The organism is Shewanella putrefaciens (assembly GCF_016406305.1).
Lineage (GTDB): Bacteria > Pseudomonadota > Gammaproteobacteria > Enterobacterales > Shewanellaceae > Shewanella > Shewanella putrefaciens_C.
The window spans coordinates 3682098-3797440 of sequence record NZ_CP066369.1 but is presented as its reverse complement, the minus strand read 5'-3'; the positions used below and the strand labels follow the sequence as shown (position 1 = coordinate 3797440).

Sequence of the window (115343 nt, the reverse complement as noted above, 5' to 3'; positions counted from 1 at the left end):
AACACACCATTCATTGTTGACGACCACTATGCCGTCCTTGCGTTGGAAGGTCGCGCCCGTAGGACAAACGGGGATGCAGGGCGGGTTTTCGCAGTGATTACAAAGTCTTGGCAGCATTAAAAACGCAGGCGGAGTGGTATCTTCCAGCTGCGAAACTTCATACTGCTGCACTGTGGTGCGAAATTGCCCGAGGGGTGGTTGATTCTCGATAGTGCAAGCGACGGTACAGGCTTGGCAGCCCACGCAGCGGCGCAAGTCAATTACCATACCGTAACGTTTACCCACTTGGCCTTCGCTGGCACTGTGCACTTGAGTGCTGCGCTTATCATCCTGCGCATACACTTGCACCACAGGGATCAGTGCGGCGCCAACACTGACGCAGGCCATTTTGCCGAGAAACTGACGTTTACTCTTGTCCATACAGATTTCCTTCACTCTTGCAGATGGCGAATAAACTGGCTCATAGACCTAGAGTTAAGGTTTATGGCGAGGTTTACAGGCATTCTGTAAAAGGGGAGGCGGCATAACTATAGTGGTTTTCCACATATCGGGTGTGGACTTGATCTAGCGCAACAAATATCCGTTAGAATAGCCTTCAAAATGATAGGGTTTTATTTTTTGTTACTTGAGTTTGGCCTTTTCTTAGCTTGAGTTGGACTTGATTTTAGTGTGAGTGACTGGGGATAAAGGATTGCACTTCATGTTATTGAGGATGATGAAAACTGTGTTTCGCTTAGCTGTATCGGTCAAGTGGCCGTTATCGATTCTGAGCACTCCACATTCTGTGGCAATACCGAGGAAAAAGCCGAGAAAAAAGCCAAGGAACGCAGTGTTATTCCTATGCTTGCTGGCTTCGGTTAAGGTGTTTGCTGCGGAGCCACTAAATCAAAGTGCGCATTCGGGATTAACTGACCCTGAGGTTGTTGCTCAAGTTGCTATCGAAGAGCCCAGTTATCAAGTGGTCGATGTGGGCGTGTTAGCCATCCGCGGTTATAAGGCAACCATCAACCGCTGGCAACCTTTGATGGGGTGGCTCGAAACCCAAATTTCCAACAGTTACTTTAGGTTACATCCTCTCACCCTCGATGAGCTAGCTAAGGGCGTTGAAACCCAAGGGCTCGATTTTGTGATCACCAACCCAGGGCAATCCGTGTTGCTGGCGCGGCAATATTCCCTTACTTGGTTGGCGACCCTGCGCAGTCCGTTAAATAATGGCGCGGCGATGCAAGTGGGTTCGGCGCTGGTGGTGCGCGCCGATTCGCCCTATCAAACCTTAGCTGATCTCAAGGGGCGTCGGCTCGGGATCGTATCGAAAAATGCCTTTGGTGGTTACTTGACCTTAGTGTACGAAGCGCAGCTAAAGGGCATAGATTTGCCTCGCTTTGTGGGTGAGATTATTCCGCTGGGGTTTCCACTAGATAACTTGATTTATCAGTTAGATAACAAAAAAACTTCCACAGAGCGGCATCAACCGTTAGATGCTGCGGTCGTGCCTGTGTGTCAGCTTGAGCAGATGCAAACGGAAGGTCTTATTAACATCGCCCATTATCGAGTGATCGATAATCAAGCGCCTGCGGGATTTAATTGCCAAGTCTCGACCCACCTTTATCCCAACTGGTCTATGGCAAAGACCAATCGCGCCTCCCAGTCTCTGGCTAAAAGTGTGACTCAAGCTTTGCTGGCGCTGCCCGAAGATCATCTCGCCGCTAAGTCTGCTGATTCTGCGGGCTGGACCACGGCCGTGAGTCAGCTTGCGATCGATCAACTGCTTAAAGATCTCGATATGCATCCTTTGCAGGCGCCATGGTGGCAAAGGGCGTGGCAGTGGGTCAAGTTACATCAACAATGGGCTTGGCTTGTTTTGGGGATTTTGGTTTTACTCAATGTGTATCATTTTTGGCTTGAATACCGCTTTAGTCGTCGTGGCCGTGAGTTGATTAACACTCAGCGCCAGCTCAATGAAAACCGCGCGTTACTGGAACATGCCCAGCGTATTGCCATTGCAGGCGAGCTTGGTGCGAGTCTCTCCCATGAACTCAATCAACCTTTGGCGGCGATTGGCCATTATTGCCATGGCGCCGAAGTGCGATTACAGCGGGGGACGAGCCCTGAGGAGTTGCAATCGGTATTGGCGCTGATCCAGCAGGAAGTCACGCGCGCCGACAATATTATTAGTCGATTACGTAATTTATTGAAGAAGCGACCTGTGTCGAAACAACCTTTGTATCTGCATGAGTTGGTCAATGATACTGTGCCACTGCTTGCCTATGAGTTTGAACAACATCAGATAAACCTTGCCGTCAATGTGAATGGTGAACCCTATTTACAGCCCCTCGACGAAGTTGGTATGCAGCAGTTGTTGCTTAACTTGCTGAAAAACGCCTTTGACGCCTGCGTTCAGCGGTTAGAGCTTGAATCCTGTGGCACTGAAAGGAGCATTACGCAAAAGCCATACACGCCCACGATCGATATCGATCTTCGCTACCAAGAACGCACGCTCTTGCTGACAGTCACGGATAATGGCACTGGGTTAACCGAAGAGGCCAGTCTGCTGATGCAAGCATTTTATTCCACTAAATCAGAGGGGTTAGGTTTAGGCTTAGTGATTTGCCGTGATATTGCCGAGAGCCATGGCGGGACCTTTCGCCTAGAAAGCGCAATGGGAGGCGGTTGCCAAGCGCAGGTGACTATACCGCGTAAACCAGAACCCAATGGAGCACAATAATGAGTCTTGAGCTACCTGTGTATTTAATCGATGACGATGACTCAGTGCGTCGTTCTTTGCGTTTTATGCTTGAAAGTTATGGCCTTAAGATCACCGATTTTGATAGCGCCGAAGCCTTTTTTTCCGCCGTAGACTTAACCCTGCCGGGTTGTGCGCTAGTCGATGTGCGTATGCCGGGTTTGAGTGGCCCACAGTTGCATCTTGAATTAGTGGCAAAAAATAGTCCGCTAGCGGTGATTTATCTCACCGGCCATGGCGATGTGCCAATGGCGGTAGATGCGCTTAAATTAGGTGCGGTGGATTTTTTCCAAAAGCCCGCCGATGGCGCTAAGTTAGCCGAAGCGGTTGTCAAAGCGTTGGAACATACCAAGGCGCATCATCAAGACAATCAGTATCTTGAGACTTATCAAGCGCTCACGCCAAGGGAGCGGGAGATACTCAACCTGATTGCCCAAGGCCTGAAGAACCAAGAGATCGCCGATAGTCTCTGTATCGCCATGCGCACGGTTGAGATCCACCGCGCCAATTTGATGAAGGGCATGCAAGTGGGATCGCTGGCGGAAATGATGCTGATCTACAGTCGGATCGCCGAACGTCTGCGCCTTGAAGATAACCACTAAAATTTACCTTTTACTGTGTTAACTGCCGCTTTGTTAGCCGCCTATTTTGGCTAAGTTATCGTATTATTGGCCGTTTGATTTGAGCCTAGCTATAGGGTTATGTTTTTGCTGAGCAATGGGCTGAGATGTGAGCTAAGGCATTCGTGCATCGCCGCTGAATTGCCAATGCTATGAGATTGCCTTATGTTAAGGGCACGATTTTTTGGGCCACGATTTTTAAACATCATAGTTAACTATCATAGGGCCATATTTGATTGTCTTTGTCTTACCTGCCAGATAAGGCTGGGTTCTAAAGATAAAGCCTTCCCGTTTGGATAAGGAATGAAATGCCAAGCTTGATTCGTATTGTGTTGATTGATACGCACCTTCCGGGCGTTGTGGAACTCGCCCTTAATGGCCATACCAATATTTGTGGTACTAACGCCTCGGGTAAAACGACATTACAACGTCTAGTGCCTGTTTTTTATGGTGAATACCCAAGCCGCGTGGTGCCATCAACCCGCGACAGTTTCGAGCGTTGGTACTTGCCACACGATTCAAGCTACATTATTTACGAATATCAAAAGGCCGATGGCTTACTGTATCAAGCCGTGCTGGCTTCGGCAGGTGATGGCAAGGGCGTTAACTATCGTTTTATCGCCAAAGGTTTTGAGTTAAGCGATTATATTAAAACGCAAAATGGCGATACTGTACTCTGCCATACCATGGCTGAGCTTGGCCGAGATTTAAAACGTGCCGGCATCGCTACCACTAACTTGCTCAATACCCGTGAATATCGCGCCATTATTCAAAACGATCGCACCCTATTAAGCACGGGCAGCAACCGCAGCGAACTTAGGGCCTATGCGCGCCAATTTGCCCTGTGTGAGGGCGAGCATTCACTGCGCCACATCGAAAAGCTGGCTAAAGCGGTGCACTCCAAAGAAGGCAAGATGGAGACGGTCAAATCCATGATCGCTGCCATTTTAGAGGAAGACGGGGTTAATCCGCCCAGCTCACGTTTAAATCCACAGCGCGTCGAAGCGTGGATCCGTGAGAGCCAATTGATCCAAGGCTTTGAAGTTATTCGCCCCGAGTTTGAAAAACTCGAGCAAGAATTTAACCAACTACTCAGCGCCGAGCTGCGTTTAGCCAGCTTGTCCCGCGGTTATCGCAACGATGAAACCTTAGAAGCCGATCGCCAAGATAGGGAGCAAACCTTAGCTAAAGAACTGAATTTAAAACTCAGATTGCTCGACGATGAATGGAAAGAGCAGCGTGATGAGCTGAACCTCGATTTATCCGCCGCTAAGGGTGATGTGGCTAAGTGCGAGTATGAACTCGATGCCATTGAAGGTCAGCACGCCGCCTTTTTAGATGCCAATATCGAAGAGGCTAAAGCCTCCCTTGAGATGCTGCCAAACTGGCGCACCGATGTTGAAAACCTCACCGAACGCCATAAGCTGCAAACCGAGAAGCACCAAGATATCGAGGCGGCCTACAATGCCCGTCGCAGTAAAATTGGCGAGCAGTTAAACCGCGAGTTAGAAGGCCTACATAGCGACCAAGACAAGCAGCGCGAAGCCCGGGATAAACAGCGCGAAGTCGCGCGCGCCGATATCGATGCCTTAGAAGCGCAATGGCGTAACCAAATGGATGCGGGTAAGGCCAGCTTTAGCGAGCAGGAATACCAATTTAAACTCACAGCCGCCGAGCTTAAATTACGTGTCGATGGCGTGACTTACACCGAAGAAGAAAAGTTAAGCCTAGCGATTTTCGACGAACGTATTCACCGCGCCGATGAAGAGCAAGAAAGCTGCAATGCCAAGGTCGAGCGTCTCGCCAGCGATGAGCGCAAACTCAGATCTAAGCGCGATCAAGCCAACGAAGCTTTGCGTATCGCCAGTTTAAGGGTGAATGAGCGCCAAGCAGAGCTGGATGAACTGCATCATATGTTGTTCCCCGAGTCCCACACCCTATTGGAATTCTTGCGTAAAGAAGCCCAAGGCTGGGAGCAAAATTTAGGGAAAGTGATTGCGCCAGAACTGTTGCATCGCACCGATTTACATCCAAGCTTAGTGACTGAATCGAGCGAAGCTTTCTTTGGCGTGCATTTAGATCTTAAAGCCATCGATGTGCCTGAATATGCCGCCTCCGAACAAGAGCTGCGTATTCGCTTAAGCAAAGCCGAAGAAGCATTGCAAAGTGCTCAGGAACTACAAACCGAGGCGGAATCACAATTAATCGCGATTAACGGCGAGCTGGATAATCTCAGCCGTGAACTCACTTTTGCCCGCACCGCCTACAAAAATAGCCGTGACGATCTGCGTCGTCTATTCGATGAGAAGCGCAGCGAGCAAGAGAAAATCAATAAAGCCTTGAGTGAGCGTAAAGCCCATGCGGGACAGAGACTGACTCAGCTGGATGGCGAGCTCAAACAGCTTAAACATCAGCACGAACTCTGGCTCGAAGAGCTTCAATCCCAAGCGCTAGAAGCGCGCATGGAAAAACAAGCTTATTGGCAGGAAGTGATAGGCGCGCTCGACAATCAACTCGGGCAAATTAAAGCGGCCATTGAAGGGCGCCGAGAGAGTGCCAAAATCGAGCAGAAAGCCTGTGAGACTTGGTACAAAAACGAGCTTAAATCCCGCGGCGTGGATGAGGACAATATCCTCAAACTTAAGCAACAAATTCGTGAGTTAGAAACCAAAATCAGCCGCGCCGAGCAGCGTCGCAGCGACGTATTGCGCTTCGATGACTGGTATCAACACACTTGGCTGATACGTAAACCTAAACTGCAAACCCAGCTTGCCGATGTGAAACGCGCCGTATCGGAAATCGATCAACAGCTTAAGGCCAAAACCTTAGAGGTGAAGACCCGCAGGCAGAAATTGGATACCGAGCTTAAGGCATCCAATGCCGCGCAGGTGGAAGCCTCTGAAAACTTAACTAAATTACGCGCCGTGATGCGTAAACTCGCCGAGCTTAAGTTACCAACCAATAACGAAGAAGCCCAAGGCAGCCTAGGCGAGCGTCTGCGCCAAGGTGAAGACTTGCTGCTAAAACGCGATTATCTGATGGGCTCGGTCAAGCAATATGTGGAGCATTTCGACTCAGTGATCGCCAGTAAGTCAGGTTCGGGCCTGGCCGAAACCTGGGAACGTGCCCGCGAAGAATCGAGCTTTATCAACGACAAAGGCATTCGTCTGCTGGATTACCGTAAGTTAGTGCCACAGCTTGAGCAATTGCTGAACGTAATAGTGCCGCAATCGATTATGGCGCTGCGTGAGCAGGGACGAATTTTCGGCGTCGACTTAACCGCTTTCTACGATGTGTTAGCCGATATTGACCGTCGCATCGCCTCCCAAAGTGCGCGTATTACCCGCGAAGTGGGCGAAGAGTTATTCCTCGATGGCGTGTCTGAATCGGCTGTGCGAATTCGCTCGCGCATCAGCGAGTTAGAGTTCTGGCCTGAGCTTGAACAGTTCGTCAAAGCCTTTAAACATTGGAAAAACGATGGTTTTAATGGCTTACCCGATGAGGATTACACCAACAGCATGCGCCGAGCCTTAGACATTATCGGCCGCGCCGCGTTAACGGGGGGCATCTCTAAGTTGCTGGAAATCGAGCTGCGCCTTAAAGAAGGTAACAGCGATTTGATTATCCGCACCGATAGACAGCTTAATGAATCCTCAAGCCACGGTATGGCATATCTGATTTTGTGTAAGTTCCTGCTGGCATTCACGCGTTTGCTGCGTGGCCGCGCCGATGTAACCATTCACTGGCCTATCGATGAACTCGGCACTCTGCACCATACCAACGTGAAGAAGATTTTCGATGCCTGCGAAAACAACAACATTTGTGTGCTGGGCGCCTTCCCGAACCCAGAATCTGAGGTGCTGAACTTGTTCGCCAACCGTTACATTATCAACAAACAAACCAAGAAGTTGCAGGTGGTAAAACCTAAAGTCAACCCAATTGCAGACATGTTGAATAAGCGTTTGTCGAAGGAGGCCATCTAATCATGCTTGAATTAAAACAAACCAAGATGTTGCGGCTGGTAAAACCTAAGGCTAACGTGAAAAGCGCAATTGCCGACATGCTTAGCAAACGTTTGTCGAAGGAGGCCATCTAATGAGCGGCATGAACGAATCGAACCAAACCGTATTAGTCGGCACCGGCGCGTTAATTGAGCTGTTACTCAAGGGCGAATTTATTTGCCGCACTACTAATGAAGAAGGCTGGCGCGCCCTTAAAAATAACAGCACCCGCGAGCGGGTCGAGGCTTACCTCAATCAAATCAACCGTACCGTGGCGTCCGCCGCCGAAGGCGATGTGTTCTTCTGCGGTTACTTACAGTTAGGCGATGCCGAACGTAAAGTGATTTCATCGCAGTTTAAGGATATCTGTCAGGCATTGATCCCGCTGGTGGAATGGTTGGTATTAGTGCAAGAGGCCAGTGGCCAAGATGCGCCGCTGAGCGAAGGTGCGCCCGTGCGTTTAACCGAGCTACAAAGCCGCATCGAAGACACGCCGGCGTTTCGCGAGCAGTTAGCCAAACTCAGCCAATATCGGCTATTTGGCTCGACCAGCACCAACAGTGATGCGCAAATCAAATTAGTCTTCAAACGCTTAGTCGAACTCGGCTATTTAGTGCGCCCCAATGCGGAGAAGCAAATCTATATCGCCACCGGCAAGCTGGATTATCTGTATGAAGTCATTCGTTTTATCGACGAAACAGAAGGTTTAAGCCTAGAAGCGCAGGCGGAAACGGCGACCCAGCGGGATTTAATCTAATGTTGGCACGATTAAACCTAAGTAAAAGCTGCGACCAAGGAGGCCATGATGAGCAGTAACTTACATCAGGCGGGGGTTAAGCTGCTCAAGCAGTTAGGTCGCCATGCTGACATTATTATGGACGCTTATTTGGCGGGTTCCTTAAACGAGGATGCGCACGATCCAAGCGTGGTCGAAAAACTTAAACAAGCCGGCATTTTGTGGCGGCCAGAGCCAGATCAGGAGCTGCGGCTTAAGCGGTCTGTGCGTGCCTTGCTCGAAGAAGGCTTAAGTGATGAGCGCAATCGCCAAATCGACTCTAATGTGGGTTCGGCCTTAGCGACCATTAAAACCTTGGCCGATCATTATAAAGAGGCGCGTCATAGCTCAGACTACAGCGCCGCCGAGGCCTATTTATCAGATTTAAGCGAACATGTTTATAGTTTCGCCGACAGTCTGCGTTATTCGATCCGTGTGCTCTGGGGTCGGATCAATAACGAGTTCGGTTACGTTGGTACGATCAACGCTAAGATCCGCGAAAACGAATTAGCCCAAAGCCAAGTGTCTGAATTGCTTAATGGCTTAGAGATGTTCCAGTTTAGTGAACTAGGCGAAATCGCTGGCGATATCCGAGAGCTGCGCAAACTCTTAGTGACGACTCTGCAGGAAACCATGAGCGACTGCGCCCAGGAACTGAGCGTAGTGCAGGGGCGTTTACTCGAACTCTTAGGCCGCTTTAGGCAAATCCGTGGCCGTACCCGTTTGCTCAAAGGCTGGTTACTCTACACTGACTTGCATCCAGATTATCGCCCTGCGGACCATGTGTCCCACAAGGAAATCCCGAGTCTATTCAATCGCGCCGAAGTCTTGCTCGCCCCCGCATCGGTGGACGTGCATAACGCCAGCCAAGAGCTGGAGTTAATGAATATTGTCGCCCATATCAAGGCCATCAGCCGCAATCCTGTGATTGCGGCGGTGCGTGAGCATGATGTATCCGTTTCTATCACCCAAAGTGAAGACTTCGATGTGCCGGATAATCCGCTCAAACAGGCGGTGGATGAGTATTTTGTCGATGTGATTGAGTCTGGCCTGCGCCAATCGGCGCTGGAATATCTGGCGGATAAAGCCCTGCCTTGGGACGCCGAAAGCTGGATTTATCAAGTGATTGGCGGCTACGAAGGTCTGCCCGATGAACACAAGGCTTATTTTGAGCTTGAGCCATTGGGTGAACCGCATCCCATCTATAGCGGCAACTTTATTATTCGTGATGTTGAGTTATGGCTCGCCTAGGCCAGCAACAACTACAGCTTTTACAGAACGCTTATCAAAAGCGTTCTGTAAAAGTGAAACTCACGGCTAACTGGCGCGCGATTTACCGCGAGTTAGAAGTGGGCGAGTTAGACGGATCCGAAAAGTATCTGTGTTTTGCGCCCAAAGATTTTGAGCTGCTAAGGCAAAGCGTGTTGGCATTAATGGGGCTCGATCTCAGGGATCTAGATTTTAATGTCGATCGCATCGCCATGTCCGCCAAAAGTCATAATGAGAAACTCGCTAAGATCCGCCCCGAAGCCGAGTATGTGTTACTCAAGTTTCTGGGCTTTCAATCGCCACCTGTTGCAATATCCGCTTTATCCTCACTGCGTATTCCTTTGGACGAAGCGCAAAAGCACTGCCATGAACTCAATATTGCAGCCATCCTAGTGGTTGAAAATTTGGATGTATTTGATGTTATCCATCAAGCGCGTTTGCCACAGGATTTAACTAATGTAATGGTTATCTACCGAGGTAGCGGTCATCATTCCCCGATTGGCGTGCGGCACTTTTTACAAGCGATGGCTGATAAATTGCCGATTATCGCCTTTACCGATTTAGATCCCGCAGGACTGCAAATCGCCCATACCTTAATCGGCGTGACCCATAGTGTTGTGCCGCAACTTGCGCTGACAGCACCCGCCGAGTTATTGGCGATAGCGCAAATTAATTCTACTGATGATTTCGACAAGCAAGCCAAACAGATGAAGTATTTGCAAAGTGCCGAGTTAAAGCATTCGCAAAAATTAGCCGTTTGGTTAAATCAACACCGTATTAGTATCAAACAGCAGCACCTGCTGCAGCATCGGCTTGAACTAGTACTACTGGCATACAGTTAACTTTTATCCTTCCCCATCTCTCTGTGAAATGCGATATTGTTAGTATTAAATTCTAATTAAAGTATTTATTCAGTTTTTAAATCTAGCGCTATCCCAATAAAACCCTTTAAACGTGAGTTTTTTGTTTGAAAACTGTTACTATTTTTATTTTAAAATAAAAAGGCTAACTGAACGTTTATTATTCAGCTGTTTTTATTTTATTTAAAATCATAATGATATAATTTTTTTGTGATGTGATTTGCTTAATTTAAAATTAAATAAGTAAATTTATTCATTGAATTTACTGCCAGCATGTTTCACTATCCCCCGCCTGAGCCAAAAATGGATTGGCAATTGTGCTCATCATGGAAGATGAATAACAAATAAATGACCTTTCTGGGGAAACCACAAGCATGATGAAATCACTTTCGACGCGGATCTTTATTGGTCTGTTTGTCGGCCTTATTTTCGGCACAATAGTGCAATACTTCTTAAACGATATCGGTTTTTTCTCGGGCAATTTAGTGGAGCTTGCCGGTGGCGTTGGCACTATGTTCGTCAATATGATCATGATGTTAGTGGTGCCACTGGTGTTTGTGAGTATCGTTTGCGGTGTCTGTGAGCTACAGGATCTTAAAAGCTTTGGCCGTTTAGGTGGCAAGACCTTCGGTTTTTATATCATCAATACCTTTGTCGCAATCGCGACCGCATTATTAGTGGCACTGTTACTCGAACCCGGTAAAGGCGTGGATATGAGTAGCACGGATGGCGTCGCCATTACCGCCACTGAGCTGCCAAGTCTGATGGCATTAGTTGTCGACATAGTCCCGCGTAACCCTGTGGCGGCGTTTATGTCGGGCAATATGCTGCAAGTGATCTTTATGGCCCTGTTGCTCGGCGGAGTGATCAAGTCCCTCGGTGAGCATGTGGCTGGCGCTGTGCAAGGTTTTCAAACCGCCAATAAAATCATGATGAAACTGATTTCTGTGGTGATGAGTCTTGCGCCCTATGGTGTATTTGCCTTGATGTTTAAACTCGGCGCGACCTTAGAGGCCGGCGTGTTTATGAGCGTGGTTGAGTATATGGTGCTGATCCTCGCGCTGCTGCTACTGTGGATTTTTGTGGTGTATCCTATGGCGGTGGGGTTCTTTACCCCAATTTCAGCCAAAACTTTCCGCGAGAAGACCCAAGAGCAAGTGCTGTTTTCACTCTCGACCGCAAGCTCAAATGCGACTATTCCTGTGACTATGCGTACCTTAACCGACAAGTTAGGTGTGAATCGCGCTGTCGCTGGTTTTGGTGTGCCGCTCGGTGCCACTATGAACATGGGCGGCGTGGCAATTTATATCACTATTGCGATTTTCTTTGTCGCCAACTCCTTTGGTATGCCCATCACCTCTGAGCAATTGCCCTCCTTGCTATTCAGTGTCTTCTTACTCTCCGTCGGCGCAGGCGGCGTTCCCGGTGGTGGCATGGTGATGATAGGGGTATTAATCCATCAAATGGGATTACCCATAGAAGCTTTTGCGATTGTGGCAGCGTTGGATCGCATCATCGATATGGTGCTGACGTCCTGTAATGTCGTCGGTGATACCGCGGTGTTGACCATAGTGGATCAAACCGAGAAGGTTCATCAGGTCGAACTGGCGAAGAGCTAAATTAATACAGATAAATTATAAAAAGCCACTGATATCAGTGGCTTTTTTATTAAGTGATATCTAAGTCGAATTGACATTCATCTGCCTTTAGCCTTTGCTACAGGGGTGACTATTGTGCACCTTGTAAGCTTACTTGCGCCTTGGACTGCACCTAAAAAGTGAATAGCTCCAAACTGACTCACATAGAGATGTAGATCATGCTTTTATCACATTAAAAGCTGGCTAAATAAATCTAATTTCAACCATACTGGTTTATAACCTTGAATCATTTGGAAAATAAGGAGACGCCATGACTGGATTTTGGCAGACAGTGGGTGGTCGATTACTCAGCATTCCGTTACTGGCATTGCTGGGTTTTGTGGTGCTGGGCATCATGGAGCTAAATGCACTTAACCAGAGTTTGATCAAGGGGAGGGAAGATCGCGTTGTGGCGATTATTGATAGCAGCCTGAGTATCGTTAAACATTTTCAGACTCTGGAGCAAAGCGGCGCGTTAAGCACGGAGCAGGCGCAGCAGCAGGCCATGGCGACCATTAAGGCCGTTCGTTATGACGGTACTGAATATATTTGGATTAACGATACCGGTCGGCCTATCCCCAAAATGGTCATGCATCCAACCGTATCCACTTTAGACGGCACAGTACTGGACAGGCCAAACTTTCATCACGCCACCTTAATGCGCAACCGTGATGGCAGCCAGCAACAGACGCTGAATAACGCTAACTTGTTTGTCAGTTTCGTTGACGTTATCGCCCGTTATGGCAATGGATTTGTTGAATATCAGTGGCCTAAACCATTAAAAGGCGGTGGTGTCACTGAGGAGCGCTATACCAAGTTGTCCTATGTGGCAAAAGATGACAAATGGGGCTGGGTGCTCGGTTCCGGTATTTATATTGATGATGTAAAGGCGGCCTTCTGGGAAGTCGCTATGCAAGTGGGGTTGGTTGTCCTGGTGATTATGGCTTTGACTGTCGGTGTGTCCTTGTATATCCGCCGCTGGTTATTGCAGGCCTTAGGGGGGGAATTGGCGACCACAAAAGCACTGGTGCAGCAGGTTGCGGGCGGTGATTTCTCGGTGAACTTTGCGTTGAAACCGGGCGACAACGACAGCTTGTTGGCGGTATTAAGTGGCCTTATCAGCCAACTGCGCAGTATTCTCGGCCAGCAATCGGCCATGGCTGAGCATCTGGTCGCGCAATCTGAGGCGCTTGATGGCACTAGCCAACAGACGCAGCATATTTTACAAAATGTGATGGATCAAACCGCCCAAGTGGCTACAGCGGTCAATGAAATGACCTCGACATGCGAGGATATGGCCCGCAACGCGACTATGGCCGCCAAAGCGACCAGGGATGCCGATACTGAGGCCCAAAATGGCGTGACGTCCGTCGGCCAAACGATTACGGCAATTGATGCGCTTAAAGTGAAACTGGAGCAAGTCTCTGATGTGATAGGGCAGTTATCTAAACGTGGCGATGAAATAGGGGCAGTCACGGATGTTATCGGTGCGATTGCGGAGCAAACCAATCTGTTGGCATTAAATGCTGCGATAGAAGCGGCGCGGGCCGGAGAAATGGGACGTGGATTTGCCGTTGTGGCAGATGAAGTGCGTACCCTTGCCAGCCGCTCTCAGGCATCGACTCAGGATATTAATAGGCGTATTCAAGGTATTCAGCAAGACTCAGCTAACGCAGTGCAATCTATGGAACAAAGCCGAACCGAAACGGAACAAACCATTGTATGTTCACAGCGTGCCAGCGAGGCGCTAACCCGGATTAACAGTGCAGTGTCGAGCATTACCGATGTCAATGATCAACTGGCCAGCGCCACTGAACAGTTGGCTGTTGTGTCGGGTACTATTAATCAGAATATGGAGAATATTGCGCAGGCGGTGGAAAACACGAATGCAAAATCTTCAGAACTATCGACTGCCAGCCATCAACTACGGGAAATGGCCAGTGATATGAAAAAGTCACTGAGTGGCTTTAGGTTATAAGTAGTTGATAACAAAAGATGTTGATGCCGAGTTAAGGTTTGGCAAAGTTCAATCTATGGGGTTGTGAGAAGATGGCGGGAGTGTCCCCGCCTTCGACTCGAACATCAGCATAGGGCCAATTATTGAATACAATCTTGTTTTAATTTTGCCACTGCAGCGGTAAAACCTGCCGCGGCTAAGTCTGAGCTGGTGTATTTACTCGAACGGAATGAGATGACTTCGAGGTGTAACGCGGGGGATTGGAGCTTACTTAAATTTTCCCATAAATCTGGGTCCGTCTTATCTCCACTGGTGAAATTCATCAGTGTGGCCGTGCCCCGTAACTTAACCCTATTTTGTTTGTCGCTACTAATAATCAACACACTGGGATCGCCACTAAATGCAAAGGATTCTGCCATAGTCACGTTTAAAATTGGCTGAGTATTTCCCTCGGTGCAGGCTAACGTCAGTTTAAGGTTTTTGTCGATAAAATCGATACTATGACTCTTTGGGGAGGGCGTGGTGTCTAATGCCGTGGCTAAATCTTCCTTGGCGTGGGCATAGCCTAAATGGCCGACAAGCATGAGGACCAATAACTTTGTTTTCACTTTACAACCTTGTGATTTCAGCGAATTAATATAAATTGTCGCTTTGGTGACCATATCGTCAAAATGTTGGCAATTATAAAGATTTTTGACGACTTTGAATAATCCTTTTAGATGGCGTAATCCCTTATTCGCTAGAAAAATAGCCGCGTTTTGCAGCTTGAGCTAGGTATCTCGGGGTTGCTCAATATTATCGCAATTAACAATTTCAATTTAAACATAATGTTACAGTGCTTAGATGCATTTAATACCAAAGTGCGAGGGCGCTATGTGGGTTATAAAATAAAAAGCCACTGATATCAGTGGCTTGAATTTAGGTATTTATGGCCTAGTCCTTTAGCTACTCTGCCAAGGGATAATGCTCAAACAGAGCATCTACTTTGGCACGTTTATAAAGGTGTTTATTTGCGGGTAATTTTGTCCAGATATCCCATGGCAAAGGCTGACAAAACAAAGGTGATGTGGATTAACAAATACCACATGATTTTGTCATTGGCGATATTGTCCACATTCATAAATATCTTCAGCAGATGGATAGACGAAATCGCCACAATAGAAGCAGCCACCTTGTTTTTAAGGGAACCCGAATCCAGCTTGCCAAGCCAACTGAGTTTTTCACTGTCCTCTCCCACATCCAACTGTGAGACAAAATTCTCATAGCCTGAAAACATCACCATCACGATAAGACCGCCGACCAAAGTGATATCGATAAGTGATAGCGTGACTAGCACTAAGTCCACTTCGCGCATCTCAAAAATGATGGGCAGAATATGGAAGATCTCTTGGAAGAATTTAATGCCTAAGCCTAACAAAACTAAGCTTAATCCCAAATAAATTGGCGCCATAATCCAGCGTGATGCGTACATTAATCTTTCAAATATTTTTTCCATAATCCATTAAACCCTTCATCTAAAATTCGGTAAAAAATCGAGCCACTTATCGCGAAACAGTAACATAATGCGCTTTATGCACGCCATGGGCTAATGGCAATGGCGTGAGTTGCATACTGTTATGCCACGTTTTTTTAGGGGAAGGCCCGCAAAGTTACGCCTTAGGTATGTCTTGTCGTCGTTATTTTCAAGCTTGTCATTCTGCATTGATGATGGCGAGCCTAGTTTATCCGTTGATTTAAGCCAATGATGACCCTAACTGGGCTGCGGTGGGAAGCTTACCTCAGTCGTTGATGTTGTTTTGCCATTTCCGATTCGGTCAGGTAATTCGGTATTGTGATGAGTCCCTTGCTAGGATTTTGGCATAGGAATAGAGATGACATTTGTCACCGATAACTGCTGACAAGTTGCACTGCCATGGTACGCGGTTTGCGCTGATACTTAAGCCATACCAACAAGGAGGCTTAATCATGCAACACAAATCATTGGACCAACAGCTTATCGAATACCGTCAACAACGTGCCTTGGCTATGCCCCTATCAGGGATGATCGTTTGGAGCTTACTGTTTGGATTGAGTTTTATATTGCCAGCATCGCAACTAGTGATGGCAACATTTATCGGTACTGGTTCTATTATCTACCTTGCTATGGGTGTTTCGCGGCTGACGGGCGAGAATATCTCGTTTAAGAAAAGTGCTGAGCGTAATTGGTTTGAGACTGTGTTTCTGGCGGGTGTGGGAATGAGCTTTTTAACCTTTGCCATCAGCATCCCATTCTTTATGGAAAACTATTTAGCACTTCCCTTTGCCCTTGCTGTGCAGACAGGCTTGATGTGGTTAGTTCATGGCGTGATAGCGGCACAAAAGGTGGCCATAGTGCATGCGATAGTGCGCACCTTAGCCTGTGTGGTAGCTTTTCTGCTCTGGCCTGAGCTTAGCTTTCAAATTCAACCAGTGATCGTGGTGCTTTGCTATGGATTCTCGATCCCTGTGATGCAACGCCGCTGGAAGATTCAGCAAAATCTTTGTGTTGCGAGTTAGTGGTTAGTCAGTTTTGCGGCCTTACGGCCGAGGTAGATTAAAGTCGTGGGTCTTCAACCCACACCCGACCAAGAGGGGATCAACAGCAATTCCCTCTTGCTTCTTTGTTAACAAGAGTCCTTGCCGCCCCTAGCGGAGTTGAAAGCCCCTTGGGCATTAAGCGCTCTTATGCTATCGCGTCAGACGCTCGTCCCATCTTTCTTTTGATTTGCGGCCTTACGGCCGAGAAAGTCGTGGGTCTTCACCCCACACCCGACCAAGGAGGGCTGCTCGTCCTATCAAAAACGTCCATGTTAAACTGCCAGCTCGATATCCCTATCTCGCGCTCAAAGCGGCCGCTGGCCTTCGCCCTTGGATGCTCCTTGACGCCCCTAACGGAGTTGAAAGCCCCTTGGGCATTAAGCGTTCTTATGCTATCGCGTCAGACGCTCGTCCCTGATTCGACTGACGCTATCTCTCCATCCATGCCTCGCTCACGCAACGAACGCAAATGCCCTGCGGCAACTTCGAGGGGAGGGAAAACTACTGTGATCTCGGCGTTGGCTGTTAATTCCAAAAGAGTTATGCATGTCCCATCTTTCCCTTCAAATGCCCTGCGGCAACTCCGAGGGGAGGGGAAACTTCTGTGATCTCGGTGTTAGCTGTTAATCCTGAAAGAGTTGTGCCTGTTCTATCTTTCTCCCCTCTTTCTGGCTTTAGCGTGCTTGAGCGCTATCTTAAATTGTATTATGTTATTGTTTTACAAAGGATGGCCGAGTTTGATAGGGATAAAATATTTTATTGGCAGCCATATAGCACAGACTTAATTCAAGGAAGAAATCGTAATGCTAACTTATTATAAATATAGCTTTTTTATCTGCCTCTTAATCCAATCCCCCCTATTCGCCGACACCATAGAGACCACCGAACTTCCGCCAATACTCAATTACATGCCCTCATGCTCGCCGAATATATTAAAGCATGTGCAAATTACTCGTACATTAGCTAAATACGATGCCAATATCCCATTGGAAGAAGATCCTGATTTCACTCAAGCCCTCTTGGATTTGAGGTTAGATGCCAAGCGTCAGCAAGCGGATGCTGTCATATTAACGAATATCCATAATGTTATGCGCCCTAAAACTAAAAATTTAGCCAGTACCAAGACCAGTCATTTTAATGCCGATTTTATTCGTTACTGTAAAGATAATTCCCAATTATCTGAACAGCTTACACCATATAACGATAAGGGGATCCATGTTGTCGCGACGATCAGTTATAGCTTTCAACTTGCAGAAGCCCCCTCGTTAGAGGAGGTTGCCGATTCCATTCAAGTGCCTTTAGCTAATATATCTCTTGACACTGGTGCTTTTGGCATACCATTGGGCGCTAAGGTTGCAACGCTGACAACACATTTAGGGCCCGCAAGTATTGAGATAATGTTAGATTCATCAGAACAAGCCTTAGGCTATGGTCGCGGTATATGGTTTATCATCCGAGATGGAATGGTTGACAGCATAAGATCCGGAAATTTGTTTATGAGTGGCTATGGTAAAAATCTCATTGGATATCGTGAAGGATTTGACTCTGTTTCTTGGGCTCTGGCGGGCGGTGTGCAGCAAAATAATAGTTTAGAAGAGGTTAAGTTACAGCTAGGAGCACAGCTTAAAAATTCTGCTTCAGAATACCTGTTAAGTAATAGGGAAGCGCAATTGAGGCTATTATTCGAATCCTTTAACCCTGTCAGTAAAGAGCAATCTATTGAAAAGTTAACCGGGTTTGTACTAGAAAATAAAAATAATGCGAATACGCTTTCTTCTCCTAAATTGGCGACTACAACACAAGTTAACAACACAATTGGGTTAATTAATCCTTTTAATTTAAAGCAGAAACCTAAGCTTGAAACGCTTCTAGACAGCATCGGAAGTTACCATAAATTGAATCTATCCGATTCAGGAATTTGGTGGTTGTTAGGGAATCATTTACAGATCCAGTATGAGCAGGGTGAATTGCGGCGCGTCCAAATAGCCCAAGAATTGTTCAACAAACCCAGCTCAAACCTCGATATGCGTTATATTGCCAAACAATTAGCACTCCCATATACCAAAGCTGAAATGTTAACCCAATATCCAAACGCAACCGATAACTTTGACCAAGTGCAAATCCGTTTTGAGAATTTTGAACTGGAAGCTAAATTTGAGACAGAAGCGGATGATGCGGCTATGTATCAACTTAATATCGAATATTTTTAAGTTTTGAGTATCGCTAGATTTGCGGCCTCACGGCCGAGAAAATCGTGGGTCTTCAACCCACACCCGACCAAGAGGGCATCAACAGCAATTCCCTCTTGGATCTCCCTTGCCGCCCCTAGCGAAGTTACATGCATTAGATCCTAGCCTAGGTCTTATGGATAAATTGCTATCGCTTCCGAAGGCAACGTCCCTGTACCTACGAAAGCTAGCCGGTCATCCCTGACCGGACTCACGCAATTTATTCCAACGCCCCGCGGCAACTTCGCAGGGGATGGTGAACTTCTGTGATCTCGGCGTTGGCCCTAAATCCCAAAAGAGTTGTGCCTATACCTTATTTCTTACTTTATCATCCGCTTTAATTGTGCAATTGAGATAGTTTGAGTAACACTTCGACGAAGCTTTTGAGCTTGGATATGTCCTACAATAGTCTTTACAAATTCGTTTAGATTATCTTTGGTTAAGTCTTCAAAATTCTGCTTTGCAAAAGCTTCCTCAACCGCATTTTTTGTGGTCATACTAATTGCTACGTTATGTTGATTCTCAAATATTGCCGACATCATCGAATTTATGGCTTGTTCAAATTTCATTTTATCATTGCCCATATGTGACACTAGGTCATTAATTGAGACAGATAAATCATCTAAGCTCGAATCATGTGTTTCACCCGTAATAGGGTCTACTTGGTGACACTTTCTGATTTCACCACCTTGCCAAGTATTAGTTAATTTCGCACTAAATTGGATAAAACCAAATAATCTTAAACCACAGAAGACAAGTCCAGTATCAGGATCTGCCCATATAAAAATCAGATGTGAAATGTTGCTACTTAGTAGGGATGGTGGATATGTGGAGATATAATCATGTGTAATTTTTATATCTCGATTATCTTCGCCTTTGATATATGCAATTACTTCATCGAATGACCCATCGCGAAGCCTAGAAGAATGACATAATGTTGCTAGATAAGTGAGCATCATTTTCATTATAGAACGAAGGAATAGTTCTCCGCCTAACGACAATGAACCTTGTATTTTCGGAATATTGTAGTCAGAAACTAGTTGTATATTTACATCCTGTATATCATCGATTGATTTACCATATTTTTTAGCAAACGCTTCTATCAGGTGGATTGCCTCTTCAGGACTTCGGGCTACAATACTCCCCCTAACAGAGTTTTCATCAACTTCATTAGACTCAAGTTTTGCTTTTGAAAAGTGAGGAATCCCCCCTGGCTTTAGTTCAAAATCCTTACCAGTCATGATTCCAGCATTCTTGATAGTTTTTGATTGTTTATTTCGACCTGTTTTTATGTTTGCAAAGTTAGATATAAATGAGAATTCTTCTGAAACAACTTTATCAATTTTATCATTGAGCTCATTGTTGCATTTTTCACAACAAATATTTCTTGATGCTTTTTTTCCTCCCAAAGAGGATAAAATTGCGTGTTCTTCAGAACCCTTACCTTCTTTAAATTTTTCTGTTTTACAATAGATACAATTAATCATTGTCATCCTCGATAAATTACAACCATTTAAATGGGTTTATGGATTTTTATCTCATTGAGATAGTTTTAAGTTATTATATTAGTTGTTTTTTTAAGGTTTTCGTCTGATGACTCATTGAGGAAATTTGTATATGTGTTTGCCAAAGTAGAAAGATGGGCACGAATCTCTGTTTATTCTATTTATCATGGTTCAAACCTTTACCTTTAAAATCTAACTTAGAGCAAACTTTCGCCAAGCTTTAAATCACCTGTGAGCTATGGCTGCAATCTTGGCAGGTGAGGGTATAGCGCTGGCTGCGTTTTTGTATTTTGATATTTTTGCTTTGGCACTGTGGGCAGGCTTGTTTCATTGGCGTGTTTTTAGTGCATTGGTTGCATTTTATGTAGTAACCAAACTTACCGTACATTGGGGTGTAGTTTGTTGATTCACCGCAATGTTTACAGCTAAGAATACTGTGCGTGGCAGATTGAGTTATTGCTTGAGGTTTAGCTTCAACGGCTTTATTCACTTCAAACTGTGCAACGGGTTCTCTGATTTGTTGTGCTTGTGTGAGCGTTATTTCACTGTCTGTTTGATGTGGGTCTACATGTCGATCGATTAAGAAGTTCGCAATTGAATTGAGTTCTTCTTGATTAAAGTCGGGGCGCGTATCACTCACACTGATAATTCGCATGAATTTGCTTTTAAGATTCATGATCTTTTCAAGCTTCTCGACTAAAAATTCGGTTTTAACTAACAGTTCAGAAATTGCTGCTGGCATAGTGTCTCTGTTGATTACCGCATCGCTTGAGATCGCGCATAAATGATCCCAACAACGCATGCCAAAGCCTTGCTGTTTTATTCCGAGTAACTTACCGAGAATTTCACTTCTATGCTGTTTTAGCATTTCTCTAAGTAGTGATTGTTGTAGTTCAACTTGCTTAATCGGTGATGGCATACCAAACCAGTGATTGCCGTGACTGCGAGTCCATTCTCCCAGTTGATTGACATCTACATGGCCTTTGATGCTCTTAGATTCAATTAATACAAAGCCATAGGTGTAGATAATTAAGTGATCAATTTGCGCGGTTTCGCCGTTATAGGTGAATCGAAAATCATTGATGACCAACACTTCGGGGTGATCTTTGAAGGCGCGGCGTAGATAGAAGGCAACATCCTGTTCTTGTTTTTGTCCCGCAATAGCCTGCGGTGTTTGGGTATTTAGAGGTGATTTGGTTTTGAGTATCATTTATCAACAGCATCCATTCATAACTTGATAATAATCAGCCTCATAATACCCACTTTGCTATTGAAAGATAAAGACAAAAATAGTTAGGCGTTAACGCTATGGCGGTCATTATTGACTATCAGATATACACAGGGTCTAGCTGGATTAAGCGCTGTCATGTAAGTGACCGTCCGTGGCATGGATGCCACGGTCGAGCATACAGGATGTACTTGCTGCGTGTCACTGGAATGGCGGTGCTTAATCAAATGATAGATTTATTGTTTATTCACCTATCGCGTATCGTTTTTGATAACAAAAAAGCCACTGTGGTCAGTGGCTTTTATCATATAAATCAAAATCTAAGCGATTAGGCTTAGTCTAAATCAGGTTCTTCGCTGTAATCGATACCATGGTAGCTCAGGCAAGCGTCGACTTCATTCGCGCTACCTAAAATCACCGCAACTCGTTGGTGAATTTGTGTTGGCTGAATATCTAAAATGGTTTCATAACCCGTTGAGGCTTTACCGCCCGCTTGTTCGACTAAGAAAGCCATTGGGTTGGCTTCGTACATCAAGCGTAGCTTGTAAGGCTTTTTCGGATCTTTATTGTCGGTTGGGTAGGTGAAAATACCGCCACGGGATAGCACGCGGTGTACATCGCCGACCATGGCCGCAATCCAGCGCATGTTAAATGATTTTTCACGGGGGCCAATTTTACCGAGTAGTAAATCGGCGATATAGGTTTGCATTGGCGCTTCCCAAAAACGTTGGTTCGACATGTTAATGGCAAACTCTTGAGTGTCAGGGCTAATGCTCATGGCGGCGTTAGTCAGTAAAAACTCGTTGGTTTCTGGGTGCAAAGTAAAGAGTTGCACGCCTTGGCCTGTGGTGAGCGCGAGCATGGTTGATGGGCCGTAGAGCACATAACCTGCGGCTAACTGATTGCGGCCAGATTGTAAAAAGCTGGTTTCAGTCAACTCGCCAGCAGGGGCGGGCAGGACAGAGAAAATGGTGCCGACTAACGAGTTGATATCGATATTAGATGAGCCATCAAGCGGGTCGAAACACACTAAATATTGACCCTTGGCGCTCACTTCAACCACATGATCTTCTTCTTCCGATGCTAGACCGCGCACTGTGCCGTCGGCTTTTAATGCATCTTTGAGCATATCGTTGGTGATGATATCCAGTTTCTTCTGGGTTTCACCTTGGACGTTTTCCTGTTCGGTCGCGCCTAACACACCGGCTAAGGCACCGTGACGAACGGCATGGCTAATGGCTTTTGAGGTATCGGCTAAGGTTAAAATCAGTTGGGAGAGGGAGTCGTTCACTGCCTGTGAGGTCAAGTGCTGGGCCAGAGTCTGCATGTTATGTCCTTTAGGGGTTCAACAATGAGGTCAATTTCGTTATTTGCCGCGAATGATAACTCAGTTAGTCGACAATTTCAGCGATGTTGCTGATGCTTTTAGCGATTATTAGGGCTTTTAAGGATTATTTGGATTGAACTTGGTGAATGGTCCAAATTTGTATCGGCATATTGCATGCGCTTTCTATTTATAGCGCGCCTCTGGCACAATGGCGGCAGTTTTTTAATCGCCAGCCTAAGGCGAATATGCTTCCAAGGAATAATAATGACTAAAAATGGGTTAACTTGGTTCCCCGTGCGTGCGCTTAAGGTGCGCGCCGTTCCCCTACTGATAGCGAGCCAGATGGCCATGATTTCGACAGCTATGATTGCAACTATCCCAGCTTATGCCCTTGAGGGCGGCAAGCAACCCCTAACGATTGAGCGAATGAATGCCTCGCCCGCCTTAGCTGGCACCAGTCCCCGTGGGTTGAAATTATCCCCCGATGGCCAGCGGGTCACGTATCTTGCGGGCCGTAAAGACAATCAAAACTTTTACGATCTGTGGCAGATGGATGTCAAAACTGGTGAGTCGAGCCTATTACTCAATGCCGATAAACTCGCGACAAATGAACTATCCGATGAAGAAAAAGCCCGCCGCGAGCGCCAACGTATCTATGGCGAAGGCATTATGGAATACTTCTGGGCCGATGATAGCCAAGCGTTATTAATCCCCGCCGCTGGCAATCTGTATTACTTTTCCCTTGCCGACAATAGCGTGACTCAATTGCCGATTGGCGAAGGATTTGCCACAGATGCACGGCTATCGCCTAAGGGCAATTTTGTGTCTTTCGTACGGGATCAAAATCTGTATGTGTTAGATCTGGCAACTAAAAAACTTGAGGCTATGACGACCGATGGCGGCGGGGCGATTAAAAATGCTATGGCCGAATTTGTCGCTCAGGAAGAAATGGATCGCATGACAGGTTATTGGTGGGCGCCCGATGAATCGGCCATCGCCTTTACCCGTATCGACGAATCTGGTGTCGAGCAAGTGACCCGTAATGAAATCTATGCCGACGGTATTAAGCTCACCGAGCAGCGTTATCCCTATGCTGGCAAAAATAACGTCGATATCGCATTAGCTGTGGTCACGCTCAAAGATAAGGCGATTAATTGGGTAACCTTAAGTGATGATAAAAATAAGGACATTTACCTGCCGCGGGTCGATTGGCTGCCCGATAGCAAACACTTGTCGTTCCAGTGGCAGAGCCGCGATCAGCATAAGCTCGATTTACAGTTAGTGGCATTAGATGCGCCGACTAAGCCAAAAACCTTAGTGAAGGAACGCAGTAACGCTTGGGTGAATCTCAATCATGATCTGCATTTTTTAAAGCAACAGCCGGCCTTTATTTGGGCGTCTGAGCGTGATGGCTTTAATCATCTGTATCTATTTGACTTAAAAGGCAAACTTAAAGCCCAATTGACTCAGGGTGAGTGGGCCGTCGATGCGTTGGAATACATAGATGAAACCGCAGGTTGGGTGTATTTCACTGGCCGCAAGGACACGCCAATCGAGAAACAACTTTATCGCGTGCCGTTAGCGGGCGGTAAGGTTGAACGCGTGAGCGAGCAAGCGGGGATGCACGATCCGGTATTTGCCGATAATCAAAGCGTATATCTCGATTATTTCAACAGTTTATCTCAGCCACCGCAGATAAGTTTACACGGTGACAAAGGCCAGCAACTGGCTTGGGTTGAGCAAAATGAAGTCAAGCAAGGTCATCCTTTATATGACTATGCCGGACTCTGGCAACTGCCTGAGTTTAAAGAGCTTAAAGCCGAAGATGGTCAAATATTGCAAACTCGCTTATTTAAACCCGTGCCCTTCGATGCCAGCAAAAAATACCCCGTTGTTGTGCGGGTTTACGGTGGGCCGCACGCACAATTAGTGACCAATAGTTGGAGCGAGCAGGATTACTTTACTCAGTATCTGGTCCAGCAAGGCTATGTGGTATTCCAGTTGGATAACCGCGGCAGCGCCCACCGGGGCACAAAGTTTGAGCAAGTGATTTACCGTCATTTGGGCGAAGCTGAAGTCAAGGATCAAAAAGTGGGTGTGGACTATTTGCGCAGTCTGCCATTTGTCGATGCCGATAATGTGGCGATTTACGGCCACAGCTACGGCGGTTATATGGCCTTGATGAGTTTATTTAAGGCGCCGGATTACTTTAAAGCCGCGATTTCGGGCGCGCCCGTTACCGATTGGCGCTTGTATGATACCCATTACACCGAGCGTTATTTAGCCCATCCCGAGGGTAATGAAAAGGGTTATGAAGCCAGTAGCGTGTTCCCCTATGTGAAGAACTACCAATCGGGGCTGTTGATGTACCACGGTATGGCCGATGATAACGTCTTGTTTGAAAACAGCACTCGGGTCTATAAGGCGTTGCAGGACGAGGGTAAACTGTTCCAGATGATCGACTATCCTGGCTCTAAACATTCGATGCGCGGCGAGAAAGTGCGGAATCACTTATACCACTCGTTGGCGGATTTCCTCGACCGACAGCTTAAAAGCGGAAAATAGCAGGCATAAAAAAACCAGATCCTAGGATCTGGTTTTTTATGGCGTTTAAACGGTCAATCGAAGATTAGTCTTCTAAGTTACCGCAGAAACGATAGCCTTCACCGTGGATAGTCGCGATGATTTCTGGCGTATCTGGCAAGCTTTCGAAATGCTTACGGATGCGACGGATAGTCACGTCAACGGTACGATCGTGTGGCTTTAACTCACGGCCAGTCATTTTCATCAGCAGATCGGCACGAGTTAGGATTTTGCCTGGGTTTTCAACAAAGTGCAGCATAGCGCGGAATTCGCTACGTGGCAGTTTGTAGGATTCACCCTGTGGGCTCACCAGTGAACGACTGTTGATCTCTAGGCTCCAATCGTTGAAACGGTAGTATTCGACAGAGCTCTTTTCTTCGACTTCGTTGCCAGCGCTATTGACGCGAGTCAGAAGGTTGCGAGCACGGATCGTCAATTCACGTGGGTTGAACGGCTTGGTAATATAATCGTCCGCGCCAATTTCAAGTCCAAGAATTTTGTCGACTTCGTTGTCACGGCCTGTCAGGAAGATAAGACCGATGTTGTTGATTTCACGTAGTTCACGTGCCAACAACAGACCGTTTTTACCTGGTAAGTTAATATCCATAACCACCAAGTTAATTTTGTTTTCCTGCATAGCCTTATGCATTTCTGCGCCATCATTGGCCTCAGTGACCACATACCCTTCTGCCTCGAAAATACTTCTCAGCGTGTTACGGGTAACGGCTTCATCTTCAACGATCAGAATGTGCGGATTTTGCATGTTATTTACCTAAATTTTAACCAATTTTATTCTAACCATAAGCACCACTTACATCGGACGCTTATATTCATAAAAATGTTGATACTTCCTTGGACTGCTCTGTGCTTCTAAAGGAAAGATCTTTACGGCGACATGTCAGGATGTATATATAAAGTGCACGTTTAAAGTGTAATGCGATTAAACGTAACCAGTATCAACTTCGATAAGCAATAGTTAGAAATAGTTCCTTAACTATTGTTTTTTTAAATGTTTAAATGATAAATCAAATGTAGAACACATTTTAAACAGATGTCTGGCCAGCCTATGTTATCTCTGCAGATAAATGTAACAAACTATATTGAACGCTAAGCATCTTGGCTTATGGCTCAACTCGGCCAGTGACTTCATTGTACTCGTTTTAGGCATTTGTTAACAAATGAAATGTTAACAAAATTCAGGCTGAAGCCAAGATTTACCATGATATTTACTTTAGTCATTGATTAGTATAACTAATGTATTTTTGATTCTTGTGAGCTAGTTCACGCCTATTTGGTTTTTATTCTCACTCTGCTACACTAACGCGGGTTCATTTTTCGATTAGACAACCAATGGACAATACGACTCAAGATTTGTGGCAGTGTTATCAAACGCCGTTGTTTTTGCTGACTCAAGCATTATCCTGTGATTTTTCCTTTGCTGTTATTACCGCCCATAATCCCGCTTCAAAACTCCTCAGTCCCAGCCAAAACCGTTTACTCGATCGCCAACTTCTCCGTGAGATTGAATTATTGGGCAGTCCATACCGTGCCTTAGTGGGCGCTGCTGCGGATTTATCCCATATGGAAAAAAGTTGGGCCGTCTTTATCGATAGAACGATGGCGCTGCAACTGGGTAAGAAATTTAATCAGTATGCCATTTATATGGTGGAGCAAGGTGAGGTGAGCTTAGTGCCATGTACTCTGGTAGAGCAGGAGGAGGTTTGTTTAGGTAAATTCAGTGATTATGTGCAGCTTGTATATGAATTACCGGATTTAGATGCATAATCATCTATTTTTAAACGTTTTTATTTAAATTGTTCATTAGTTGTGAAATTAGCATTGACTTCATTAGGGGTTTATTGCTACTTTTTTCGTCCCTTTCCGGCGGAAAGGAACAGAAGAGGAGCGTTAACTAGGTAGTCAGTCAGAGGAGCACAAACTCCAGCGATGATTGATGAGGGAGATTAACGCCGAGGCATAGATATGGTTGCTGCATGTTTATGTCGGTCGCTTAGGCTGAATCCTAACGATTGTCACCTGTAATTGGTGGAGAGCTTCTGGTGACGATTGCTGTTTCCCTTCTTGGGGTGCGTTATCATTGAGCACCAGGCTCTTCGAACGAAGTTAGTTCGGAGTGTGATCATGTTAGTTAATCAATATCTTATTCAATCTGTGTTTATTCCTTGCCCTACGTGTTTCACGGAGGTGCGCTAATGTCCCTCGTTGTCGCAAAATTTGGTGGAACCTCGGTTGCCGATTACGGTGCTATGAATCGCTGCGCCGATATTGTGCTGGCTAATGCCGCTTGCCGTTTAGTGGTGGTCAGCGCCTCGAGCGGCGTGACTAATCTCTTGGTTGAATTAACCCAAGAAGCCATTAACGACGATGGTCGTTTGCAGCGATTAAAACAAATTGCGCAAATTCAATATGCGATTTTAGATAAGCTCGGCCGCCCCAACGATGTGGCCGCTGCATTAGATAAATTATTGAGCCGCATGGCGGTATTGAGCGAAGCTTTAGCCTCAACTCGCAGCAAAGCCACTATGGATGAGCTATTGTCCCTCGGTGAGCAATGCTCCTCCGCGTTATTTGCGGCGGTACTGCGGGAAAAAGGCGCTAATTCGAGTGCATTTGATGTGCGCCGTGTGCTGCGTACCGATAGCCACTTTGGCCGCGCCGAGCCGCAAATTGAGCAGATTGCTTTGCTTTGCAGTGAGCATTTGCTGCCACTGCTATCTGAGCAAGTTATTGTGACCCAAGGTTTTATTGGTGCCGATGAGGCAGGGCAAACCACTACACTTGGCCGCGGTGGTAGCGACTATTCCGCCGCGTTATTAGCCGAAGCTTTACAGGCTTCAGCGGTTGAGATTTGGACAGATGTGGCGGGTATTTATACGACAGATCCTCGCCTTGCGCCAAATGCGCACCCTATTGCCGAAATCAGTTTTAACGAAGCGGCCGAGATGGCGACCTTTGGTGCTAAAGTGTTGCATCCTGCGACGATCCTGCCTGCCGTTCGTCAGCAAATTCAAGTGTTTGTAGGTTCAAGCAAGGAGCCTGAAAAGGGCGGGACTTGGATCCGCCATCAAGTGGAAGATGCGCCCGTGTTCCGCGCCGTGGCGCTGCGCCGCGATCAAACCCTGTTAAATCTCCATAGCCTGCAAATGCTACATGCCCAGGGCTTTTTGGCCGAAACCTTTGCGACCTTGGCAAGGCATAAGATCAGTGTGGATTTGATTACTACATCGGAAGTGAACGTGTCACTGACGCTCGATAAAACCGGATCTGACTCCAGCGGTCAAGGCCTGTTGAGTGAAGCTTTGCTGCAGGAATTATCACAACATTGCCGAGTTCGGGTCGAAGATGGCTTAGCTCTGGTGGCGATTATTGGCAACCGTATTGCGACCACCCCGGGCATTTGTCGCCGGGTGTTTGAAGTGCTAGAACCCCACAATGTGCGGATGATTTGCCAAGGCGCCAGCCCACATAATTTATGTGTGTTAGTGGCCGAAGCGGAAGCGGCGCAGGTGGTTAAAGCATTGCACGAAAATCTGTTTGAAGGCGTCTAATATGTTGCCTTCAAAATCGTTTTTGCAGATTGGGGAGCTTGCCGCAGGGCAAGCACTCACATTACCTATTTACCATTTCAAGCCGAGCGACGATAAAGCGACTGGCCCTAAAGTGTATATTCAGGCCAATGTCCACGGCGCGGAAGTGCAGGGTAATGCGGTGATCTATCAGTTGATGAAGCAGCTTGAACACTGTGACATCTTAGGGGAAATCACCTTAGTGCCACTCGCCAATCCATTAGGCATCAATCAAAAAAGTGGTGAATTTACCCTAGGGCGTTTCGATCCTATCACTGGGGCAAACTGGAACCGTGAATACCTGAATCACAGTATCGACTTACCCACTTGGTATAGAGAACATGCCCACCTGAGTGATGCTGAGCTTGTTCAAGCCTATCGCAGCACTCTAATTGAGGCTTGTCAGCAGAAATTGCGCACCGATTGGGGGATAACGACGGGGCATAGGCTCGCGGTTAATCTGCAGGCTATGGCCCACCAAGCCGATATAGTGCTGGATCTACACACTGGCCCTAAGTCCTGTAAGCATTTGTATTGCCCAGAATATGACTTGGCCGCAGCGCAATTTTTCTCTATTCCTTACACCTTAGTTATCCCCAATAGTTTTGGTGGCGCTATGGATGAGGCGGCGTTTTGTCCTTGGTGGCAATTAAGTGATATGGCTAAGATCCTGGGGCGAGATTTTGGTATTGCGGTATCGGCCTTTACGCTGGAATTGGCGAGCCAAGAGCGGGTGTGTCTTGAGGATGCGCTCACCGATGCCCAAGGGATTTTAGCCTATTTGAGCCACAGAGGCGTGATCGCACAAAGCGTTATGCCCGCCAACATGCCACGCTTGGGTTGTTACCTTAAAGACTATAAAAAGTATCATGCGCCCAGTTCAGGTTTAGTGGAGTACCTTGCGCCCGTAGGTGAGCCATTGGCCGCGGGACAACCCTTAGTGAATTTACTGCGACTGGATTTATACGGTACGGCGGATGAACTTAAAACCTTAACTCTCCCGCTTGATTGCGTGCCGATTTTGCACTTTGCTTCGGCCTCGGTGCACCAAGGGACTGAACTCTATAAGGTGATGACAAATCTGTTTGAGTTGCCGACATCATAATCGCCAGCCTAGCCCATAAAAATGAGCTCGTAAGCATTAGCCCATAACAAATGCCTATGGGGCTGAGAGAAAACAACGCCAATCCTAATCGATTGGCTTTGTTATTTTTAGGGGCTTATAACCACTTAAATCGATAAAACAGCGTCATTTGCAGGGCAACGAGAGAGATTAATATGCCGCAGAAGGTGGCAAAGGCCCAAGTGTTGTCAGCCCCAGGTATGCCGCCAATATTGACCCCCAGTAAACCGGTTAAAAAGCCCAAAGGTAAGAAAATAGCAGATACTAAGGATAGGAAATATAAGCGTTTATTGAGCTGCTCCGATTGTTGGCTAAGCAATTCTTCTTGGGTCACATTCGCCCTATCGCGCAGGGCATCGAGATCTTCGAGGGTCCGAACAAGCTTGTCTGTGGTTTCCCGCATTTTTAGCCGCTCCGGATCGTTAAACAGAATAAACTGATCGCTGAGGAGTTTAGAGAAGGCTTCTTTTTGTGGCGCTAAATAGCGGCGCAGCGTGACCGCTTGGCGGCGTAATTCGGCGATATCTGTCCTCAAGTCTTTAAGATTGCCAGAGACAACTAATTCTTCTAATTCAGATAGTTGTTCTTCTAACTTATCGATAAATTCCACCTTGTGAGTGGTCAACTTTTCACATATCGCGACGATAAAGTCTCCCGTCGTTGTCGGTCCTGTGCCCTCTACTATGAGTTCTGCCACGTCTTTGGCGGACTGCAACTCGCGATCACAGGTCGAAATAATCCGCTGTTTATCGGCATAAATACGGATAGCGACCATGTCTTCGGGGGCGGAGTTAGGGTTGAGGTTGACGCCGCGCAGTGCCAGCAATACTCCTTCACCGGCGATGACGGCCCTCGGGCGAGTATCTTGGGCGAGAAGGGCGTCGGTTTCGACTCTATTTAGGCCGCTATTGAGCACCCAATGACGGGCTTTTTTATGGCGATAACGTAGGTGTACCCAGAGTAAACCGTTATTGGGATCCCAGCTGTCAATTTGCTCAGAGCTTAAGACAGTACCTGCTTGATCGCCACTCAGCACTAAGCTATAGATAAATCCATCGTGCATTATTGTGTTCCATTCTTTTACTCAACTATGCATTCAAGCTAACTGATTTTTTTATGGAAATGAAGCCTGCTGCTGAGGATAGTGATTCCCCAGATTACTGAATAAGTGTCGAGTGTGTGAGTGGCAAGCCGAGCAACTTACGCTGTGATAGGTTAAAATTAGTTTCAAGTCGTGACGTATAGAGAACACAAAATGGAATATGAATTTAGGCGTAACAGTTTGACTGGCACTTATTTAGCCACCTTTAGCATGGATCATGAAGTGCTAGGCCAGTGGTTTTCTGAAGAGTTAGGGCCAGAGTTAGCCAAAGTTCAGCAAGTGTTGGATGTAATAAAAGATATTCAGGCTGACAAACTCACCTCATGGCGCCTCGTTGGCAATGATTTTACCTTAGAGTTAGAGCGCGAGCAGGCGCGAGTCTTTGCTAATACCTTAGGTTTTGAGCAAGAGTTTGAACTTGAAGAGGCGATGTCGCTCTATGATGCGGAGTCTGAGGCCTATTGTGGTCTAGAGGACTTTGAGCAAGCCCTATTAAGTTGGTACGAGTTTGTGCAAAAGGGCTGTTAGGTGAGCCACTGCATTTTTCTTTATCGGCGCTGAAATAATAAAGGCAATCAAATGATTGCCTTTATTATTTCAGCCGTACTCTGGGACTAATGATTGAGATATCTTACCGCCATTTCGGTTCTCGACTTGGCATTTGCCTTACGCAGTAGGTTTTTCACATGTACTTTAACCGTGCCTTCACTGATATGTAAATGCTCTGAAATCATACGGTTGCTTAGCCCTTCTGCCAACTGTTGCAGAATTTGTAACTCCCTAGGCGTGAGGCTCGACAGCCATTCTTGCTCGTCGGCCGCGTCTTTGAGCTCATAGAGATATTCTTCGACTTCATCGCTGATGACTCTATGGCCTAACATGGCATTTTTGAGTTTATCTAGCAGTAAATCTGGCTCAGTGTCTTTGAGCAAATAACCGTCGGCTCCCGCACGTAGCAGGCGGATAACATCCTGTTTTGCATCGGATACGGTAAGGATCACTATGCGCGAGGTCACACCCTCTTGGCGCATGGCGTTGAGGGTATCTAGGCCTGTCATGCCTTTCATATTCAGATCAAGCAAGATGATATCGGGTTCATCCGTAGCCACAGCGCTCAGGGCGTCTAGGCCACTGCCCGCTTCACCAAAGAGGCTAAAATCAGGATCTGAGGCGATCAGTTGGCATATGCCCTTGCGTAAAAGAGGATGATCATCGACCACCAGAACGGAATAAGGTTTACCCATTTGCAGGCTCCTGTTGAGAAGGGAAAATCAGCGTGACTTTTGTTCCTTGTGGAAGGCTCAGTTCGCTGTCTATTGTGGTCGTGAGAGTACCACTTTGTGTTTGCTGTGTTTGCTGTGTCACCTCTGTCTGGCCATCGACAGGGGACTTACTATTACTGCTAAATACAACGTAACCCGCTAACTTACTGGCTCGTTCGTGCATGATCCCTATGCCAAAGTGCTGATCGCGTTCTTTTAAGTACCCTATCCCAATTCCGTTATCGCTGACACTGATATTGACCATTCCTTTGTCATCCTTATAACAGCGGATATTAATGATGCTGGCATTAGCATGTTTAATGGCATTAAGCGTCGCTTCACGGGTGATTTGCAGAATATGGATATGTTGTTTAGCTTCAAGCCATTGGGGGGCCAGTTTGTAATCTAGGTTGATTTGTATGTCTGTTTTGGTCCTGAGCTGCTCTAGCATGGCTTCGAGTGCGTTTTTCAAATTCGGTTCTTTAATCGTTAATCTAAAGGTCGAGAGCAGTTCCCTTAGCTGCACATATGCAGTGCTTACGCCTTCATTGATTTCCGTTAATTGATTTTCTACCGCAGGGCTACGGCAACTGTAATCTAAGTTTTTACGCAGTAAGCTAATTTGAATTTTAAGGAAGGATAATACTTGGCCCAGGGAATCGTGTAACTCCCGCGCTATGACTCCGCGCTCTTCCATCAGTGCCAGTTGCTGCCTCTGCTCCGTCGCGTTGTGGATCACTATGGAGCGGGTGAGCATGATGGCGAAGTTGTTAAACAGCGCGGTATTGGGTTCCTGCACCGAGATCAGTTCTAAGTAGCCCAGATCCGCTTGCTCAAATTGTAACTGGAAGCGGGTGCTCGCTACAGGGTCACTCGGCCAACCCCCATCAGCTTGAATAATCTCTAGTTCCTGTTCAGGGTATTGGATAATAAGCCTAAGATAGTCGAGCGACTCATAGTTTTTTAATTGATTTAATACGGCTTTTAATGCCTTGTAGTCGAGTTTATTTGCGTTTAATGTCAATAGGTTATCATATAGGAACGCCAGCTCGTTATTTGCTCGTGTCAGCGCTAAGGTTTTTTCAGTGACCTGGGATTCTAAGTTACCGTATAGGGTTGCTAACTCCTTGGCCGTTTTTTGCAGTGCATGGGTGAGTGCGGTGAGTTCTATATACTCGGTCTCGGGCATTTCAATCTCGAAGTTGCCCTTGGAAATCGTGTTGGCCGACTCCATTAATTGCTGTAACGGCACAACCACTTTGCGTTTGGTAAAACGCACGGCTAGAAAAGCGATGCCGAGCATCAGCCCTAATCCAAAAATCTGGCTGGCAGCGAGCAGCCGCAGCTTAAAGGCGGCGTGATGTTCCATCTCTAGCACCAATAAATCTATGGTATCGACAAAATCTTTGAGGGAAGCGGCATAGTCGCGGGAGTTTTCCTGCTCTATGTAGTATTTCATCACCAGCCATTTATCTATGACGAGCTGGTATTGGTCGGCTATTTTTTGGGGGCTAAGCCAGTCTGTGGAGGGTTGTAGTGCCTCTGAGTGAAGCGTTGCTTCAAATTCGACGATTTTTTCCTGTGCGTCCTCGCTGCCTGAATTGGCATAAAACATCAGCCGATAACTTTGCATCCGCAGGGAGCCCGAGGCATTAATGGCCCTAGCATCGCCTAAACTGTAAGACAAATTGATGATTGCGAAGATGGCAAGGCTGCTAGAAAGCAAAATCAATACTAACATTACCCCTAGTATTTTAGAGGTGAGACTGCCCTGTTTCATGTGTCTACTATCCAGTTGATTAATATTTACGGATGGCACTTTAGCTGTGTTTTTTACATTAGAAAATAATGTACTACATTAACAAAAACATAAAAGTGTGAACAACAACACTATTACATTTTGATCTAGCGCAAATTTCGCGCCAGATACCCCCTAAGAGGTATATTTTTGGAGGTATTAAGCCACTAACTTTGGCGTTGGAGATGTCGTGATTCACTACAATAATGTAACACGGAGATGAGATGATGAAGAAGATGACAGGTAAGTCCCTTGCACTGAGTGCATTGGTTGCCGCCAGCTTCATGGCGGCGGGCGCGATGGCGAGTGATAAAACCGAACCTCGTAATGAAGTTTATAAAGATAAATTTAAAAATCAATACAATAGCTGGCATGACACTTCAAAGAGTGAAGAGCTTGTCGATGCGATTGGCCAGGATCCTAATATGGTGATCCTGTGGGCTGGCTATGCATTCGCAAAAGATTACAACGCTCCTCGCGGCCATATGTATGCCGTGACCGACGTGCGTAATACCCTACGTACTGGTGCGCCTAAAAATGCGGAAGATGGTCCATTGCCTATGGCATGTTGGAGCTGTAAGAGCCCTGACGTACCTCGCTTAATTGAAGAGCAAGGTGAAGATGGCTACTTCAAAGGTAAATGGGCTAAGGGTGGCCCTGAAGTCACTAACACTATTGGCTGTGGTGATTGTCATGAAAAAGGCTCGCCAAAGTTACGTATTTCTCGTCCTTATGTAGACCGTGCAATGGATGCTCTCGGTACGCCATTTGCTAATGCATCGAAGAAAGACAAGCAATCTATGGTGTGCGGCCAGTGCCACGTTGAATACTATTTTGAGAAAAAAGAAGACAAAAAAGGTTTCGTCAAATTCCCTTGGGATATGGGCATAACTGTTGACCAGATGGAAGTTTACTATGACGGTATCGAGTTCTCCGATTGGACTCATGCGCTGTCTAAAACACCCATGTTAAAAGCGCAACATCCAGAGTATGAAACTTGGAAACTGGGTATTCATGGTAAAAATAATGTCAGTTGTGTTGACTGCCATATGCCAAAAGTGACTAGCCCTGAAGGTAAGAAATTTACCGATCATAAAGTGGGTAATCCATTTGACCGTTTCGAAGAAACCTGTGCAACTTGCCATAGCCAAACGAAAGAATTCTTAGTTGGCGTCACTAATGAACGTAAAGCTAAAGTTAAAGAAATGAAACTGAAAGCGGAAGAGCAATTAGTGAAAGCGCACTTCGAAGCTGCTAAAGCGTGGGAATTAGGTGCAACTGAAGCTGAAATGAAGCCTATCCTGACCGATATCCGTCATGCTCAATGGCGCTGGGATTTAGCGATTGCTTCCCATGGTGTTGCGGCTCATGCTCCTGAAGAAGCCCTACGTGTTTTAGGTACTTCAGTGAATAAAGCGGCCGATGCGCGGGTTAAGTTAGCACAGTTATTAGCGAAAAAAGGCATTACAGATCCAATCGCTATTCCTGATATCTCTACCAAAGCGAAGGCACAAGCAGCATTAGGTATGGACATGGATAAGATGAATGCAGAGAAAGAAGCATTCAAGAAAGACATGTTACCTAAGTGGGATGAAGAAGCGAAAAAACGCGAAGCCACTTATAAATAAGGTGTGACATTCACCCTATGAGCTAACTCCTCATATAAACAAAAGCCCCCGCAGAGTCAAAATGCGGGGGCTTTTTTTATATTACAGATTATTTAATCAGTTTAATCAGGGCTCTAAAGCGTTCGCCTTGGGCTTGATGCTGTAATTCAAATAACAGCGATTCCACATTGGTTAATAGGGCACCTCTGGCCGTCATCATCTGAATACCCAGTTGTTTATTATCGGCGCTGCGTGACGAGACGCCATCTGCGACTAAATGCACCGAATATTGCTGTGCGATAAGGTCACAACAGGTTTGGTACACACACACATGGGTTTCAATACCCGCCAGTATGACGTGTTTGCGATTGGTCTTAGTTAATGCTTGGGCAAATTCATCGCAGTGCCAGCCACTAAAATGCTGTTTCGCAATGGGTAAGGCGGTTTTCGCCAGCAAGCTTTGCAACTCTGGACTGGTTGCACCAAGTTTATCGGGCAGTTGCTCCAACCATAAAATAGGGATTTCAAATAGCTGTGCGCCTTGGATTAAGGTCTGCAACTGTTGGTGCAGCTTTTCAGTGCTGTCCATGATTTGAGCAAGCTTTCCCTGCACATCGACGATAACAAGCACGCATTCTTCGGGTTTTAACATCGGGCATTCCTTCTGCGCTGGATTGGATGGTGACATCCACATTTTTTGAGGCCATGTCAGTAAACCCCAAATCAGTGCGCTTACCAATAGGCCTAAGGTCGAATAAAAGTTGCACTTAAATTGCTCACTAAAAGGGTGCGTTGCCCTGTGGTATGCACAAGTGTGGTGCATTTTTGAGCGCGGTGTCGTGGGTGTTTGTAGTAAAACTTTTATAAATCAATTGATTGAATTTTTGGCCCAATGATTGAATTACCTTTGATACAAGTTAATAACAATCGTGTTTTTTGGAGGTCAGGATGAAACTAGTCAGCGCTATCATCAAGCCATTTAAATTGGATGATGTCCGTGAAGCTATTGCCGGAATTGGTATTGAGGGTATGACGGTGACCGAAGTTAAAGGTTTTGGCCGTCAGAAAGGGCACACAGAGTTGTACCGTGGCGCTGAATATCAGGTGGATTTTTTGCCAAAAGTAAAACTCGAAATTGCCACTAAAGCTGAGAATCTCGACATGCTGATTGAAGCGATTACGACGGCGGCTCATACGGGAAAAATTGGCGACGGCAAGATCTTTGTCGTCGACTTAGAACAGGCTATCCGTATTCGTACGGGTGAACTCGATACTGAAGCGCTATAAGGGGCTGATGATGGAAGAATTAACAAAATTAGGTGTGACAGTTTCTGAGCTGCGCTTTGCACTCGATACCTTCTACTTTTTGATCTCAGGCGCATTGGTGATGTGGATGGCGGCGGGATTTGCCATGCTGGAGGCGGGCCTTGTTCGCTCAAAAAATACCACTGAAATTTTAACTAAAAACGTGGTTCTCTATGCGATTGCCTGTGTGATGTATTTGCTCGTCGGCTACAACATTATGTACGTCGATAATACCGAGGGCGGTTGGTTGCCTTCTATCGGGACGCTCATAGGCTCACAAGCCTCGGATGCGAGCCATGCGCTGGAGTCGGATTTCTTCTTCCAAGTGGTGTTTGTCGCAACGGCGATGTCCATTGTTTCTGGCGCGGTGGCGGAACGGATGAAGCTCTGGGCTTTCCTGTTTTTCTCGGTTGTGATGACAGCGGTTATCTACCCTGTGGAAGGTTATTGGACCTGGGGCCAAGGTTTTATCGCTAAACTCGGTTTTGTGGACTTTGCAGGCAGTGGCATAGTGCATATGACTGGGGCTGCAGCGGCCATCGCAGGCGTGTTATTGCTCGGCGCTCGTAAGGGGAAATATGGCCCGAATGGTCAAGTCAATCCTATTCCTGGTTCTAACTTGCCTATGGCTACATTAGGGATGTTTATTCTGTGGATGGGTTGGTTTGGTTTTAACGGTGGCTCGCAACTTATGGTGTCCGATGCGGCGAACGCAAGTTCGGTGGCTAAAGTGTTTGTGAACACGAATACTGCGGCGGCATTTGGCGCTATCTCAGCACTTATCGTCTGTAAGATGATTTGGGGCAAAGCGGATCTCACTATGATCCTCAACGGCATCCTCGCGGGCTTAGTGGCGATTACCGCCGATCCTCTCTCTCCTTCGTTGTTGATGGCGGGTGTGATAGGCGTGGTTGCTGGTGGTTTAGTGGTGTTTTCTATCGTGGGCTTAGATCGGATAAAGATCGATGATCCCGTGGGCGCCATTTCTGTGCATGGTGTGGCGGGTTTCCTTGGGTTAATGTGCGTGCCATTGTCGAATGCAGATGCAACTATCACGGCTCAGCTAACGGGTGCGGCGATTATTTTTGCTTGGGTATTTAGCGCCTCGTTTGCGGTGTGGTTTGTACTGAAGATGACCATGGGGATCCGTGTTTCAGAGGAAGAGGAATACAACGGAATGGATGCTTCTGACTGCGGAATCGACGCCTACCCAGAGTTTGTGACCGTAAAAAGCGCCGGCTAAAAACATCTTGATATGACTTGATGCCGCGATTAGATCGCGGGATAGTAAAGCAGAGCCTAGTGCTCTGCTTTTTTGATCCTTCCAAAGCGGCGTTTTTGTTATCCATTAAGGAGTGACCTATGGGCTTATTTACAGGCAAAGTGCGTCAATTGGGACTCTCGGTCGTTATTGGAGGTTGTTTTTGCGTACCAGTATTGGCCGGTGAAGTGGTGGTAACGCGTTCTAGCGAACATTTCGATGCCTTTGCCGTGCGCGATCAAGTGCTGAAGGATTTTGAGTGGCAGGAGTCACTTAGAAGGCAGGAACAAATTCAGATCCTGCAGGCACTGCCCATAGGTTGTATACCGCAGATGCGACCCTATCGTTATTACACCTGTGGTGAAAACAGCTATCGTCCCTATGATTATCAGCAGCGTGAAGTCTATATTAAGGTCGATAATCCTCAAAAATAGCCGAGCTTGAGCAACTTAAACCGCGTAAACAGCCAAGCAGGGTGAGGTTTGACTCTGAATTCGACTGTTTGCCCTACGGTTTTTAAGAATGTTTACTTTTTGTAACCATTTTACAACGCCTTTCTCGCCATATGTAATAAGCTCAATAAAGAGCGTATGGTCTGGGAGGATGTATGTCGACACTATTCCGAGCCGTCTATTCGAGTGCCATTTATGGCCTATTGCTTTGCCAATTGTGGGCATGTAGCTCAAGCCCTGCCGTGCCCAAGGCCGATGAAGTCGAATCTTTGTTCGCCGATAACCTTTTTGCGCCAGTGACAGGCATTCCATCAGCCGAGGACATTTTCTATTTACCTTCGGATGCCGTGGTTGAAGTGAGGCGTGCATTCGAACGATATAGCCTATCCCACACTAACACTCTGGCCGCGCATGAATGGCTGGCCAACTATATTAATGCCAATCAAACCAGTGCCCAGCGTGATTTCCGATATCAAGATAACCTGACACAAGTCGCCAGTGAAACCTACGCTCAGCGGGCGGGTAACTGCATGTCGCTGGTGGTGATGACCTCGGCCTTGGCGGATATTTTTAATATTGAGACCGAGTTTCAAGATATTGCCATTGAGCCTGTGTGGGATAAGCAAGGGGATTTTTATCTGATCAATGGCCATGTGAATCTACGTTTACTGCCACCGGCAAATACGCACACTGTGTATGTCTCATCCCGTGCCATACTCGTTGATTTTATGCCGGAACGGGCTTTGCGGGGATACGATAAAACCCAAATTAATCGGCAGACGTTAATTACCATGTTTTACAATAATATGGCCGCAGAAGCCCTAGTGAGTGGTGATTTAGACCGAGCCTATGCTCTGATTAAAGCCGGTTTAAAAGAGGGGAAATTTGTACCAGCATTCAATACGTTGGCGGTTATTTATCGGCATAGAGGAGATGAAAAGCGTGCCGAGCAAGTGTATCGCTACGCGCTAAAATTCGATGCGAATAATATGACAACACTCTATAACTTAGCGGTAATTTTAGGGAACCAAGGCCGCTTAGATGAATGGGCTGAAGTCCATAAGGTGCTTGAGTTGGCGCGAATTCGCAATCCCTATTACTACTATGATATGGCGCAGCAAGCCTTTGATGAGCATCAATATGATGAAGCCTTGGCTTGGTATCAAAGGGCGCTTGCGCGGGCGGATTATCGCCATGAGTTTTTCTTTGGCCTTTCCCAAACGTACTGGGCGTTAGGGGATGAGAAACGCGCTAAGCTCAATATGGAAAAAGCCATGGCATTGAGCGCTGATGAGACAGATAAACACCGCTATCAGGCAAAATTACAGGCGATGAAACGGCATTAGCCCTTGTCACTTTATTTTTCGTTGAATGAGACTTACCGCAAAAATCGCTCTAGTGCACTTTGTGGCTAGATTGTGGCTAGAGCTGATGCTATTCACTTGAGTAGATATTCCCGCCGATGATTTTTACCCGCCGTATTCGATTTTGTTCAATAAGACTGTGAATACCGTCGTATATTTGAATTTATTATTTTTAAAAATATATTAAAACAATAAGTTATATTTGATTTATTGAAATAGAGACAACTTGGTTGCATTAACGCGGCAGACTGGATAAATTGAACTCAGTATTGCAGTTGAGATCCAATATAGCAGCGATAAAAAATAGCCTAAAACACCAGAGTTGGAGCAGTAAATTATGTATTACCAAAACGATGACGTTCGCATTAAAGAAGTAAAAGAGTTACTTCCCCCGATTGCGATTCTAGAACGATTTCCTGCTTCCGAAAAAGCCTCTGCAACTGTGTTTAACGCGCGTCAAAGCATACACAATATTCTTGCTAAACAGGATGATCGCCTCTTAGTTGTTATTGGGCCTTGCTCCATTCACGATCCTAAAGCCGCACTGGAATATGGCCAGCGCCTCGTCGCACTGCGGGAGCGTTATCAAGATCAACTCGAAATCGTGATGCGGGTGTATTTTGAAAAGCCAAGAACGACAGTCGGTTGGAAGGGATTAATTAATGATCCCTATATGGATAACAGCTTTAAACTCAACGATGGCTTACGCACCGCCCGAAAATTATTAGTCGATTTAAACGACTGTGGTATGCCTACCGCCGGTGAGTTTCTCGATATGATCACGCCGCAATACGTGGCAGATCTGATGTGCTGGGGAGCCATAGGTGCGCGCACGACTGAGTCTCAGGTACACCGTGAATTAGCCTCTGGGCTTTCCTGCCCCGTGGGCTTTAAGAATGGTACGGACGGTACGATAAAAGTGGCGATCGATGCGATCGGAGCCGCTAATGCACCACATCATTTTCTGTCAGTCACTAAGTTTGGCCATTCTGCCATCGTCTCGACTAAGGGCAATCCCGATTGCCATATTATTTTGCGTGGTGGCCGGGAGCCTAACTATAGTGCACCGCATGTAGCTCAGATCAGCGAACAACTGCAAAGAGCTAAGCTTGCCGACAACATAATGATCGATTTTAGCCATGCCAATAGCAGTAAGCAGTATCAGCGCCAAATGGTGGTGGCACAGGATGTGGCCGAACAAATCGGTGCTGGCAATCGAGCGATTTTTGGGGTAATGGTTGAAAGCCATTTAGTGGAAGGGCGACAGGAACTCGTGGAAGGCCAAGCATTATGCTATGGCCAGAGCATTACCGATGCCTGTATCGGTTGGGAAGACACAGAGCGTCTTCTTGCCGTGTTAAATCAGAGCATTGTGGAGCGCCGTCGCGGTAAGTCATTCGACTGATCGAGGTGTAATTATCGCTTCGCGGCATAAAAGCAAAGGCGCTATTTTAGCGCCTTTATTTTTATTATTTATTGCTCATTTCGGCTAAATATTCGTTAGCTTTGGCTAAGCTGCCAAAGGCAGCAATCAGGTTATTGCGACCTTTATCCTGAATCTCTGGATTACCTGATTCTATCATCATCCACACCCAAGTTTGGATGAGTGGTAATGGTGGGTATTGAACTTTAGCGGAATCCAACATAAAGCTTCCTTTGACCTTGATTTAATTGAATAATCTTAATGTTATTTTGGGATAGATGTTTACAGATTTTTCATCATACTAACAAATATTCAGAGCCTCGCTAATGCTGCAATTTTACATCTCTTTTCCCTAGGGCATTTTGGGTAAAACAGAAAAAATAATCAACTCTAGAAACCCTAATGTTACGACCTATTTTAACGTGCTTCATACCGATAAAATCTGCCTCTACCCTGTTTTTTATTCTTCGGAGTAGGATTGGGATTATAAGTCATAAGCATGACATTTTTATCACTGTTGAAGGTAAATTTTACCTAATGGAAAGCTCTAGGTCTGTCAGATTAATCTGATTGATTTTATTCAAACTTTGCTTAATTGACTTCGCTTAATATCGCCGTCTGCTGTTACAATTGCCCTAACTCAGTAAAGGTGAAGACATATGCGCCCCACATTATACTTTGAAGGTCCGGTCGATAAACTCAACTGGCATGTGCTCAAGTTGCTTTGGCCCTATTTACTTGAATACAAAGGTCGCATCATCCTCGCTATGTCCTGTCTTGTGGTCGCAAAACTGGCCAGTGTTGGACTTCCCTTCATTCTTAAAAATTTAGTCGATACCTTAGATGCGGATAAAACGGCGCAGGCCCTCAGTGTGCCCGTTGGTTTAGTCTTAGCCTATGGTGCAGTGCGATTATTGACGGCGATTACGGGGGAGATCCGTGACACTTTATTTGGCCGTGTCACGGAGCGCGCTATTCGACGTTTAGGTCTTGCCGTATTCGATCACTTGCACCGACTCGATTTGGATTTTCATCTGGAACGTAAAACCGGCGGTTTATCCCGTGATATCGAGCGCGGCACTAGTGGTGTGAGCTTTTTGATGCGTTTTATGGTGTTCAATATAGTGCCAACGTTATTGGAGATTGCCATGGTCATCGGCATCTTCTTCTTTAATTACGGCATTGCCTTTGCGGCGATCACTTTCTTCTCCGTATTGGCTTACATCTTGTTTTCTATTATCGCAACCGAGTGGCGCACTGAATATGTGCGCGATGCGGCCAAAGCCGATTCGCTGTCTAATACCCGTGCCATCGACAGTTTGCTGAACTATGAAACCGTAAAGTATTTCAATAATGAGCAGTATGAATCGGCTCGATACGATCAAGCGCTCGAACAGTGGGAGGTCGCTAAGCGTAAAAACCGTTTATCTTTATTTGCGCTCAATGGCGGGCAAGCCTTGATTATTGCGCTGGCGATGACGGCTATGATGGCACTAGCGGCCTATAAAGTGACCTATGGCGAAATGACCTTAGGGGATTTTGTGCTGATCAATGCCTTTATGATGCAACTCTTTATGCCGTTGAACTTCTTAGGTTTTGTCTATCGCGAAATTCGTGGAGCTCTCGCAAATATTGAACGCATGTTTGGCCTGTTGGATAAACATCCTAGCATTGTTGATTCGACGGACGCCTTAGATTTTCAACCCTCTAAGGGCGAGCTTTGCTTCGAAAATGTTAACTTTAGCTATGATGACAGGCAAATTTTGCGGGATGTCAGCTTCAAAGTGGCAGCGGGGAAAAAAGTCGCCGTAGTGGGGGATAGCGGAGCCGGGAAGTCGACGCTGATTAAGTTATTGTTCCGATTTTACGATGTGGATAGGGGAGCTATTAGGATAGACGGACAGGATATTCGTCATCTTACCCAGGATGCATTGCGCCGCGCCATCGCAATAGTGCCGCAGGACACTGTGCTATTTAATGATTCTCTAGTTGAAAATATTCGTTATGGCCGCCCCAGCGCAAGCGATGAAGAAGTGCGAAATGCCATTAAACTTGCGCATTTAGAGCAGTTTATCGCATCACTTTCCCAGGGGTGGGATACCAAAGTGGGCGAGCGTGGTTTAAAGCTTTCGGGTGGGGAAAAACAGCGAGTTGCCATTGCGCGGGCGATTTTAAAAGGCTCACCCGTGTTGGTGTTTGATGAGGCAACATCATCCCTTGATAGCCGTTCTGAGCAGGCTATCTTGTCGGCATTACGGGAAGTCGCCAAGGGCCACACCAGTCTGGTTGTTGCCCATAGACTCTCGACCATCATAGATGCGGATCAGATTGTTGTCTTGAGTCAGGGAGAGATAGTCGAGCAGGGAAACCACACAGCGCTATTGGCGAAGGATGGCTTATATGCCAAATTGTGGCGGATACAAAATGAGCAATCAGAAACGCCTTTAGACCATTAATAGTTCAGTCTTTATTCAGCTTCGCCTCACTATACTCAAATATCTAACAATTATAAGAGGTGCATTGCATGGAGAATATGACGTTAAGAGTCAATATTGAAGGCAAAGAGGAAAAGGTCGACACAGATTGGTTTGCTATTATGGCGACCTTAAAAAAACGCGGTGTTGACTATGACTCCCTTCTGCGAATTCACGCAGAGCTCAATGCGGGATTGAAGGTGACGACTCGGCGTCTGACCTTGGCCAAATTCAATCAAGACATGAATTTGGGTGGCATAATTCGTGAGGCGGGTGCTTATCAGGGCAGTGCTCAGGGAATATGTTAGCGTGGGGAAAAATTTAACGTATAAGTTATTGATACACAGGATGAAAGGGAATATTGGTTTACCATATTCCCTTTATTTTGTTCGCCTTCCAACCCTCGCACAACAAATTTAATTTTGCTGTCGATTCCTCGATGAGGGTGAGCCGAATAATTTGGCCTTCACGAAAACACACCAGCTCGCCTTCGATTTCGGTCAAGCGATTACAGCTCTTACAGCTCGTGCTTACAGTTTTACTGACTGGCAGTTGGCCTACATAGCTTGAATTCAAAAGTGTTTCCTTAAATTTCTGTACCGTTAAGACATTCGATTAATGCTTACTTCACAGATCTTACCTCTTTTGTGATATGCATTCAAATATACCTTACCTCAGTCAGTATAGACAAAAGTAGTAGCAGCCCGCTAGTACGGGCCCTAGCGCTATTGATTTATGTGCGAATAGTATTTGTCGAGGGAAAGTGACAGGCCGCTATCGAGCACGATTCGTACATGTGTGGGCTTAAGTTGCCTTGGTTCGCTGACGCCACAGGAATGGGCGATCAACGCTAAGTCGTGGTGTAAATTATGATTATAATTGGCCACTCGGGTCGACTTATCCCTAGGATCTAAGCCTTGTTGGAGTTTCTTATTGTGGGTAGTGATGCCCGTTGGGCAAGTATCTTTATTACACTGCAAGGCTTGGATACAGCCGAGGGCAAACATATTACCACGGGCCGATGCGATAAAATCGGCACCTAACGCTAACGCCCAAGCCACCCGTGAAGGCACGATAAGTTTACCGGAGGCAATAACTTTAATGCGTTTACGCAATCCTCTTTGGATTAAAATGTTAACCAGAATAGGTAGGCTTTCCTTCAGTGGTAAACCAACATAATCCATCAGCGGTTGCGGCGCGGCTCCGGTGCCGCCATCGGCACTGTCTAAGGTAAAAAAGTCGGGTGCTGAATCCTCACCGCGGCGCTCGATTTCATCGCACAAATCGTCGAGCCATTGAACGTCGCCGAGTACGGCTTTAATGCCTGTCGGTTTACCTGTGACCTCCCGTACCCTGGCTATCATGTCCAGAATATCCCCTACATTTTTAAATTCGATGTGGCCATTGGGGCTGATAGAGTCCTGCCCTTGGGGGATGCCGCGAATGTGGGCGATTTCTTCGGTCACTTTAAGGCCGGGTAATATGCCTCCTTTACCGGGTTTAGCCCCTTGGCTCATTTTAATTTCGAACATTTTGACTTCGGGATGTGCCGCTATGGTCTTCAGTTTTTCATCGTCTAAATGGCCGTGTTCGTTACGTACGCCGTATTTGGCCGTGCCAATTTGAAAGACCAGATCGCAGCCACCCTTCAGATGATAGGGGCTCAAGCCGCCTTCACCCGTGTTAAGCCAACAACCCGCCTGCGCTGCGCCATGGGAAAGGGCGGTGATTGCTGGGCGTGATAGTGCGCCAAAGCTCATCGCTGAAATATGGCAGATGGCCTGTGTTGTGTAGGGATGGCGACAGTGGCTACCAATCGTGAGTGGATGAATGGGCGTGATATCTTCATCTTGGGTAGGGAAGGCGGTATTCATAAACATAATAGTGCCGGCACTATCCAAGGGACGTGTCGAGCCAAAGGCGATGGTTCTATCCACATTTTTGGCTGCGCGGTACACCCAGCTTCGTTCGGCGCGGTTAAAGGGCAACTCCTCCCTGTCCTGGGCAAAAAAGTATTGTCTAAAAAATTCACCTTGTTTTTCGAATAGATATCTAAAACGACCTATCACGGGATAGTTGTGTCTCACCGCTTGTTTCGTTTGCATCTTATCGGCAATGTACATGTACACAATGGCGAGTACACCGCATCCGATGAGGATCAAAAAGAGCCCAGAGAATAGATCTAGCCCCCACATAAACCAATTGAGTTCATTCATCTTGTTATCCTTTATTCTTGGCCGTAGCGAGTCGAAATAAGGCTCGCAGGCTGCCCTTCATTGAGGGAGAGTAAAAATAGTTGGCTGTAATCATCTTCGCCTATCGCAGGGATTTCAGGTCCCCCAAGGGCTTTGATAATAAGGGGAACCGTATTGGAATGCCCAGCGATGAGGGTATTGCCTTTGACCGCATGCACTTGTTCAATGATTTGCTGCACATGTTCTGCTATCGCTTTGGTTGCTGGCACAACAGTGACAGGCAAGTGGCGGGCTTGGGCTATTGGCGTTAGTGTTTGTTGTGTTCGTTGATATTGTGTCGCAATAAGTTGGGATATGGGGGTGCGGTTTAGGGCACTAATGAGGGCGGTAGCACGTATTTCCCCCGCGGGAGACAATGTCGGGTCCGCCGCTGGCGAGTCGGCTTTTTCGGCATGTCTGACTAAAATAATCAGCCTGTTGTCTGCAATAGCATGATTAATCGGAGTTAAACCAAGGCCGATAAATACCGCCAGACTGGCCAATAGCAGCGCAGGTGACATGGTAAAGCGCCTAAGGATGCCGGCCAAGGCGGTAAGGTGGAAAAAGTGTAAACTGCGGTCTGCTGCCATTGTGTTACATCCTTTTAGGTAGGCTGATGCAATGGGTTAAGGGAGAATGATCTTATAATCCCTTTTCTACCATAGCGTTGCGGCATGATGGTACTGTAAATCTAAAAATTACTAAAGTTGGTTAATTTTTGGTCGATAATTAAGTCGACCCAAATTGAATGGATGACCATCATGGAAATCAACAAAGCCCCGCATATGCCGCACACACCTGCGTCACATAGAAAGTATGCAGAAAATATGGCGGTAAAGGGGGATGAAGCAAGTGACTCAAAAAATGCGAAAGCCGTTGAGGCGACTTCTGCACAGACCATACAGCAAACCAGTAAACAGCTGATGAACCAAGCGATTCTATCGGCGCAGCAGGATGTGAATATCAAGGCTGGCGATGAGTCTATGACCTTACTCTATCGCGCCGCAATCGAAGCGATCAACAAAGAATTAGCGCCGTCCATGGGTGAGAACGCGATTCAAACTGCCTACGACAATGGTGTTGATACATCCCCAGAAGCCACGGCCGACCGCATAGTGAGTTTTGCAACTCAGTTTTTTAGCATTCATCAACAGCAGAATTCGGGGATGGATTTTGATGAGCAGCTCGAGAGTTTTATGGGCATTATTGGTGGCGCTATTGATAGCGGTTTTCAGGAAGCGAGGGATATTTTGTCGGGCCTTAAGGTATTGCAGGGAGACATTGCCGATGGTGTAGATAAAACCTACAGCCTAGTGCAGGAAGGGCTGCAAGCCTTTAGGGATAGCTTTAATAAAAAGCCAGATGAGACACAATCTACGGCATCTTAGCTCCGCCATTACTCGGTTGGTAAACTTAAGCCCCTTTTGATAAGGGGTTTTTGTTATGCCGATAAAAGTCTATGCTAGAAACCTATTTAACGTTTCACTTGGGGACAAGTTATGTGGACTAGGGGACGAGTTATTGAACGTATTGATTGGAGTGATAAGTTATTTTCGCTGCGGATTGCCGTCGACCTTGCGCCTTTTATTCCCGGCCAGTTTATCAAACTCAGTCAAGTGCGTGATGATAAACGCGTTGCCAGAGCCTACTCTCTCGTTAATTCCCCCGATAAAGCCTACGCCGAAGTGCTCGCCATTGTGGTAGAGGATGGGCAATTATCACCGCAATTACAAAGCCTTGTTATTGGCGATGAAATTGATATCACCCCAACAGCAACGGGTTTTATGACCTTAGATGAAATCCCCAAGGGGGAGTTACAAGGCCGGCATTTGTGGTTTTTAGCCACAGGTACTGCCGTGGGGCCGTTCTTATCTATGCTCGATACCGATGAACCTTGGCAACGTTTTGATAAAATTGTATTAGTGTATGGTGTGAGGGAGGCGAAGGATCTGGCCTACCTCGATAAACTGCGGGCCTATGAGCAACAATATCCCAATCAGTTTAGTTTGTGTTTGAGCGTGACCCGTGAACCCTTTGAAGGAGCATTGCAGTGCCGCATTCCCGATGGTTTAGCCTCTGGGGAGATTGAGCGAAAAGTCGGGTTAACCCTGTGCGCTGCGGACTCTCAAGTCATGATTTGCGGTAATCCCGGCATGATAAATGGCGCTCAGGCGGCATTGGTAGATAAAGGTCTCACTAAAAATTTACGCCGTGCCCCAGGGCAGATAACAGTCGAAAAATATTGGTAAACCTTGCGGTTTTTATGAGCTAATTAGTACTGAAATTAAAACAAATAGAAGGAATGATTAATGAAATTGCTCTGTTCCCAGGCATCACCCTATGCCCGCTGCGTTAGAAGCCTGATCCGCTATTTAGACATTAAAGATATTGAAGAAGTGACAGTGAATCCCTTTGAAAACACCGCAGAATTACTCGATGCAAATCCATTAGGTCAAATCCCCTGTCTTATTACTAACGACGGTGTCCCACTGTTTGATAGTGAAGTGATTATGCGCTATCTGGATGCTGAGTTAGGTGAGCTGCAGATGTTTGGCGGTCATAGGGATAATTGGGTATTACAGTGTCATTTCTCTATGATAAAAGGGCTTATCGATAGCGCGGTCAAATTACGTCAGGAGCAAATGCGTGAGGAAGAGGGCGTGAGATCGGCCTTTTGGACTTCGCGGTTTGAGCAGGCGCTATTGCGCGGCTTGATGCAGATGGAACATCTTAAGGTGATCACGCAAGCCACGATTCAAGCGCCACAATTGGCCTTAATTTGTTTATTGGATTACGTGGATTTTAGGCATCCAGAGTTAGATTGGCGAAAAGTGGCTCCAGCTACCGCGCTCTGGTTTAGTGAGATGCGTGAACTCCCCGCATTTATTGAAACTCGCCCGCAATAATCCACTAGAGGCGTATCAATAGTCCGTTGTGCGCCTTCCCTTTGAATTATTACGTTGATTTTGCTCACCAAAAATACCAAAAAGCTCCCGGGTAACGCCATAGTCGACTCTGCGTTCATTGCTTGACTGGCGTCTGTCTTCAAAGTGTTGATACCGACACTCGCAGTGTGGCATGGTGCATTCTTCCATGGGGAGTGCTGGCGCTTCTTTCGATAAAAAACGCTTACCAGTGAGGGCGTTGACTTGCTCACAGCAATCGCCTTTATTCACTATGCTGACGCAGTGAAAGCGATGATCTTGAGCAGTCGGGTTGGTAGCATTACGACCATTGGAACTTAGGGTCCTCAAATGATGTTTACGTCTTTTTTTGCCCTTGCTTAGTTTGGCTAGCGCAAATATCGTAAGAGCGGCTACGATAACCAATAGCACAGTTAACATAACGCCTCCCCATCGCCATTTTATGCAAATTAAGGTTCAGTTTAGTTTGATTTGAGATAATCACCAGTTTTGAATTTAACTGCTTTAAAAACAAAAAGTTAAATTCTGTATTGCCCTCGTCTTATCTATCAATTACTCTTACATAACTGATAACTATTATCATTAATAGACTTGATTAATTCGGGCGAATAATGTCATATCCTTGGGGAGAAATCGGTAATGAAATGGGTCACTTGTGCTGTTTTTGTTGGGTTAATGTCCGCTGCACATTCTGCGAGTGCACAGGATAAGTTAACGGTTTATTCTTACCGTCAAGCCTTCTTAGTCGAGCCGATCTTGACTCGCTTTACCGAAGAAACGGGCATTAGGGTCGATGTGGTCTTTGCCAAAGATGGCATTGCCGAGCGGCTTGTCCGGGAAGGTCGATTATCTCCCGCTGATTTAGTATTGACTTCAGATTTCTCACGTCTAGTTGAATTGGTTGATAAAGATCTCACCTCTCCGGTAAAAAGCCCTCAGTTAGACACTAACATCCCGGCACAATACCGTGATCCTGAAGGTCAATGGTATGCCTTGACGATGCGGGTCCGAAATCTCTACACGGCGAAGGATCGTTTAGGGCCGCAGCAAATCACCTATGAAGAACTTGCTGATCCTAAATACAAAGGCAAAATCTGTACCCGCAGTGGTAAACATCCCTACAATGTCGCACTGGTTGCCTCTATGATTGCCCACCACGGCGAAGCTGAGGCTAAAACCTGGTTGCAGGGCGTTAAGGATAACTTGGCCCGTAAACCCCAGGGGAACGATAGGGGGCAAATTGCGGCGGTGAAAGAAGGGGTGTGTGATATCGCCTTAGGCAACAGTTATTACTATGGCAATATGTTGCAGGACCCAGAGCAAAAAGCGGTGGCAGAGGCGGTAGTGATTAATTTCCCGAATCAAGCCGATCGCGGCGCCCACGTGAATGTGTCCGGTATGGTGTTGACCCGCCATGCACCTAATAAGGCAAATGCCATCAAATTGATGGAGTTTTTATCAGCGGATGTTGCTCAAAAAGCCTATGCCGAAGTCAACATGGAATATCCGGTAAAGGCGAATGTGCCGCCGTCACCCTTAGTGGCCTCATGGGGCGAGTTTAAGTCAGACCAATTGCCTATCTTTAAATTGGCTGAATATCATCAGGCTGCGGTTAAGTTGTTGGATGAAGTGCAGTTCGACCTCTAATTATGTTTTTGCTAAACATATAAAATTAGGCTGGATTGCAGAGTATTAGTGCGCCATTAATTGGCGCCATTTTTTTAAGGATTGACATGATTTTAGGATTAGCCAGGAGCTGGTCGCTTGCTGGTTATGCCATGGGTGCATTATTTGTGTTGCCTTTATTTGCGCTAATATTTCAGGCGCTACAGCCCGATGAAGCTGTATTTGGGCATTTAATGGCAACTGTGTTACCCACCTATATCATCAACAGTTTATTGCTGATTTTTTGGGTGAGTGTAGGGGCGCTTGTGCTCGCGCTGCCCTGCGCTTGGCTGGTGGCGCGTTGTGAATTTTGGGGGCGGCGTTATTTACAGTGGGCACTATTACTGCCGCTGGCCATGCCCGGATATATTGTCGCCTACGTTTACACCGATTTACTCGATTATGCGGGGCCTGTGCAGCGCGGTCTGCGTTCATTGTTTGGTTGGAACTCGCCGCAGGATTATTTCTTCCCCGATATTCGCACCCTAGGCGGCGCGGCCTGTATGTTGTCGCTGGTGTTATTCCCCTATATTTATTTGCTGGCACGTACTGCGTTTGCCGAACAATCCTTAAGCTTGGCCCATGCTTCGCGCATCATGGGATGTTCACCTTGGCAGAGTTTTTGGCGGCTTTCTTTGCCTATTGCAAGGCCTGCGATCGCCGTTGGTATTGCCTTAGTTGCCATGGAGACCGCCGCCGATTTTGCCACTGTGAGTTATTTTGCGGTGCCCACCTTAACGACGGCCGTGTACGATACTTGGCTTGGCTACGGAAACTTAACCGCCGCCGCTAAGTTATCGGCGATTATTCTGCTGGTGGTGTTTAGCCTGATTGGATTTGAGCGTTTTGCCCGCCGTAAACAGCAGCTCTTTCAAAAACAGTCGCGCATTCGAGTCAGTGATTTATATCGACTCTCGACTGGGCAAACCCTGCTGGCACTTAGCTTCTGCGGTCTACTCTTGCTGTTAGCTTTTGCTCTACCCTTTGGTATTTTATTATCCTATGCGATTGGTTATTTTGAACAAAGTTGGGACCCTCGTTTCTGGCTCTTAAGTTTTAATAGTTTAAGTCTTGCGCTGATCACTAGCTTAATTTGCTGTTTAGTGGCGTTATTACTGATGTTCATTCGCCGTATTAGCCCTAGGGGGAGCGATGCCTTACCCTCACGCTTAGCCTCGACGGGTTATGCGCTACCGGGGACAGTGCTCGCCATTGGCGTGCTGGTGCCTTTAACTATGCTCGACTTTGCGATTAATGATTTGGCGGATCTTTTTGGGGTAAAGGGGCCAGGGTTGTTATTCACTGGGAGTGTTATGGCGCTGATTTTTGCCTTTTGCGTACGTTTTGTCGCTATCGCCATTGGTAGCGTCGAAAGCAGTTACAAGCGCATTTCACCGTCGCTGGATATGGTGAGTTTGACTATGGGGCAAAACCCACGGCAGTTGCTGCAAAGAGTGCATCTTCCTTTACTTGCCAAGGGACTGTTTGCGGGGGCTTTACTGGTGTTTATTGAGAGCATGAAAGAACTGCCCTCCGCCCTATTACTGCGCCCCGTCGGGTTTGAGAACCTAGCAACCTATGTCTTTCAGTTTGTGTCCGATGAAAAACTCGAGCACGGCGCCTTAGCTGCGATAGTGATTGTACTCGTGGGCCTAGTGCCACTCCTTTATTTAAACCGTTCTTTGGAGCAACACAGCTGATGTCAAACACGCTCAAGCTTAGGCAAGTTCACAGTGATTATCAGGGGCAACAGGTGCTCAAAGGCTTGAGTTTAGACCTTGCCCAAGGGGAGATCCTCGCGCTGCTCGGCCCGAGTGGCTGTGGTAAAACAACCCTGTTACGGGCGATTGCCGGACTACAAGTGATTAGCCAAGGCGAAATCCAGATCAACGGCCGTGTCGTGAGTGCTGATAAGCAGTTTGTGCCCAGCGAGCAGCGTGGTATTGGGATGATTTTCCAAGACTATGCGCTTTTTCCCCACTTAACCGTGGCGGAAAATATTCTCTTTGGCGTGGCTAAGTTGTCAGCGGCGCAGCGCCAAGCACGTTTAGATGACATGCTAGCCTTAGTCAAACTTGAAGGCTTGGCAAAGCGTTATCCCCATGAGTTATCTGGCGGCCAACAGCAAAGGGTGTCCATTGCGCGGGCGCTAGCCTATGAACCGCAATTACTGTTACTCGATGAGCCTTTTTCGAATATCGATGCCCAAGTGCGTTACGAGATGATGGCGGAAATCCGCAGCATTCTAAAACAGCGCAATGTCAGCGCGATATTTGTGACCCACAGTAAGGACGAAGCCTTTGTATTTGCTGATACTTTAGCCGTTTTTAATCAAGGCATAATAGTGCAGCACGGCAGCGCCGAAGCCTTGTATGCGGCGCCAAATAGCCGCTATGTGGCGGACTTTTTAGGCAGCGGTAATTACTTGCCCGCCGCCGTCATAGATGGACATAGGGTTAGTACACCGATAGGCCATTTAACCAGTCTCACGCCGTTGGTTTTGCCGCTCGAGTTTAGCGGAACGGTATTTTTACGCCCGCAGCAATTAGCCCTCAGCGCCGATGAACAGGGTGTCGGCACTATTACCGAGCGGCGTTTTCTCGGTGCCTTTTGCCATTACTGGGTCAAAATTGAAGCCGCCTCCCATGCCCATTATGTGGAGGTGCGTAGCCAAATGATGCAGCTCAGTGTGGGTCAAAAAGTGGAGTTAACGGCTGAGCCACATTCCCTAGTGTTATTTGAATCCTAGACCGACTTACCTCAGCCATCGCCAACTAAAGTATGACATTTTTGCTTACGTTTAACTTAAGCAAAAGCGGTTTGGCTTGGTGATATTTTCGACTGTCCTTGGTACCTTAATCCTTCAGATTTGGAGGAATTATGATAAAAACAATAAAATCAATTTGCACCTTAGTGACAGTGGCAACGCTAATGTCGTCAACGGGAGTGTTGGCCATGGATAGGATCACAGGTAAAGCCTTTGCAACTCGCTCGGAAGTCTATGCCACCCACGGTATGGCGGCGACCAGTCAACCTTTAGCTACCCAAGTCGCTATCGATATACTCAAGCAGGGCGGCAGTGCGGTCGATGCGGCCATTGCCGCTAATGCCATGCTAGGGTTAGTTGAACCTACAGGCTCGGGTGTCGGTGGCGATTTATTTGCTATCGTCTGGAGCGCCAAAGATAAACGCCTCTATGGGCTTAATGCCTCGGGTCGTAGTCCCAAATCCTTGAGTTTAGAGAAACTTAAATCCCTAGGCCTCGATTATCTACCGCCACTTGGGCCTCTGCCTGTTTCCGTACCCGGCGCCGTCGATGGCTGGTTCGAGCTGCACAATAAGTTCGGCAAATTGCCTATGGCCGATAACCTCGCACCAGCGATTCATTACGCCCGTGATGGGTTCCCTGTGTCAGAACTGATTGCTTATTATCTAGAGGGTAGTGGTAAAAAACTCTCTAAATTCCAAGGATTTAAAGAAACCTATATGCCCAATGGTAAGATGCCAGCCGTAGGGGAGATCTTTAAAAATCCTGCGCTGGCTAACACCTATGAAAAAATAGCCAAGGGCGGCCGCGATGCCTTTTACAAAGGGGATATTGCTAAAAGCATCGATAACTATATGAAATCCCAAGGTGGTTACCTAAGTTATGATGACTTAGCCAGCCATACTAGCGAATGGATAGATCCGGTTTCGGTCAATTACCGTGGCTATGATGTGTGGGAATTACCGCCCAATGGCCAAGGGATTGCGGCGCTGCAAATCCTAAAAACCATGGAACCCTTCGACGTTGCCGCCATGGGCTTTAATAGCCCTGAGTATGTGCATTTATTTGTCGAAGCGAAGAAACTCGCCTTTGCCGACAGGGCTAAGTTCTATGCCGATATGGCCTTTAATAAAGTCCCGGTTACAGAGCTTATCTCGCAGCAATATAACTATAATCGCGCTAAGTTAATCGACCTCAATAAGGCCGCTAAGAGTGTCGATGCGGGTAATCCTGCGTTGCAACATGGCGATACTGTGTATCTCACGACGGCGGATAAAGACGGCAATATGGTGTCGCTTATCCAGAGTAACTACCGTGGCATGGGCTCGGGAATGACACCGCCAGACCTTGGCTTTGTGCTGCAAGACCGTGGGCAAATGTTCGATTTAACCGAAGGGCGATTCAACACCTATGCCCCGGGTAAGCGTCCATTCCATACTATTATTCCCGCCTTTGTGACTAAAGAAGGTAAACCTTGGCTGAGTTTTGGGGTGATGGGCGGCGCAACCCAGCCACAGATGCACGCGCAAATTATTGTCAATCTGATTGATTTTAAAATGAACTTGCAAGAAGCGGGCGATGCCCCCAGAATTTTGCATATGGGTTCAACCGAGCCAACGGGGGAAGTGATGACAGATGGCGGCTATGTCAGTCTTGAATCGGGCTTCCCGGTGGAAACCCGCCGTGAGCTTATCAAGAAGGGCCATGTGCTGCGTGATGGGCTAGGGGATTTTGGTGGTTATCAAGCCATTGGCTTTAATGCCGAAACTGGAGTCTACCGCGGTGCCTCTGAGAGTCGTAAAGATGGCCATGCAGCGGGATATTAAGGCATCACTTGCTGCCGTTTGACTGAAGCCAAAGGCTAAGTAAATCAAAATTGACGAGGCATGATTGCCTCGTCAATTTTTATATTTCAGTATATAGCGGTTTAAACCGCCGCCTTTACATGGCAAAGACGGATAAACTGTGCGTTAGTTAATGTCATTTTCAGGTAAAGTTGCGGATAATATTGCCGAAAATGAGTCTAGAAAAGGGTAATAACCAAATGGATATTCAAAATATGCCGCGTGAACAGTTGGGTGTGTGTGCAGAGGGGAACTTACATAGTGTCTATTTGATGTTTAACGCCAATGACAATGTTGAGTCGCAATTACGTCCCTGTATTGCCAACGTAGCGCAGTATATTTATGAATTGACGGACCAGTATTCCGATAGCGCATTCAATGGATTTGTCGCAATTGGCGCTAATTATTGGGACAGTCTGTACCCCGATTCTCGCCCCGAAATGCTTAAACCTTTCCCAGCGATGCAAGTGGGTAGCCGTGAAGCCCCTGCAATTGAATATGATTTATTCGTGCATATTCGCTGCGATCGCTACGATATTCTGCATTTAGTCGCCAACGAAATCAGCCAGATGTTTGAAGATTTAGTGGAGCTAGTCGAAGAAGAACGTGGTTTTAGATTTATGGATAGCCGCGATCTGACCGGATTTGTTGACGGCACCGAAAACCCTAAGGGCCGTCACCGTCAGGAGGTGGCTTTAGTGGGGGATGAAGATCCTGAGTTTAAGGGTGGCAGCTATATCCATGTACAAAAATATGCCCACAATCTGAGTAAGTGGCATAGATTACCGCTTAAAAAGCAAGAAGATATCATCGGTCGAACTAAGCTAGATAACATTGAATATGCGTCGGAAGATAAACCGCTCACTAGCCATATTAAACGTGTGAATCTTAAGGATGCCGATGGCAACTCGATTGAGATTTTGCGCCAAAGCATGCCCTATGGCTCGCTTAAAGAGCAGGGACTGATGTTTATCTCTAACTGCCGTACACCGGATCATTTTGAGCAGATGCTGCACAGCATGATGTTTGGCGATGGCGAAGGGAATCATGATCATTTGATGCATTTTACTAAGGCGATGACGGGCTCATCCTTCTTTGCACCCGCCTTGGATTTTATGCTGCAATTTGACGAATAAGCTAAATTTAAATCAGTTTTTTATATAAGAATAAAGCACTTAGGCTACTCTGGCTAAGTGCGTTTTTTGTGGGTAACGCTAAGTGGCATGGGTCCATTTTTTAATGTCGAACTGCCATTGCTGGGCGGTAAAATCAATAAAGCTTCTGACTAAAATCTGTTGATAGCTACGGGATAAATATACGGCCCACAGTGCTTGGCCGGGCGCGGTAAACTCAGGTAATACTTCAATAAGTTGGCCACTGGCAAGGTATTGGTTGGCTAAGTCGCAGGGCAGGCGGGCAATCCCGTGTCCTCTGAGGGTCGCACTCAATATCACGCCCATATCGTTTGCTTTTAGATTCCCCCTAGGCTTAATCAACTCAGTCTGCTGCTCCTTCAAAAAATGCCAACTTTGCTGTGACGAATGGATAAGGCAATTATGTTCGAGCAGATCTATGGGGGCCGATAGCGGAGTAACCGCCGCGAGGTAATTGGGGGAGGCGCACAGCACTTCGTCTATGGTCATCAGCCGACGCGCAATCAGACTATCATCGGGTCTTTCGGTATAACGTAATGCCACATCGACCCTTTCATCCACCAATTGCGCCATGCTGTCGGACATTACCAATTGAATATTCACTTTAGGATGTAACTTAATAAAGCGGTCGACGACATCAAACAGGCTGTGCTGACCAAGGCCAATGGGCGTGGCGATGCGAATACTGCCAACCAGCTCAGTATTATGGCTATGGGCGCGGCTCTCCATAGCGGCAACTTCGCTTAAAACGCGCTGACAATAATGTAGTGCTTCTTCCCCCTGCAGGGTGAGGCTCACACTGCGGGTGGTGCGGTGTAATAAACGCAGATTAAGCCACTGTTCGACTTCTTGAATATGGCGGGACACCTGCAGGCGGCTGAGGTCTAAATGTTCTGCAGCTTTGGTAAAGCTACCGCAGTTTGCCACTTCGACAAAGCTACGTATTGCCGCAATTTTATCCATATTAGTATCTCAATCTGAAACAATCTTGCTCATTTATTGATATTTATCACGTGAAGTGTCTCAAGTAAACTGAGCTCAATATAAATCAGTAGAGAGACTTATCAGATGAAAATTGCAGTATTAGGCGCATCCGGTTGGATTGGTGGCACCATTCTTAATGAAGCCTTGAGTCGTGGTCATAGCGTTGTTGCTTTGGTGCGAGATCCAGCTAAGGTTGGCGCGGCAGTGTCAGAGGTGCGCAGTGTCGATCTGACCCAGCCATTAAATGCCGAAACATTTGCCGGAGTCGACTTAGTGATTGCCGCCGTGGGTGGCCGCGCCGAGCAAAACCACAGCTTAGTGGCTAAGACAGTGCACAATCTGTTAGCTGTCTTGCCGCAGGCAAAAGTACCACGCTTATTGTGGGTCGGTGGTGCCGGGAGTTTAGAGGTGGCGCCAGGGGTGACACTGGTTTCTAGCCCAGATTTTCCCGCGGCCTATAAAGATGAAGCCCTAGCTCAGGGCGAGGCACTTAAGGCATTTCGCGCGGCACAAACGGCAATCAATTGGACGTTTGTCAGCCCAGCCGCTGAGATTTATCCCGGTGAGAGTGAAGGCCCGTACCGTCTTGGTGGTGATAGCTTTTTTACCGATGCGAACGGACAGAGCCGTATCTCAGTTACCGATTACGCCAAAGCCATGCTCGATGAAGCCGAAAAGGCAGCGCATCCCAATCAGCGGATCAGTGTGGCTTACTGATATCGCTACAGTTGAATTAGATATAGTTGAGTTAGAGATAGTTGAGTTAGATATAGTTGAGTTAGAGATTGTTGAGTTAGAGATTGTTGAGTTAGAGATTATGCTGGAATGTGTAACGTAATCGGGACAATGGCCAAATAACCAGCGCTATATATTGCACTTAAAAACGTACAGCTAAAATAGAACAGGTCAGCAAGCTGACCTGTTTTTTTATTCTGCGTAATTGAATAAAGATTTGATGGTTTCTAAGGTGTCGGCGATATCTTGGATGCTGGATGGACAAATAAAGATAGTGTCATCTCCGGCAATGGTTCCCAAAATCCCTTCGGGTTTACCAATGGAGTCCAATAAACGGGCAATTAATTGGGCGGCGCCAGGGCTGGTGCGCACAACAATCATCGCTTGGTTATGGTCAACATCGAGCACCAAATTCTTTAATGGGCTGCCCGCGGTGGGCACGCCTAATTCGGCCGGTAAGCAATACACCATTTCTTGCTTAGCGTTGCGCGTCCGCACTGCACCGAACTTGCTGAGCATGCGCGATACTTTCGATTGGTTAATATTACCAAAGCCTTCTGCTTGCAAGGCGGCGACGATTTCACTCTGAGAGCCAAAACGCTCTTCTTTTAAAATCGACTTAAAAATTCTAACAAGGTCATCCTGATTCTTGGTCGTTTGCATAATTTTATTATTCGTTATTCAAAAAAACAGGCTCATTTTGAATAGTTTTAGAAAAATTGTCAACAAATAACCAGATTGGTTGAATAAAAATTCACTTTTATACCGTATTCTGCACTAGGACTCGCCATAATAACGCCAAGATTTAAGGTTCAAGGGTGGGATTGGGATAAATCTTTGGCTCCACGACTAAGGGATAATTGAAATTAGCGTGACATTCCAGTAATGTGACGCCAACGCAAATTAGATCCATGTCACACATATCCGAGAAATAACGGAGATAACTATGAAAGTTGCTGTACTTGGTGCTGCTGGTGGTATCGGCCAGGCTCTTGCCCTACTGTTAAAAACTCAACTGCCTGCGGGTTCACAATTGTCTCTATACGATATCGCACCGGTCACTCCGGGTGTTGCGGTTGACTTGAGCCACATCCCAACTGCTGTTGAAATCAAAGGTTTTGCTGGCGAAGATCCAACACCTGCACTGGTTGGTGCTGATGTTGTATTGATCTCTGCTGGTGTTGCACGTAAGCCAGGTATGGATCGCTCAGATCTGTTCAATATCAACGCAGGTATCGTACGTAACCTGATTGAGAAAGTGGCTGCGACTTGTCCTAAAGCTTTGGTTGGTATTATCACTAACCCAGTAAACACTACTGTTGCTATCGCAGCAGAAGTGATGAAAAAAGCCGGCGTTTACGACAAAAACCGTTTATTCGGTGTGACTACCCTTGACGTTATTCGTTCAGAAACCTTTATTGCCGAATTAAAAGGCTTAAACGTTGCTGACGTTAAAGTAAACGTGATTGGCGGCCACAGTGGCGTGACCATTCTGCCATTGCTGTCTCAAGTTGAAGGCGTGACTTTCACTGACGAAGAAGTGGCAACTATGACGACTCGCATCCAAAACGCGGGTACTGAAGTGGTTGAAGCTAAAGCCGGTGGCGGTAGCGCGACTCTGTCTATGGGTCAAGCAGCTTGCCGTTTCGGTCTGTCTCTGGTTCGTGGTCTGCAAGGCGAAGCTAACATCGTTGAATGTGCCTATGTTGACGGCGGCAGCGAGCACGCAGAATTCTTCGCACAACCTGTGCTGTTAGGCAAAAATGGTATTGAAAAAGTACTGCCTTACGGTGAAGTGAGTGCATTCGAAGCTAACGCCCGTGATTCAATGTTAGATACGCTGAAGGGCGATATCAAACTAGGCGTTGATTTCGTTAAATAATATTTCGGATAATCTGTTTAGGTTATGACGAATAAAAACGGAGCCATTAAGCTCCGTTTTTTTATGCCTGCATTTTACACTTTCACTTCTCATTCAGCGACGCTGAGTGGGCAGTTGGCAATTATCATTGCAGCGGGCTTTGCCCGTCAGTAAATAAGAGATGCGATACCTGTGTCTTGCGAATCTTAGATAACACCAATCGGCAATGGGTTTAATTACGGGTAGGCGTAATACTTGTACCCAAGAACGTGTGCCAGTTAACGCCCACGCTTTACAGGTGACATCTAATCCGAGTAAGACTTTGCCCGCTGCGGTTTCACCGTGGAGAATAGTATTGGCATAGTCTTTATCTATATGGCTGAAACGTTCGCTAAAGTCGGGCGCATTTAAATCTTCTAGCGCGATTAAGTCCTTGGGATCACGCTCCTTCAGTTGGCGCATTTCGGCGCTACATAATGGACAGTTACCATCGTAAAAAATCCGCAGTTCCATCGGGTCACCTCTGATGACTTGAGCACACACTTAGTTAAAGCATTTGGCTTGGTCACTAAACTTGGTTTTCTTTTACCCTATACGCAGTGCCAAAGGTTTTAGATCTCAGCTGATTTTAGATTGGTTCAGTATCTTATTTGGCTTTTTGCTAGGTTAAATTCAAATGAGTGCAGTAACATCTTGGTTATTCATCAGTTTAACCTGATTGCCTATTGTTAAGTGAGCGGCTTACCACCTAGTAAGTCACTGACTAAAAATGAAGGATAGCTATGACATCTCCCATTATTATCACAGGCGTGGGTAAGCGCATAGGTTACGCCCTTGCTAAACACTTTCTCGCCCAAGGTCAGCAGGTGATTGGCACCTATCGCAGCCATTATTCCAGCATTGATGAGTTACAAGCCCTTGGTGCGACCTTAATCCAAGGTGATTTCTACGATAACGCTCAGGTACAAACCCTCATTGAACAATTAAGCCAGTACCCAAAGTTTCGCGCTATTATCCATAATGCATCGGATTGGCTGGCGGATAACAGCCCATCCCTCGCTGCCCACGAGGTGTTGCAGCGAATGATGCAGGTGCATGTAAGCGTGCCCTATCAGTTGAATCTAGCCTTAGAGTCACAGTTACGAGCGGGGGCCGAAGGCGAGATAGGTGCAAGTGATGTGATCCATATTACGGACTATGTGGCCGAAAAGGGCAGTGCCAAACACATCGCCTACGCCGCCAGTAAAGCCGCTTTGCACAATATGACGCTATCCTTTGCCGCCAAATTTGCACCCGAAGTGAAAGTGAACGCTATCGCGCCGGCGATGATCCTATTTAATCAAGGTGATGATGCAGCCTATCGGCAAAAGACTTTAGCTAAGGCGATTCTGCCAAAGGAAGCAGGCAATCAGGAGATTATCGCTTTAGTCGAGTATCTGCTCGATAGTCGCTATGTCACGGGGCGCAGCCATAATGTCGATGGTGGACGGCATTTAAGGTAAAAGAGAATCTAGATTTTAGGTTCTAGGCCCTAGGCCCTATCACCTAGATCCTTCTTTTTTAAAACTTCAGCACTCGACTCGGGGTGATGATAAAGGGCAAGGGCACATCCCAATGCTCGCAGGGTAAACGGGTTACTTGCTGGCAATCATGGGCATAACCCATAGGCAAAGGTTTCCCTTTATCTTGCCAATTCGCCAGAGTCCTATCGTAGTAGCCGCCGCCCATGCCCATGCGATTGCCTTTTAAATCAAAGGCAACTAGCGGTGTGATTACCACATCGAGGCGTTCTATCTGCATAATGGCGCGCACATCAAGCTTAGGTTCTAAGATCCCAAATTGATTGGGCTGCATGGGGGTGTTTGCGCTGTAATGGAGAAACACTAATTGCCCCGCATTAAAGGGGTGCAATCTTGGGAGATAAGTTTGAATGCCAAGCTGCCAAAGTGCTTCGATTAGCGGCGGCGTAGCCAGCTCACCATCATGGGTTAAATAGAGGGCGACATGCTTAACTTGGTTCACTTTCAACGCATCGAGCATACGTTGGCAGGCGTTAATGCTTGCTTGACTTTGCTCTGCGACTGATAGGGATTTACGGGCGGCGCGGATGGTTTTTCTTAATTGGTCTCGACTCACCTTATCCACTGTGGGCAGGCGTGTGCTTGCAGTCGAAGGACAAGAATCAGAAGTCTTGGCAGAAATAACCATAGTAATAAGATGCTCCCCAGAATGCCGCTACCGGTGTAGCCCTTGAACCGTAGGTTCAAGGCGGGTAAATGATTACCTCCTAAGGCTTCTCGGTACGAGCCGAGCATGCTCAATGTCGGTAAAACATTCACCCTGAGATCAAAATTATCGGCACAGGGACATTACCAGTTGGCCTGCACCCCAGGGAGCAAAAACGGTATTGAATCACTAAAGCATTGGCTATAAAAGTATAGGCCAGTTTAGTCATTCACTGTGCAACGCTTGTTCGAAAACGAGTGGCAAAATTGCCGAGTTGTCCAGTTTAAATCTATTTAGTTGAACGCTCAACTAAGGCGTTTTCTAGGGTTGACTGCAACAGACTGATGCGGTCATCCATTTGTTTCATATAATGTTTATTTTTCTGCTTTTCTTGGTACAGCTCGTGTCCAATATTCAGCGCCGCCATAATGGCAATTTCTTCACGGCTCAAACTGTTAGTACGGTTTTTCACCGAAGTGAGTTGTTGTTCAACCCCTTGGGCAACGGTACGCAAGGCATCCTCTTGACCTTTCGGGCAGGCGATAGAGTAGGTGCGCCCGAGTAGGGTAATTTCAACAGCACTGTTACTCATTCGCGGAAGATCCTTTTGTTGGCAGCGATAGGGCGGACTATATAGGGCTGATATTAAAAGTGCAAGGTAAGCCGCAATCGGATTGACTATCCAGCGTTTTGTTTGCTGCTTGTGTGAGCAGTTGCGGGAATTTTTATCTTAGGGAGCGAGAATCGGGATTCAGTGTTGGTTCAAGTCTCTATCTCTGCTAGCATTGCTGCTGGAAAATTCTTATTGGGATCTGATATGGCAACCCCTCCTTCGTTACGTATCGACAGCTTAAAACTCGCCTTAGATGCGGCTGAAATCGGCCAACATCCCGTGGAAGTTCACGGCGCCTTAGTGGGTTTAATCTGCGGCGGTGTAGAGCAAACCGGTGATATCTGGATAAAACCTTTATTTGATCTGATGAATGATGGCCAAGCATTACCTGAGCCTTTGCATCAGCTGGTGTGTGATTTATTCCAAGATTCTGTGGCCCGATTAGTGGACTTCGAATTTGGCTTTATGCCGTTATTACCCGAAGAAGAAGAGCCGCTCAGTCGGCGTGTTGAGGCTTTGTCCCTATGGACCCAAAGCTTCCTAACGGGAATTGCAATTATTCAACCTAAACTCAACCAAGCTTCGGTTGAGGTGCGCGAAGTGATCAAAGATCTCGCCGAAATCGCCCAAGTCGAATTTGATGTCGCCGACGATGAAGAATCCGAAAGCGCCTACATCGAATTACTGGAGTTTGTGCGTATCGCCGCGATTATGTGCTATTCGGAATTTGGCCCAGAGATCCCGCTCGGTGAGCAGGAAGATGCGGCGGTAATTCACTGATCACTGCGGTATTGCGATACGGACGTAAGAGGCGGGCTTAATGCCAGCCTTTGTAACTAGCATTATTATTTATGGCGTTACGCACTTAATCGCCATGCCATAGCTTGAATGAGACCCCATGACGGCCATAAATCACATGGATACTTCAGTTCAAAACGTCGACATTGCCATTGTAGGCGGTGCCATGGCGGGGGCGACTTTAGCGTTAGCACTCGCCCGTCTTTCCCAAACATCTGTCCCAGTCTCGGTGGCGCTCATCGAGGCCCATGTTCCCGATAAAAGCCACCCCGGATTCGATGCCCGCTCCATTGCTATTGCCCACGGTTCTATCTTCGAATTATCCCGTTTAGGTTTATGGCAAAAGCTCGCCCATTTGGGTACGGCGATTGAAAATATTCATGTGTCGGACCGCGGCCACTTTGGCATGACAGAGTTAAACGCGGCGCAGTTTCATTTAGATGCCCTAGGCCAAGTGGTTGAGCTTGAGCGTGTCGGCCAAGTGTTGTTTAACGAGTTGAATAACAGTGAGGTCAAACTCTATTGCCCCGCCAAGCTTGCCCAAGTAGACGCGGGTATCGAAGGCCACACCTTAGTGCTCGATACGGGCGAGCGCATTCAAGCCAAACTTGTGGTCGCCGCCGATGGTTTGCAATCTAAAGTGCGCAGCAGTTTTAATTTGCCTGTGACCCAAGTGGCCTTCGAGCAAACCGCGATTATCGCCAATATTCAAACCGACAAGCAGCATCAGCACTGGGCCTACGAAAGATTTACTGAAACCGGCCCCTTAGCGTTATTGCCTATGGGCGATAGCCAAGGGCAACCTCGCTTATCCCTAGTCTGGGCGCTCGATGATGCGCGGGCTAAACAGATGCAAGCCGAGCCTAAGGCCGAGTTTTTAGCGGCATTGCAACAGGCCTTTGGTTACCGTGCCGGCACCTTTTTCGATGTGAGCGAGCGCCATGCGTATCCGCTGAACTTGTCCTATATGCCAAGGCCTATCCACCACAGATGTGTGTTTATCGGCAATGCGGCGCAGACGCTGCACCCAATTGCTGGGCAGGGCTTTAATCTAGGGCTTAGGGATGTGGTCAGCTTGCTTGAAGTGCTCCAAACGGCGCTCGCGCAGGGTGAGGATATCGGCTCCGCCGCCGTGACCCATGCGTACCTTAATGCCCGTGAGCAGGACAGAAACAGCACTATCCGTAATATCGAATTTTTAGTCCGTGGCTTCTCCAACCAATACTGGCCCTTGGCCCTTGGGCGTAATCTGGGATTACGTTTACTGTCTTGGTTTCCGCCACTGAAAACCCCCGTCGCTCAAAGGGCAATGGGCTGGAAATAACCCCGTAATTTACTGGTATCGCAACGCGAAAAGGATGTACCCATGTTAAGTTCACAAGCCTATGACATCGCCATTGTGGGTGGCGGCATGGTGGGGCTCGCCACCGCGATTGGATTGGCCCAGGCCAATTTGAATGTTGTGGTAATCGATGCGGGCCATACCGAGGCCGTGAGCGGTGAGCCGCGTCTGCGGGTGAGCGCCATCAATAAGGCGAGCCAGCGTTTGTTGGAGCACTTAGGTGCTTGGGCCTATCTAGACACTGCCCGCGCTACGCCCTATCAAAAAATGGCGGTGTGGGATAAAGATGGTTTCGGGAAAATTGCCTTTGATGCCAACAGTATAGGTGAAACCAGCCTAGGGGCGATTATCGAGAACGATGCCATTAGTTTTGCCCTCGCCAAACGTGCCAGTGAGTTTGACAATATCACCCATATCCAAAACCAACGCTTAGAACGCATCGCCTTTGGTGAGCGCGAAGCTTGGCTAACCCTTGCCAATGGTGGCGATACGGAAATAGAAAGCGTCAGTGCCGCCCTAGTGATTGCCGCCGATGGCGCTAACTCTTGGGTGCGCGAGCAGTGCAAAATTCCGCTGACCTTTTGGGATTACGGCCACCACGCAATCGTCGCAACTATTCGCTGTGAGATGCCGCACCTTGCCACCGCCCGCCAAGTGTTTTTGCAGGACGGCCCGTTAGCCTTTTTACCTCTGTATGAAGACAATCTCTGCTCCATCGTCTGGTCGGTGCCGCCCGAGCGCGCCACTGAATTACTGGCGATGGATAAAGTGCAATTCGAGCGCAACTTAACCGCGGCTTTCGACGGTCGTTTAGGGATTTGCCAGCTGGAAAGCGAGCGTCAAGCCTTTCCATTACGGATGCGCTACGCCCGCCATTTTGCCCGCCACCGTTTAGTGTTGGCAGGCGATGCCGCCCACACTATCCATCCGCTCGCAGGCCAAGGGGTGAACCTCGGCTTTTTAGATGCGGCCAGCATTATCCAAGTGGTCAGCGAGCTACAGCAAGCGGGTAAAGATATCGGTGATTATGCGCAGCTGCGCGCGCTGGAACGTTGGCGCAAGGCCGATGCGATGGAGATGATCGCGGCGATGGAAGGCTTCAAACGCCTATTTGCAGGTTCAAACCCAGTTAAAAAAGCGCTGCGCGATCTTGGATTAAACCTAGTCGATAATGTCGCTGGGCTGAAAACAGTGTTCATGCAACAGGCCATGGGTAATAAGCCGACGCTGCCTAAGTTATGCCGTTAGCCTAGGTTGCGCTAATGTGACCAGAATTGCCGCTAATATCAGCATATTGGCGGTAAGCTGTGCAAATCTGGTCTTTGTATGTAAAAAAATTACATGTTAAAGATGAGAAAATCTAATGGCACAGACTTCGGATTAGAAAAATCTACTGTATACAAATTTGTGACGCAAGGTATAATTTCGCCGCATTTTAGACCCTAGTATTTATACCAATCACGATAGATATCTGATGAATTCAGAACCAGTCAGGCGTTTCAATTCAAGGCGCATTGATACAAAAAGGTCATCCTTTTAAGTTGATGCAACGCGAAAGTCCAAGGCTGAATTGCAGATATGTAACACAGTTGGCATTACCCTACACTAGGCAGAGACCTGAAAAAGGCCGCAAAAAAGGGATAACAATGGCTAATAAAACTATTCTGTTTAACAAGCACTTAGAATCAAACGCTAAGATGGTCGACTTCCACGGTTGGGATATGCCCCTCAACTATGGCTCACAAATCGAAGAGCACCACGCAGTTCGTCAAGATGCGGGTATGTTCGACGTTTCCCACATGACTGTGGTTGATGTGACGGGTAGCGACGCTTGTGCATTTTTACGTAAGCTGCTGGCAAACGATGTGGCTAAGCTTAAAGTTCCAGGTAAAGCCTTATACGGCGGTATGTTAGATGACAATGCTGGCATCATCGACGACCTCATCACTTACTATCTCACCGATACTTTCTACCGCGTTGTGGTCAATTCTGCGACCCGCGAAAAAGACTTAGCTTGGATCGCCAAGCAAGCCCAAGGTTTTGCTGTCACTGTGACCGAACGTCCTGAGCTGGCGATGATCGCCGTTCAAGGTCCTAATGCTAAGGCGAAAGCTGCCGCTGTGTTCAGCGCTGAGCAAAACGCCGCCATCGAAGGTATGAAGCCCTTCTTCGGTAAGCAAGCTGGCTCACTGTTTATCGCCACTACAGGTTACACGGGTGAAGCGGGCTACGAGATTATCGTCCCAGAAGAAGAAGCCCAAGCTCTGTGGCAAGCTCTATTAGATCAAGGTGTTAAGCCTTGTGGTTTAGGTGCCCGCGACACATTACGTCTCGAAGCCGGTATGAACCTCTACGGCTTAGATATGGACGAAACCATCAACCCACTGGCCGCCAACATGGGCTGGACCATTGCATGGGAACCGACTGACCGTGACTTTATCGGCCGTAAGGCGCTTGAAGCACTGCGCGATGCGGGCACCGACAAATTAGTCGGTCTAGTGATGGAAGAAAAGGGCGTGTTACGCCATGATATGCCAGTATTTTTCACCGATGCAGCCGGCACAGAACACCAAGGCGTGATTACCAGCGGTACTTTCTCGCCAACATTGGGCTATTCTATTGCGATGGCGCGTGTTCCTAGCTCGATTGGGGATACGGCGGAAGTCGAAATGCGTAAAAAGCGTGTGGCTGTTAGAGTAGTAGCGCCAAACTTTGTGCGCAACGGTAAACAAGCATTTTAAAAAAACGGAACAAGGAACAAGAACAATGAGCAATATTCCGACAGAACTGAAGTACGCCTCTTCACACGAATGGATCCGCAAGGAAGAAGACGGTAGCTACACAGTAGGTATCACAGAGCACGCCCAAGAATTATTGGGTGACATGGTTTTCGTTGAGCTTCCAGAAGTTGGCGACACTGTCACTGCCGGTGATGACTGCGCCGTTGCTGAATCAGTAAAAGCGGCCTCTGATATTTACTCTCCTATTTCTGGTGAAGTGATTGCCGTGAACGAAGCGCTGGAAGATTCTCCAGAACTCGTTAACAGCGATGCTTACGGCGAAGGCTGGTTCTTCCGCGTGATGCCTTCTGACGAAGCAGAAGTCGACGCTCTGCTGGATGCCGAAGGCTACCAAGCTGTAATCGACGAAGAATAATCGTCGACGCTAACGAAGCCCTAAGGGGCTTCGTTTGTTTTAGCGCAAGATTGACATAACAACAGCCCGTTAATCAGTACCCTACAGTCCTGAGTTACGGCAAATCTGGAACAAGGTTTATCATGACCAAGCAAACCCTCACTCAGTTAGAACAGCACGATCTATTCCTACGTCGTCATATCGGCCCAGATAGCAGCCAACAGCAAGCCATGCTGAACTATGTTGGTGCTGAGTCTCTGGACGATTTAACCGCGCAAATCGTGCCTGAGTCGATCCGTTTAAGCCAAGAATTGAGTATTGGTGATTCCTGCGGCGAAGCCGAAGGCATTGCCTACATCCGTGGTTTAGCGGACCAAAACCAAGTATTTAAGAGCTACATTGGTATGGGTTACTACGGCACACAAGTGCCAAACGTGATCCTGCGTAACGTATTGGAAAACCCAGGTTGGTACACGGCTTATACGCCCTATCAGCCAGAAATCGCCCAAGGCCGTTTAGAAGCCATTCTAAACTTCCAACAAGTGTCGATGGATTTAACGGGTTTAGACTTAGCCTCAGCTTCACTGTTAGACGAAGCGACCGCCGCTGCCGAAGCCATGGCGCTGGCCAAGCGTGTTTCTAAAGCCAAAAAAGCCAATACCTTCTTCGTTGCCGATGATGTGTTCCCACAAACCTTAGACGTAGTGAAAACTCGCGCTGAGTGTTTTGGTTTTGACGTCGTGGTTGGCCCTGCATCTGACGCCGTTAACCACGAGCTGTTTGGTGCTTTGTTCCAATATTCAAACTGTTTTGGCCAAGTTACTGACTTCACTGACTTATTCGCCACACTACGCGCTAAAAACGTGGTTGTGACCGTCGCCGCCGACATCATGGCGTTAGTGTTACTGAAATCACCGGGTGCCATGGGCGCCGATGTGGTCTTCGGTAGTGCCCAGCGTTTTGGTGTGCCAATGGGCTTTGGTGGTCCACACGCGGCCTTCTTCGTTGCCCGTGACGAGCACAAACGCTCTATGCCTGGCCGTATCATTGGTGTGTCAAAGGACGCCCGTGGTAACCGCGCCCTGCGTATGGCGATGCAAACCCGTGAGCAACATATCCGCCGCGAAAAAGCTAACTCCAACATTTGTACCGCGCAAATTCTGTTAGCGAACATGGCGTCTTTCTACGCCGTATTCCACGGTCCAGATGGCCTGAAAACAATTGCTTCACGTATTCACCGTTTCGCCGACATTTTAGCGGCAGGCTTACAAGCCAAAGGCGTAAGCTTAGTGAACAGCACTTGGTTTGATACCATTAGCATCAAAGGCTTAGATGTTGCTGCCGTGAATGCCCGCGCACTGGCCGCTGAAATGAACCTACGTTTCGATGCCGACGGCACTGTGGGCGTGAGTTTAGATGAAACCACTATTCGCACCGATATCGAAGCGCTGTTCGATGTGATTTTAGGTGCCGGCCATGGCTTAGATGTTGCCGCGTTAGATGCGCAAATCGTTAGCCAAGGTAGCCAATCGATTCCTGCTGCACTCGTGCGCCAGGATGCGATTTTAAGCCACCCAACCTTCAATCGCTATCAAAGCGAAACCGAGATGATGCGTTATATCAAGCGTCTCGAAAACAAAGACTTAGCACTTAACTACTCGATGATTTCACTGGGCTCATGCACTATGAAGTTAAACGCAGCGGTTGAAATGATCCCCGTGAGCTGGCCAGAATTTGCTAATATGCACCCCTTCTGCCCACTGGATCAAGCCAAAGGCTACACCCAGTTGATTGAAGAGTTGTCGACTTGGTTAGTGAACGTGACAGGTTACGATGCCGTGTGTATCCAGCCAAACTCAGGCGCTCAAGGTGAATACGCTGGCTTATTAGCCATCAAGAAATACCATGAGTCACGCGGCGATGCCCACAGAAACATCTGTTTAATCCCGCAATCTGCCCACGGTACTAACCCAGCATCGGCGCAATTAGCCGGTATGCAAGTGGTAGTAACGGCGTGCGATAAGCAAGGTAACGTCGATTTAGAAGATCTGAAGACGAAAGCCGCCGAAGTGGCTGAAAACCTGTCTTGTATTATGATCACTTACCCATCGACCCACGGTGTGTATGAAGAATCTATCCGCGAAATCTGCAACATAGTGCATCAGCACGGCGGTCAAGTGTATTTAGACGGTGCCAATATGAACGCTCAGGTTGGCTTAACGTCTCCTGGCTTTATCGGTGCCGACGTATCACACCTTAACCTGCATAAAACCTTCGCAATTCCACACGGCGGCGGTGGTCCAGGTATGGGCCCAATCGGCGTGAAATCACACTTAGCGCCGTTCGTAGCCGGTCACGTGGTAGTTAAACCGGGTCGCGAAAGCGATAACAACGGCGCCGTATCGGCCGCACCTTACGGTAGCGCTGGCATTCTGCCAATCAGCTGGATGTACATTAAGCTGCTTGGTTCTGAGGGCCTGAAAAAGTCGACTCAAACTGCGCTGTTAAACGCAAACTACGTGATGAAGAAGCTGTCTGAACACTACCCAGTATTGTTCCGTGGCCGTAATGATCGCGTGGCGCACGAATGTATTATCGACCTACGCCCACTGAAAGAAGCCTCAGGCGTGACCGAAATGGATATCGCTAAGCGTTTGAATGACTACGGTTTCCATGCACCAACCATGAGCTTCCCTGTTGCGGGAACCCTGATGATTGAGCCAACGGAATCTGAGTCTAAGGTGGAACTCGATCGTTTCATCGACGCTATGGTGTCAATCCGCGCTGAAATCGCCAAAGTGGAATCAGGTGAATGGCCAGCAGACAACAACCCGCTGCACAACGCACCGCACACTATGGCCGATATCATGGATCCAGAGTTTGATACGCGTCCATACAGCCGTGAAGTGGCCGTGTTCCCAAGTGCAGCAGTACGCACTAACAAGTTCTGGCCAACCGTGAACCGTATTGATGATGTGTACGGCGACCGTAACTTGATGTGCTCATGCGCACCGATGGAAGACTACGAGTAATAATTGCTGCTTAGGCTCGCTACTGCGGCGTTGAATGAGGCTTTCGCATAGCTCGAAATAGAGAGTTTGACACCAGTCAACTCCGCGCGAAAGCTTTCAATCCGCCTTGCATTAGCTTCGCCAGCAACGCAATTATGGTGCAGTTGGCTTCAGCGAATTTGAAGCATGAAAAAGCGAACCGATTGGTTCGCTTTTTTTATGTCTTAAAGGTTCTATGACCTATTCCCAATGATTAAGGACTGGCATTCCTGTGACACGCCACCCCTTTATTTCACAAGAAGCATCCCTGATGAGGGCTCGACGGCGGCATCTGCTGCATATGGATATGCGAATGCCGCGATCATATGGATGTGAGTGAGCATCCATGCCGCCAACGGTCACTTACATGCAAGTGCTTAATTTAGCTAGCCCTTGAGTCTATCTGCACTAAAAGTGGCCTGTTGGTGCTTGGCTAGGTAGCTCTCTGTTTAAAAGGTCACTGGTACAACAACGCCTGTTTTGGGGGAACGGTTGAGTACAGAGTTATGCCTGTCCTGGCATTCGTTTCTGGCATTCGTTGGGTGTAACGGTTGAGTACAGAGTTATGCCTGTCCTGACATTCGGGGGGAACGGTTGAGCACTGTAGTGGTCAACTAAATTTGACCAAATTCGAGGAACAAAACGGAAATATTTTTGTGCACCAACATAAAGTAAATATATTTATAACATTTGTAATCAGTAACTAACTTTTCTACGGCTTGATCGAATAAACTTGAAAACCGAACATGCGCGTGTTGTTGGATAGTATATTCAACTGAAAACTGATAAGTTTTATGCAATACAACTAGTTAACGATACTCGCTTTACTGGTCTAATGATGTAAACAGCGCAGAGCATAAATACTAAGACATTAGCATTTAAGGGGAACAATAGGTGCCAAAAGGAAGTAAAACAACTCTATTTGTTAGTTCAACTTGTTATGACCTTAGCCAAGTGCGGGCTGACTTAAGGGACTTTTCTGAATCTATCGGATTAGAACCGATTCTTTCTGAATTTGATTCGTTCCCGATAAATCCTAGTCAAAGTACGTTGAATAACTGTTTGGGAGCAGTTAAGAATCGTGCAGATATTTTCGTTCTTGTTATTGGGGGGAGATATGGATCGATTGTTGATGCTGGTAAATCGATTACCAACCTTGAATATTTTGAGGCAAAGGCAAAGGGGATTCCCAAATACGTATTTGTAAAAGAAGATATTCTTGTATTACTGCCAATTTGGAAAGCCAACCCAGACGCAGATTATAGTTCGGCGGTTGATAATTCGTCGCTTTTTGGATTCATTTCCGATCTACGAGATTCAGGCGATATATGGGTATTTCCATTTTCGAACGCACAAAGCATCATTAGCACCTTGAGAAAGCAATTAAGCTATTTACTTGCTGATTGCCTAGATCTACGAGCAAAGACATACGAGAGTGATCCGATAGTTTCTAGCTTAGGGGCTAAGGCCTTTCGTCTCGCAGTTGAAAAGCCTATTGGTTGGGAGTGGTTGCTTTTTGCTCAGGTATTATCTGATGAAATTGCTTCCCAGGGTAGTAAGCAACTTGATGCGGAGCTTGGTATCAACTTTGGAGAGCCCATATCCTTGGCAGAACTCAACGATGTTACCTCGTGGGTTTCTTCGCGGTTTAGGTGGATAACTACAACCGTTGAGCAACTATCTAATGCGTTGAATATCGGTTTTATAAAAGCAGTAGGTGAACCTGGCAAGCCGGGAGATATTAAGCGAATTGTTCATCTTGCTAAGAGAATCGGTGATGGATATACACAATTATTGGATTGGAAGTTGCAGTTTCTCCGAGTGTCCAGTGATGACCAGTTTGAGCCTCTAATTAAATTGGCATCTGAGTTTTCTTCGAATGCCATTCATGAAGTCGAGGAATTTTCAGCGAATCTTTACAGCACGATTGAAGGCCATATCAAAAACATTGATTCATATGAGGAAGGGACTGTCGTAACCATTACTTTAACTCTGACGGTTCCCGAAACAGAGCCATTTTTAGAGGAGATTTTACGATTAAGAGCACTATATGGGCTGTAATATGCCAACAGGCGATAAATCAGGCCATATATGGACGCTCCCGGTGAGTCAAGGCAATACTCTGCTCACCGAAGGCTTTTTGGCCTTAGTTTTCTGTTCAACAATCTCACTCTGGTGCAACAATGCCTGTTTTGGTGTAACAGTTGAGCACAGGGTTATGCCTTCTGCAGCTCTTACAGCTCACCTATTTCAGCATATGAGCACATATTTCTTCTAGCCAATCATTTTGACGAGCTGAATTGTATGCACTTCCACATGCTTTTTTGAAATAGGAACGCCTCTGATACTTAAGTGCTTCCGCAGCACATAGCTCTTTATCCCAATGTCCTGCTGATTTTAGTTGCAATACCATATGGGAGCAGATTTCATCAAGCCATCCATTTTTACGGACAGTACCATATGCACTTCCACTACCTTTTGAAAAGGCTGCTCGAGTTTGGTACTTCAATGCCTCTTTTGCTAGACGCTCCTTTGTCCAATAAATCTGTCGCTTTGGCACGATCATGTGAACACATATTTGCTCAAGAATTCCCTGCCGCTGAGCCGCAGCATGAGCTTTTCTATTCCCTTTTTGGAAATCATATCGCGTTTGGTATTTAAGCGCTTCTTCTCGACAAAGTTCTTCTGTCCACTTTAAACTGGAACCTCCTAATCCTCCAATCCTGCTTTTATCGTTAAGCAATAAATAGCCTTGCTTTTCATACTCATCAACAAACTTCAATTCAAGATCTGCAGCTTGCTCAACGCTAACATAATCAGTCAGAGGTATAAATTCAGTATCTTCCTCATTTATTATTTCGGTAGAATTAGTCCTATTTCCCTTTCCTTTTAAATGCTCTTGTTTGCGCCGCTCAAAATTAGAAGTCAATCCAATATAAGCCATATTTAGTCTTTTATTAACAATCAAATACAACCCTCGAAGATACATATGACCAATGGGTACCATATGAGCAAAAATTTCATCAAGCCACCCTTCTTTGGAAGCAACTTTATATGCACCATTGCAACCAGTTATGAAGTCCGTTCGAGTCTCATATTTTTTCGCCTCTTCTAGACAACGATCTTTGGTCCAGTAACCATTTGGTTTACTAAATTCAACCATATGACTACAGATAGTATTGAGCCATCTATTTTTTCTGGCAGCAGAATAAGCAGCTTCACTTTCTTTTTGAAAATTAAGCCTAGTCGAATAGTTTAATGCTTCAGAAGCACATCGTTCCTGATTCCAATAGCCTGAAGGTTTTATTAGACTAACCATATGGCTACATACTTCATCTAACCAACCATTTTTGCGTGCTTTACTATGTGCCGACTCACAGTTTTTCAGAAATTCAGTGCGGGTCTGATATTTAAGAGCTTCCTTGATGCATTGCTCCTTTGTCCAAAAACCGCTAGGCTTTTTTCTTACCTCCATCTCCATATGGCTACATACTTCATCTAACCAAGCATTTTCACGAGCTTTGAAATAAGCTGCTTTACTCCGTTTCTCAAACTCACTTCGAGTATTATATTTCAGCGCTTCATCACGACATATTTCTTTAGACCAGAAAGCTCTAGGCTTTCGAGTAGCCTCCATATGCATGCAAATGTCATCAAGCCAACCTTTTTTGGATGCATAATTGTAAGCAGCTAAGCAACCTCCTCTAAATGCTTTTTTAGATTCATATTTCAGTGCTGCTTCAGCACAGTTTTTCTTGTCCCAGCCCCCTCTAGAAGTCATATGTCTGCACACATCATCAAGCCAGCCATTGATTCGAGCAACCTTATAGGCATTAAAATACTCTCTCTTAAATTCACTTCTAGATTGATATTTAAGAGCTTGAACTGCGCAAGTATCTTTTGTCACAAATTCCTTGATGAGTTTATTTGTTGGCATGTGATGACATATTTCATCAAGCCAACCTTCTTTATGTGATCTACTATAAGCAGAGTTGCTTCCCACTTGAAAATTAGTTCTAGAGGTATATCTTAGTGCTTCGTGTGCACATAATTCTTTTGTCCAGTACCCATTTGACCTTTTCTTGAGCTGCATATGGCTGCAAATTTCATCTAACCAACCATGTTTTTGGGCAGAAGCAAAAGCGGATCTACTCATTTTTTTGAATTCGCTTCGGCTTTGATATTTAAGCGCTTCGTCACTAGAGCGTTCTTTAGTCCAATAACCGTTAGGTTTTTTCTTTCCAGTCATACAGCTCTCTATGAGTCGCTTTCAATGGGCAAATTGCTATTGAAATAAGTGGGGTCAGAGTAAACTTTTTAAAAGAATTGATTGGCTGCTTCATCCCTAAATAGCGTGCTCGATATTGGCGTTCGAGTGTGGCTCTGCTTTTCCTTAGTGGTCACACTTTAACCTGCGTTATGCGGTTTAATCAATGCGTTTTATCACAAAACTGATTTTAAAGAATGACTTGTGTACAAGTTACTCTGGGGAAAAGATCTGACAGGCATTATTTGTATCGTTGCGTTTTAAGTTCTTATCTGTGTTCTTGCGAGCCCGCAGATATACACAGAAATTAAACAAGATTAAGTACTTCGAGCATATACGGACTTGAGCAATATCCCTATTTAACTGCCAGTTCGCCTTCCATGGCTCTCGTTCATAAGCGCAGAAACCCGAGGTTTCCATTCACCGAGTCACTGGAATGACAGTGCTGACTTACTGATATTGAAAGTGAATAGTCATGTGATGCCATGCCTGTGGACGCCATGCAAGTGACCAGAAGCTAACGCGATACAGGGGGATTTATAAACAAAATGCTTGCTGCGATAGGGTTGATTTGTTATTACTGGCCCATGAACAAAATATACGTAAGCGCAATTAACACCACCACTACCACCACGAGAATTCTCGGGGGGTAGTTTTTTGCGTCTTTAAAAAAACCCTCTGAGCGAAATCGCCAGGGGGTTTTTTTATACCTTGGTTTTGTATTTCGCTCAGATTTAACTCAGATTTAACTCAGGAGAGAATGATGAAAACACATCGCGAAATTGCAGAACAACTTGACCTGTTTCACTCTGAACCACAGGCGCCAGGTATGATTTTTTGGCACCCGAATGGCTGGGCGTTATTCCGAGATATTCAAGAGCACATGAGGCGCGTGTATCGCCGCAATGGTTTTGAGGAGGTGAACACGCCTGTTTTTATGAAGAAGGAGTTATGGCAAACGTCTGGGCATATGGACATGTTTGTAGACAACATGTTTTTCGGTGGCGGAAAGGAAAACATCGATGAATATGTTTTAAAACCTATGTCTTGTCCTGCCCATATTTTGCTGTTTAAGCGTGGGGTACATAGCCATAGAGATTTGCCACTGCGACTATTTGAGTTTGGCTTAGTTCACCGCAATGAATCCTCTGGCTCGTTAAATGGTTGCCTACGCGCACGCCAGTTCACTCAGGATGATGCCCATGTTTTTTGTTGTTGGTCCCAGGCGGAAGTGGAGATATGTGGCTTTCTCCAACGGGCAAAGCAGGTTTATGGCGATTACGGTTACCATAATTTAGACGTAAAAATATCGACTAAACCTGAGAAGGCATTAGGCAGTGATGAGCAATGGTGTCGAGCGCAAAAGCTATTGGATTCAGCCTGCCAGATAGAGGGCTTTGATGCCGAGTATCAAGCTGGCGAAGGGGCTTTTTATGGCCCCAAAATTGAACTGTCACTGACAGATTCTATGGGAAGACGCTGGCAGTGTGGCACTATCCAGTTTGATTTTAATTTGCCAGAAAGATTCGATGTTCACTACACCAATGAGCAAGGTGAATTCGAACGGCCAGTGATTATGCACCAAGCTATGTATGGCTCTATCGAGCGTTGGCTAGGGATCCTCTTGGAAGTATCACAGGGCAATCTCCCGGATTGGTTACATCCTGTACCTGTCGCTATCGCCTCAGTGAATGAGTCAAACAGCCAATTTGTCCGCCAGCTAGAGGCACTATGTTTAGCACGAGACATGCGAGTGTTGGTTGATATCAGTCAAAACTCAGTTGCCCGCAAAATGAAACGTTTTCACAAGCAAAAAATGCCTTACATTTTGACTGTTGGGGATAAGGAAGAGGCTGAAAATAGGGTTGCAGTTAAGTGTCGCAAAGACGGCGTTATGACTCACATCCCTCTTGCTGAATTAGATGACTATCTTGCGGATAAACTAGAACGCAAGCTATGACGTAAGGAAGACTGAGATTGGTACCTAAGGCTAGCTATGGTTCCCATCGCTAGCCTTTTACTCATTTTGTTTAGAAGGTGTTGGGCGTAGCAATACTTAATTCGCTGTAACCCTTGAGAGTGGAGTTATGCCAATCCTAAATCATTGCGCCGCCTGTAACTCATTTGGACGTTGACTCTGACCCAGTTATTTCACGCTTGGGCATTGCGCTAGGGGTCAATCCCGTGGCTGCGCGGCCTTGCGTTTGCTTATCCAGCGCCACACCAGTGCCACCATGCCGCCCACAAGTAACACCACTGGCAGATAGATGATGAAATTGAGGAACTGTGACTGGTATTCCGCTGCCAGTTTGGTGTGGCTCAGGTAATAACCGAACCCAACCAGCGGGCAGATCCACATGATGGAGCTGATCAGATTGACGATAAGAAAGCGTCCCTGCGGCAGTTCAGTCGCGCCGACGATATAGGGATAGGCGGTGCGCACGAAGGCGATGTAACGGGCGGTGATCAGGGTCAGGATGCCGTACTTGTCCAGCAGGTAGTAGACCTTCTCCTTGTGCCTGTCTTCCACATGGGACATCAGCCTATGATACATCTGGGTATGGCCGAGGAAGCGCCCCTGCATATAGCCGAGCCAAGTGCCAATAAAGGTGGCCATGATCAGCAGCGGGATCACCCCGAGGGACAATACATCTTGATAAATGAGCACGCCGGTGAGGATCAGCAGGCTGTCGCCGGGCAGAAAGGCGGTTGGAATGAATCCGTTTTCCAGTACCAGAAACGTCAAAATCACACCGCAGATCATGAAAGCCATCTTAGGATCGGAAAGGGTGTTCAGATCGTGATTCATAAAGGCGTGAGCCAGTTGGTAAAACTGTTCCATACTTGCAAACTCCGCAGATTAGCCGGGTAGAACGGTCAAGGGCATGGCGAGCAGCTTGTCGGTGCGACGCCATCCATGTCAGCAATGTTCAATTGTCACTGTCTCTATGTCACTGTCTCAATGTCACCAGAGCTATGTCACCAGAGCTATGTCACCAGTTCTCGGTTTGTAGAACACGACCAAGGAGCAGCATGATAAGCCCTCCGAGGGGGTGATGGTGATATTTTTCTTCTTCAATAAGTAAATCAGTTAATCAGTGGGAGCAGAGTTAACTTTAAGGTGGAAAGTGGGGCCGATGCCGCATTTTGTGTTTTTGAATACCCTCTACTAGGCTTTAAATTATCCTGATCTTGTCTATCTTGAGTTTGTGATTACCCCGGGCAGAATACTTTGGGCTGATGAGACTGCAAAGCCTTTTCTCCTGTGATAAATCACTGTGTGAGAAGGGCATTTCAGTATGATAAAGATTAGCTCACTGGGCTAACTTAAGTATGACGTTAAGAGTGAAGTTACCAGTGAGGTTACCTGTAAAGTTAAGAGTATAGACCTGATAGCGTTGTCGATAAAATGAGCCTAATCAACACTGATCTGCATAGGTCTATATAGGCCTGTATCGGATAGTTAATCCGATGGCGAGATGGTGTTACTCGATGTATTGCTACCGAGTGGTCTTTGCGATTCATTTAGTCTCCCTTGGTTTAGGCGTTGTTTAAATAAAGGTATCGCTAGTAAGGCTAATTTTACAGATAAGTATAAAGGTGCGTTTTGTGCAGGCCGTTTTAAATCCCAAGCACTATGAGTACTGCAAATACTCGGTTTAGATCGGCAAGCGCTTGACTGGAAGGTTTGAGTAATAACCCTTGGAGCCCCTATGGCTAACCCTAATGCGACTGACAATGAAAAACGCACCCGAATACTAGACCCAGTCCAACGAATATCCGAGATCGCATTTGGCGCCTTAATGGCGCTGACTTTTACTGGCACGCTCAGTGTCGCCTCCGCCGATCAGGAAGAGGTGAAGTCTATGTTGGTCGCCGCCCTCGGTTGTAATTTGGCGTGGGGTCTGGCGGACGCGGTGATCTTCCTCATTAGCACAGTGACTGAACGCCACCGCGGTTACACTATGTTGCGCCGACTACAAGACACTCCCGATGCGCGCGCCGGTCAAAAACAGATTGCCGACCTGCTACCGGAGCGACTCGCGGTGGTGGTCACTCCCGCCGCGCTCGAGACGTTGCGCCAGTCTCTACTCAAGATATCGATGACGGCGCGTCCGAGACTGGGACTGCAGGATTTGATCTCTGCGGTCTGTGTGTTCGCACTAGTGGTGCTGGCAACATTTCCTATCGTCATTCCGTTTATATTTATTCCCGAAGCGGTGCTGGCACTACGCATTTCTAACTGGGTGGCGGTGGCGTTGCTGTTTATCTGCGGCGTAGTGTTGGGGCGCCATGCGGGGGGCAACTGGTTTATCTACGGTACCTCGTTTGCGATTATCGGTGCGGTATTGGTCAATGCGATTATCGCGCTCGGCGGTTGATCGCCACTCGCCGAGTGCCATGATTTTCGTGCACTGTGCGCTAGTTAATCAGCACAGAAGGTAAATAGTTGGGGATGAGAAGCTTGTAAGGGCGTTGGCTGTAGATTACGGATTGCTCTTCCCTAGGGTTTTATTTTTACTTTGTCCCCGTATTTTTACATATATTGGCAAATTGTTGTGGCGGCATTGGTAAGTGCTTAGTTTTATTATCTTATCGTAAGCTTTAGTTTCTTCAAGGAATGTACATAACAACCTCTACTCAGTTGATCACAAATCACCCCATTTATTTACCTTGAGTTGTGTTCCGTCGCACGGTTTAGTCTCAAGTTATCCTTAGAATTCGCGCTTTTGTTTTTACCCAATCGAATGAATTTAATGAAATCTAAACTTTTAGCTGTGACTATTGGCATGCTGTTAACGACCCAGTTAACGGGCTGTATGGGACAAATGGGCTTAAGCCAAATGGTGACTAAGGGAAACTTAAGTGCGGTGGATAACCGTTATGGTCGTGCAGGTTTGTTTATGCTGTTAAGCCCGGTTTATGGCCTAGCGGCGACTGGCGATCTGTTTATCTTCAATACGATTGAGTTTTGGACGGGCAAGAATCCGATTACGGATAAATCCCCTGCGGTTGTCGATATGCCTGTGGAGGCCATCTTTAAGGTCAATCACCATGTGAGTGATGAGCTTAAATCGGCACCGGTAAAACTGACTCAGGCTCAGATTGCTTATCCAGATGAGCACACAGTGACTATGACCTTAGCCTATGAAGATGGTAGCACTCAGTTATTATCGGGCCGTAAATCGGGGGATGATGTAGACTTTTTCCTTGATGATACCTTTATCGCCCGCGTGAGTAATCAAGAGCTTATTGCATATAGCCAGAGTCGAAAGGCCCTAGTAAGCAGAGCAAAATTTTAAGAGTGGGCAGAGTTAAATTTTAAGAGAGTTGATCCATCGCTATCCCTAAATAGCGGCACTCTCCTCGATGATTGAGTGCGAGTGCGAGTGCGAGTGCTAGTTTGAGTGCGAGTTTGAATTTGGCTCCGTTGATTTTAAAGAATGACCTGTGGCCGGATTGCTCAGGGGAAAAGATCGGATTAATACCTTTAAACAGGGATAGATAGCCGTAGGCTTTCTATCCCTGTTCGTTTTTAGTGTTTTACCTAATCTAGTGTTTTACCTAAATTAGTGCCTCACCTAATTGAGTCGCTTATCTAAAAACCTTCCGTTATCAGCTTTATACGCCATAGATCTTACGTAACTGCTTTTTATCTATCTTGCCTGTCGCGGTTAGGGGGATCTGCTCGACAAATATCACTTTTTCGGGGAGCCACCAACGGCTGACCTGAGTGCTTAAAAAGTCGAGAATGGCAGCCACTAAGGTGTCGCTCGGGCTCACCTGTTCCCGTAATTTCAGCAGTAACATGGGGCGCTCGGTCCATTTGGGATCTGGGATGCCAATCACAGCCGCTAAGGCTACATCTGGATGCCCAGAGGCGGCATTTTCCAATTCTACCGAGCTTATCCATTCGCCACCGGATTTGATAATGTCCTTCGCCCTATCGGTTATCTGCATATAACCTAACTTATCGATAGTGGCGATATCACCGGTATCAAACCAGCCTTTGCTGTCGATGGCTTTGTCCTCTTGGCCCAAATAGCGTTCCAGTACCCAGTCGCCCCTGATCATCAAACGTCCAGCGGTGTTACCGTCCTGGGGCAGGACATTGTCGTCGTCATCACGTAGCTGCAGTTCAATGCCAAACACCGGCCGCCCCTGTTTGCAGGCATAGGCCAATTGTTCCTCGGCGCTTAGCTTAAGGATGTCGGTACAAGGGCGGTTAATAGTGCCAATCGGGCTGGTTTCTGTCATGCCCCATGCGTGCACTACATTGACGCCATATTGTTCGCGGAAGATCTGGATCATGCTGACAGGTACGGCGGCGCCACCAATCACCACTTCTTTGAGTCGGCCACAGTCCAACTTATTCCCTTGGAGATATTGCAGCAGCATGCTCCACACCGTTGGCACCGCCGCGGAGAACGTCACCCCATGATTATGGATCAGGGTATGCAGGCTTTGTCCGTCTAAAAAGGGTCCCGGCAGCACCAGATCTGCGCCAACCATAGGGGCCGAGTAGACTAAGCCCCAACTGTTCGCGTGGAACATAGGCACGACCATTAGCACCGAATCATCGTGGTTGATATTGAGGCCATCGGCGGCTTTGGTCATCATCGCCATCAGCATATTCGAGCGGTGCGAGTAAACCACGCCCTTAGGCATGCCCGTTGTGCCTGAAGTAAAGCACATGGATGAGGCGGTATCTTCCGATAAGGCTGGCCAGTCGTAGGTTCCCGACTGTTGTGCTAGCAAGCTTTCATAGCTGTGCTGGCGGATATTCGTGTCCAGTTGTGGCGCTTGTTCCGGCGTATCTAGCCAGACTAAGTGTTCAATATGCTCAAGGGTAGGCAAAAGGCTGGCTATGATGGGGGCAAAGCTCGTTTCCACTAACAGCACCTTGGCACCGCCCGTATTCAGAATATAACTGAGCTGATCGGCAAATAGGCGTGGGTTGGTGGTGTGGCACACTGCGCCCATACCAGCAATGGCGTACCAAGCTTCAAAATGGCGATGATTATTCCAGGCCATGGTTGCTACGGTTTGCCCTTGTGTGACCCCTAATGACGCCAATGCCTGCGCCAACTGGTGCACTCGACCTAGGGCATCGGCATAGCCATACTGATGTACAGTGTCCTGACTGAGCTTAGAGCTAATTTTAGCGCTCTGATGTTGCTGCGCTGCAAATGTCAAAATATCAATCAAATTCATCTGGTGCTTTTGCATCAAGCCATACATAAATTCACTCCCGGTTGAACAGTCTTTGTACTGCGATAATTTAGGATATTAGGGCCTTTCTTCCCGATCCTGTTTGCAAATTGCGACAATCAATTACCAATTGACGTCAACTGCACCTCGTTGGGTCGTGAAAATATGTTGCATAAATTAACTTTTCCATGTGGCTTGGTTTGCATTAATCGCTTGTTAAGTAATGGAAAATAGTAAGTAAAAACATTAGTAACTGATGATGCAAACGCGCTGTTAAACTTTATATTCACCATTGCAACAATTTGTAAACATTTGCGCATTGTCATCAAATGAAAAGTATTTGGCGTAGATTGGAAAGCAGTTCATCCCCGCTCTATCTAACTTCATAGGACATTAATGCGCCATCAAAGCGCCGTGTTTAGAGAGGGGAGAGGCAATGCAGCAATCAGTCACCATATTGATCATTCCTGGCCTAAGGGATCATGTGGAAGAACATTGGCAAACTTTTTTGGCAAAAAAATTACCCCATTGCCGTACTGTGCCGCCAATGCAAACCGACAAGCTCAATCTTGAAGCCAGAATTGACGCCATTGAGCAACAACTTGCCAGTATCGAGGGTCCCGTCATTCTGGTGGCTCACAGCGCAGGCGTGTTGATGACAGTCCATTGGGCGGCGCGTTTTACGCGGCCGATTTTAGGCGCCCTCTTAGTCGCCCCCCCAGATTTAAATGCGCAGTGGCCGGAAAACTACCCAACGCCAGCATCCTTACAACAACTCGGTTGGTCGCCTGTACCGAACCAGCCTTTGCCATTCCCCTCCATCTTGGTCGCCAGCAGCAATGACTATCTTGCCAGCTTAGCTGCCGCCACGCAGATGGCGGAACAATGGGGCAGTCGCCTCTATAACGCCGGTGATGTGGGGCATCTCAATCCCGCATCTGGCTATGGGGAATGGCCGTTAGCAGAACAACTGATAGACGCACTAAAGCAATAAGCGTCATAAATGTTGGATAAATGGCTGAATTTTAAGCCTTAAAATTAATATTTGGTACCGACTGCCGCAGTATGACAGGGGTGATTCAACCCAACTAAGTACCTTAACTCAAGCGGAGAACTTGCGATGCACAAAAAGAACTCGAAAACGGGACACACTCGCAGAACCTTGCTGAACGCGGCCATTCTTATGGCAATAGCTAGCGGTCAGGCACAGTCGACAGAATTTTTCGCCGACAACGAAGACTGGACAGTCCGATTCGATAACACAGTAAAATTAAGTTACGGACAACGTATTGAGTCTGCAGATAAAAATATTAAAGCGAGCGCCAACTTAAACGATGGTGACTCCCATTTTGACAAAGGTGATGCCACCACAGAGCGGGCGGACTTACTGGCCGAACTCGATGTGATCCACAAAGATAAAATGGGCTTTCGGATCAGCGCCGCCGCTTGGTACGACTACGCTTACGATGATTTGAGTGCAACCGACAATCCTTTCCCCAACGCGAGTGGTAATGGCGGGCATTTGATTGCCGCCAGAGATACAGCGGTCGCTCCTGGGGTGACAGTGCCACCGGGGACGGTACTCGTGCCTGCGGGGGGAATGGCCGACCATAGCCCACTCAATAATTTCACCGACCGTTACTACAACGGACCTTCGGGGGAATTACTCGACGCCTTCGTGTTCCTTAATACTGAAATCGCTAACGAAATGTTATTAAGTGCCAAGTTGGGGCGTCACACAGTGTTTTGGGGGGAGACGATCCTCAATGCGGCGAACGGCATCAACTATGGTCAGTCATCGCTGGACCTTGGCAAACTTTACAGTGTACCGGGCACCGAAGCCAAAGAGCTATTTATGCCGCGTAATCAACTGTCGGCTAACCTGACAGTGAATGAAAGCTTTTCGGTCGGCGCCCAATACTTCCTCGAATTCCGCAATTCTCGCTTCCCAGAAGGTGGCACTTATATGGGGCCATACGATATGGCACTGGATGGTGACAACGTCTTCTGGTTGCCTTTACCGTCAGTGGCCGCCATTGGTGGACAAAGTGCCTTTTTCGGCGCGCCGCGGGGCGAAGACGTGACACCGGATGACCGTGGTGATTTTGGTCTGATGGCTAAATGGGCTCCTGAATGGTTAAGCGGCACCTTAGGGTTTTTCTACCGCAATACCAGTGACACTATGCCTTTCTTCTTAATCGATGCGCCGAACTTACATCAACCTGGCCTTGCCGGTGTCGCTGGCGCCAATTACTTCACCAGCTACGGTGGCGATATCGATCTCTATGGTATCAGTCTCTCGACTAGCCTTGGCGATATCAGTGTCGGGGTCGATATCAACTACCGCCAAAATATGCCACTGGCCAGTAACTTCACTATTGCTAACGCGACCTTAACCGCCGCTGCCGACGCCGGCATTATCAATGGGGATAACCTGATTGCCAGCCGTCCAGAGGCCGGTGAAACCGGTTTAGCGACGGGCAATACCGCCCATGCTGTGATTAACGGTATGGCGATATTGAGTGAGTCGATGTTATGGGATTCGGGGGTCTTAATCGTTGAAGGTGCCGTGAGTCACTTAGTCGATGTGACTGATAACGAACAAACTTTCAAGGGTAACAGCAGTTATCAAGGTGTCGATAAGGCCGATGACACCGCCTACACCATAGCGGTTAACTTTAGCCCTGTCTGGTATCAAGTTTACCCTGGACTAGACTTGTCCATGCCAATGTCTTTCAACATGGGCATCAAGGGACAATCCGCGGTTCAACTTGCGGGCAATGAGGACGCAGGGAGTTATTCAGTGGGGTTGAGCGCCGATCTGTTACAGAAATATCGCTTCGATCTTAAGTACGTGGATAACTTTGGTGATTACAAAGTGTGCGAAACCGGCACCGACAATAACACCCCAGGGGCTAACGGTGCCTATCAATGTGTGATTGGTCAAATCACCTCACAGGCCGGCCTGTCACCACTACTGAAAGACAGAGGTCAGTTGACCTTGTCCTTCAAAACCAGTTTCTAATCATCAGCCTGCATCTAAATCAGGAGAAGACAGAATGACATTTATCAAATCAATACTCTCAGCCTCAGTCATGCTTGCTATATCGGCGGGTTGTATGGCCGCCGTCAGTCCAGAACAAGCAAAGGCCCTAGGCACAAGCTTGACTGTGGTGGGCGCAGAAGTGGCCGCGAATGCCGATGGTTCAATCCCGGCTTACACGGGCGGATTAACCCAGGCACCGGCGGGTTTTAAGGAGGGTGAAACCCTTCGTCCTAACCCCTTTGCCGATGAAAAACCTGTGTTAGTGATCACAGCTAAAGATCTGCCACAGCAACAGGCATTTTTAACGGCGACCACAGCCGAATTATTGAAGCGTCACCCTAATTTCAGGATTGACGTTTATCCCACCCATCGCACAGCGGCCTTACCTAAACCGCTACTGGACAACACCTTAGTCAATGCCGTCAATGCCAAGTCGACGGAGGGGGGATTATCACTCGAGCAAGTGTTGCCCGGTGTGCCATTCCCGATCCCACAGACAGGCGCCGAGGCCATGTGGAACTTTTTGTTGCGTTATCAAGGGGTGACATTCACCACTGAGTATGACTCTTGGAACGTCAACGCCTCTGGTGTGGCGACCCTAGCGACCACAGGGCGGGCATTTAACAGCTTCCCCATCTATGAGGATTGGTCTAAGCCTCTGGCGGCGGACGATGTCTACTTCCAGTCAAAAATTTACTATACCGGCCCCTCACGCCGAGTGGGTGAAGGTGTGATGCTCAAAGATGCCGTAAACCCGATGAAAGTCCCACGCCGTGCATGGCAATACTTGCCGGGCGTAAGACGCGTCAAGCTGGCACCGAACTTGGCCTACGATACTCCTAACCCTGGTACAGCAGGCTCTTCGACCTATGATGATATTTATGTCTTCAACGGTGCCTTAGACAGATACGACTGGACCTTAGTCGGCAAGCAGGAAATGTATGTGCCATACAACACCTATGACTTGACCTATCTCCAAAATCCTAAGGATCTGACCACGCCAAACTTTGTGTCACCGGACCTCGTGCGCTGGGAAAAACATCGTGTCTGGGTGGTCGAGGCCAATCTGAAATCCGATAAGCGCCATGTGTACCAGAAGCGCCGCTTCTATCTGGATGAGGATAGCTGGAATGCCTTGGCATCCGATGAATACGATGCCAGAGGCAACCTCTACCGCGGCTCATTTGCTTTCCTGAGCCAGAGTTATGACAAGGATATTCCCGATGCCACCCCCCATATGATCTACGACCTAGTCGCAGGCAGCTATAACATCAACGGCATTGTGGGACCCCATGGTGGCATCCGCTATATCGACCCTTTGCCAAAGACACAGTGGTCGCCGGAAGCCTTGGCGGCGAGTGGTATCCGTTAACGCTGTAGGGGCAGGCTAACTTCCCAGAAGCCTGTTGAGCTATGCACAGGGACAGAGTGTCCCTGTGCAAATAGAGGAAAGACAGATGTACAAAGCAAAGTTGGTCCGGCGCGTCATGTTTGTCCCAGTCCTACTGTTATTTGCTGGGTTTAGCCAGGCTGAGACTAGGACAGATGTGCTCGATACCCCTGCGCTGCGCAGTTCACTCGCGGTTAATTCGGGGATTTTCGATATCACCCAAGCCGGTAAAAGAGCGATTGCCGTTGGCGTTCACGGGCATATTCTGCACTCGGACGATCAAGGACAAAGTTGGCAACAGGGCGAGGTGCCTGTCAGTACCGATTTAACCGCAGTTCAGTTCGTTGATGACAACTTCGGTTGGGCCGTCGGCCACGATAGCGTGATACTCGCGAGCCAAGATGGTGGAAAACATTGGACCAAGCAGTTCGATGGACGACAACTGTCTGCCCTGCTGAAACAGTATTATTCCCAGCTATTACAGCAAGATCCAAACAATGCCGACTATCAACAATTGCTCGATGATGCCGAGCGTAACGCACAAAATGGCACCTTAGGTCCCTTACTGGATCTGCACTTCTTCAATCGACAACTGGGTTATGTGGTCGGCGCATTTAACCTGATTTTAATGACCCAAGATGGTGGTGCTACTTGGATGCCCCTGATGGATAAAATGGCGAACCCCAGCAACTATCATCTCAATGCTATCGCCGCCGTGGGGGAAGAACTGTATATCGTCGGTGAGCAGGGGCTACTGCGTAAACTCCACAGCCACACAAACCAAGTCGAGTCTTTGACGCCTCCCTATAGCAGCAGCTTTTTCGGCATCACAGCACAGGGTGCACAAATTTGTCTCTACGGCTTAAGGGGGCATCTGTTCTGCCGTCGCGACGATAACGCCCAATGGCAATCCCTTGATACGGGCTCAAATGCCAGTATTACCAGTGTGGCACTCAACGGATCGTTGATCTTGGTCGGTAATCAAACCGGGAAAATTTTTATCCGTGAGCAGGGCCAACCCGAGGCGGCTCAAACGGAAATCGCCATTCAGGCGCCTATTACTGCGCTGCAATTGACTGGCAGCCAACTCATCGTCGCCGGGCTTAAGGGGCTGCAAACGCTGCCGCTGCCTGCGGCTGTCTCCCCGTCAGAAAAGAGCAGTATGCAATGACAATTTCATCCCAACCCAATACAGGACCTGTCAAACTGCTGGATAAAAACAGCGGTAATCTGGTTGAAAGAGTGGTCTTTAATCATCGACTGTTATTCTTGATCTTAGTCACTGTGATGACCCTGTGTATGGCGGGCATCGTCAGCCAGCGACTGACACTTAAACCCAGTTTCGACAAGATGTTGCCCCAAGGGCATCCCTATATCCAAAACTTTCTGGCCGAACGCAGTCAGTTACGTGGCTTAGGTAATAGTTTGCGGGTGGTGGTGGAAAATCCCCAGGGCGATATTTTCGATCCCCTCTATTTAGATACGCTCAAGCAGATTAATGACACCCTATTTCTCACCGATGGGGTTGACCGTGCTTGGATGAAATCCCTCTGGTCGCCAGGGGTGCGTTGGACTGAAGTGACCGAGGAGGGCTTTCAAGGCGGCCCTGTTATGCCTGATAGGTATGATGGTTCTGACACTAGCATAGGCCAACTTAGGCAAAATATTGCCCGGGCCGGCATAGTGGGCAACTTAGTGGCCAATGATTTTCGCTCCACTATGATCATGGTGCCTTTGTTGGATAGGCAATCTGCCACCGGCGAGCCCGTTGACTATGAGCAATTGGCCGAGGTCATTGCCCAGTTGCGCGAGCAGTATGAAACACCTAATACCCCTGGTGCTGTGAAGATCCACGTTATTGGTTTTGCACAGTTGGTCGGCGAGTTGATTGGTGGCTTGCACCAAATGGCGGGCTTCTTTGCTATCGCCATCATCATTGCCCTTTGTATTATCTGGGCCTATAGCCGTTGTTTTCGAAGCAGTTTATTGGTGGTTTCCTGTTCTTTGCTGGCGGTATTGTGGCAGTTGGGGATCATCAGTTTGCTGGATTACCCCCTCGATCCCTACACGATTCTTGTGCCATTTTTAACCTTTGCTATCGGTGTGTCCCACGCTACCCAGAAAATGAACAGCGTGATGCGCGACATAGGCAATGGCATGGATAAACTGACGGCCGCCAGACTCACCTTCCGCCGCCTATTTATACCTGGGCTCACGGCGTTGCTGTCAGACACTGTCGGCTTTGCGGTGCTGATGTTGATCAATATTCCGGTTATCCAAGATCTGGCCATTACCGCCAGTATTGGGGTCGCTATGTTGATCTTCACTACTTTGTTACTTATCCCTGTGAGCCTCTCCTATGTTGGGGTGAGTCGTAAGGCGGCGCTGCGTTACCTGAAGAGTGAGCGCGTGACCTTAGAGCATAAAGGGCTTGGACGGTTATGGGACTATTTAGACAGATTCACCCTGCGCCGTTATGCCACCTTCGCCTTAGTGTTTTCGACCCTGTTGACCGCGGGTGGCTATTTGGTCAGCCGGAATATCCAAGTGGGGGATCTGGACGCTGGCGCCCCTGAGTTGCGGGCCGATTCCCGTTACAACCGAGACAATGCCTACATCACTGAGCATTATGCCCTGTCTAGCGATCTGTTCGCCGTGATGATCAAAACGGCGCCCGAGGGCTGCTTGGATTATCAAACGCTGATCCTCGCCGACAAATTGGCCTGGCAGCTACAACAGAATCCCAATGTGCAGATGACTAACTCCCTCGTCGATGCGGTTAAGCAAATCAGTGCCGGCGCCTACGAGGGGAATCTTAAGTTTTACAGCATTTTACGCAACCAAGATATGCTCAACTATGCGGCGCAGCAGGCCTCGGTGAACAATCCCGAATTGTTCAATACCGACTGCTCTTTGATGCCCGTCATTGCCTATCTTAAAGATCATAAAGCGAAAACCCTCGAAGCCGTGTCACAGGTTGCACAGCAATTTGCCGACGAGCACAGTAATGACAAGGTCCAATTTTTATTGGCCGCAGGTTCAGCGGGCATCGATGCTGCGACCAACCAAGTGGTCAAGGAAGCCAATACCGCTATGTTGCTGTATGTGTATGCCGGGGTCGCTATTTTTTGTCTGATCACCTTCCGCAGTTGGCGCGCGACACTGATCGCCTTATTGCCGCTGATGATGACCTCCATCCTATGTGAAGCCCTGATGGTGATGTTGGGGATAGGGATTAAAGTGGCGACTTTGCCCGTGATCGCCCTCGGGGTCGGTATTGGTATCGACTATGCCATCTACCTATTAAGCATTCAGTTGCAGTTCCAGCGTCAGGGACAATCCTTGACCGATGCCTACCGCAATGCCGTTACTTTCACGGGTAAGGTCGTTGCCTTGGTCGGGGTAACTTTAGCCGCGGGAGTCATTACTTGGTTGGCATCGCCCATCAAGTTTCAGGCGGATATGGGGCTACTCCTCACCTTTATGTTTATCTGGAACATGCTCGGTGCGCTGATCCTGATCCCTGCGTTGTCACATTTTATGCTGCCAAAAATGCATAAGGATGGGCCCGCTCAGGGAGCAAAGACAGTTTCGCCCCAGCAAGATCATCAGCTGTCACGAACTGAGAAGTTGATGGCGTCGAATGAAAAGCGAGAGCTGCTATAGGCTCTTACATTGGATTAACAAGTTTAATTACACGAGTGCGGAGAGAGACATGGCCAAAGCAGTACGATTTTACGAGAGTGGGTCACCGGACGTTTTGAAGTTTGAAGACGTGGTGGTACCAGAGCCAGCGGCGGGTCAGGTGCAATTGCGACATGTCGCAGTCGGCCTAAATTTCGCGGACACGTATTTCCGTAACGGAACTTACCCTATTCCACTCCCGAGCGGCATAGGTGTCGAAGCGGCTGGGATTGTTACCGCAGTGGGTGAGGGCGTTAGCCATCTGGCTGTTGGTGATCGCGTCACTTATACGGGTTTTCTCAATACCTTAGGCGCCTATTGCACCGAAAGGGTGATAGATGCGGCTCCGTTAATTAAATTGCCAGAAACCATTTCCTTCGAGACCGCTGCGGCAATGACTATGCGCGGCCTGACCTCAGCCTATTTGCTTAGACGCATTCACCAGTTCCAACCCGGGGACAGTATTTTGCTGCACGCCGCCGCGGGCGGAGTGGGGCTGATTGTCTCCCAGTGGGCAAAATTGCTGGGATTACAGGTCATAGGCACAGTTTCGACCGCCGCCAAAGCCGAGATAGCCAGGGCCCACGGCTGTGACCATGTGATTAATTACAGCGAGCAGAACGTCGCCGCACAGGTGCGTAATATTACCGAAGGCAGGGGCGTTGACGTGGTGTTCGACTCCGTAGGTCGGGACACTTTTATGTCATCGTTAGACTCGCTCAAACGCCGCGGCCTCATGGTGTGCGTAGGCACGGCCTCCGGCACTATCCCGCCATTTGATCCACAATTGCTGGCGATGAAAGGCTCCCTATACCTGAGCCGACCCGCGCTAGCGGACTATATCGCCGATCCGGCCGAGAAAGCGGCCCTCGCCGCCGAACTGTTCGACCATGTCGGGAGTGGTCGCATCAAGATAGAGATCAACCAACACTATGCCTTAGAAGATGCAGTCAAGGCTCACCGTGATCTCGAAGCCCGTAAGACCACGGGTTCGTCCATATTCATTATCTAAGGAAATTGCGAATGCGTGTAGAACAACTAACCTGCAGCATTGGCGCCGAACTCATTGGCGTCAATCTCGCCGATGCCGTCCACGATGACGGACTGTTTAATGACATTAGGCAGCAATTATTACGTCATAAGGTCTTGTTTCTGCGGGATCAAGATTTTAGCCGAGCCGAACATGTGGCCTTCGCCCGTCGTTTTGGCGAGTTAGAAGATCATCCGGTTGCCGGTAGCGATCCTGAGCATCCTGGGTTAGTGCAAATCTACAAATCCCCCGAGCAACCCGTAGATCGCTATGAGAATGCGTGGCATACGGATGCGACTTGGCGTGAAGCGCCGCCCTTAGGCTGCGTGTTGCGTTGTGTCGAAACCCCCGCAGTTGGTGGTGACACTATGTGGGCAAACATGGGGTTAGCCTATGAAAATCTGCCCGATGCCATCAAGCAACAGATAGCCGATTTACGGGCCAGACACAGCATTGAGGCCAGCTTCGGGGCGGCGATGCCACTGGAGAAAAGACTCGCGCTAAAGGCCATGTATCCGGACGCCGAACACCCCGTTGTTCGAACTCACCCTGAAACGGGCGAAAAAGTCTTGTTCGTCAACGCCTTCACTACGCATTTCACCAATTACCATACGCCTAACCGTGTTCGCTTTGGCCAAGATGCTAACCCGGGGGCCAGCAATCTGCTCAGCTATCTGATCAGCCAAGCCTATATTCCTGAGTATCAGGTGCGTTGGCGTTGGCGCAAAAATAGCGTCGCTATCTGGGATAACAGATGCACCCAGCACTACGCCGTTATGGATTACCCCGCCTGTGTACGCAGGATGGACCGCGCCGCCATCATAGGTGACAAACCCTATTAACACACATTGAACGAGAAACTTCTCAGCCTCAATTAACGGCTGAGTCCCGTACCTGGAGAGGCATATGCAATTTTTAGATGATTCGTTACACCCTGAAAATCAAGATAAAGTCGTCATCACAGTCGCCCCCTATGGGCCGGAATGGATGCCTGAGGATTTTCCAAAAGACATTCCAGTGACCATGGAAGAACAAGTGCAGAAGGCGGTCGATTGCTACAATGCCGGCGCCACTGTGTTACACCTGCACGTGCGTGAATTAGATGGCAAAGGCTCTAAGCGTCTGTCTAAATTCAATGAGTTGATCGCAGGAGTTCGCGCCGCTGTACCAGATATGATCATTCAGGTGGGTGGCTCGATCTCCTTCGCCCCCGAAAATGAAGGACAGGCGGCTCAGTGGTTGTCCGACGATACCCGCCATATGCTCGCCGAATTAACGCCTAAACCAGACCAAGTGACAGTGGCCATTAACACAGTGCAGATGAACATCATGGAATTGATGAACGACTGCGAACTGGCCGGCACTAGCCTCGCACACCCAGCCATTAGAGCCGCCTACAGTGAAATGACTGTACCAGCGGGCCCAGCTTGGGTGGAAGAACATTTACGTCGTTTGCAAGCGGCTGGCGTTCAACCCCATTTCCAACTGACAGGCACCCATGCCCTAGAAACCCTAGAGCGACTGATCCGCCGTGGGATTTACACTGGGCCGCTGAACCTGACTTGGGTGGGTATCGGCGGTGGATTCGATGGCCCTAATCCCTATAACTTTATGGAGTTCATCAGGAAAGCGCCGGACGGTGCCTGCTTAACCTTAGAGTCACTAATGAAAAACGTGTTGCCAATCAACACCATGGCTATGGCACTTGGCCTGCATCCCCGTTGCGGCATCGAAGATACCATCATAGATCAACATGGTAATCCTATGACTTCTGTCGAGCAGGTAGAGCAGTGCGTCAGAATTGCTAAAGAGCTAGGACGTGAGATTGCGTCGGGCGTCGAGGCGAGGCAGATATACAAGATTGGCACTTGGTATAAAGATGCCGATGAAACCTTGGCTAAGCTAGGCATGGCACCTAATCGTCGCCCTGGTCAACGCAATGTGCCAATTCGCTAGTGTCAAACCAATAAACATAACTAAAAACAGCTATGACGCGCAGTTTCTGCGCGTCCTTTGTGGGGGTGTTTGAGCAATGCATTTACCCAGCCAAGATCAACAAGACGCAAGCATGATCGCCAGTATTCCACGCACTTTTGCTTGGACTGTGTTTGCACTGACATTCGGTCTGTTGATTTCAGATTATATGTCTCGCCAAGTACTCAATGCCGTCTTTCCATTGCTGAAGTCGGATTGGGCCTTAACCGATGCCCAATTGGGATCGCTGAGCAGCATCGTCGCCTTAATGGTTGGCCTGCTGACTTTTCCCCTCTCCCTGATCGCCGACCGATATGGCCGGATCCGCAGTTTAGTCGGTATGGCCATTCTCTGGAGTGTGGCAACCCTGATCTGTGGTATCGCCAAGAATTATGAGCAGATGTTCGTTGCCAGAATGATGGTGGGAGTGGGTGAGGCCGCCTATGGCAGCGTCGGTATCGCTGTCGTTCTGTCGGTGTTCCCCAAAAATATGCGTGCCAGTCTATCCGCCGCATTTATGGCCGGGGGCGTATTTGGCTCGGTATTAGGAATGGCGTTTGGCGGTGTGCTTGCCCAGCACTTTGGCTGGCGTTTTGCCTTTGTCGGTATGGCATTATTCGGTTTACTGTTAGCGATTATCTATCCTCTGTTGGTGAAGTCAGCGAAAATCCCTAACAATCGTGCGGTCGTCACGCAAAAATCCGATTATAAGCGAGCCCTAAAAACCTTAGTCGGTACCCGCTCTGTGTTGTGCGCTTATATAGGTAGCGGTCTGCAACTCTTTATCACCGCCTCGCTTATGGCATGGCTGCCGAGTTTTCTCAATCGCTACTATCAAATGGGCACAGATAAGGCTGGCGTATTTGCCGGGCTTTTAGTGCTCTGTAGTGGTGTGGGTATGGTGCTCTGCGGCATGTTAACCGACAGATTCTGCCGTGATAATCCAGGCAATAAGATCTGGTTGGCAATTATCTACTGTGCTCTTAGCGGCATAGTACTCACCGCCGCCTTTAGCATGTCACCCGGCACGGGCCAATTAGTCTTGATTGGCTTAGGTATGCTCGTTGCCGCTGGCACCACTGGCCCAGCGGGAGCCATGGTCGCCAATCTTACCCATGCTTCTGTGCACGGTACGGCTTTTGCGACCCTGACGTTAGCGAACAACCTGTTAGGGTTAGCGCCAGGTCCCTTTGTGATTGGCACTCTGGCTGACAAATATAGCCTAGCCACCGCCATGCAGGTTTTACCTTCGATCAGCCTCGTCTCTGGTTTGTGTTTCTTGTATGCCCTTAGGCACTATCAAGCAGATCTCAACTCATTGCGGGAAACAGGAACAGTATCATCTTGATGAATAACGTAATAAATGTAGAAGTCGCGTTCGATTTTATTTGCCCCTGGTGTTATATCGGCAAACGCCAATTGGAGCGAGCCTTGAAGCAGTTGCATGAGAGCCAGCCAGATCTAAGTGTTGAGGTTCGTTGGCACGGGGTGCAATTACTGCCAACCCTACCGACGGATGGCACGCCTTTTCAGGCATTTTACCAGCAACGACTTGGTAGTCAGCTGGCCGTCTCGGCCCGCCAAGAGCAGATCCGTTTTGCGGCTTCGACCGTTAATTTGAGTCTGAATTTTGACAAAATTGAACTTATGCCCAATACCGCCAGAGTTCACCGTTTGTTTGCGGCCGCACAGGCCCAATTGCCACCGCAGCGAGTGCAATTGCTAATGGAAGCCATCTATCGGGGCTATTTTGTGGAGGGGGCAGATATTGGCAATATCGAATGGCTCTGGGCATTAGCGAGCGAAGAAAACTGGATTAACATGAAAAAATCCGATCTGAGCGGAGCATATTACCAGTCAGAGCAGGCTAGCTGGTTCCCGCGGAGCGTCCCTGCGTACCGATTCTCCGATGGGAAACTATTGTACGGGGCTAACAGTGTCGATGATCTGGTCAATGCGTTAGCCGATTGCACCACAGTCGCATGACAGCAGAGCTATGTTGGTTCCCCGTTCCCGCGGATAAACTGCCAGAAAATAACGCAAGACGCATGCTGTGGATAGCAGAGCGGCCGATCATTGTGTTTCAAATTGACGGACAGTTTTATGGGATTGAGGATGGGTGTCCCCACCAGGGGGCATCGATGTTTAGTGGGAAACTTGAGCCACCTTGGCTGCAGTGTCCCGCCCATGGCCTGAAGTTTGATATCACTACCGGTAAGTTGAGTGCTGGTGATGCCTGTTCCCTGCGAACCTTAGTGACGCGGTTCGAAGCGGGGCAACTTTATCTTACTTTTAAGGCTGAGTAGTTAGGTAGGCTTATCGCTAGATTCTAGAGATTGGAGGCAATATCAGGAAACGTCATCCTGATCCTGGGCGGTATTCTCGGCCCGCCATTCCACGGGAGCTTTACCAAATTGTGAGGTAAACCAACGGGTAAACGAACTTGGCATAGAGTATCCCAACAGATCGGCGATACGGCTAAGTGAATAGTTGGAGTTGTACATATAACGCACGACCAGATCTCGGCGCACTTTATTGATCAGCTCACTGAAGGTTTCCCCTTCATCCTGCAGCCGACGCTGCAAGGTTCTGACATTACAGTTCATGCTTTGGGCCACCTGTTCTATGGTGGCTCGGCCCATAGGTAACAGCAGGTAAATGGCCTTACGGGCATCGAGTACGGTAGAAGGCAATCTGTCGGTTTGGATCGAATCGACGAAGCGCTGCGCAAATTTGGCCATGGCAGGATCGGCCAGAGGATTGGGCGCATCTAAGGTTTTGCTGGAACAAACTAATCCATTGAAATCACAGCCAAACTCTATTTTATTTTTAAATAATCTTCTATGTAGTTGTATATCGTTTGGCGCTTCATGGCAAAAACAAACGGTTTGCAGTTCAAAGTGCGACCCAAGTAATGCCGAGCAAAAACGATACATGATCCCAATCGCCAAATCGATGGCTTGTGGACAGGGATCGTTACGCTCTGTGACTATTTCTTCACGAATAATGACCGTTTTGCCTTCTTCTTCGATATATATCGCCAGCGCTTCATTCATTAGGTGGCGATATTCGATGATGACATTTAAGGCATCCCGCAGGGTCGCTTGATGGGACAGTAATAGACTCACTACGCCAAAGTCCGACAATCTACGGGACTCGGCCATGCGCAGCCCAAAATTCTGGCAGCCACTTTGGGCGGCGGACAATTCTAACAAATCCACTACGGCCTTAGCGGGCACCTGTTTTTCAGGGTTTTCTATCATGGCCATAGTTAAGCCAACCTGCGCCAGCATGTGTTGTGGGTTTAACCCTACATGTTTGGCGACTTCGACATAGTTGGTTAAGGTTGTTACTGGAGCAAGAATGGCCACTCAGTGATCTCTTGTTGATTAATCTGGCATCTCGAAGGATTAGGATGCAATAAAGGCTTATTTGTTATAACGGGGTAATTTAGGAATGTAAAGCCTGTTAGTAGATTAAGTAACAAAAATAAAACGAGCGAGAATAAGCGCTTATCAAACAAGCCCATTGGGCGGTAATGGCTGGTATTGCGGTTGCATTAGTCCGCCATGGTAAAGGCGGTTTGAGAGGAGTCGGGGCGTTAGCTGCGCCCGACTCTGGGACATAACCCGCTGCTGAACTGATGCAGAAAACAGGTTCTTTATCGGTTTGTCTTAACGATAAAACGCTTCAACTGTGCCTTTTACTGTGAGCAGCAGAGGTTGGCCGCGACGGTCTAAGGATTTAGAGGGGACTTTTACCCAGCCTTCGCTAATGCAATACTCTTCGACATCAAAACGCTCTTTGCCGTTGACTCTAATGCCTATGTCATGCTCGAAAATTTCAGCAACATGGTGTGGACTGCGTGGATTGACCGAAAGGCGATCCGGTAAAGCGGGTAGTGTTGTATCGTTCATGGTCGTGATCTGTCTTGTTGATAGTGAAAAAGCGTGCGCTATTGTAGGCAATACGGCATCCATGCTCAAGCGGGAATACTAGGTAGGATAATGAGGATCAGTTATTGAGATGATAGGTAATTTACTGGAGCATATCCTGTCATTGTTATGGCTGACTATACTGGGATGAATAGAGTAGATGAATATTGAAGTCGGTGGCTCCTAATGCCGTTTAAACTAGTGCTTATTTTTATAATCAGTTTAATGCCTTTACTCCCTTGTGCGGCCGAGAATGTGATCCATATGGGATATCGCACGAATGAGAAATTACCCTATATAAACAAGAGCCCCGATAATAGTGGTTTATTTGCAGAGCTGTACGGTGAGGCCGCATTACGCATAGGCTATAAGTTAAAAATTGTTCGACTTCCTAAAAAACGGCTCATTAAGGAATTAGAGAACGGCACTATCGATTTTTATCCCTTGCTTGCCTATGACAAAGAACGCACTGCATATATCCATTGGATACCCGCGGGGTATGAGCAACGTAATGTGGCACTCACCCAAAGTACTGTAAATGAATTGAATTCGGAGCAAAGTGTTGCGGGTTTAACCCAGCTCGTGGGATTGGGAAATGCGGACTATCTTGCACATTTTGATAAGTCTAAATTTGAACAGTTCTCTATTCCCGAGTTGGAAATTGAGCGGATTGTAAAAATGATATCTTCTGGTCATGGTGATTTTTATGTGTATGAGGAGGCTCCTCTTGCCTATTTCATCTATAAAAATCAGATAACTAATATGAGGTTACATAAGAATTTATTACCAAAGGAGTTCAGATCCTATGCTGGATTCTCCCATAAATCTCCCCTCTATAAAGCTCGTATCAATACGCTTTTTAATCAAGATGCCCCGATAAGCTCAACAAACCTGCCGGTAGTGCCGGAACCTGGCAGCGTTGCGGATCAATTTTCAAATGCGCTTTTACAGCTTGAAAAAGAAGGTTTTATCGAGGAGTTAGAAATTAAATATTTTGGTAGCCCACTTTCCCATTGATGATTTTTGGGGTTTTCAGTGGATTTGGGCGTCCTGCTTTACCGCATTTCGCCCTTAGCTAGACAGAACTTAATGTCACATATTTAGGCATTAATTAAGTTTAGGTGTATTGGCTTTCGCTTCTTGGCTGGTTTTGCAAGGATGCAGCCCTTGAAGGCGTGCTGTTGGAATTGATTTTAGCCATCCCCTAAGGGTGTGTATAACTATATGCTCGCAATCTTCGGCAACTACGCTTGCTCGTTCAAAAGCCACTACATCGCCATCATCATAACGAAAGTTCTGCTGGTTGCTCTTATTAATTGCTTGCTCGTTTGAGCTTATTTGCAATGCGCCTAATTCTAAGGTTTCAGACAGCAAACTACGCATAGTCTCGATAAGTTTCTCGCCATTATTGTTTAGCCAATAATCGGCAGGATTGTCACTCTGTATGATAGGGGACAAAATCTCGATCTGATTTTGATATAACATTGCCCGTTTCTGTGGGGCGACAGTTTCATTTTTTTTGTGATAAACCAAAAATTGAGTTCTTAGTGTCAGGGTATTTTGTTTTTGATTGAGCAGGTAAATAGGCGTTATATCGAGCACTATATCATCATCAGACTGGCTTTCTTGGTAAGGTTTTAGATGAAAGCCGCGCGAGAGTGCAATGTCTGACAGTTGCGTGATTAATGCCTGATTGGCGACATCTTTAATAAAGGGGCGATAGGGGATAACGACTATATCGGCTTCATCTTGCGCCTGATTTTTCTTATTATTTTTGACTGATTCGGTAATAGCGGCGTGGGTGATCACTGCTGCAAAAAAATCGACGGGGGTAATTGCAGGATAAAGAATACTGGAGTGGTCGACATTCCCCGCATTGGATTCCGCTTTACCTATAATGATCGCAGTACCTTCTGGCACTTTGACATAAAGTTGGCTGTTTTCTTTTAATGCAGTTCGGTTATCTATGTGCTTAACATAGCCTTTAGACGTATGTGTGCTGCAGGCGCATAAAATGAAAGATATACAACAGGTTAATAGAATTCTAATCATAGGATGACCACTGTAAGGAGAAAGGGAGGCAGGCCTCCCTTGGTAAATTAGAGTGCTAGGTTTGCTTTGATAGCATCTTTACCCGTTGCAATAACTTCATAGAGTGAATTGGTGAGACCAGGGAAAGTCGGTGGCTCATCCCATTCTAGATCTGAGGCTTTTCTATTATTAAAAGGTTTGTACAAGATATATTTGTTGTTCGATAAATCGACTATGTAGGCCAAGCCTGAGAAGGTTGCAACTGGGTCCATGGTTGGCACATAGGATGAGTAAGAGCGATATGCCCCAACTTGGGTGACTTCTATCACCAATAGATAATTGATGCCATTCGCTTTGTAGCTTGAGAAGTCCCTTGGCGCAATATTTAGCTCCTTCGATTTAGTCTTCTTTAATTTATCGACATCAATCTCACCTTCTAGGGCGACTGCGGAAACCCCTTTATCAAGCAGCAATTGAGTAATTTCTGCTTTTAGGTTTTTAATATCATCGACGGGAATGGTTTTGAGATGGCTATCTAAAGACGAATTTGCCGCAGATGCAGCCGCATAGCAAAGTAGGCAGTCAGCGCCTGTAATAAAGGTTTCAGGAGTAGCAACATCGGACATGATGACGCCAACTTTACTTTCTTTATTCTTAAGCATATTAGCGTCTAGGGGGACAACGGCTTGCATTTGTGTAGCACAACCACCCAGTAACATAGTGGCAAAAGTTAAAACGAGGAGAATCGATTTGTTGTTCATGTTATTCCTTTGTTTGAACATGTTTTGTTAGCAGCGGCATAGTAGTTCAAACAAAAGGATGTTGTAAAGCGAATGTAATAATTCGAAATTGGTTAATTATATTTCACTAATTATCTGTTTTAAATGTGAAATTCAATGTTGTTTACTTGTTGGCGAGGAGTTGAGTTAGGCACCGGATTTTACTTTGATCTTAATCAAGGCTCCGCTCGGAAATTAAGCTCATTATATTCGTTAAATCTTATGCAAAAACGACTCACAGTTAAGGACGCGATAGTGACAAATGACCGGCTGATTTTGATCCTTAAAGTGTGTATTAGTGCGGGTATTAGCCTTATTTTGCTCGGTATTTACCTGCACAACTTTAATGAGACCGTTGAAGCTATGGGGGTAACAGGGATCATTATCAGCGCCCTGTGTGTGGCCTTAGGTATGGTGTTATCTTTACCGACTAAAATGTATTTAACCTTTTTTTTGGTTAGGAGAGAGGCTGAAAAACAAGAGTAATCATTATGTTGGCGAATATATTTGACCTGCCGATAAAACCCTCTGCGCTTGCCTGTTGTCGTGCTAAACCCTTCAGTGGCATTTTTTAACATAATTAACCCAAGACTAATGGGCGAAAAACACCGATAATTCACCATTCTCACTCATGATCAATCCCGTAGGTTGGTCGATGGGCTGCACAGACTCGCATATTTAGTGGAAATCATATTCAATGGAAATCAAAGTTAATTTTCTCGACAATCTTAGACTTGAAGCCAAGTTTGATGATTTTACCGTCACCGCCGATCAGCCGATCCGTTATAAAGGTGATGGTTCAGCCCCTGGTCCCTTTGATTATTTCTTAGCGTCGTCAGCCCTTTGCGCGGCCTATTTCGTCAAGGTGTATTGCAACGCCCGTGATATTCCAACGGATAATATTCGCCTGTCGCAGAATAATATTGTCGATCCTGAGGATCGCTATAATCAGATTTTCCAGATCAATGTGGAGTTGCCGAGCGATATTTCGGACAAGGACCGTGAAGGTATTTTGCGCTCGATTGACCGCTGCACAGTGAAAAAAGTGGTACAAACTGGCCCAGAATTTAAGATCCAAATCGTTGAAAACCTCGACTCAGACGCTAATGCCATGCTGATGGGGCAGGCCGATGCCACATCGAGCACTTATATTCTGGGTAAAGATCTGCCGCTAGAGCAGACCATTGCCAATATGACAGCTATGCTCGCCGAGCTTGGAATGAAGATTGAAATCTCATCCTGGCGCAATATTGTGCCGAATGTATGGTCACTGCATATCCGCGACGCCGCTTCACCTATGTGTTTCACCAATGGTAAAGGCGCCACCAAGGAGAGCGCATTATGCTCGGCACTTGGCGAGTTTATCGAGCGGTTAAATAACAACTTTTTCTATAACGATCAATTTTTTGGTACTGAAATCGCCAATAGTGAATTTGTGCATTATCCCAATGAAAAATGGTTTGCCTTAGAGGCAGACGATGCGCTGCCAGCGGGAATTTTGGATGACTATTGTTTAGAGATTTATAACCCAGATGAGGAGTTGTGTGGCTCGCACTTGATCGATACCAACTCAGGCAATACTAAGCGCGGTATTTGTGCTATCCCCTATCAGCGTAAATCCGACGGCGAGACAGTGTATTTCCCATCGAATTTGATTGAAAACCTATTCTTAAGCAATGGTATGAGCGCGGGGAATAACCTTAACGAAGCCCATGTACAATGCTTATCGGAAATTTTCGAGCGCGCGGTTAAACGCCAAATTATTGAGCAGGAAATTGTGCTGCCGGACGTGCCAATTGCGGTGTTAGAAAAATATCCAAGCATTCTTGCTGGCATTAAAGGGTTAGAGGAGCAGGGCTTCCCTGTGGTAGTGAAAGATGCCTCCCTCGGTGGTCAGTTCCCTGTGATGTGCGTAACCCTAATGAACCCGAAAACCGGCGGAGTATTCGCCTCCTTTGGCGCGCACCCAAGCTTTGAAGTCGCACTAGAACGCAGCTTAACTGAGCTACTCCAGGGCCGCAGTTTTGAAGGGTTAAACGATGTGCCAAAACCGACCTTTAATAGCATGGCGGTGACTGAGCCTGAAAACTTTGTCGAGCACTTTATCGACTCAACTGGGGTGATCTCCTGGCGTTTCTTTAGCAGTAAATTCGATTATGAATTCTGCGAGTGGGATTTCTCTGGGACTAACGAAGAAGAGAGTGAGCGATTATTCGGCATCCTAGAGGACTTAGGGAAAGAAGTGTATATCGCCGAGTTTACTGACCTTGGTGCCTCGGCTTGTCGTATTTTAGTGCCTGATTATTCTGAAATTTATCCAGTAGATGATCTCATCTGGGATAACACCAATAAGGCGCTGGCTTACCGTGAAGATATTTTAAATCTGCATTCCCTTAGCACTAAACAGTTGGTGAGTTTGGTCAATCGCTTAGAAGAAAGTCAGCTCGATAACTACACGGATATCCGTACCCTGATTGGTATCGTCTTCGATGAAAATACCGTTTGGGGCAAGTTAACCATCATAGAACTTAAGATTTTGATTTATCTAGCACTTGGCGAGCAGGAAGACGCGCTCGAACTGGTCGGTGAGTTTCTGCAATTTAACGACAACACAGTGAAGCGCAATCTGTTTTATCAAGCGATGAATGCCGTGTTAGAAGTCACCTTAGATGAAGATCTCGAACTCGATGATTTTATTCATAACTTCACCCGTATGTTTGGCGAGGAAATGATGGAACAAGTCGTAGGCTCTGTGACGGGTAAAGTGCGCTTTAGCGGTTTAACTAAGACCAGTATGCAGCTCGAAGGGATTGAGCCACACCTGCGCTTAATCGAGAGCTATAAGAAACTGCACACCGCCCGCAAGGCTAAAATTGTTAGCTAGAATCGAGTGCTAATAGATTGATATTGAATAAAAAAGCGAACTTAGGTTCGCTTTTTTATTGCCTGTTTGTTTTGAATTAATAAGCCATTTAGGCGGTGTTGGCAATGACGCGATTTTTACCATCCCGCTTGGCTTGATATAGGGCGGCATCGGCGCGTTTTAAGGTATCTTCGTAGGAGGTATCGCCCGCTTCAATGGTGGCGACACCAATACTGACGGTGGCGAAGAGTCCTTTCACCGCGTGTTGTTGTAATGCTTTAAAGCAGCAATCACAGAGAAATTCAGCAAATATAATGGCTTGAGTATATTCAACACAGGGCAAGGCGATCACAAACTCATCGCCGCCAAAACGATAGGCGCTGTCGGTTTTTCTAAATTGTTGTCTGCAGGTATCGGCCACAGCAATGATGACCTTATCGCCCATATGGTGTCCAAGTTGATCGTTGATCATTTTTAGATTGTCCAGATCGAGCACTAAGATAGAGGCGGGAATGCGGTGGCGGTTATAGGTATCGAAGAGGTGGTTTAAGTCGCGCTCAAGTCTGCGGCGATTATAAAGCCCTGTAAGCTGGTCGGTATCGCTTAATTGCCGCAGTTGCATTTCAAGGGCATGGCGTTTGGAGATATTACTGGCGACCCAAAGCACCACAGGTTCGTTATCGACGAGAAAATCCAATGCCTGAATACGCCCCTCAAACCAGATAGGTTCGGAAGGTCCTTGGTTTGATAAGCCTTTGACATCCTTATTACTGAGTTCATATTCTTCGATCAGCAGCCTACGGCTCTTTATGGCTTGATCTATGATGCCGAGGTAATAATTGCTCTTTTCCGCATTGAGAATATCGCTAAGGTATAGGCCGACTAATCCGCTACCATCGTGGTAATAACGATCATCTTTACCCCCAAATACGGCAACATAGCGCCCACTTTGGGAAAGAATAAAAGTCGGATCGGGTAGCGCTTCTAGCACTAAAGCCATTTGTGCAATATTGATCATCCATTAAATTCCTTACGCCATTTTGTATGTTTGATATTCACCATGATGGGCTGTGAATGTAAAGATATAGATATTCAGGTTATGGTATGAATTTAGCTTTTTTTAGGCGGAAAACAACTTTAACCCTATTGGCCATTGTGATTTCAGTGATGGGGTTAAACCGGTTTTTGAGGTTAAATCTTCTATTTGGTATGGGGAGGATTAATTCACACAAACTTAAGGTGTAGACTTCGGTTCGAGTTAATTTGAATGAGGAACACATATGCAAACCGCCGATGATTTTATTACGTTTTTAGAGTTAGAGCAGCATATCGAAGGGGGGTATTATCGGTCTTCCTACCGCTCCGCTATGCAGTACGACTCGACTCGAGCCCTCTGGAGCAGCATTTATTTTTTACTGCGAACTGGCGAAGTGTCGCATTTTCATCGACTCACGGCCGACGAGATGTGGTATTTCCACGGGGGTCAATCCTTGACTATCTATATGATTTCCCCCGAAGGAGAGCTGACAACGGCGCAATTAGGCTTAGATTTGGCCGCAGGTGAAAGACCACAATTTTTAGTGCCTAAGGGCTGCATTTTTGGCTCTGCGATGAATCAAGCTGGATTCTCACTGGTGGGTTGCATGGTATCACCCGGTTTTACCTTCGATGATTTTGAGTTATTCAGCCAAGAAAGTTTGTTGGCGCAATATCCCCAGCATAGGGATATTATTCTGCGCCTGAGTAAAAGTGAGCGTGATTAAACTTAATGCACTGATGTTAATTGCTGATGTGTTCACTGCGGTTGCATTTACAGCGGTTGCGTTAACATTCACTCGGCGTAGTTGAATTATTAGGCGCACTTTGACAGCGCGGCTAAATGGGGCTTGTTTATTGGCGTTTAACCACGTAAAACAGGCCTTTTAGTGTACCTCTATGTACCAAGTGTTATGGAGTAATTGAATTTGGAACACTTAGTGTGGGAACTCGATCCAGTATTAGTCTCGTTTATGGGGCTCAAAATACATTGGTATGGAGTCTTGTTTGCCGTGGCTATCACCACGGGTTTTCAGGTGATGAAGCGGATTTATATCAAGGAGGGGCTCGACCTTGAATCCCTTGATAATCTATTGATTTACTGTGTGGTTGGCATCATAGTTGGCGCCAGATTGGCCCATTGTATTTTTTACGATCCCGCTTATTACTTCGCCCATCCGCTTAAGATTCTGGCGATTTGGGAAGGCGGACTTGCCAGCCATGGTGGCGGTTTAGGGGCGATTTTGGCCCTTTACTATTACCAGCGCAAAGTGAAGCTCCCTTTCCTATTTCTATTGGATCGCTTGGCGATTGCTACGGCCATTTTTGGCTTTTTTGTGCGTATGGCGAATTTTGCCAACTCAGAGATCTTAGGTGAGCCAACCACCCAGCCGTGGGGGATTATCTTTGCCCGTGTTGATATGCTGCCAAGGCATCCGGCGCAGCTCTATGAGGCTTTTGCCTATTTGGCTATCTTTATTGGCCTGTACGCTATTTATAGCTTTACCCAAGTTAAACAAAGGCATGGGGCGATTTTTGGCCTGTTTCTGGTGTTGGTATTTAGTGCGCGCATGGCGATTGAGTCAATTAAAGTCAGCCAAGCGGCTTATGCTGAAACTATCTTAAGTGCGGGGCAACTTCTCAGCCTGCCTTTCCTCGCCGTAGGGATAGTCTTGTTATTTTTGGCCTATCGAAACAAACGCGCCTAAGTCTGATGTAAGTCTTAATGCGATTGGTATAAGAGCAAGGCGTTAAAAAAGGCTTTCTATCCAGATAGAAAGCCTTTTTTATTTATACCAATAGTATTAAACGTAAGCCATCAAAGATAGCGCTAAGGTGTTTTTACAATATTGGCGACTTGCACCATGGCATCCCGAGCGGAGCGGCTTACTCCAGCGAGTTGAAAGAAACCGTGGATAACGCCTAAATAGCGGCGGCAGTGGGCATTTACGCCAGCATCTAACAGATTGCGAAACAGCTGTTCACCTTCATCGACGAGCGGATCAAATTCCGCCGTAATGATATGGGTCTCGGGTAAGCCCGCTAAGTCATGGCTACGCAGTGGACTGGCTTCGGCATCGGTTCTGGGGTGCCAATCGAGGTACATATCGAACCCGGTGAGTAAGGTATCGCGGGTGATGATAAATTTCTCGCCATTGTCGCTATAGCTCTGGCTCTTGGCAGTGGCATCCAGCATGGGGTAGATAAGCACTTGTTTTTGCGGCAACCATTGTCCTTTGGCTTTTAAACGCAGGCAAGTGACTAGGGCTAAATGGCCGCCAGCGCTGTCGCCCATCAGGGTGATATTGGCGTTATCGCCACCCCATAGGTGGCAATGTTGATGCACCACATTGGCGGCATGGAAAGCGTCATCATGGGCGGCGGGATAAACGTGTTCAGGCGCGAGGCGATAGCGTACAGCAATCACTAATGCGCCCGCATCATTGGCAAGTTTTCGCAGCTGTTGATTGTGGGTCTCAACGCCGCCACTGACAAAACAGCCGCCATGGTAGTAAATCACTACGGGTAAATTCTTGGCCGCCGAGGGTTTGAAGAGTGTCAATTCTGCGCCATCGATTGAAACCGGGCTAACTTCAAACACTTCTTCAATCTCGCCTGCTAATATTGTGCTGTTGATATATCCTTGGCGCCGTTCTTCTATGGTCTGTTCCCGCACCGATGGGCATCCTGCAGCGATAAACTCGCTGACCAACTGTTTAATTCCGTCTTCTAAATAAAGTTGGGCCATTTTTCCCCCTAAGATCAATGAGTACAGCCAAGCTAGGCTATATAGCGTGAGTAGCCGGAGTGTAGCTAGCATAGGATTAAATGGATAGCGGCTCGGGTAGAAAATGTTCCTTAGGTCATAATGCTGTGGGAGTTATGGCATTAAACGGCTTGGTGCGCGGCAGGCTTATCAAGGCATAGGATCGCAATGAATACGGTTGCAATAAATGATTTGCTGATTGAGCTAAATCGCTAAAGGTAACAAAATAATCGCTTAGAACGATAGCCTAGCAGCGTCGTATCTCTCTTCCCTAAGGTAGGATTTTCGTGGCCAAAGTTCCTAAAACATTACAACAACGCATGGGCATAGTGGCCCTCACTTGGCCGATTTTTATCGAAACTCTGCTGCAATCCTTACTTGGGATCAGCGATATTTTTATGCTCAGCCATTATTCCGATAATGCGGTCGCGGCGGTGGGGCTCACCACTCAGTTGATGTTCTTTATGATGGTGATGTCCATGATGGTGAGCACGGGCGCGAGCATTTTGATCAGCCAGAACAATGGTGCGGGTAAAGTGCAGCTGGCAACCGATGTTGGGGTGGCGAGTGTTGCACTGAGTCTGGCCCTTGCCCTGCTAATGGGGTTGTCGATGTTTTTTGGCGCCAAGGGCATTATCCAGTTATTTGCCCTCGAGTCCCATGTGGCGGGGTTTGCCTACGATTACTTAGTGATTTGTGGCAGCTTGAGTATAGGTTTAGTGATGAACATTGCCTTTGCCGCCATTTTGCGTAGCTATGGTTTTACCCGCTCGGCCATGTTGGTCACCTCTAGCACTGGGTTGATGAATGTAATAGGCAACTATATCGCCCTGTTTTCTCCCTTTGGTTTGCCCGTTTATGGTGTCACTGGGGTGGCGATATCGACTGTGACCAGCCAGATTATCGGTGCCTTGATTATGCTGGCAGTGATCCGCAGTAAGCAGATCACACTGCCGATGCAACGGCTTAAGCTCTTACCGCGCAGCACCTATTGGAGCGTGATGCGTATTGGCCTGCTCAATGCCGGTGAAATGCTGTCCTACAATGTGGCGCAGATGACCATCATCTACTTTATCAGCCAGATGGGGACGCTTTCGCTCACGGCCTACACCTATGGCTTGAACATTAGCCGTTTTATCTATTGTTTTGCGGTAGCGCTCGGACAGGCGACGCAAATTCAGACCGGATACTATGTCGGCAAACAATGGTTTGAGGAAATCACCACCCGGGTGCAGCGCTACTGCCTCGTGGGCTTTGTCGCCTCACTGACCATAGTATTGATCTTCTATTGGCAGCGACAGACTATCGTCGGTTGGCTGAGTGAAAACGAAGACGTCATTCAACTGACGGCGTTATTGCTCGCGGGTTCCATCGCCCTTGAAACGGGGCGGGTGTTTAATCTGGTGATAATCTCGGCCTTAAAAGGCGCAGGTGATGTGGCGTTCCCTGTGCGGGTTGGCCTGTTTAGCATGTGGGGAATAGGAGTCTTTTTTGCTTGGTTATTTGGTTTGCACTTAGGCTACGGAGTGCTCGCCGCTTGGCTGGCGGTCGCCGCCGATGAGTGGATCCGCGGCTTGATTATGGTGCACCGCTGGCGCTCTGGCCGCTGGCAACGTTTTACCCGCATTCCGCCTGTAACCTTAGTGTAGTTTTGCGGGTAAAGTGCAAGCGCAGCCACTCTCTAGTTAGTCGCTGCGCTTTTTGCTTGATAAGTTTAGGCTTGCTGTTGCAGCAGGGTACGGCACAGCTTAATAAAGTCCGATGAAGTGACGATACCGAGCACTTTTTTATCGGCATCAACGACGGGTAAGCAGCCGAGTTTGTTTTCAATAAAATATTCCACCACAACAGTTAAAGGTTCATCGGCGATTAAGTGTTGAAACTCTTTGTCCATTACCGTGGCTATGGGGGTGTAACGTTCCTTGCGATCGAGCGCGCCTTGGCCGTATTTGTTCAGCATAGATAAGACGCTGGCGATCATTTTTTTATGGGTGAGTACGCCAACCAGAGTGCCATCGGTTTCAGATACCACGGGTAAGTGGCGCACACCGCGGGTTTGCATTAGATGGTGGGCATCTTTCAAGCTGGCGCCATCGCTAATGCAAATCACGCTTGGGCTCATAATATCGCTGACTTTCATCATATAAATTCCTTTCTTGCATCGCTCATCTGTTGGCTAGATTACCGCAATATGGGCAGAACTATTTGAGTCGTCCTTCACCTTTTCGATGGTAGCAGTTTCCGCTGCAACTGTGCCAGTTCTGGATAAATAAAGTACGTTGTTCAGTATAAGTTTTTGAATTAAAAGAAATCATAAAAGGCTGACAAAGATGTCACAAATATGTAACAGTGATGTCTCACAATCGGGGCCTCATTAGACCTCATACCAGTGAAGCGAAATCTAACAAGGGAATAATAATAATGAATCGTACTGTGACTCGTCGTGATTTTTTGGCTATGTCGGCCAAAGGTGTTGGTGTTGCTGTGATCTCCTACGGCCTAATGGGCTGTAGCGATAGTGATGATGATAAATCGGTACCAGCGCAATTTTTGCATGGTATTGCCAGTGGCGATCCCGCTTCCGATGCGGTGATCCTCTGGACTCGTGTTACGCCTGAATCCGATGGCGATGTGAAGGTGAGTTGGCAAGTGGCTACGGATGCGGCCTTTGCACAATTAGTGACCACTGGGGAGATGGTCACTAACGCAAATCGTGATTATACGGTCAAGATTGATGCCCGTGGTTTACGTGCGGGGAAAAACTATTTCTACCGCTTTATGACGGGCGGTAAAACCTCCGAAGTGGGCAAAACTTGCACATTACCTGAGGGGGATGTGAGCTCTGTGAAATTGGCCGTAATGTCCTGTGCTAACTTCCCAGCCGGTTATTTCAATGCCTACGAGTTAGCGGCGGCCCAGGATGACTTAGATGCCGTGGTACATCTTGGGGATTACATCTATGAATATGCCCGCGGCGGTTATGCCAGCGAACATGCCGCCGAATTGGGGCGCGAAGTGTTACCCGCCAATGAACTGCTGTCATTGAGTGATTACCGTACCCGTTATGGGCAATATCGTACAGATACTAGCTTGCAAAAACTGCATGCTAAAGTGCCCTTTATTACCGTATGGGATGACCACGAAGTGGCTAACGATACCTGGAGCGATGGCGCAGAGAACCATAACGAAGGTGAAGGGGATTTCGCCGCCCGTAAAGAAGCGGCACTGCAGGCCTACTTTGAGTGGTTGCCAATTCGTCCATGGCGCGAGGGTAACCATGAAGAGATTTACCGTAGCTTCAGTTACGGTAATCTGGTCGATTTACATATGCTCGATACCCGCGTATTAGGTCGTGATAAGCCCCTCGATTATGCCGATTATATGGATGCCACCACAGGGGCATTCGATGGCGAGCGTTTCCGCGCCGATGTGACTTCAACCTCGCGTACTTTGCTCGGTTTGACTCAGCTATTATGGCTGCAGGGGACCCTGTTACAGGCTACAGGGAAATGGCAGGTACTAGGCCAACAGATTTTAATGGGTAAGATGTCCTTGCCCGCGGCCATTGCCACTCAGCAGATGAGCATTCCCCAATTTGCCATGTTAGGAGGATTAGCTAAGTTGGCCGCGCGCGCGGCGGCGGGGGACCCAACCCTTACCGCCCAAGAGCTGCAATATCTGCAAGCCAATCAAGCCCTGTTAACGCCCGAGGTGATAGCGCTACTGCAATTACCTTCAATTCCATACAATTTAGATGCTTGGGATGGTTACGCCTATGAGCGTGAGGTGATTTTAGGCACGGCCAAATCGAAGAATCACAATCTCGTGGTGATCGCGGGCGATACCCATAATGCCTGGGCAAATGAACTCAATGATGTTAATGGCGACACAGTAGGGGTTGAATTTGCGACCAGTTCAGTATCTACACCGGGGCTTGAATATTACTTAAACCTGCCGGCGGAGCAAATTCCGGCGACAGAAGCCGCGATTGTGGCGTTAGTCGCCGATCTTAAGTATGCCAACCTTAGGGATCGCGGCTTTATGACGCTGACTTTCACCGCCGATGCCGTGCGCAGCGATTGGCATTATGTGGATACGATTTTATCTAAGGATTTCCAAGCCGCCACCGCCCGTAGTTATAGCGCTATGACCAAAGCAGGCGAGCATAAAATTACGCCTATCGTCTAATTTCTACTTTGTCTTGCTCCTTCTTGGCCACCTTAGGGTGGCCTTTTTTGTTGATTTTGTCCTTAAAATGCAAAATAAACGGTTGTTACCCCGCAAGTTGTTACTATTACTGAAGCACTGTGGTTTTTTTTGGTATAAAATTCGCTCCCAAAATTCGGCAGCTGCCTACACTTGCTAGGGCTCTTGTGAAGAGAATGCTGTTCTCGTGTTTTGGGCGCCGAACAGATCTATTAGGTAAAGCATTCGCTTTAGTCACCTAAAAATAACTATCACGATGGGGACGGTGTCATGTCAGAAAAGTATTTTGTTACCGCACAGCAACTGCTGGAAGATTCATTTTTATTAGCTTCGCAGGTGTATGAGAGTGGTTTTCGTCCGCAGTTTATCGTCGGCATTTGGCGTGGCGGCGCTCCAATCGGGATCGCAGTTCAAGAGTTTTTCGATTTTAAACAAGTTGAAACCGACCATATTGCCGTGCGCACTTCTTCCTACTACGGTATTGGTACCGACAAACAAAGCAAAGAAATCAAAGTGCATGGTTTGCACTATATTGTTGAAAATGCCAATGCAAGTGACGCCCTGCTGATCGTGGATGATGTGTTTGATTCTGGTCGTAGTATCCACGCATTAAAGGAAAAATTAAGCCAACTGATGCGCTTAAATATGCCACAGGATATTCGTATCGCTTGCCCTTACTACAAGCCTAAAAATACCGCAGTGCCTTTAAAACCGGATTACTATATCCACGCCTCTGAAGATTGGTTAGTGTTTCCCCATGAAGTGACGGGCTTAACCCCCGAAGAAATTGCCGAAGGTAAAGGCGATTTAAAAAATATTCAGCACTTGTTTAAATAGCTCGCCGCGGCAAGCTTAGAATATTTTCATTTGGGCGATCTTTCTGGGCCGAAATCAAGTACACTGCGCTCCTTTTGTTTTATGATGAGCGTTTGGTTCGCTTGATAAGACAAACGTGACAAGCATCATTTAGGAAATAGAGCAGAATGAGCAAGGGCAAAAAATACGATTTTCGCGTGGCACAGGGCGACAACGGTTGGAAAACTGAAATTACCCGTCGCATGACCTCAACCAAAACGGTTGTGTCTAAAAGCCATGATGGTTTTGCAACTGAAGCCGAAGCACAAGCTTGGGGTCAGGCCGAGTTACAAGTGTTTTTAGGCACACTGGCCGAGCGCAATAAGCGTCGTTCAGAAAAACAGGCTAAGGCAAAATTGGCGGCGGCATTAGCGGCTGAAGCGGCAACCGATGCCGATGATTTTGATGACGAAGACGATATCGACGAAGAATAGTCGTGAGCTGTCATTGATTATCAAACAGAAAAGCCTATCAAACAAAAAACCTCCATTGGAGGTTTTTTGTTTTTGGTCTTAAAACGGAATCTTTACCCGAATAATCCCATTAGGCCTTTAGTTTAAAACTGCCCTGCATAATTGCCCAATGGCCAGGGAAACTGCAGAAAAATTGGTAAGCTTCCGTCGCGCTCATACCCGCAGTGCTAAAAGTGACTGAGGTTGATTCGCCGCCACCCACTAAGGATGTGTGAGCGATAACGCGACTATCATCGGCTTTTACATAGGCTGCATCGGCGCCCGCACTCATACCATCGGTGGCAACGGCAGACATATCAGCGGCTTTGGTTAATACCCAGTTGTGGCCCATGGCGGCTTTTGGCAGGGTGCCAGTGTGGGTTAGCGTGAGTGTCACTTCTTTACAGGTCGCAGGAACAGACAGCTCTTTAGTGTCAAATTGCATAGCGTCTGTCGCGGCAATCTTGAGTTCACATTCGTTAGCACTCGCCTGGCTGGCGACGAATAATCCTAGGCCGAGTAGGCTAGCGCTAGTCATATTACGGAAAGTGGTGCTTTTCGCTTTCATCTGATACTTCCTTATTTTGAACAAGGGTAGCCGAACCATTTTGGCTCGACCGTGCGCTTACCAGCATAGGTAATCTTTATTAAATGGGAATGAATTCGGTATGTAAATTATGTATATGCAACTTTAGGATGAAATAGTCAGGGTGCGACAATCTGCCGCACCCATGGGATTAATGCGGAACTTCGCTGCGATAGGGAATGGCGCGCTGGGCGCCTTCGCGGGTGACGGTAATTGCGGAGGCGGCGTTGGCAAAGCCGACGGCGGCGGCAATTGACATTCCTTCACTTAAGCCGACAACGAGCGCGCCGTTGAAGGTATCCCCCGCCGCGACTGTATCTATGGCTTGAACTTCAAGCGCAGGGATAAGCCCGGTAAAGCCTGGGCTGCTGATATAGGCACCCCTAGAACCTAAGGTGATCACTACAATACCGACACCGCGCTGGTGGAGTAGCTGTGCGGCTAATTGCGCATCATCGAGGTGGTTGATCTCCACGCCAGTTAAGGCTTCGGCTTCGGTCTCATTGGGGGTAATAATATCAACCCACTTAAGACAATCTTGATGCAATACTGTGGCGGGGGCAGGGTTGAGTATGGTCGTCACCCCAAGTTTTTTTGCCATTTGCAAGGCTTTCGCAACGGTGGAGGCTGGGGTTTCTAGTTGCGCGAGTAGGAATTGTGCGTTGGCAAACAGAGCATAATGCTGTTCTAAATCATCGGGTAACAGGCTGGCATTGGCTCCAGCGGCAACGCCTATGGTGTTTTCACCATTGTCACCGATAAAAATCATGGCAGTGCCTGTGCCCATGCCTGCCATTTGAGTGATGCCATCGCTTTTTATGCCATCTTGTATCCAGCTTTGACGCATGTCGTTCCCCACGCTGTCTTGGCCTAAGTGGCAGATAAAATCGATTTGTGAATGGGGTTGGCTTAAGCGGGCACAGGCCACGGCTTGATTGGCCCCTTTGCCACCGTGTTCTAGTCGATACTCGCGGCACATCAGGGTTTGCCCCGGTGCGGGAAGGTATTCAAATTTCATCACATGGTCGGCATTAGCACTGCCGATAACGAGTATCTGGCTCATAGAAGACTCACTGTGGTTTTCATCTGCGATTGAGATAAGTTGCATCATAGACACCTAAACTGTCCACCAGTAAATCAACAAAGCCTTGTCTATCGAGTCCAAATAGCACAGTGGCATTGGCGGCTTTACCCGTGAGCTGATAGCGATCGACCACAGTCATCCCCAGCGTTAACTCGCTTTGGGTCTCAATTCCGACCCAGCAATCTTGGGCATCAAACAGTTCAGGTTTGAGTAGCCAAGCAATAGTGCAGGGGTCGTGCAATGGCGCGCCAATAAAGCCCCATTTAGGATCCCTGTGGTAAATCATAAAGAAATCCAGTAGCTCGGCGACGCACTTAGCGATAGGGTTAGGAATGGCGCGAATACGTTCGATATCTTCATCCATGATCTGCGCCTGATGGGTGACATCTAGCCCACACATAGTGATGGGAATACCTGACTTAAAGACAATATCGGCGGCTTCGGGGTCGACAAAAATATTAAACTCGGCGGCAGGCGTCCAATTGCCGACACCGGCGGCGCCGCCCATCAGCACTATTCGCTCAATTTTGGCGTGCAATTCGTGGTGGCTTGCCAGCAGTAGCGCGATATTGGTCAGTGGCCCCGTTGGTATGAGTGTCACAGGCTTATCACTCTGGCGAATTTTCTCGGCCATCAGCTCGATGGCATTGAGTGTTTGTGGCGCAAAGCTGGGCTCTGGCAATGCTGGCCCATCGAGCCCTGTTTCACCGTGGACATTATCCGCAATCATTAACTCCCGGCTTAAGGGTTTAACCGCGCCGCCCGCCA

General features: G+C 47.3%; 98 protein-coding genes, 1 other RNA gene and 1 riboswitch (2 of these 100 cut by a window edge). Of the genes, 64 read left to right on the top strand and 35 right to left on the bottom strand.

Going from position 1 to position 115343, the window contains the following annotated elements; translation table 11 throughout:
• Nucleotides 1–420 carry the 5' portion of a sulfate reduction electron transfer complex DsrMKJOP subunit DsrO gene (gene dsrO / locus JFT56_RS16545; RefSeq protein ID WP_198781092.1) on the bottom strand. The gene continues 363 nt to the left of window position 1, outside the view, so 420 of the gene's 783 nt are visible here — the first part of the coding sequence; it begins with the start codon at nucleotides 418–420; its stop codon lies beyond the left edge, outside the window.
• 280 nt (nucleotides 421–700) lie between these two features.
• Between dsrO and JFT56_RS16540 the strand changes: the two genes are divergently transcribed.
• The 8 genes from JFT56_RS16540 to JFT56_RS16505 all read left to right on the top strand — a co-directional run bounded on the left by JFT56_RS16540 (nucleotide 701) and on the right by JFT56_RS16505 (nucleotide 13883).
• Nucleotides 701–2725, top strand: coding sequence for a sensor histidine kinase (locus JFT56_RS16540; RefSeq protein ID WP_198781091.1), 2025 nt, complete (start codon nucleotides 701–703; stop codon nucleotides 2723–2725).
• Complete coding sequence (locus JFT56_RS16535; RefSeq protein ID WP_198781090.1) at nucleotides 2725–3345, top strand: response regulator transcription factor; 621 nt, start codon at nucleotides 2725–2727, stop codon at nucleotides 3343–3345. The genes JFT56_RS16540 and JFT56_RS16535 overlap by 1 nt, the downstream gene beginning before the upstream one ends.
• A 326-nt stretch (nucleotides 3346–3671) precedes the next feature.
• Nucleotides 3672–7346: an ATP-binding protein gene (locus JFT56_RS16530; protein WP_198781089.1), complete on the top strand. Its 3675-nt coding sequence runs from the start codon at nucleotides 3672–3674 to the stop codon at nucleotides 7344–7346.
• 121 nt (nucleotides 7347–7467) lie between these two features.
• A complete protein-coding gene (locus tag JFT56_RS16525) occupies nucleotides 7468–8121 on the top strand; it encodes a hypothetical protein (protein WP_198783617.1) in 654 nt (217 codons plus the stop codon).
• A 48-nt stretch (nucleotides 8122–8169) separates the two neighbouring features.
• A complete protein-coding gene (locus tag JFT56_RS16520) occupies nucleotides 8170–9390 on the top strand; it encodes a phosphoenolpyruvate carboxylase (RefSeq protein WP_198783616.1) in 1221 nt (406 codons plus the stop codon).
• The gene (locus JFT56_RS16515) at nucleotides 9378–10250 is read left to right on the top strand and encodes a DUF7281 domain-containing protein (protein ID WP_198781088.1); all 873 of its coding nucleotides are present in this window, start codon (nucleotides 9378–9380) and stop codon (nucleotides 10248–10250) included. Before JFT56_RS16520 ends, JFT56_RS16515 begins: the two co-directional genes overlap by 13 nt.
• Nucleotides 10251–10642: 392 nt before the next feature.
• A complete protein-coding gene (locus JFT56_RS16510) occupies nucleotides 10643–11887 on the top strand; it encodes a dicarboxylate/amino acid:cation symporter (protein ID WP_198781087.1) in 1245 nt (414 codons plus the stop codon).
• 289 nt (nucleotides 11888–12176) lie between these two features.
• A complete protein-coding gene (locus JFT56_RS16505; protein ID WP_198781086.1) occupies nucleotides 12177–13883 on the top strand; it encodes a methyl-accepting chemotaxis protein in 1707 nt (568 codons plus the stop codon).
• 119 nt (nucleotides 13884–14002) lie between these two features.
• On the opposite strand, the gene JFT56_RS16500 is transcribed toward JFT56_RS16505, so the two are convergent.
• Both JFT56_RS16500 and JFT56_RS16495 read right to left on the bottom strand, forming a co-directional pair.
• The gene (locus JFT56_RS16500; RefSeq protein ID WP_198781085.1) at nucleotides 14003–14470 is read right to left on the bottom strand and encodes a hypothetical protein; all 468 of its coding nucleotides are present in this window, start codon (nucleotides 14468–14470) and stop codon (nucleotides 14003–14005) included.
• 398 nt (nucleotides 14471–14868) lie between these two features.
• Nucleotides 14869–15357 (bottom strand): TIGR00645 family protein, encoded by a 489-nt coding sequence (locus JFT56_RS16495; protein WP_198781084.1) that lies wholly within the window; start codon nucleotides 15355–15357, stop codon nucleotides 14869–14871.
• Between the two features lie 470 nt (nucleotides 15358–15827).
• Between JFT56_RS16495 and JFT56_RS16490 the strand changes: the two genes are divergently transcribed.
• Both JFT56_RS16490 and JFT56_RS16485 read left to right on the top strand, forming a co-directional pair.
• Nucleotides 15828–16397, top strand: coding sequence for a DUF7010 family protein (locus JFT56_RS16490; protein WP_198781083.1), 570 nt, complete (start codon nucleotides 15828–15830; stop codon nucleotides 16395–16397).
• An 824-nt stretch (nucleotides 16398–17221) separates the two neighbouring features.
• Entirely contained in the window at nucleotides 17222–18628 is a 1407-nt protein-coding gene (locus JFT56_RS16485; RefSeq protein ID WP_198781082.1) for a hypothetical protein, read from the top strand.
• Nucleotides 18629–18966: 338 nt separating this feature from the next.
• On the opposite strand, the gene JFT56_RS16480 is transcribed toward JFT56_RS16485, so the two are convergent.
• The 3 genes from JFT56_RS16480 to JFT56_RS16470 all read right to left on the bottom strand — a co-directional run bounded on the left by JFT56_RS16480 (nucleotide 18967) and on the right by JFT56_RS16470 (nucleotide 22706).
• Nucleotides 18967–20133, bottom strand: coding sequence for an HNH endonuclease (locus JFT56_RS16480; protein ID WP_198781081.1), 1167 nt, complete (start codon nucleotides 20131–20133; stop codon nucleotides 18967–18969).
• 238 nt (nucleotides 20134–20371) lie between these two features.
• Entirely contained in the window at nucleotides 20372–21361 is a 990-nt protein-coding gene (locus tag JFT56_RS16475) for a nuclease-related domain-containing protein (RefSeq protein ID WP_198781080.1), read from the bottom strand.
• A 352-nt stretch (nucleotides 21362–21713) separates the two neighbouring features.
• Nucleotides 21714–22706, bottom strand: coding sequence for a class 1 fructose-bisphosphatase (locus JFT56_RS16470; protein ID WP_198781079.1), 993 nt, complete (start codon nucleotides 22704–22706; stop codon nucleotides 21714–21716).
• A gap of 264 nt (nucleotides 22707–22970) precedes the next feature.
• Between JFT56_RS16470 and JFT56_RS16465 the strand changes: the two genes are divergently transcribed.
• Nucleotides 22971–25271 (top strand): S9 family peptidase, encoded by a 2301-nt coding sequence (locus tag JFT56_RS16465; protein ID WP_198781078.1) that lies wholly within the window; start codon nucleotides 22971–22973, stop codon nucleotides 25269–25271.
• Nucleotides 25272–25335: 64 nt separating this feature from the next.
• On the opposite strand, the gene arcA is transcribed toward JFT56_RS16465, so the two are convergent.
• Nucleotides 25336–26052, bottom strand: coding sequence for a two-component system response regulator ArcA (arcA, locus tag JFT56_RS16460; protein WP_007644695.1), 717 nt, complete (start codon nucleotides 26050–26052; stop codon nucleotides 25336–25338).
• Nucleotides 26053–26639: 587 nt separating this feature from the next.
• Between arcA and JFT56_RS16455 the strand changes: the two genes are divergently transcribed.
• The 3 genes from JFT56_RS16455 to JFT56_RS16445 all read left to right on the top strand — a co-directional run bounded on the left by JFT56_RS16455 (nucleotide 26640) and on the right by JFT56_RS16445 (nucleotide 29981).
• Complete coding sequence (locus tag JFT56_RS16455) at nucleotides 26640–27074, top strand: DUF3293 domain-containing protein (RefSeq protein ID WP_198781077.1); 435 nt, start codon at nucleotides 26640–26642, stop codon at nucleotides 27072–27074.
• A gap of 105 nt (nucleotides 27075–27179) precedes the next feature.
• A riboswitch (Lysine riboswitch) is annotated at nucleotides 27180–27354 on the top strand.
• A 148-nt stretch (nucleotides 27355–27502) separates the two neighbouring features.
• A complete protein-coding gene (gene lysC, locus JFT56_RS16450; protein ID WP_198781076.1) occupies nucleotides 27503–28858 on the top strand; it encodes a lysine-sensitive aspartokinase 3 in 1356 nt (451 codons plus the stop codon).
• Nucleotide 28859: 1 nt separating this feature from the next.
• Nucleotides 28860–29981, top strand: coding sequence for a succinylglutamate desuccinylase/aspartoacylase family protein (locus tag JFT56_RS16445; RefSeq protein ID WP_198781075.1), 1122 nt, complete (start codon nucleotides 28860–28862; stop codon nucleotides 29979–29981).
• Nucleotides 29982–30096: 115 nt separating this feature from the next.
• On the opposite strand, the gene JFT56_RS16440 is transcribed toward JFT56_RS16445, so the two are convergent.
• Nucleotides 30097–31062, bottom strand: coding sequence for a zinc transporter ZntB (locus JFT56_RS16440; RefSeq protein WP_198781074.1), 966 nt, complete (start codon nucleotides 31060–31062; stop codon nucleotides 30097–30099).
• 192 nt (nucleotides 31063–31254) lie between these two features.
• Here JFT56_RS16440 and JFT56_RS16435 point away from each other — a divergent pair, with 192 nt between their 5' ends.
• Nucleotides 31255–31629: a YacL family protein gene (locus JFT56_RS16435; RefSeq protein WP_198781073.1), complete on the top strand. Its 375-nt coding sequence runs from the start codon at nucleotides 31255–31257 to the stop codon at nucleotides 31627–31629.
• 86 nt (nucleotides 31630–31715) lie between these two features.
• Here the strand turns inward: JFT56_RS16435 and JFT56_RS16430 are convergent, their stop codons facing one another.
• Both JFT56_RS16430 and narQ read right to left on the bottom strand, forming a co-directional pair.
• Nucleotides 31716–32345 (bottom strand): response regulator, encoded by a 630-nt coding sequence (locus tag JFT56_RS16430; RefSeq protein ID WP_198781072.1) that lies wholly within the window; start codon nucleotides 32343–32345, stop codon nucleotides 31716–31718.
• Nucleotides 32338–34143: a nitrate/nitrite two-component system sensor histidine kinase NarQ gene (gene narQ, locus JFT56_RS16425; protein ID WP_198781071.1), complete on the bottom strand. Its 1806-nt coding sequence runs from the start codon at nucleotides 34141–34143 to the stop codon at nucleotides 32338–32340. Before narQ ends, JFT56_RS16430 begins: the two co-directional genes overlap by 8 nt.
• A gap of 242 nt (nucleotides 34144–34385) precedes the next feature.
• Between narQ and nrfA the strand changes: the two genes are divergently transcribed.
• Nucleotides 34386–35789, top strand: a complete 1404-nt coding sequence (gene nrfA / locus JFT56_RS16420) for an ammonia-forming nitrite reductase cytochrome c552 subunit (protein ID WP_198781070.1) — start codon at nucleotides 34386–34388, stop codon at nucleotides 35787–35789.
• An 88-nt stretch (nucleotides 35790–35877) separates the two neighbouring features.
• On the opposite strand, the gene JFT56_RS16415 is transcribed toward nrfA, so the two are convergent.
• Nucleotides 35878–36420, bottom strand: coding sequence for a hydrolase (locus JFT56_RS16415; RefSeq protein ID WP_198781069.1), 543 nt, complete (start codon nucleotides 36418–36420; stop codon nucleotides 35878–35880).
• A gap of 296 nt (nucleotides 36421–36716) precedes the next feature.
• Here JFT56_RS16415 and JFT56_RS16410 point away from each other — a divergent pair, with 296 nt between their 5' ends.
• The 5 genes from JFT56_RS16410 to aroG all read left to right on the top strand — a co-directional run bounded on the left by JFT56_RS16410 (nucleotide 36717) and on the right by aroG (nucleotide 41555).
• Complete coding sequence (locus tag JFT56_RS16410; RefSeq protein ID WP_006080143.1) at nucleotides 36717–37055, top strand: P-II family nitrogen regulator; 339 nt, start codon at nucleotides 36717–36719, stop codon at nucleotides 37053–37055.
• Nucleotides 37056–37065: 10 nt separating this feature from the next.
• On the top strand, nucleotides 37066–38316 hold the full coding sequence (locus JFT56_RS16405; protein WP_198783615.1) for an ammonium transporter: 1251 nt from the start codon (nucleotides 37066–37068) through the stop codon (nucleotides 38314–38316).
• 119 nt (nucleotides 38317–38435) lie between these two features.
• Nucleotides 38436–38768 (top strand): hypothetical protein, encoded by a 333-nt coding sequence (locus tag JFT56_RS16400; protein WP_198781068.1) that lies wholly within the window; start codon nucleotides 38436–38438, stop codon nucleotides 38766–38768.
• A gap of 173 nt (nucleotides 38769–38941) precedes the next feature.
• A complete protein-coding gene (locus tag JFT56_RS16395) occupies nucleotides 38942–40132 on the top strand; it encodes a tetratricopeptide repeat protein (RefSeq protein WP_198781067.1) in 1191 nt (396 codons plus the stop codon).
• A 355-nt stretch (nucleotides 40133–40487) separates the two neighbouring features.
• Nucleotides 40488–41555 (top strand): 3-deoxy-7-phosphoheptulonate synthase AroG, encoded by a 1068-nt coding sequence (aroG, locus tag JFT56_RS16390; RefSeq protein WP_198781066.1) that lies wholly within the window; start codon nucleotides 40488–40490, stop codon nucleotides 41553–41555.
• Nucleotides 41556–41619: 64 nt separating this feature from the next.
• Here aroG and JFT56_RS16385 read toward each other — a convergent pair whose 3' ends face one another.
• Complete coding sequence (locus JFT56_RS16385; RefSeq protein WP_198781065.1) at nucleotides 41620–41796, bottom strand: hypothetical protein; 177 nt, start codon at nucleotides 41794–41796, stop codon at nucleotides 41620–41622.
• Nucleotides 41797–42232: 436 nt separating this feature from the next.
• On the opposite strand from JFT56_RS16385, the gene JFT56_RS16380 reads away from it, so the two are divergent.
• Nucleotides 42233–44029, top strand: a complete 1797-nt coding sequence (locus tag JFT56_RS16380; protein ID WP_198781064.1) for an ABCB family ABC transporter ATP-binding protein/permease — start codon at nucleotides 42233–42235, stop codon at nucleotides 44027–44029.
• 68 nt (nucleotides 44030–44097) lie between these two features.
• Nucleotides 44098–44355, top strand: a complete 258-nt coding sequence (locus tag JFT56_RS16375; protein ID WP_198781063.1) for a hypothetical protein — start codon at nucleotides 44098–44100, stop codon at nucleotides 44353–44355.
• 58 nt (nucleotides 44356–44413) lie between these two features.
• Here JFT56_RS16375 and JFT56_RS19950 read toward each other — a convergent pair whose 3' ends face one another.
• The 3 genes from JFT56_RS19950 to JFT56_RS16365 form a co-directional block, all read right to left on the bottom strand.
• Complete coding sequence (locus JFT56_RS19950) at nucleotides 44414–44623, bottom strand: hypothetical protein (protein WP_233095530.1); 210 nt, start codon at nucleotides 44621–44623, stop codon at nucleotides 44414–44416.
• 149 nt (nucleotides 44624–44772) lie between these two features.
• Nucleotides 44773–46263, bottom strand: coding sequence for an FMN-binding glutamate synthase family protein (locus tag JFT56_RS16370; RefSeq protein ID WP_198781062.1), 1491 nt, complete (start codon nucleotides 46261–46263; stop codon nucleotides 44773–44775).
• A gap of 11 nt (nucleotides 46264–46274) precedes the next feature.
• Nucleotides 46275–46802 (bottom strand): histidine phosphatase family protein, encoded by a 528-nt coding sequence (locus JFT56_RS16365; protein ID WP_420136029.1) that lies wholly within the window; start codon nucleotides 46800–46802, stop codon nucleotides 46275–46277.
• A 240-nt stretch (nucleotides 46803–47042) separates the two neighbouring features.
• Here JFT56_RS16365 and JFT56_RS16360 point away from each other — a divergent pair, with 240 nt between their 5' ends.
• The 3 genes from JFT56_RS16360 (at nucleotide 47043) to JFT56_RS16350 (ending at nucleotide 49187) form a co-directional block, all read left to right on the top strand.
• The gene (locus JFT56_RS16360; RefSeq protein WP_198781060.1) at nucleotides 47043–47669 is read left to right on the top strand and encodes a DUF5610 domain-containing protein; all 627 of its coding nucleotides are present in this window, start codon (nucleotides 47043–47045) and stop codon (nucleotides 47667–47669) included.
• A 111-nt stretch (nucleotides 47670–47780) separates the two neighbouring features.
• Entirely contained in the window at nucleotides 47781–48530 is a 750-nt protein-coding gene (locus JFT56_RS16355) for a ferredoxin--NADP reductase (RefSeq protein WP_198781059.1), read from the top strand.
• 60 nt (nucleotides 48531–48590) lie between these two features.
• Nucleotides 48591–49187 carry a glutathione S-transferase N-terminal domain-containing protein gene (locus tag JFT56_RS16350; RefSeq protein WP_198781058.1) on the top strand — a complete coding sequence of 199 codons (597 nt, stop codon included), beginning with the start codon at nucleotides 48591–48593 and terminating at the stop codon, nucleotides 49185–49187.
• A 15-nt stretch (nucleotides 49188–49202) separates the two neighbouring features.
• On the opposite strand, the gene JFT56_RS16345 is transcribed toward JFT56_RS16350, so the two are convergent.
• Nucleotides 49203–49625: a hypothetical protein gene (locus JFT56_RS16345; RefSeq protein ID WP_198781057.1), complete on the bottom strand. Its 423-nt coding sequence runs from the start codon at nucleotides 49623–49625 to the stop codon at nucleotides 49203–49205.
• A gap of 219 nt (nucleotides 49626–49844) precedes the next feature.
• Here JFT56_RS16345 and JFT56_RS16340 point away from each other — a divergent pair, with 219 nt between their 5' ends.
• From JFT56_RS16340 to JFT56_RS16320, 5 genes are all read left to right on the top strand, one after another.
• Nucleotides 49845–50852 (top strand): Fe(3+) ABC transporter substrate-binding protein, encoded by a 1008-nt coding sequence (locus JFT56_RS16340; RefSeq protein WP_198781056.1) that lies wholly within the window; start codon nucleotides 49845–49847, stop codon nucleotides 50850–50852.
• 86 nt (nucleotides 50853–50938) lie between these two features.
• The gene (locus JFT56_RS16335) at nucleotides 50939–52570 is read left to right on the top strand and encodes an ABC transporter permease (RefSeq protein ID WP_198781055.1); all 1632 of its coding nucleotides are present in this window, start codon (nucleotides 50939–50941) and stop codon (nucleotides 52568–52570) included.
• A complete protein-coding gene (locus JFT56_RS16330; RefSeq protein ID WP_198781054.1) occupies nucleotides 52570–53619 on the top strand; it encodes an ABC transporter ATP-binding protein in 1050 nt (349 codons plus the stop codon). The genes JFT56_RS16335 and JFT56_RS16330 overlap by 1 nt, the downstream gene beginning before the upstream one ends.
• A gap of 131 nt (nucleotides 53620–53750) precedes the next feature.
• Nucleotides 53751–55463: a gamma-glutamyltransferase gene (ggt, locus tag JFT56_RS16325; RefSeq protein WP_198781053.1), complete on the top strand. Its 1713-nt coding sequence runs from the start codon at nucleotides 53751–53753 to the stop codon at nucleotides 55461–55463.
• A 218-nt stretch (nucleotides 55464–55681) separates the two neighbouring features.
• Nucleotides 55682–56617 (top strand): Dyp-type peroxidase, encoded by a 936-nt coding sequence (locus JFT56_RS16320; RefSeq protein ID WP_198781052.1) that lies wholly within the window; start codon nucleotides 55682–55684, stop codon nucleotides 56615–56617.
• Between the two features lie 78 nt (nucleotides 56618–56695).
• On the opposite strand, the gene JFT56_RS16315 is transcribed toward JFT56_RS16320, so the two are convergent.
• A complete protein-coding gene (locus JFT56_RS16315) occupies nucleotides 56696–57598 on the bottom strand; it encodes a LysR family transcriptional regulator (RefSeq protein WP_198781051.1) in 903 nt (300 codons plus the stop codon).
• 105 nt (nucleotides 57599–57703) lie between these two features.
• Here JFT56_RS16315 and JFT56_RS16310 point away from each other — a divergent pair, with 105 nt between their 5' ends.
• Nucleotides 57704–58336, top strand: coding sequence for an NAD(P)-dependent oxidoreductase (locus JFT56_RS16310; RefSeq protein ID WP_198781050.1), 633 nt, complete (start codon nucleotides 57704–57706; stop codon nucleotides 58334–58336).
• A gap of 210 nt (nucleotides 58337–58546) precedes the next feature.
• Here JFT56_RS16310 and argR read toward each other — a convergent pair whose 3' ends face one another.
• The gene (gene argR / locus JFT56_RS16305; protein ID WP_011788102.1) at nucleotides 58547–59017 is read right to left on the bottom strand and encodes a transcriptional regulator ArgR; all 471 of its coding nucleotides are present in this window, start codon (nucleotides 59015–59017) and stop codon (nucleotides 58547–58549) included.
• Nucleotides 59018–59300: 283 nt separating this feature from the next.
• Here argR and mdh point away from each other — a divergent pair, with 283 nt between their 5' ends.
• A complete protein-coding gene (gene mdh / locus JFT56_RS16300) occupies nucleotides 59301–60236 on the top strand; it encodes a malate dehydrogenase (protein ID WP_198781049.1) in 936 nt (311 codons plus the stop codon).
• 93 nt (nucleotides 60237–60329) lie between these two features.
• Here the strand turns inward: mdh and JFT56_RS16295 are convergent, their stop codons facing one another.
• Nucleotides 60330–60728, bottom strand: a complete 399-nt coding sequence (locus JFT56_RS16295; protein WP_198781048.1) for a thiol-disulfide oxidoreductase DCC family protein — start codon at nucleotides 60726–60728, stop codon at nucleotides 60330–60332.
• A gap of 269 nt (nucleotides 60729–60997) precedes the next feature.
• Between JFT56_RS16295 and folM the strand changes: the two genes are divergently transcribed.
• Nucleotides 60998–61717: a dihydromonapterin reductase gene (gene folM / locus JFT56_RS16290; RefSeq protein WP_198781047.1), complete on the top strand. Its 720-nt coding sequence runs from the start codon at nucleotides 60998–61000 to the stop codon at nucleotides 61715–61717.
• 58 nt (nucleotides 61718–61775) lie between these two features.
• Here the strand turns inward: folM and JFT56_RS16285 are convergent, their stop codons facing one another.
• The 3 genes from JFT56_RS16285 to JFT56_RS16275 form a co-directional block, all read right to left on the bottom strand.
• A complete protein-coding gene (locus tag JFT56_RS16285) occupies nucleotides 61776–62423 on the bottom strand; it encodes a 5-formyltetrahydrofolate cyclo-ligase (RefSeq protein ID WP_198781046.1) in 648 nt (215 codons plus the stop codon).
• 9 nt (nucleotides 62424–62432) lie between these two features.
• Nucleotides 62433–62613: non-coding RNA, 6S RNA (ssrS, locus tag JFT56_RS16280), on the bottom strand.
• A 117-nt stretch (nucleotides 62614–62730) separates the two neighbouring features.
• Nucleotides 62731–63033 (bottom strand): cell division protein ZapA, encoded by a 303-nt coding sequence (locus tag JFT56_RS16275; RefSeq protein ID WP_007644817.1) that lies wholly within the window; start codon nucleotides 63031–63033, stop codon nucleotides 62731–62733.
• A gap of 225 nt (nucleotides 63034–63258) precedes the next feature.
• Here JFT56_RS16275 and JFT56_RS16270 point away from each other — a divergent pair, with 225 nt between their 5' ends.
• The 7 genes from JFT56_RS16270 to JFT56_RS16240 all read left to right on the top strand — a co-directional run bounded on the left by JFT56_RS16270 (nucleotide 63259) and on the right by JFT56_RS16240 (nucleotide 73440).
• A complete protein-coding gene (locus JFT56_RS16270) occupies nucleotides 63259–63834 on the top strand; it encodes a UPF0149 family protein (protein ID WP_198781045.1) in 576 nt (191 codons plus the stop codon).
• A 118-nt stretch (nucleotides 63835–63952) separates the two neighbouring features.
• Nucleotides 63953–65176: a 2-octaprenyl-6-methoxyphenyl hydroxylase gene (gene ubiH / locus JFT56_RS16265; RefSeq protein WP_198781044.1), complete on the top strand. Its 1224-nt coding sequence runs from the start codon at nucleotides 63953–63955 to the stop codon at nucleotides 65174–65176.
• Nucleotides 65177–65218: 42 nt separating this feature from the next.
• Complete coding sequence (locus JFT56_RS16260; protein ID WP_198781043.1) at nucleotides 65219–66442, top strand: FAD-dependent oxidoreductase; 1224 nt, start codon at nucleotides 65219–65221, stop codon at nucleotides 66440–66442.
• A 398-nt stretch (nucleotides 66443–66840) separates the two neighbouring features.
• The gene (gene gcvT, locus JFT56_RS16255) at nucleotides 66841–67935 is read left to right on the top strand and encodes a glycine cleavage system aminomethyltransferase GcvT (protein ID WP_198781042.1); all 1095 of its coding nucleotides are present in this window, start codon (nucleotides 66841–66843) and stop codon (nucleotides 67933–67935) included.
• A 25-nt stretch (nucleotides 67936–67960) separates the two neighbouring features.
• On the top strand, nucleotides 67961–68350 hold the full coding sequence (gcvH, locus tag JFT56_RS16250; protein WP_198781041.1) for a glycine cleavage system protein GcvH: 390 nt from the start codon (nucleotides 67961–67963) through the stop codon (nucleotides 68348–68350).
• 122 nt (nucleotides 68351–68472) lie between these two features.
• On the top strand, nucleotides 68473–71361 hold the full coding sequence (gene gcvP, locus JFT56_RS16245) for an aminomethyl-transferring glycine dehydrogenase (RefSeq protein ID WP_198781040.1): 2889 nt from the start codon (nucleotides 68473–68475) through the stop codon (nucleotides 71359–71361).
• 912 nt (nucleotides 71362–72273) lie between these two features.
• Nucleotides 72274–73440 carry a DUF4062 domain-containing protein gene (locus JFT56_RS16240; protein WP_198781039.1) on the top strand — a complete coding sequence of 389 codons (1167 nt, stop codon included), beginning with the start codon at nucleotides 72274–72276 and terminating at the stop codon, nucleotides 73438–73440.
• A 184-nt stretch (nucleotides 73441–73624) separates the two neighbouring features.
• Here JFT56_RS16240 and JFT56_RS16235 read toward each other — a convergent pair whose 3' ends face one another.
• The gene (locus tag JFT56_RS16235; protein ID WP_198781038.1) at nucleotides 73625–75628 is read right to left on the bottom strand and encodes a GIY-YIG nuclease family protein; all 2004 of its coding nucleotides are present in this window, start codon (nucleotides 75626–75628) and stop codon (nucleotides 73625–73627) included.
• Between the two features lie 781 nt (nucleotides 75629–76409).
• Between JFT56_RS16235 and thrS the strand changes: the two genes are divergently transcribed.
• Nucleotides 76410–77606 (top strand): threonine--tRNA ligase, encoded by a 1197-nt coding sequence (thrS, locus tag JFT56_RS16230; RefSeq protein ID WP_198781037.1) that lies wholly within the window; start codon nucleotides 76410–76412, stop codon nucleotides 77604–77606.
• A gap of 216 nt (nucleotides 77607–77822) precedes the next feature.
• On the opposite strand, the gene JFT56_RS16225 is transcribed toward thrS, so the two are convergent.
• Nucleotides 77823–78488, bottom strand: a complete 666-nt coding sequence (locus tag JFT56_RS16225) for a DedA family protein (RefSeq protein WP_198781036.1) — start codon at nucleotides 78486–78488, stop codon at nucleotides 77823–77825.
• Between the two features lie 871 nt (nucleotides 78489–79359).
• On the opposite strand from JFT56_RS16225, the gene JFT56_RS16220 reads away from it, so the two are divergent.
• A complete protein-coding gene (locus JFT56_RS16220) occupies nucleotides 79360–80028 on the top strand; it encodes a hypothetical protein (protein ID WP_198781035.1) in 669 nt (222 codons plus the stop codon).
• A gap of 375 nt (nucleotides 80029–80403) precedes the next feature.
• Complete coding sequence (locus JFT56_RS16215; protein ID WP_198781034.1) at nucleotides 80404–80949, top strand: DUF3332 domain-containing protein; 546 nt, start codon at nucleotides 80404–80406, stop codon at nucleotides 80947–80949.
• A gap of 319 nt (nucleotides 80950–81268) precedes the next feature.
• Here JFT56_RS16215 and JFT56_RS16210 read toward each other — a convergent pair whose 3' ends face one another.
• Entirely contained in the window at nucleotides 81269–82888 is a 1620-nt protein-coding gene (locus JFT56_RS16210; RefSeq protein WP_198781033.1) for a long-chain fatty acid--CoA ligase, read from the bottom strand.
• A 406-nt stretch (nucleotides 82889–83294) separates the two neighbouring features.
• On the opposite strand from JFT56_RS16210, the gene JFT56_RS16205 reads away from it, so the two are divergent.
• The 11 genes from JFT56_RS16205 to JFT56_RS16155 all read left to right on the top strand — a co-directional run bounded on the left by JFT56_RS16205 (nucleotide 83295) and on the right by JFT56_RS16155 (nucleotide 96288).
• The gene (locus JFT56_RS16205; protein ID WP_198781032.1) at nucleotides 83295–83852 is read left to right on the top strand and encodes an RBBP9/YdeN family alpha/beta hydrolase; all 558 of its coding nucleotides are present in this window, start codon (nucleotides 83295–83297) and stop codon (nucleotides 83850–83852) included.
• Nucleotides 83853–83978: 126 nt separating this feature from the next.
• Entirely contained in the window at nucleotides 83979–85883 is a 1905-nt protein-coding gene (locus JFT56_RS16200; RefSeq protein WP_198781031.1) for a DUF1302 domain-containing protein, read from the top strand.
• 34 nt (nucleotides 85884–85917) lie between these two features.
• Nucleotides 85918–87276, top strand: a complete 1359-nt coding sequence (locus tag JFT56_RS16195; RefSeq protein ID WP_198781030.1) for a DUF1329 domain-containing protein — start codon at nucleotides 85918–85920, stop codon at nucleotides 87274–87276.
• Between the two features lie 85 nt (nucleotides 87277–87361).
• Nucleotides 87362–88465 carry a WD40/YVTN/BNR-like repeat-containing protein gene (locus JFT56_RS16190; RefSeq protein ID WP_198781029.1) on the top strand — a complete coding sequence of 368 codons (1104 nt, stop codon included), beginning with the start codon at nucleotides 87362–87364 and terminating at the stop codon, nucleotides 88463–88465.
• On the top strand, nucleotides 88462–90960 hold the full coding sequence (locus JFT56_RS16185) for an efflux RND transporter permease subunit (protein WP_198781028.1): 2499 nt from the start codon (nucleotides 88462–88464) through the stop codon (nucleotides 90958–90960). The genes JFT56_RS16190 and JFT56_RS16185 overlap by 4 nt, the downstream gene beginning before the upstream one ends.
• A gap of 49 nt (nucleotides 90961–91009) precedes the next feature.
• A complete protein-coding gene (locus JFT56_RS16180) occupies nucleotides 91010–91990 on the top strand; it encodes a quinone oxidoreductase family protein (protein WP_198781027.1) in 981 nt (326 codons plus the stop codon).
• 11 nt (nucleotides 91991–92001) lie between these two features.
• Nucleotides 92002–92850, top strand: a complete 849-nt coding sequence (locus JFT56_RS16175) for a TauD/TfdA dioxygenase family protein (RefSeq protein WP_198781026.1) — start codon at nucleotides 92002–92004, stop codon at nucleotides 92848–92850.
• A gap of 64 nt (nucleotides 92851–92914) precedes the next feature.
• Nucleotides 92915–93964 (top strand): 3-keto-5-aminohexanoate cleavage protein, encoded by a 1050-nt coding sequence (locus JFT56_RS16170; protein ID WP_198781025.1) that lies wholly within the window; start codon nucleotides 92915–92917, stop codon nucleotides 93962–93964.
• A 76-nt stretch (nucleotides 93965–94040) separates the two neighbouring features.
• Nucleotides 94041–95330 carry an MFS transporter gene (locus JFT56_RS16165; RefSeq protein ID WP_198781024.1) on the top strand — a complete coding sequence of 430 codons (1290 nt, stop codon included), beginning with the start codon at nucleotides 94041–94043 and terminating at the stop codon, nucleotides 95328–95330.
• The gene (locus JFT56_RS16160) at nucleotides 95330–95968 is read left to right on the top strand and encodes a DsbA family protein (RefSeq protein WP_198781023.1); all 639 of its coding nucleotides are present in this window, start codon (nucleotides 95330–95332) and stop codon (nucleotides 95966–95968) included. Before JFT56_RS16165 ends, JFT56_RS16160 begins: the two co-directional genes overlap by 1 nt.
• Nucleotides 95965–96288 (top strand): Rieske (2Fe-2S) protein, encoded by a 324-nt coding sequence (locus tag JFT56_RS16155; RefSeq protein ID WP_198781022.1) that lies wholly within the window; start codon nucleotides 95965–95967, stop codon nucleotides 96286–96288. Before JFT56_RS16160 ends, JFT56_RS16155 begins: the two co-directional genes overlap by 4 nt.
• Nucleotides 96289–96330: 42 nt before the next feature.
• On the opposite strand, the gene JFT56_RS16150 is transcribed toward JFT56_RS16155, so the two are convergent.
• Nucleotides 96331–97353 (bottom strand): AraC family transcriptional regulator, encoded by a 1023-nt coding sequence (locus JFT56_RS16150; protein ID WP_198781021.1) that lies wholly within the window; start codon nucleotides 97351–97353, stop codon nucleotides 96331–96333.
• Nucleotides 97354–97656: 303 nt separating this feature from the next.
• Entirely contained in the window at nucleotides 97657–97899 is a 243-nt protein-coding gene (locus JFT56_RS16145; protein ID WP_198781020.1) for a DUF3297 family protein, read from the bottom strand.
• A 204-nt stretch (nucleotides 97900–98103) separates the two neighbouring features.
• On the opposite strand from JFT56_RS16145, the gene JFT56_RS16140 reads away from it, so the two are divergent.
• Nucleotides 98104–98934: a substrate-binding periplasmic protein gene (locus tag JFT56_RS16140; RefSeq protein ID WP_198781019.1), complete on the top strand. Its 831-nt coding sequence runs from the start codon at nucleotides 98104–98106 to the stop codon at nucleotides 98932–98934.
• Between the two features lie 90 nt (nucleotides 98935–99024).
• On the opposite strand, the gene JFT56_RS16135 is transcribed toward JFT56_RS16140, so the two are convergent.
• Nucleotides 99025–99969: a hypothetical protein gene (locus JFT56_RS16135; RefSeq protein WP_198781018.1), complete on the bottom strand. Its 945-nt coding sequence runs from the start codon at nucleotides 99967–99969 to the stop codon at nucleotides 99025–99027.
• A 47-nt stretch (nucleotides 99970–100016) separates the two neighbouring features.
• On the bottom strand, nucleotides 100017–100709 hold the full coding sequence (locus JFT56_RS16130; protein WP_198781017.1) for a hypothetical protein: 693 nt from the start codon (nucleotides 100707–100709) through the stop codon (nucleotides 100017–100019).
• Nucleotides 100710–100982: 273 nt separating this feature from the next.
• On the opposite strand from JFT56_RS16130, the gene JFT56_RS16125 reads away from it, so the two are divergent.
• Both JFT56_RS16125 and JFT56_RS16120 read left to right on the top strand, forming a co-directional pair.
• Nucleotides 100983–101213: a hypothetical protein gene (locus JFT56_RS16125; RefSeq protein WP_198781016.1), complete on the top strand. Its 231-nt coding sequence runs from the start codon at nucleotides 100983–100985 to the stop codon at nucleotides 101211–101213.
• A 211-nt stretch (nucleotides 101214–101424) separates the two neighbouring features.
• A complete protein-coding gene (locus tag JFT56_RS16120) occupies nucleotides 101425–103611 on the top strand; it encodes an OsmC domain/YcaO domain-containing protein (RefSeq protein ID WP_198781015.1) in 2187 nt (728 codons plus the stop codon).
• An 88-nt stretch (nucleotides 103612–103699) separates the two neighbouring features.
• Here JFT56_RS16120 and JFT56_RS16115 read toward each other — a convergent pair whose 3' ends face one another.
• Nucleotides 103700–104608, bottom strand: coding sequence for a GGDEF domain-containing protein (locus JFT56_RS16115; protein ID WP_198781014.1), 909 nt, complete (start codon nucleotides 104606–104608; stop codon nucleotides 103700–103702).
• Between the two features lie 262 nt (nucleotides 104609–104870).
• On the opposite strand from JFT56_RS16115, the gene JFT56_RS16110 reads away from it, so the two are divergent.
• Together JFT56_RS16110 and lgt are read left to right on the top strand one after the other, a co-directional pair.
• The gene (locus tag JFT56_RS16110) at nucleotides 104871–105353 is read left to right on the top strand and encodes a cupin domain-containing protein (protein ID WP_198781013.1); all 483 of its coding nucleotides are present in this window, start codon (nucleotides 104871–104873) and stop codon (nucleotides 105351–105353) included.
• A gap of 201 nt (nucleotides 105354–105554) precedes the next feature.
• The gene (lgt, locus tag JFT56_RS16105; RefSeq protein WP_198783614.1) at nucleotides 105555–106334 is read left to right on the top strand and encodes a prolipoprotein diacylglyceryl transferase; all 780 of its coding nucleotides are present in this window, start codon (nucleotides 105555–105557) and stop codon (nucleotides 106332–106334) included.
• A 122-nt stretch (nucleotides 106335–106456) separates the two neighbouring features.
• On the opposite strand, the gene JFT56_RS16100 is transcribed toward lgt, so the two are convergent.
• Complete coding sequence (locus tag JFT56_RS16100; RefSeq protein WP_198781012.1) at nucleotides 106457–107374, bottom strand: alpha/beta hydrolase; 918 nt, start codon at nucleotides 107372–107374, stop codon at nucleotides 106457–106459.
• A gap of 305 nt (nucleotides 107375–107679) precedes the next feature.
• On the opposite strand from JFT56_RS16100, the gene JFT56_RS16095 reads away from it, so the two are divergent.
• Nucleotides 107680–109041, top strand: coding sequence for an MATE family efflux transporter (locus tag JFT56_RS16095; protein WP_198781011.1), 1362 nt, complete (start codon nucleotides 107680–107682; stop codon nucleotides 109039–109041).
• 65 nt (nucleotides 109042–109106) lie between these two features.
• On the opposite strand, the gene JFT56_RS16090 is transcribed toward JFT56_RS16095, so the two are convergent.
• Entirely contained in the window at nucleotides 109107–109532 is a 426-nt protein-coding gene (locus tag JFT56_RS16090; protein WP_198783613.1) for an HPP family protein, read from the bottom strand.
• 281 nt (nucleotides 109533–109813) lie between these two features.
• On the opposite strand from JFT56_RS16090, the gene JFT56_RS16085 reads away from it, so the two are divergent.
• The 3 genes from JFT56_RS16085 (at nucleotide 109814) to JFT56_RS16075 (ending at nucleotide 112887) form a co-directional block, all read left to right on the top strand.
• Nucleotides 109814–111580 (top strand): alkaline phosphatase D family protein, encoded by a 1767-nt coding sequence (locus JFT56_RS16085; RefSeq protein ID WP_198781010.1) that lies wholly within the window; start codon nucleotides 109814–109816, stop codon nucleotides 111578–111580.
• A 288-nt stretch (nucleotides 111581–111868) separates the two neighbouring features.
• The gene (locus tag JFT56_RS16080) at nucleotides 111869–112435 is read left to right on the top strand and encodes a phosphoribosyltransferase (protein WP_198781009.1); all 567 of its coding nucleotides are present in this window, start codon (nucleotides 111869–111871) and stop codon (nucleotides 112433–112435) included.
• Between the two features lie 146 nt (nucleotides 112436–112581).
• Complete coding sequence (locus JFT56_RS16075) at nucleotides 112582–112887, top strand: DUF3622 domain-containing protein (protein ID WP_198781008.1); 306 nt, start codon at nucleotides 112582–112584, stop codon at nucleotides 112885–112887.
• Between the two features lie 109 nt (nucleotides 112888–112996).
• On the opposite strand, the gene azu is transcribed toward JFT56_RS16075, so the two are convergent.
• The 3 genes from azu to rihA all read right to left on the bottom strand — a co-directional run.
• Nucleotides 112997–113473 (bottom strand): azurin, encoded by a 477-nt coding sequence (gene azu / locus JFT56_RS16070; protein ID WP_198781007.1) that lies wholly within the window; start codon nucleotides 113471–113473, stop codon nucleotides 112997–112999.
• 169 nt (nucleotides 113474–113642) lie between these two features.
• Nucleotides 113643–114554 (bottom strand): ribokinase, encoded by a 912-nt coding sequence (rbsK, locus tag JFT56_RS16065; RefSeq protein ID WP_198783612.1) that lies wholly within the window; start codon nucleotides 114552–114554, stop codon nucleotides 113643–113645.
• 19 nt (nucleotides 114555–114573) lie between these two features.
• Nucleotides 114574–115343, bottom strand: the 3' portion of a protein-coding gene (gene rihA, locus JFT56_RS16060) for a pyrimidine-specific ribonucleoside hydrolase RihA (RefSeq protein WP_198781006.1). 187 nt of this gene lie beyond the right edge of the window; the window shows 770 of its 957 coding nt (coding positions 188–957); the start codon falls outside the window, past its right edge — the gene reads right to left on this strand; its stop codon occupies nucleotides 114574–114576.

Excerpts from the sequence above, each read along its gene's own strand:
- JFT56_RS16540 (WP_198781091.1), top strand. The coding sequence starts at position 701 with ATGTTATTGAGGATGATGAAAACTGTGTTTCGCTTAGCTGTATCGGTC.
- JFT56_RS16535 (WP_198781090.1), top strand. The coding sequence starts at position 2,725 with ATGAGTCTTGAGCTACCTGTGTATTTAATCGATGACGATGACTCAGTG.
- JFT56_RS16530 (WP_198781089.1), top strand. The coding sequence starts at position 3,672 with ATGCCAAGCTTGATTCGTATTGTGTTGATTGATACGCACCTTCCGGGC.
- JFT56_RS16525 (WP_198783617.1), top strand. The coding sequence starts at position 7,468 with ATGAACGAATCGAACCAAACCGTATTAGTCGGCACCGGCGCGTTAATT.
- JFT56_RS16520 (WP_198783616.1), top strand. The coding sequence starts at position 8,170 with ATGAGCAGTAACTTACATCAGGCGGGGGTTAAGCTGCTCAAGCAGTTA.
- JFT56_RS16515 (WP_198781088.1), top strand. The coding sequence starts at position 9,378 with ATGGCTCGCCTAGGCCAGCAACAACTACAGCTTTTACAGAACGCTTAT.
- JFT56_RS16510 (WP_198781087.1), top strand. The coding sequence starts at position 10,643 with ATGATGAAATCACTTTCGACGCGGATCTTTATTGGTCTGTTTGTCGGC.
- JFT56_RS16505 (WP_198781086.1), top strand. The coding sequence starts at position 12,177 with ATGACTGGATTTTGGCAGACAGTGGGTGGTCGATTACTCAGCATTCCG.
- JFT56_RS16495 (WP_198781084.1), bottom strand. The coding sequence starts at position 15,357 with ATGGAAAAAATATTTGAAAGATTAATGTACGCATCACGCTGGATTATG.
- JFT56_RS16490 (WP_198781083.1), top strand. The coding sequence starts at position 15,828 with ATGCAACACAAATCATTGGACCAACAGCTTATCGAATACCGTCAACAA.
- JFT56_RS16485 (WP_198781082.1), top strand. The coding sequence starts at position 17,222 with ATGCTAACTTATTATAAATATAGCTTTTTTATCTGCCTCTTAATCCAA.
- JFT56_RS16480 (WP_198781081.1), bottom strand. The coding sequence starts at position 20,133 with ATGATTAATTGTATCTATTGTAAAACAGAAAAATTTAAAGAAGGTAAG.
- JFT56_RS16475 (WP_198781080.1), bottom strand. The coding sequence starts at position 21,361 with ATGATACTCAAAACCAAATCACCTCTAAATACCCAAACACCGCAGGCT.
- JFT56_RS16470 (WP_198781079.1), bottom strand. The coding sequence starts at position 22,706 with ATGCAGACTCTGGCCCAGCACTTGACCTCACAGGCAGTGAACGACTCC.
- JFT56_RS16465 (WP_198781078.1), top strand. The coding sequence starts at position 22,971 with ATGACTAAAAATGGGTTAACTTGGTTCCCCGTGCGTGCGCTTAAGGTG.
- arcA (WP_007644695.1), bottom strand. The coding sequence starts at position 26,052 with ATGCAAAATCCGCACATTCTGATCGTTGAAGATGAAGCCGTTACCCGT.
- JFT56_RS16455 (WP_198781077.1), top strand. The coding sequence starts at position 26,640 with ATGGACAATACGACTCAAGATTTGTGGCAGTGTTATCAAACGCCGTTG.
- lysC (WP_198781076.1), top strand. The coding sequence starts at position 27,503 with ATGTCCCTCGTTGTCGCAAAATTTGGTGGAACCTCGGTTGCCGATTAC.
- JFT56_RS16445 (WP_198781075.1), top strand. The coding sequence starts at position 28,860 with ATGTTGCCTTCAAAATCGTTTTTGCAGATTGGGGAGCTTGCCGCAGGG.
- JFT56_RS16440 (WP_198781074.1), bottom strand. The coding sequence starts at position 31,062 with ATGCACGATGGATTTATCTATAGCTTAGTGCTGAGTGGCGATCAAGCA.
- JFT56_RS16435 (WP_198781073.1), top strand. The coding sequence starts at position 31,255 with ATGGAATATGAATTTAGGCGTAACAGTTTGACTGGCACTTATTTAGCC.
- JFT56_RS16430 (WP_198781072.1), bottom strand. The coding sequence starts at position 32,345 with ATGGGTAAACCTTATTCCGTTCTGGTGGTCGATGATCATCCTCTTTTA.
- narQ (WP_198781071.1), bottom strand. The coding sequence starts at position 34,143 with ATGAAACAGGGCAGTCTCACCTCTAAAATACTAGGGGTAATGTTAGTA.
- nrfA (WP_198781070.1), top strand. The coding sequence starts at position 34,386 with ATGATGAAGAAGATGACAGGTAAGTCCCTTGCACTGAGTGCATTGGTT.
- JFT56_RS16415 (WP_198781069.1), bottom strand. The coding sequence starts at position 36,420 with ATGTTAAAACCCGAAGAATGCGTGCTTGTTATCGTCGATGTGCAGGGA.
- JFT56_RS16410 (WP_006080143.1), top strand. The coding sequence starts at position 36,717 with ATGAAACTAGTCAGCGCTATCATCAAGCCATTTAAATTGGATGATGTC.
- JFT56_RS16405 (WP_198783615.1), top strand. The coding sequence starts at position 37,066 with ATGGAAGAATTAACAAAATTAGGTGTGACAGTTTCTGAGCTGCGCTTT.
- JFT56_RS16400 (WP_198781068.1), top strand. The coding sequence starts at position 38,436 with ATGGGCTTATTTACAGGCAAAGTGCGTCAATTGGGACTCTCGGTCGTT.
- JFT56_RS16395 (WP_198781067.1), top strand. The coding sequence starts at position 38,942 with ATGTCGACACTATTCCGAGCCGTCTATTCGAGTGCCATTTATGGCCTA.
- aroG (WP_198781066.1), top strand. The coding sequence starts at position 40,488 with ATGTATTACCAAAACGATGACGTTCGCATTAAAGAAGTAAAAGAGTTA.
- JFT56_RS16385 (WP_198781065.1), bottom strand. The coding sequence starts at position 41,796 with ATGTTGGATTCCGCTAAAGTTCAATACCCACCATTACCACTCATCCAA.
- JFT56_RS16380 (WP_198781064.1), top strand. The coding sequence starts at position 42,233 with ATGCGCCCCACATTATACTTTGAAGGTCCGGTCGATAAACTCAACTGG.
- JFT56_RS16375 (WP_198781063.1), top strand. The coding sequence starts at position 44,098 with ATGGAGAATATGACGTTAAGAGTCAATATTGAAGGCAAAGAGGAAAAG.
- JFT56_RS16370 (WP_198781062.1), bottom strand. The coding sequence starts at position 46,263 with ATGAATGAACTCAATTGGTTTATGTGGGGGCTAGATCTATTCTCTGGG.
- JFT56_RS16365 (WP_420136029.1), bottom strand. The coding sequence starts at position 46,802 with ATGTCACCTGCGCTGCTATTGGCCAGTCTGGCGGTATTTATCGGCCTT.
- JFT56_RS16360 (WP_198781060.1), top strand. The coding sequence starts at position 47,043 with ATGGAAATCAACAAAGCCCCGCATATGCCGCACACACCTGCGTCACAT.
- JFT56_RS16355 (WP_198781059.1), top strand. The coding sequence starts at position 47,781 with ATGTGGACTAGGGGACGAGTTATTGAACGTATTGATTGGAGTGATAAG.
- JFT56_RS16350 (WP_198781058.1), top strand. The coding sequence starts at position 48,591 with ATGAAATTGCTCTGTTCCCAGGCATCACCCTATGCCCGCTGCGTTAGA.
- JFT56_RS16345 (WP_198781057.1), bottom strand. The coding sequence starts at position 49,625 with ATGTTAACTGTGCTATTGGTTATCGTAGCCGCTCTTACGATATTTGCG.
- JFT56_RS16340 (WP_198781056.1), top strand. The coding sequence starts at position 49,845 with ATGAAATGGGTCACTTGTGCTGTTTTTGTTGGGTTAATGTCCGCTGCA.
- JFT56_RS16335 (WP_198781055.1), top strand. The coding sequence starts at position 50,939 with ATGATTTTAGGATTAGCCAGGAGCTGGTCGCTTGCTGGTTATGCCATG.
- JFT56_RS16330 (WP_198781054.1), top strand. The coding sequence starts at position 52,570 with ATGTCAAACACGCTCAAGCTTAGGCAAGTTCACAGTGATTATCAGGGG.
- ggt (WP_198781053.1), top strand. The coding sequence starts at position 53,751 with ATGATAAAAACAATAAAATCAATTTGCACCTTAGTGACAGTGGCAACG.
- JFT56_RS16320 (WP_198781052.1), top strand. The coding sequence starts at position 55,682 with ATGGATATTCAAAATATGCCGCGTGAACAGTTGGGTGTGTGTGCAGAG.
- JFT56_RS16315 (WP_198781051.1), bottom strand. The coding sequence starts at position 57,598 with ATGGATAAAATTGCGGCAATACGTAGCTTTGTCGAAGTGGCAAACTGC.
- JFT56_RS16310 (WP_198781050.1), top strand. The coding sequence starts at position 57,704 with ATGAAAATTGCAGTATTAGGCGCATCCGGTTGGATTGGTGGCACCATT.
- argR (WP_011788102.1), bottom strand. The coding sequence starts at position 59,017 with ATGCAAACGACCAAGAATCAGGATGACCTTGTTAGAATTTTTAAGTCG.
- mdh (WP_198781049.1), top strand. The coding sequence starts at position 59,301 with ATGAAAGTTGCTGTACTTGGTGCTGCTGGTGGTATCGGCCAGGCTCTT.
- JFT56_RS16295 (WP_198781048.1), bottom strand. The coding sequence starts at position 60,728 with ATGGAACTGCGGATTTTTTACGATGGTAACTGTCCATTATGTAGCGCC.
- folM (WP_198781047.1), top strand. The coding sequence starts at position 60,998 with ATGACATCTCCCATTATTATCACAGGCGTGGGTAAGCGCATAGGTTAC.
- JFT56_RS16285 (WP_198781046.1), bottom strand. The coding sequence starts at position 62,423 with ATGGTTATTTCTGCCAAGACTTCTGATTCTTGTCCTTCGACTGCAAGC.
- JFT56_RS16275 (WP_007644817.1), bottom strand. The coding sequence starts at position 63,033 with ATGAGTAACAGTGCTGTTGAAATTACCCTACTCGGGCGCACCTACTCT.
- JFT56_RS16270 (WP_198781045.1), top strand. The coding sequence starts at position 63,259 with ATGGCAACCCCTCCTTCGTTACGTATCGACAGCTTAAAACTCGCCTTA.
- ubiH (WP_198781044.1), top strand. The coding sequence starts at position 63,953 with ATGACGGCCATAAATCACATGGATACTTCAGTTCAAAACGTCGACATT.
- JFT56_RS16260 (WP_198781043.1), top strand. The coding sequence starts at position 65,219 with ATGTTAAGTTCACAAGCCTATGACATCGCCATTGTGGGTGGCGGCATG.
- gcvT (WP_198781042.1), top strand. The coding sequence starts at position 66,841 with ATGGCTAATAAAACTATTCTGTTTAACAAGCACTTAGAATCAAACGCT.
- gcvH (WP_198781041.1), top strand. The coding sequence starts at position 67,961 with ATGAGCAATATTCCGACAGAACTGAAGTACGCCTCTTCACACGAATGG.
- gcvP (WP_198781040.1), top strand. The coding sequence starts at position 68,473 with ATGACCAAGCAAACCCTCACTCAGTTAGAACAGCACGATCTATTCCTA.
- JFT56_RS16235 (WP_198781038.1), bottom strand. The coding sequence starts at position 75,628 with ATGACTGGAAAGAAAAAACCTAACGGTTATTGGACTAAAGAACGCTCT.
- thrS (WP_198781037.1), top strand. The coding sequence starts at position 76,410 with ATGAAAACACATCGCGAAATTGCAGAACAACTTGACCTGTTTCACTCT.
- JFT56_RS16225 (WP_198781036.1), bottom strand. The coding sequence starts at position 78,488 with ATGGAACAGTTTTACCAACTGGCTCACGCCTTTATGAATCACGATCTG.
- JFT56_RS16220 (WP_198781035.1), top strand. The coding sequence starts at position 79,360 with ATGGCTAACCCTAATGCGACTGACAATGAAAAACGCACCCGAATACTA.
- JFT56_RS16215 (WP_198781034.1), top strand. The coding sequence starts at position 80,404 with ATGAAATCTAAACTTTTAGCTGTGACTATTGGCATGCTGTTAACGACC.
- JFT56_RS16210 (WP_198781033.1), bottom strand. The coding sequence starts at position 82,888 with ATGTATGGCTTGATGCAAAAGCACCAGATGAATTTGATTGATATTTTG.
- JFT56_RS16205 (WP_198781032.1), top strand. The coding sequence starts at position 83,295 with ATGCAGCAATCAGTCACCATATTGATCATTCCTGGCCTAAGGGATCAT.
- JFT56_RS16200 (WP_198781031.1), top strand. The coding sequence starts at position 83,979 with ATGCACAAAAAGAACTCGAAAACGGGACACACTCGCAGAACCTTGCTG.
- JFT56_RS16195 (WP_198781030.1), top strand. The coding sequence starts at position 85,918 with ATGACATTTATCAAATCAATACTCTCAGCCTCAGTCATGCTTGCTATA.
- JFT56_RS16190 (WP_198781029.1), top strand. The coding sequence starts at position 87,362 with ATGTACAAAGCAAAGTTGGTCCGGCGCGTCATGTTTGTCCCAGTCCTA.
- JFT56_RS16185 (WP_198781028.1), top strand. The coding sequence starts at position 88,462 with ATGACAATTTCATCCCAACCCAATACAGGACCTGTCAAACTGCTGGAT.
- JFT56_RS16180 (WP_198781027.1), top strand. The coding sequence starts at position 91,010 with ATGGCCAAAGCAGTACGATTTTACGAGAGTGGGTCACCGGACGTTTTG.
- JFT56_RS16175 (WP_198781026.1), top strand. The coding sequence starts at position 92,002 with ATGCGTGTAGAACAACTAACCTGCAGCATTGGCGCCGAACTCATTGGC.
- JFT56_RS16170 (WP_198781025.1), top strand. The coding sequence starts at position 92,915 with ATGCAATTTTTAGATGATTCGTTACACCCTGAAAATCAAGATAAAGTC.
- JFT56_RS16165 (WP_198781024.1), top strand. The coding sequence starts at position 94,041 with ATGCATTTACCCAGCCAAGATCAACAAGACGCAAGCATGATCGCCAGT.
- JFT56_RS16160 (WP_198781023.1), top strand. The coding sequence starts at position 95,330 with ATGAATAACGTAATAAATGTAGAAGTCGCGTTCGATTTTATTTGCCCC.
- JFT56_RS16155 (WP_198781022.1), top strand. The coding sequence starts at position 95,965 with ATGACAGCAGAGCTATGTTGGTTCCCCGTTCCCGCGGATAAACTGCCA.
- JFT56_RS16145 (WP_198781020.1), bottom strand. The coding sequence starts at position 97,899 with ATGAACGATACAACACTACCCGCTTTACCGGATCGCCTTTCGGTCAAT.
- JFT56_RS16140 (WP_198781019.1), top strand. The coding sequence starts at position 98,104 with ATGCCGTTTAAACTAGTGCTTATTTTTATAATCAGTTTAATGCCTTTA.
- JFT56_RS16135 (WP_198781018.1), bottom strand. The coding sequence starts at position 99,969 with ATGATTAGAATTCTATTAACCTGTTGTATATCTTTCATTTTATGCGCC.
- JFT56_RS16130 (WP_198781017.1), bottom strand. The coding sequence starts at position 100,709 with ATGAACAACAAATCGATTCTCCTCGTTTTAACTTTTGCCACTATGTTA.
- JFT56_RS16120 (WP_198781015.1), top strand. The coding sequence starts at position 101,425 with ATGGAAATCAAAGTTAATTTTCTCGACAATCTTAGACTTGAAGCCAAG.
- JFT56_RS16115 (WP_198781014.1), bottom strand. The coding sequence starts at position 104,608 with ATGATCAATATTGCACAAATGGCTTTAGTGCTAGAAGCGCTACCCGAT.
- JFT56_RS16110 (WP_198781013.1), top strand. The coding sequence starts at position 104,871 with ATGCAAACCGCCGATGATTTTATTACGTTTTTAGAGTTAGAGCAGCAT.
- JFT56_RS16100 (WP_198781012.1), bottom strand. The coding sequence starts at position 107,374 with ATGGCCCAACTTTATTTAGAAGACGGAATTAAACAGTTGGTCAGCGAG.
- JFT56_RS16090 (WP_198783613.1), bottom strand. The coding sequence starts at position 109,532 with ATGAAAGTCAGCGATATTATGAGCCCAAGCGTGATTTGCATTAGCGAT.
- JFT56_RS16085 (WP_198781010.1), top strand. The coding sequence starts at position 109,814 with ATGAATCGTACTGTGACTCGTCGTGATTTTTTGGCTATGTCGGCCAAA.
- JFT56_RS16080 (WP_198781009.1), top strand. The coding sequence starts at position 111,869 with ATGTCAGAAAAGTATTTTGTTACCGCACAGCAACTGCTGGAAGATTCA.
- JFT56_RS16075 (WP_198781008.1), top strand. The coding sequence starts at position 112,582 with ATGAGCAAGGGCAAAAAATACGATTTTCGCGTGGCACAGGGCGACAAC.
- azu (WP_198781007.1), bottom strand. The coding sequence starts at position 113,473 with ATGAAAGCGAAAAGCACCACTTTCCGTAATATGACTAGCGCTAGCCTA.
- rbsK (WP_198783612.1), bottom strand. The coding sequence starts at position 114,554 with ATGAGCCAGATACTCGTTATCGGCAGTGCTAATGCCGACCATGTGATG.